Raw genomic sequence first — 112399 nt, 5'->3', positions numbered from 1 at the left:
GCCATTGGCCCAGCGTTGACGCTCATCCATCTCGTTTCCATTCCCGTCACCAACACATCGGTCAATCCGGCGCGCAGCACCGGCCCGGCGTTGTTCGCCGGCGGCGAATATATCTCGCAGCTTTGGCTGTTCTGGCTGGCCCCGATCGCCGGCGGCGTGATCGGAGGTTTAGTCTCCCGCGTGCTTTATAAAGAGCCTCGCTGAATCCAGTTTCTCTTCGCGTCATCTTACAAACGTCCTGTCGGACTCGCCGGCAGGTCCCTCGCACCGCTCGCCAAGAGACGCAGACCACTATCGTTTTCGATCGCATCTGTTCTCTCCGGAAAGGACACAACTTTCGGAGACCGCGCTTTAAAAGCTCGACATCAAACTTCCAGTCGCTCTATAGGTTTAGCGTTTGACGCGGGGTTTTGATAAATGGGCTTTTCGACAAATGTGATTGAGGCGATCGGCAATACGCCTCTCATCAAACTGCGGCGCGCGTCGGAAGCCACAGGCTGCACTATTCTTGGCAAGGCGGAGTTTATGAATCCGGGCGGATCCGTGAAGGATCGCGCGGCCCTCGCCATCATCCAGGATGCGATCAAGCGAGGAACCCTGCAGCCCGGCGGACTGATCGTCGAAGGCACCGCCGGCAACACGGGGATAGGTCTTGCGCTCGTCGCCAATGCGCTTGGCTATAAAACGGTGATTGTCATTCCGGAAACGCAGAGCCAGGAAAAGAAGGATCTGCTCAGGCTGCAAGGCGCCGAATTGATCGAAGTTCCGGCCGTCGCCTATTCCGACCCGAACAATTACGTGAAGGTTTCCGGTCGCCTTGCCGAACGTCTCGCCAAAGAAAACCCCGCCGGCGCAATCTGGGCCAATCAGTTCGACAATCTCGCCAATCGTCAGGGCCATATCGACACGACTGGCCCGGAAATCTGGACGCAAACCGAGGGCAAGATCGACGGATTCGCCTGCTCCGTCGGCACTGGCGGAACTCTTGCCGGCGTCGCCATCGCGCTGAAAGCCAAGAATCCCAATATCAAAATCGCAGTCGCCGATCCTTTGGGCGCCGCTCTTTATTCATATTACACAACCGGCGAACTGAAATCATTCGGCTCCTCGATCACCGAAGGCATTGGCCAAGGTCGCATCACCGCCAATCTCGAGGACGCGCCGGTCGACTTTGCCTATCAAATCAGCGACGAAGAAGCGTTGCCGATTGTTTTCGACCTAGCGGAGGAGGAAGGACTGCTTCTTGGCGGTTCGTCGGGCGTCAACATCGCTGGCGCGATCCGCTTGGCGAAGCAACTAGGCCCTGGCAAGACAATCGTAACGCTCCTTTGCGACTCCGGCGCGCGCTATCAATCGAAACTTTTCAATCCAGAGTTTTTGCGCTCGAAAAATCTGCCGACGCCCGGCTGGATGGAGCGCAAACTCACGATCAAGCCGGATTTTCTTTGACCGCTCGCGCGCAAATTTTGATCAAAGCATCTGCGCTGTTCTAAGAGGCCTGTTGGGTGGGCGACGGCTTTAATCGCCAACCGGCTCTTCATCCGGCGGACCATCCGCTTCCGCCTCCGCAAGGTCAGACTCAAACTCCGCGACCGCATCATTTTCCAGCGGATCTTCGTCGGCGCTAAGCTCCTCCGAGTCGGACGGACGCGGGACGGCGAAACTGGGCGGAATGCGGCCATCGAAAAGGCCAGCGCCTTTCAGTTCTTCGAGTCCGGGCAGATCCGTGATCGCCTCAAGACCAAACTGAATGAGAAAATCCGTCGTGGTGCCATAGGTAATCGGACGGCCCGGCGCGCGTCTGCGTCCGCGCAGGCGAACCCAGCCGGTTTCAATCAGAACGTCCAACGTCCCTTTGGAGATTGCAACTCCGCGAATATCCTCGATCTCGGCGCGAGTGACCGGTTGATGATAGGCGACGATCGCGAGGGTTTCGAGCGCTGCGCGCGATAACCGTCTCTGCTCGCGCTCACCGCCGGCGAGCAACCAGGCGAGGTCAGTCGCGGTCCGAAACATCCATTTGCCGCCGACCCGCACCAAGTTGACGCCGCGCGAACTGTAACTCGTCCTCAGAACCTCCAAAACCTCTCGCGCCGTGACGCCGCGCGGCAATCGTTTCTCAATCTCGGGTTCAGCCAGCGGTCCCGGCGCCGCAAAAAGAAGCGCCTCGGCGATGCGCATGGCCTCGGCCATCGCCGGGCTGACCTTCTCCTCCTCCGGCAAGGGCGGGTCGCCCGCAGGATCGGGAAAAAGTCTGGCGATGTCGCCCAAGGCAAACCCTGCTTCCCGTTTCATAATGTGACCACCTGCGGACCGACCGCTTCCTGAGCGGGTGTCTTTGCTTTGATCCAGAGCGGCGCGAAAGCCTTGTCCTGGCGGATCAGGATTTCTCCCTCGCGCGCCATTTCAAGCGAAGCGGAGAGAGAGGAGGCCCGCACCGAGCGGCGCATCTCCGGCGTCGAGCAAAAAGCGATCAGGAAAGAATCGAGCGTGGTCCAGTCGAGCGCCCGCCCGGCCAGTTTCTCGAGTTCGCCGCGCGCTTGAGCGAGCGACCAGACAAAGCGATGCTTAAGCGTAACGTGAGTGAGCGCATGTTTCTGACGTCGATGCGCATAGGCCGAGAGCAGATCATAGAGGCTCGCCTGCCATTGCGGCGCGCCATCGGGATCGATGTGCTCCGGCTGCCCGCGCGAAAATGTATCGCGTCCGAGACGCGGCCGGTTGACAAGCGCCTCTGCGGCGGCGCGGATCGCCTCAAGACGTCGCAGGCGAAGCTGCAGCGCTTCAGCCAGTTCTTCCGCCGCCGGTTCCTCGCCCTTGGCCGCATGAGGGAGGAGAAGTCGCGATTTCAAATAAGCGAGCCATGCAGCCATCACGAGATAATCCGCCGCAAGCTCGAGACGGAGGCTGCGCGCGGCTTCGATGAATTCGAGATATTGCTCCGCTAGCGCCAGGACGGAAATCTTTTGCAGATCAACCTTTTGCCTGCGGGCCAGATCGAGCAGCAGATCGAGCGGCCCTTCAAAGCCCTCGACATCAACGACGAAGGAGGCATCGTCCTCGTCCTTGACTGGTTTTTGCTCGAAATCAAATTCCAAAAAGAGCTCCCACAGACCTCTCCGACTCACTCCCCAACCTTGACGCGATCAGGCCAAGATCGCAACCAGCCGGTCGAGGCGGCCCTTCGTATCCACAGTTACCCGTCTAAACCTCGGCGAGACGACATCCCGCCTCACGCCGTTTCATCAAATCCCGCGTTTTTCGCTCGGCATTGGCAGATTCAGTTCTTCGCGACGAAGCAATTGCCGCCGCTGCTCTGAACTTTTTGGCAAAGGGCGGTGGCTTCTTCTTTGGAAAGACCGACGGAACGGACGCGATAAACTGTCTTGTCGCCGTTCATCGCTTTGCGAATCGCCGGGTGGAAGCCCGCGATTTCGCCGCCGTATTTCTTCATCAGCTTAAGCTGAATCTCGCGCGCTTCTTGTTCGGAGTCGGGAGCCGCGAGCTGCACGGAGAAAGCTCCGCCGCCGCCTTGGGTCGGTGCAACCGGCGCGGCCTCGGCGACTTGCGTTGGCTTTGCGGGAGCGCTTTGCGCCGCGGCGTCGGGCGCTGCGGCGACAACCGGCTTTGGCGTCGTCGCGACGCGGGCCGTCGACTTGGGCGTTGCGGCCTTGGCGATGGGGGCCGCTGCAGCCGCATGGGCAGGGAGCTGAGGCGCAATTGACGCTACCGTCTGGGGCGCTCTGTCATTCGGCAGCAATGTTCCATCCGGGCGAACCGAGATTGTCTTAACTTTCTTCGGTTCGATAAGGCTGGCGATGCTGAGGCCGTCGGACTGCCCCTGCGGCTGCGTCTGCGCCGACGTGGGCGACGCCGAAACGCCTGCCGCGCCAGGCTTCAACCCGCCCAAAGCGATGACGCGCGGCGCCTTTTCCGGCATCTGCGACAGATCGACGGGCTGCTCGGCATTATCGGCGACAGCGACAGGCTGGGGTTGAGGCGACCGGTTCAGAATTGAGGCGTCCTGATTGGGAACATCCGCGCTGGCGGTCGTTTCCGGCTGAATCTTGGCCGGTCCGCTGGCGGCCTTGATGGTAGCGATCTCGTGGGAGCCGGATGCCCCTCCTTTCAGGGCGAAACTGGCGCCTATGCCGATAATTCCAACAATGATGATCGCCGCCATCAAATAGAGCGGGCGGCGCGATCTGGTCTCGTCATCAGGGCCGGCGCCTGTCGGCGGCAGCCCTGCGTCATCGCCGTAGCGCCAATGATCCGAATCATCGCCTCGGAACGCGCTCAGATCTTCATCCGAAGGCAAGCCTTGCTGTTGCCGCGCGCCAAGCAGTCCGGCCTCTATCGCGGCGAAATCGCCGTTGATGAGACGGTCTTGCGCGCTCAGATCGTTTGCCTCAACCTCATCCCATGCCTCAACGGCATGATGATCTTGGGCATGATGATTTTGTGGTTCGTGCTGAGGCTGAGGTTCGAAGACAGCCTTATATGGATCATCATGTCTGCCTACGAGACGAGCAAGCTCCACCAACGGATCCTCGTCGGTGCGATTCGCGGCGTTCGGCTGGCGCAAACGCCTCTCGAATTGCTCAAGATCAATCATAGGGCGCCGCTTCGCAACAGGATCAGGCATGCTCTTTAAACCTCCTGCCGCATCGACGCGCAGCTTCCAAAGCCGGCGACGTCTTGCGGATGTGGAGCCCGCGCCGGGGCCTGCCCCTTGCGGACTTGTCTCTAGTGGCGATTATGTTTTCTTTAGTGGGCTTGCGACTTTTGCGCCGCTTAGACCGCGCTTCGATGCCTTCGACGAAGAAATGATGCGGTCTATCGCATCTCGTCGGGAGCGCCTACCCCGAGAATACCAAGGCCGGACGAGAGAAGGTTCGCCAATACCCTTACCAGTGCCAGCCTTGCAATGGTTAGATTTGGCATTTCTTCATTAAGAAATCGTAATTGTGGCTGATCTTTGCCCCGCGTCCAATGTGAATGCAAACTTGAAGCCAGATCATGCAGGTAAAACGCCACCCGATGCGGCTCATGCGCCAGCGCAGCAGCCTCGATGACGCGGGGAAATTGCGCGACGAGCTTCATCAGCTCAAGTTCGCCTTGATCCTGCAGCAGACTAAACTCGGCCGCCGCCAACGCACTGGTTGACAGATCAAGTCCAGGAATCGTCGCAAGCCCTTGGCGCAGCGCAGATTTTGCCCGCGCGTGAGCATATTGGACATAGAATACAGGATTATCCTTCGACTGTTCGATAACCTTTGCGAGATCAAACTCCAAAGGCGCGTCATTCTTGCGAAACAGCATCATGAAGCGAACCGCGTCGACGCCGACCTCATCGACGACTTCGCGCAGGGTGACAAAATCCCCTGACCGTTTGGACATTTTCACCGGCTCGCCATGACGCATCAATTTGACGAGTTGGCAAAGCTTGACGTCAAGGCTGGTTTGACCTTGCGACAGTGCCTCGACGGCGGCGCGCATCCGCTTGACATAACCGCCATGATCGGCGCCCCAGACATCGATCAGTAGAGCATAGCCGCCATCGATCTTCGCCTTATGATAAGCGATGTCCGAAGCGAAATAAGTGTAGGACCCGTCCGATTTCAGCAAAGGCCGGTCGACGTCATCGCCGAAATCGGTCGATCTGAACAAAGTCTGTTCGCGGTCCTCCCAATCCTCGATCGGTTGTCCTTTTGGCGGCGTCAGGCGCCCTTCATAGACGAGCCCGCGGCGGCGCAATTCGGCGATCGCGGCGGCGACTTGATCCCCTCGCTCGCCGCGAGTGAGCGAGCGCTCGGAAAAGAACACCTCATGCTCTATGTTGAGCGCGGCGAGATCTTCCCGGATCATCGCCATCATGGCGTCGATCGCGACAGTGCGAACCTCTTCGAGCCATTCGGCCTCCGGCCGGCCGCGCAGCCTATCGCCAAGACGCTGCGACAGCGCGGCGCCGACGCTTTTCAGATAGTCGCCCGGATAAAGCCCCTCGGGAATTTCGCCGATCGTCTCTCCCTGCGCCTCCAGATAGCGCAAATAGGCGGAGCGGGCCAAAACATCGACCTGCGCTCCAGCATCGTTAATGTAATATTCGCGCGTCACTTCATTGCGGGCGAACTTCAGCAGATTGGCGAGCGCATCGCCGAATACAGCGCCGCGGCCATGCCCGACATGCATCGGCCCGGTTGGATTCGCGGAGACATATTCGACATTGATCTTTTCGGCGCGCCCGCCAACCGCCGGGCGGCCGAACTCCGGGCCCTGCTCCAGCGCCGCGCGCAAAATCGACCCATAGACTTCCGGTTTCAGCCGAATATTGATGAAGCCCGGCCCCGCCACCTCGGCCTCGGCGACGTCGGGATCCTCTGCGAGAGCGACGGCGATCTCGACCGCAAGCTGGCGCGGATTGGAAAAGCTCGCCTTAGCCTCTTTGGCGTAGACCATGGCCGCATTAGCGGCCATGTCGCCGTGCGAGGCATCGCGCGGCGGCTCGACGACAAAACGCTCAAGATCGAGATCTGCTGGCAAACGGCCGCTCGCGATGATCTTTTGCAAGATCGCCGCTATGCGCTCGTGAAACTCGGCGTATAAATTCATGTCGGTTAATTTTACTCCGGCCCGGCCTTCGGCTTACAGCCATTCTGCCGAGGTTTTACGACGTTAAAGACTGTCTGGAAATTGCCGCTCATCTCGGCGAAAGCGGTTTATCGCTGTTCTCGAAGGCGCAACTCCAATCGAACCGCCAGCTTTCGTTGATCGCGTTCGCTTCGCATCAGCGACCTGCGCCCTAGCGCAAATCTGGAGCCGCGTCAAAAAGCCTCCAATGTTCGGCGATGGCGTAGCGGTCGGTCATCCCGGCGATATAGTCGCAGACGAGACGGGCGCGGCGCCCCTCGTCGGCGCCGATCCTGACCGCTGCCGCGGCCCATTCCCCCGGCATCAGTTCCGGCGCTTCAAGAAATTGCGGAAAAAGATTGTAAATTATCTCGGCCGCTTGGTCACGAATGCGAATCAGGCGCGGATGGCGGTACATATTCTGAAACAGAAAATCCTTGATCGACCGCTCGACTTTGCTGGCGTCGGGAGAGAAACTGATCAAGGGCTCGCCCAAAGCGCGCACATCCTCAATGCTCACAACCCCGGTCGCCTCGATCCGCCTCCGGCTTTCCTCGATCGCGTCTTCGATGAAATAGGTAATGAGACGGCGCACAAGCTCGTGGATGGTCCGCGCCGGGTCGAGAAGCGGGTGCCGGTTTTCGATCTCCCGGCCAAGGTCGCGGAGGAAATCGACTTCGGCGATTTGAGACAAATCGATCAGTCCCGCGCGCAAGCCGTCGTCGATGTCGTGCGCGTTGTAGGCGATGTCGTCCGCGAGGGCGGCGGCCTGGGCTTCGGCGCTGGCGAAATGGCCAAGGTCTAGGTCCAAAATGGCGTTATATTCGACAAGCGCGGCGGGAAGCCCGCGTTTGGCGTAGCGCGCGACGGGCGCGCCATCTGGACGCAGAAGCGGCCCATTGTGTTTGACGAGACCTTCGAGGGTTTCAAAGGTCAGGTTGAGACCGTCAAAACCAGCGTAGCGGTGCTCAAGCTTGGTGACGATCCGCAAGGTCTGGGCATTGTGATCGAATCCGCCATAAGGGCGGGTCGCCAAATCGAGAGCATCCTCGCCGGCGTGCCCGAAAGGGGTGTGACCAAGATCATGGGCGAGGGCGAGCGCTTCGGCGAGATCATCGTCAAGGCCGAGGGCGCGCGCCAGCGAGCGCGCGATCTGTCCGACCTCCAGGGAATGGGTCAACCGCGTGCGATAATGGTCGCCTTCATGCGGAATGAAGACCTGCGTCTTGTGCGCCAGCCTGCGGAAGGCGGTGGAATGAATGATGCGGTCGCGATCGCGCTGGAATTCCGAGCGCGAGGGCGACGCCGGTTCGGTTATGAGACGGCCGCGAGTTCGCCCCGCGTCGGCGGCATAGCGCGCCCGCGCCGGGGAAAAAGCTAAGGCTTGCATGAAGGTTCAATTCCGCAGCTTGACTTATTGCGGTCGCCGACCGTGCGACCTATGTTCTGTTTTTGTGGGCAACGCAAGGGCGGTGTTCACGGCGCGGTTTTCGCCGAAACGGTTCGACGGCTTATCGAGGATTATTCATGAACGAAATCGTGATCGAAGCCCCAGAGCTGACCCTGAAGGCTGCGCGGCGCGTGGCTGAGATTTTGGAGAGCGAGCCCGAAGGGTCTTTCTTGCGCATTGGCGTCGATGGCGGCGGCTGTTCGGGCTTTACCTATACCTATAATATCGAAAGTGAACGCGCCGACGCCGATCTCGTCTTGGAGCGCGAGGGCGCAACCGTGCTGATCGATAAAATCTCGTTGGAGTTCTTGCGCGGCTGCCAGATCGATTTCATCGACGACCTGATGGGCCGGATGTTCAAAATCGTCAACCCGGCGGCGAAGTCCTCGTGCGGTTGCGGTTCGAGCTTCGCCATTTAAGAATTCCGATGGCGGCGCGTGGTTTTCAAATGGGGCAATGCGGCCGGCATCGCATTGCCCCTGTTGTTGTCGGTAAGACCAGCCGGAGACTGTGGCCCGGGCGCGAGCTGTAGCTTGGGCGAGGTTGTTTTCAGAGTTCGCGAGGTCCGCATGAAGTTCAGGGTTTTGGTCGCTGGCGCTGCTGTCCTCGCTCTCGCTGCGTTATCGCTCGAAGCCGTAAACCGATATGTCGCGCAGCGGGCGGTTGAATCGGTCGCGAGCGAGGCGGGATTGAAATTCGAGCGCGTGATCGCCGATCCCTGGCGGCGCGAGGCGCACATCATCGGCCTCAGCTTGCAAACTTCGGATCTGTTCATTCGCATCGGCGCCCTCAACCTGGCCGCGGCGGAGCCCCTTCTTTCGCCCATCGCGGCGGCGTCGGCTAAGACCGATTCGGCGAGCGCCGAGGACGTTATGATCACAAGCGGCGCCTCTACCTACAAGATCAAGCGGATCGACGTTTCGGGCTCGTCTTTGTCCTCCTCCGATTTGGCGCAAATTCTCGATCCAAACAATCCGCTGCCGATCGCCGAGAGGCTGGTCAAAATATCCGCAGCGTCGGTCATCATTCCGGAAATGATCGCCGAAACGAAATTCGGCGCGACGACGCAGAGGATCGTCTATCGAGACATTGCGCTCAATGGACTTGCGCAAGGCAAGGCGGCTGCGGCGAGCGCGTCTGGCGCGAGCTTTTCGATCTCCGATCCGCAACGGGGCGAAGCCGAAGGAGCCTATGGCGAGATCCATGCGAAGGCGGTCGATCTTGTCCTCGCCGCGAGGATTCTAACGGAAACGCGGGATCAAGCCGAGGCTCCGAAGCTGCCGCTGTATGCTGCGGTGAGCATCGATGGCTTTCATTTGGCGAACGCAAAAGCGCAGTTCGAACTCGACGTCAAATCCATGACGGCCGCCGGCGTCAAGGGCCGTCCTCCGCGCAAGCGGTGGGCGGAGGTCGATCCAAACTCTTCCGAAGCCGAGAAGCCGAATGCCTTTTTGGGCGAAGTTCTGGATGCATTCGAGATCGACGACGTGGCGGCAAACGACATAAGGCTCGCCCTTGTCGCCAATGGGGATCGCGCCAGCTTTACATTGGCGCGCATCTTAATATCGCAGCTCGACGGCGCCGGGATCAATTCGATGGAATTGCAAAACCTCGGTTTCGTTGGCGCCGCGGGAAAATTCAATCTGGAAGGCTTGACGCTTCGCGGCGTCGATTTGAAAAATTTGACCGGCTCTGAAAACTCGTCGAACAGCGCCACTCCTATGCCGAGCCTGATTGACAAGGATCTTCTGCCCGACTTCGAGCAAATCCTGTTGACCAAGCTGGACGTCAATTTAACCGATGCCCAAACGGATGGGACGGAATCTAGCCTCATCACCCCCGCGGCCGCCTTCAAGATCGATCGTTTGGAGGCGAAAGGGAAAAAGGAGAATGACGGCGCGCTGGTCGGCGTCGATCTGACGCTTGATCATTTCGCTGCTCCCATCGACGAGGCCGGACCGTTCACGACCCTGGCTGACATGGGCTATAAACAGCTTGATTTGTCGAGCCGGCTTCAACTGGCCTGGACCGCGGCTTCCGGGGAACTCGAAATCAAGACTTTCTCGCTCGAAGGCGCCGATATGGGGACGCTTAAACTCGCCGGGCTGATCGCTAATGTCACACGCGATCTTGGATCGAGCGATGAGGAAGCGGCGCTTGAGGCGGCTCGCAAGCTGCTTGTTAAAAAACTGGATCTGCAAATCATTAATGCGGGGATCGTCGACAAAGCGCTGGCCGCTCAAGCGAAGACTCGGAAAAAATCCGTTGATGAAACGCGTCAAGCCGATGTGGCGGGCGCTACCCTCGTCTTGCCGGCCTTGCTGGGCGACAGTCCCTCGGCGCGCGCGCTCGGGGCGGCTCTTGCGAAATTTATCGGCGACCCTAAAACCTTCCATCTTGTTGCGGTATCTCCGCAAGGTTTTGGCCTCGCCGACATAGACCTGATCAAAACGCCCGGAGCGCTTTTCGATCACGTCGAAATTGAAGCCTCGGCAAATCAATAAAGCGCTAGGCCGTGGTGACGAATTCGGCGTTTGGGGGATTCTCGCGAGGATCTTTCCATGATTCAAGGCTGATTTTTGGAGATCAGCCTTGATGATTCGGGATGTCGATGCGCTGCGAGACGATCAATGGGAGCGGCTTTGTGATCTTGTGCCAGGCGGAAGAGCCGGCCAGCGCGGGCCGCGCTGCGACAATCGACGCTTCGTCGACGCGCTGTTATGGATGGCCCGCTCGGGCGGCCGCTGGCGCGATCTGCCCGAACGCTTCGGCGACCATCAGGCGGTGAAACGCCGCTACTATCGCTGGATCGAGCGCGGCGCCTTGGACGGATTTCTTGAGGCATTCACCGCCGAGGCCGATCTCGAATGGCTGATGATCGACTCAACAATCGTGCGCGCCCATCAGCACGCGGCCGGCGCAAGGATCGCCAAAGGGGGGCGGATGCCCAAGGCCTGGGCCGCTCTCGCGGTGGTTTGAGCACCAAAATCCACGCCGCGACAGACGCACTCGGCAACCCCGTTCGGCTCCTTCTCGGACCTGGGCAGCGCAACGACATCACAAAAGCGCACGCCCTGATCGAAGGCTTTGCGGCCGATGCGATCATCGCCGATAAAGGTTATGACGCCAATCACTTGCGCAAGGCTGTTCTTATGCGTGAGGCTGAGCCGGTGATCCCATCAAAATCCAATCGCCGCGCGCCGCTCCCCTACGACAAGGCGCTCTACAAGGAGCGCAATCTCGTCGAGCGTTTCTTCAATAAACTGAAGCAGTTCCGGCGCGTCGCAACCCGATACGACAAGCTCCTCGCAAACTACCGAGGCTTCGTATTGCTCGCCGCTATTGCTATCATGCTCAGGTAATTCGTCACTACTGCCTAGTATGGCTCATCCGCGAGTCAGCGCAAAGAGGCTGGCCATATTGCGCGCGCGGGATCTAAAGGGCGCGAGATCTAAAGGGGAAGGCATATGAAGCGCATTGCGGCGTCAGCGGTCATTCTGGGAAGCCTTTTTGCGACATCCGCCTCAGCGGCGCTGAAACCGGGCGACGCCGCTCCCGACTTCACCACCGAGGCGGCAGTTGGCGGCAAGGACTTCACCTTTAGCCTGTCCAACGCTCTGAAGCACGGCCCCGTGGTGCTTTACTTCTATCCAAAGTCGTTCACGCAGGGCTGCACGATCGAGGCGCATGAATTCGCTGAAGCGGCCGACAGCTTCGCGCAAGCGGGAGCGACTTTGATCGGCATGTCAAAAGATACAATCGAGACGCAGCGCAAATTCTCGACCGAGGGGTGCAGAGACAAGTTTCCGGTGGCCGCCGATCCGACCTCGTCAGTCATTCGCTCCTATGACGCCCAGATGAACGGCGCGACCGCCGCAGCGGACGCTCTCGCCAATCGGATATCTTATGTCATCGCGCCCGAGGGCAAGGTCATCTACGTTTATTCCGATCCCTCGCCGGACAAGCATATCGAGAACACGCTGGCCGTGGTTCGGCATTGGCGCGAACAGCATCCAAATTGACGCAGGTGATAGCGGAGCGCGACGTCAGGACTTTTCTCGGTCGCCCCTAGCCTCAAAGTCAGTGGACATGCTGAGATGTCGCCATTTTCTGTTCGCTTCGAGCCTCTCCAGATCAGGCTATAAACGCGAACAGATCCGCGGCAGAGCGAACGCGGCGACGTCCGGACAAAGCCGCCTGACGCCAAGAAAATCCGTCACGGCAAGTCCTGGAGCTTCCAGGTCGGCGCCATTTCGCTTATGACTCGGTGGATCGCCGGGTGCCGGCCGCTGCTGGCGACATAGCGGCCGATCGGCGGATATGCCTCGAGCAGCGCCGGTTTACCATAGGCGGCGGCGACTTTCGGGAGCATGAATAGGGCCGGCGCCAGCGCGCAGTCCGCCAATGTCAGCTCCGAACCTGTCGCAAAGGGCTCGTCGCCGACGTAGGTTTGCAGCGATGATAATCCTCGTACGAGGCGCGTCAGCCACACGGCCGCGCTCGGATCGCGGCTTGCCGGATCCCCCTGCCGGAAAAGTTCGACCAGCGGCGTCGTGATATGGAGCTCGCCGATGCGTTGCAGCAGGCGCACTCGGGCCTTGGCTTCCGGCGTCGGCGGCCGTAGTGGGCGCGCGGGAAACTTATCCTCGAGATATTCCATGATCGCAGCCGATTCCGGCAACGGCGTCCCATCTTCGAGAATAAGGCAAGGAATTGTGCCGACCGAATTGATCGCGTGAAACTTAGCCGACAGCAAACCACCGGGCGGCGGTTCGATCTCGATGGCCAACCCTTTCGCATATATCGCAACCCGCACCGGGGCGGAGAATGGCGAACTGTCTTCGGAATAGAGCTTCATGAGGCCTCTGAATGGAAGGGGGCGCCGGCTCACGGCGTAGGCCATCGAGCTACTGTGGTTGGCCGTTATAATGACCTCTTGCTGAGCGCGGAGCAACCAACGCACAAAATCAGCGCGCGCGGATGACGGCTCGTTGTCAGCCCCTCCCCCTTGGTTGGGCGTCGCGCTACCATGCAGGCTGAGGCTCGGCCGCCAACGCGCCGATCCGGTGCGTCAGCTTATCGACCAGAAGGATGACGGAAACCCTCACGGCTCGCTCGCCTCGAGAAATATGTTATGGTTGGAGCGCCGCAAAGGCGGCGCGCGGGACGCATGCAATCCGCGACGCTGACGCAAAAGAAGATCTCGATGGAGGCAGCGTGACGAGACGCGGCGGCAGGCGCAATTCTCGCAAGGCGAATCAACCGAAGATCGCGCCGGCGCAGACGAACGGCGTCGGCTTGGAAGCGAAGAAGGAGATGGCTTCTTCGTCCCCTCGAATCCGCTGGCTGCTCGCCACGGGCCTCGCAATCTTTGCAGCCGCAGTTCTGGCTGGCGGCTATCTCCTCGCAAGCCGGCCATCGCCATTGCCAAAGATGAGCCCCGAAATTAATCCGGCAACCGGCCCCTCCGCGGCGATTGCTCCGGCGGCGGTCTATGCCGGGACTGAATCCTGCGGCGAATGCCATCAGGCGCAGGCCGCGGCTTGGAAAAGTTCGCATCACGCGCTCGCGATGCAGCATGCGACCGACGCCACGGTCCAAGGTGATTTTCATGATGCGCATGTCGCCTATGGCGGGGTGGCCAGCAGCTTCTTTCGTCGCGGCGACGCCTTCATGATCCGCACAGACGGAGCAGATGGGTCGCTGCAGGACTATGAGGTGAAATTCACATTCGGAGTCATGCCGCTGCAGCAATATCTCGTCGACATCGGCGGCGGGCGGCTGCAGGCCCTGCCCATCGCATGGGACGCGCGCGAGAAAGAGAAAGGCGGCCAGCGCTGGTTCCACCTCTATCCGCATGACGTCGTCCATGCCGGCGACCCGCTGCACTGGACCGGCCTGCAGCAGAACTGGAACTATATGTGCGCGGATTGCCATACGACCAATCTGCGCCGAAACTTCGACCCGAAAACGAACAGCTACGCCACGACTTTCTCCGAGATCAACGTCGCCTGCGAGAGCTGTCACGGCCCTGGCTCGCGGCACGTCGTCTGGGCGAAGCGCGCGCCGGGTTGGGAAAGCGTCAAAAACGAGGGGTTGACCAACCAGCTCGGCGAAAGACGCAACGTGACTTGGACGCTTGATCCTGCGACCGGGAACAGCGCGCGCAGCGAGCCGCGCGTGACCACCAGCGAGATCGAGACCTGCGCCTTCTGCCATTCGCGGCGTGGGCCGATCTGGCGCGACGCCGCGCCCGGCGCGCCGATCGGCGATTCTCACCGCGTGGCCCTGCTCGACGACAGGCTCTACTTCCCCGATGGCCAGATCCATGACGAAGTCTACGAATATGGCTCGTTCCTGCAGAGCCGCATGTTCCACGCGGGCGTCACCTGCAGCGATTGCCATGAGCCGCATAGCTTGAAGCTTAGAGTCGCCGGCAACGGCGTTTGCCTCCAGTGCCACGGCGCCGCGACATTTGACGTAGCGAACCACCATCACCACGCGCCAGGATCGGCTGGAGCCGAATGCGTCTCGTGCCACATGCCTGAGCGCACCTATATGGTCATCGACCAACGGCGCGACCACAGCCTGCGCATTCCGCGACCAGATCTCAACGCAACGCTTGGAACGCCCAACGCCTGCGCGAATTGCCACGCCGATAGACCAGCGCAATGGGCGGCCGACCAGATCAAGAGCTGGTTTCCGGTCCCGCATGAACCCTTCCAGCGCTACGCCGAGATTCTTGCGGCAGGGACTGAAGGCGCACCTGGCGCGCGGGAGCGTCTGATGACTTTGGCGAACGATCAGACGCAGCCCGGCATCGCGCGGGCGAGCGCGCTCGCAAGGCTCGATGGAATGCAGCGCGGAGGCTCCCTCGACAAGCTTCGATCATCCTTGCGCGACCCCGATCCGCTGGTGCGCCGCGCGGCGGCGGCCTATGCGAACGCGCCTCATGAGAGCCTTGTTGATCTCCTCCCCTTGCTCGACGATTCCGTGCGCGACGTCCGTCTCGAGGCCGCGCGCATGCTTGCCGCAGTCGACCCCCAGAACCTTGGCGAACAAGCGAGGTTGAAACGCGAACGCGGGATCGCCGAATATGTCGCGTCGCAACAGAGCAACGCGGACCGGCCCGAGGCTCATCACAATCTCGGGCTTCTCTACATGACGCTCCGTCGCGTCCCGGATGCCGAAGCCGAGCTTAAACAGGCGCTGACGATCGATCCAAATTTTGCGCCGGCGGCGGTGAACCTCGCAGATCTCTTCCGCGGGAGCGGGCGCGACGCCCTGGGCGGACCTGTGCTGCAAACAGCGCTTGCGCGCCAGCCCGACGTCGCAGCCCTCCACGAAGCGCTCGGACTCTGGTTGGTGCGCGCCGGGCGCCAGGGGGACGCTCTCGCGGAGCTGAAACGCGCAGCCGACCTTGATCCGAATGACGCCCGCAACGGCTATGTCTACGCGGTCGCTCTATCAAGCAACGGTCAGAGCGATGATGCAATCCGCGTGCTGCGCGACGTTCTCGACCGCCATCGCTACAACCGCGAGAGCCTCTATGCGATGGCGACCTTGCAGCGCGACGCGGGCGTCTTCGATGAGGCGAAACGTTACGCCGATCAGCTTCTGGCCTTGGAGCCTAACGATCCCGGAGTCGCCAACCTGGCGCGCGAGCTGGCGCGATAGCGGCCGAGCCTCACTGATTACTGAACTTCCGGCTCAATTCAGTCGCTGCCGCAGCGGAACGCCGGGCGGGCGGCGCGGCCGCATCGCTTCAAGGTCCGCGCGATGCGCGAAGACGACGGCGACGCCGGCCTCGCAAGTCGCGCGAAATGACGCATTCGCCGCGCTCTCCTTTTGCGCGAAGCGGCGCGCGCAGCTATCGCGGGCCGCCTGATAGGCTTTCAAAGGCAACGGTTGAAGATTGGCGAGAAACACTTGCTCGCACTTTTGAATCACGATCTCCGACAACGCTACGTCGCCGCCCGCGTTGGAGCGGCAGACATTCATCACTTCATAGGATTGCGCGCAGCTCGCAGCCGCAGTGATCGCCGTTGCGATCTCCGTTTGATCCAAGCTGTCGATCGGGCATTTCTGCAGCCTCTCGGCGAGAGCCGCGCTCGAAATCATCAGCGGCAATCCAACGAGCATGAATCGCAACATTGACCTCCCTCGCGACGAAGCAGAGCGCAGCGGCTCCTGACAGAAGCCGAAGATGAAATGAATTGGCGACATCAAGATGGCGGCTGGTTCCCGGCGCCCCTATGGCGCTTCCCGGACGGCGAAGATCCGTGCGTCTCCGAGTCGCTTGCGGGATTTTGATTTATCGCCGCGTCGACCGTCCAATAACAATCGAACCCGCCGGTGGGGCGGACGCAGAGAAGCTGACCATCTTTTTTGTCGACGTCAACGGCCATGCCTTTCAGCAGGGAGAAGCAATCGCGGGAAGCAAGTTTGGGCGCGCTGAACTTGTCGAGGCCCGCATTATCGTTCTTGGCGACGAAATCCGCGACTTTCTTGGAGTCCGGCTCGGCCCTGCACCCGACGATCGGCTTAATGACGCTCGCCCCGTTGGCGATTGTGGGAAGAAGTAGAATAATTACTGCGAGAAAACGATGACGCTTCATATATCCCTCGATCGAGCCGTCGCCGCCGCGATAGATTAAGATGATTACAGCACCTTGCCGGGGTTGAGAATGCCCTTTGGATCGAGGGTCTGTTTCAAGGCGCGCATCAGCTCCATCGCGACCTTATCCTTCACTTGCGGCAGAAGATCGCGCTTTAATTGTCCAATGCCATGCTCGGCGGAAATCGAGCCGCGATGCGCGGCGACGAGGCCATGCACAATCGCATTGACCTCGTCCCAGCGCGCGAGAAACGCCGTCTTGTCGGCGCCGATGGGCTGCGACACATTGCAATGAATATTGCCGTCGCCGAGGTGGCCAAAAGGCATGAGCCGCACCCCAGGCATTGCCTTGGTTACGGCGCGTTCAACCTCTTCGAGAAAGGCCGGGATATCAGCTATCGGAACGCTGACGTCATGCTTGATCGAACCGCCTTCGAGGCGCTGCACGTCGGATAGAAGTTCGCCCAACCGCCAGAAATCCGCGCGCTGGTTCAGCGAGGCGGCGATCGCAGCATTTTCTATGATGTTTTTTTGAGCCCCTGCCTCCAGCAGCGCGAGCAGACGCTCCGCCAGTCCCTCAGAGCTTTGCGAACAGAGTTCGAGCAGCACATACCAAGCGCTCTTGCTGGGCAGCGGGTCGCGAGCACGCGGAGCATGGGTCAGGACGAAATCAAGTCCAATGCGCGGGATGAGTTCGAAGGCCGTGATTTCTCCGCCCACTCTGTCTCTGGCGAGATCGAGCATGGCGAGAGCGGCCTGCGGCGAGCCAAGGCCGATGAAGGCGGTCTCGATCGCGCGGGGCTTTGGAAAGAGCCTTAGCACCGCCGCCTTGATGATCCCGAGCGTGCCCTCTGAGCCGACGAATAAATGCTTCAGGTCATAGCCGGTGTTGTCTTTCTTGAGCTTCGACAGATCGGAAAAAATGCGGCCATCGGCGAGCACCACCTCAAGGCCAAGCACGAGATCGCGCGCGCTGCCATAGGCCAGCACGCCGACGCCGCCCGCATTGGTCGCAAGATTGCCGCCGATGGTGCACGAGCCTTCAGCCGCGAGCGAGAGAGGGAATAGACGTCCTGCGCGTTCGGCTTCGTCCTGCGCCCGCGCCAAGATCATGCCGGCCTCCACCGTCATCGCATTTGAGGCAAGATCGATTTCGCGCAGTTTTTGCATCCGGCGAAGCGAGAGCACAATCGCGCCGCCGCTGGCGTCCGGGGTCTGACCGCCGACGAGGCCCGTATTGCCGCCCTGAGGCACGATCGGCGTCAAGGTCTTGTTGCAAAGCGCCGCAACCATCGCGACCTCTTGCGTCGAGCCGGGCTCGACGATGCAAATCGCCTCGCCTCTGAAAAGATCGCGCGGCTCGCGCAGGAAGCCGGCCATCGCGGCGGGGTCGGTCAGGACATGGGCTTCGCCGACGATTGGCTTCAACTCAGCGATTAGTTCGGTTCGAGCCCGCGTTCGGGCGTCTAGGCGGTCCATCTCGGAGATGCTCTCAATTTCTCACTCTCAATTTGTCGCCACAGCACCTTCCGCGCCGGTAAGCTTGATTTCAAGCGGCGCTTCAAGCTAAAGAGGAGTTCTGCGTAGGAGTGTAGCTCAATTGGTAGAGCACCGGTCTCCAAAACCGGGGGTTGGGGGTTCGAGTCCCTCCTCTCCTGCCAAGGAATATCAAAGGCTTACACTCAAGATTCTACCTGTCGGCGTTCTCCCTTTCGTTCCACGGTAAGCGCTCGGTAAGCAGAACGCGGAAATTAACGGAAGTGGTCGACACGACGCGATCGGTAGCCCGCCAGCGACGCAAGTTTGCGCAGCCTAACTCGCCACGGTCAACCGTCGGCGATTGAGGACGGTAAGCCGTCCGCCGGCTCCGCACCTCTTCGATCAGCCCCCAAATTTGCACGCCGAGGTTCGGCCGGCCGGTGTCAGGTGAACCAATGCAACCGTAACGTGTTTTCTTCGCGATGTAATCATAAAGGAATATCGCTGTTGCACCTTCGATCTCCGAATGCACCGGTTTAGCCGGGAGAACAGTCACCCCGTTTCGGAGGAAAATTCATGTCGATTCATCTGAAGAGTGGTTTCACCAGCGCGGCTACCTTCGCGCTTTGCGTCGCGGCGACGCCAGGTCTTTCCCAGAATGCGTCCAGCGGACCTTTCGACGGTTTGTCGGGCTATTGGAGCGGGGCCGGCACCATCACGATGTCGAACGGCGTCAGCGAGCGCATCCATTGCAAAGCGGAGTATGCGATCAACGATATGGGAAGGGCTCTTAACCAGAGTCTCCGCTGCGCAAGCGACAGCTACAGATTAGAAATCAGTAGCAACGTAATATTCAACAGCGGCGCGATTTCCGGCACTTGGGGAGAAGCGACCCGACACGTGACGGGCAATATCACAGGCCACGCATCAAACGCGGAAATTCAAGCCAGGGTCGACGGAGCCGGTTTTTCCGCAGGGATACAGGTGCATTTCCATGGCGACAGGCAATCGGTCTCGATTAGACCGACCGGCGCCACAGAAGTCGCAGACGTCGCCATTACCATGCGCAGAGGATAGATCGCGCCAACTTGGCGTCCACCATTTGCTGCGACGATACCATGCTGGCGGAATCGGCACCAAGTCATGGCAGCGGCCGGTCGATTTCGATGATAATCTGCCGCCCTGGTGAACTATGGTACGTCCGCAGGAAGCCAGGCAGGTGAAAGACGCCTGCCTGACACACCGCGGCTCACGTCACATCCATCCACTTCATCGCGAAGTTGAGCAAGCGCATATGCAACGCGAGCAGACGCCGCCGAACCATGCGCACGGGCAGACTCGCTAGCGGGAGCTGGTCAGCCGGCCGGAGGTCGACCTTGCTCACTAATCGCTTAATCTGACGGATGTACCACCACCCAAATCGGATCCCGATGATCTGGCGCAGTGAAAGTCTGCACGGCGCCCTCAGGCCGGCACGGAGCCATCGAGAGGTCCTGAGCACGGTGACGTAGTACCTGGCTAGGATTATGAGCTTGGCGGTCTTTAAAAGTGACAACTTACGCATGATCAGGCCCTCCCCCAAAGGACGCCAGGCCGATCCAACTGACGCAACAAATCGGGATTTTTCCCGTCGTTGTAGAGCCGCTGCGGCGTGCGAGCTACGCTGGTTTCATTCGCCGGCGCGAGGTTACCTCTCAACCACATGAGGTCGGCGACGTACTGGCGGATCGAGCTTTCAGAGCAACCAGGTCCTGGAACCATCCCTTCTGCCTCCGCAAGCCAATCGTCGATTTTTTCTCTGAGGCTCCGAGGATCTTGGACGATTCTTTCGACGCCAGGTAAGTCGGTATCGGCTGGCCGAACGATTCTCTTCGTCATGCTCATGCCTCCCCTAGCGAGGCCGGCCTGACCGCCTCGAGGACCGCGTCGAGTTCTTGGCGAGCGGTTGAGATCTGGCAGGCAGATGCCGAGAGAATCGCATGGACGCAGCCAGCCTCGCGGCTAATCGTATGGTCGCAGATGATCATCGCGCCATCGATCAGGGCGCCGACGCGGCTCAAATCGGCGATCACGTCATCTATTTTTGTCCAAGCGATATCGTTCGCCGAGACGGTGCTGTTCGGCATTGTGGTGGCTCCAAATTTGCAATTTCTATCGCTCTGTGCGATACCTGAAGCATTAATCGATGCTCAAGGTACTGTCAATACCTCAGGTATTAAAATGCACGCGGGGATGGGATGACAACTAGCGAGCAAATTCGAGCGGCGAGGGCATTGCTTCGATGGGAGCAAAAGGATCTGGCCGAGGCGTCAAAGGTTTCGCTACCATCGATCAAAAGGCTGGAAACGATCCCCGGCGACCTTGCAGCGCAGGGGCGGACGATCGATGCCCTCAAGGGCGCCCTCGAGGCTGGTGGTGTGATCTTTGTCGAGGAGAACGGCGAGGGGCCAGGTGTGAGACTGAAGAAGAAGCGGAAGGGGACGAAGGAGCATGCCGAGTCTGCGGCGAACCCGGTTCAGGTCGATATTGAAGATGCCATAGCCGAGGCCGTCCCAGCGATCGAGCCGAACCCGCCCCAATATCACGGCATGGAGACGCCAGCGGAGCCCGACGCAGGGGTCAGCCGCGTCCGCAGTCCCCTCAAGCGCTTCAATCGTTGAGCCGTGACGCCGGAACAATTCCCGCGCCGGATATCATGAAGCCAGCCTAGCCCCGTTTCTGTCGATCGGCGTAGCCTCGCACGCGCACGCACGCGAGGAATGGATTGTCGACACTGGCCTGGCCAAAACGCCGGACTTTTTCATGCGCCCGCCGCCGCCCGCGAGGTGTCGCAAAGTACGGTGCGTTGAAGGCTCCGCTGAATAGCGAACACTGGCGCTAACATTTTTTTAGCGCGAGCTCACCGCACTATGGGGTCACGGATATGGCACTCCCCCAAAGTCTCTTCAGTCTAAGCACTCCGTCGCTTTCAGGGTTGGCGCAGCCAGCCGCATCGGCGCTGTCGCTGACCTCTTCCATTCTGGGTGTCTTTGGCGCGATGCAGCAAGGCAACGCCAATGCCCAGGGTGCAGAACATCGATGCGCAGTCGCAGCAAGATCGGGACGCAGCGGCGTTCTACACCCAAAGCGCGAACAATGCGCTGCTTGGCGGGTTCCTCGGCGGGGCGGGCGCGGCGATCGGCGGCCTCGCGGGCCTCATTCCAAAGTAGGTTCTCCATGGCGCCCGAAGACACCTCGCACCAAAGCTGGGATTATACGCAGGCCGCGCGGCTCGATTTCATCAAATCCACTATGATGGAGCTCGCCGCCGGTCTGCTGATGAACAGGTGGCAAGGCATAGCTGCGCGCGAGGAGCGGCGGAAGTTGCTCGACCAGAGGCTTGCTGACCCGAGGCAAGGATACACCGAAGCCGCGCGCAACGCTGACGACACCGCATTCGTCGCAAAGACGTTGGACATCATAATGGCCAGCACCACGCGCGCAATGTTTCTGGAGACGGGCGACGCGGATATTACGCGCGCCGACCACGACGTTTTGATTATGTGCGGATCGTTCACGGAAGCTGAGCGTATCCGGCTCACAGGCGCCGTCGAGAGCTGTCTGCGCGAACTCGGCGCGCCGGTTCCCGCTTTTCATTAATTTCAGACACCCCAGGAGCTCAGAATGAAATACGGACCCCAATCGACCAAGCCGACCGCGCAACCGACCCCGAGTGTCGCCAGCAAGGCCGCAGCGGCCGTCGCTGAAGCCCAGAACACAAAGGCCGCTGGTATCGCCAAAATCGTTGCGTCGCAGGAGCAAGGCGCCCGCGAGCAGGCATATCCCAAAAAGTAGAGGCAGATTTTCATGCCCGACGATCGGCCAGCCCGCCCACAAGGCCGGAAATTCCAGCGCCGTCCGATCGTGAAATTGCATTCGCGGATGCGACGCATGGTCGAGCTGATGACCGTCGGAACGCCGGTCGACCCAAGCGCCACGCCCTTCACATTGTTAGAGGCCGCCGAGCGCGTTGGATATAGCCAGCGCGCCGCGAGAGAAATCGGACGATCCCAAGTTTTCCGCGCCGCCTTCCATGAAGCGTCCAGCAACTGGCGCACCGGAACAGAGCGAGCCGGTTTCGGCATCCGCGTCCACCCGGAGAAAGGTCCGCTCGGTTATCGCCTCTACAAAGACCGGGCACCCAAACAGGAGCCGTCCGACACATGACCATTCGCCTCGACGCCATCGACATCGCCCACGCCACTGGCCTCGCCGCCGCGCGCAAGTCGCTTTCAAGGCGCATCCCGGCGCCGGCTTGCGACATGGCCGTCATGCGCGGCGTGCTCACCCGGCGTGACCTCGGATTTTCTAAATCGATTGCCGAGTTGCGCGCCGATCGCGCCCGCTGGGCCGCTCTTGGTCCGCAATACGTCGGCTGAAAGACGAAGCATATTCATGAGGGGCGGCGCCCGCCGGTTTCGGAGATTCTGAATTGACCTATGAGCTATCCGGATTTGCGACACCCGAGGAGGCCGCTGAGTGGGATCGCCTACTTGCGGAAGAAGCAGCCGCGGCCCCGATCTCCGCCCCGGCTACGATCCCTACAGCCGCTTTGGAAAGCCTGCCGCCTGAGGCATTCACGGTCGACGTGCGCGATTTCAATAGGGTGATAGCCGCTCGCCGCATGGAGCTGGGATTTTCCAGTTTGGAAATCGACGATCTCGCGGGTCTGGCCTCGGGTCACACGAGCAAAATTGAATGCGGAACTAGAAATCTTGGGCTGTTCACACTTCCATGTCTGATGGATGCTCTCGGCCTGCGAATTGCGATGGTTCGCGTCGAGCCGCATAAATCCACAGTCCGCGCACGGGACCGCCTCACTCCCAAAATGCGTGCCGCTCGTAGCCAGCTATGGGCATCGAAGAAGCGCACCGCCGAGGAGACGGCCGCGAAGAAAAAGGCAGCCGCCGAACGGAGCAATCGTCGCCGGCGGTTGCAACAGGCAGCCGCCGCCGGGCCTTTCGCAAATTAATTCGCCAAGCCGTCCGTTCCGATCAGATCCGCCCATTCGTGTGGCAGCAATTGCGGATCGGCCTGCGATTGCTCTGGTGCCCGTTCCCTTACCACTGCGGCTGCATCCACGCCGATGGCAGCGCCCGAGCGGGGATCAACGCGCGTGCCCGCGTACGCGCCCGCGCGGATAACATACGGGCCACCCGGCTCATTCTGAATTGCCATAGCCAGGCGTTGGCCGTGCGGGGCATAGGCGCAGACCTGCAGCAATCCGACGAACGAAGTTTTGGACCAATTCGCGCCGTCGACGCCGCGCTTTGCTTCAGCGAAATCGCTCTCATGCATGCGCACGACTTCACATGTTCCGAGGTGGCGGTAGTAGGCCACGATCGGCGCGTCACAGGTCATGATTTAACCCGCCGCAGGAAAATGAAGAGCTGGCATTGGGATCGTGTAATGGCCTTGCTCGTCTTGAATTGCGAAGCCAGCCCGCTGCCCATTCTGGAAGATCGCCTTGATTTGCGTGCCAGCGAACGGCGTCAATGACCAGAGGTTCGGCTCGCCGCGCTTCGCCTCAGCGAAGTCGACGGGAAACATCGCAATCAGTTCGGATTTGCCGGGCCGCCCGCCGTAATAAACTTCAATTTTGCCTTCCGTTGTGGTCGCCATCTTCCCCTCCTGATTAAACCTTCCTACCAAGCAACCGGCACCGCGAAATTCGCTCGCGTGGCGGACGCGGCTCATACGGATTGCGCGGAGGTTGGCTCACAGCCGCCACGCCCATGAACGCAACTTCGGTGTTGAAAACTGGCCGCTTAATTTTCGCATTCGGCTCGCCTGCCTGCCAAGCGAGCGCGCCGGTCTCGGCCTCGTCGGCGACGGCGTCGTCAACCACGGACAAAGGGCGGCATTCGTCATCCAGTCCGCGCGTGGCGAGATACACTTTCCGCGAAACGATCCGCTTGCCGCGCCGGGGCTCAGCCATCAGCGTGGCATCCTCGCCTTCACGTCGCGCGTCACTTCCCGCGCCCAAGCGAGGCGATCCATCGCGCTCCCCTGATGCCAGTTATGGGGCTTCGGAACAGCCGCCACAGCTGCCGCCACACGCGCATCATATGCCGCATCGTCGGTCGCCTGCCGGGCATGGGTCGCAGCCCTCCGGTTGATGATATCGGACATTTTCGCGGCGTCGGTCATCGGTTGTTCGGTCACGGTCGTCTCCTTTTTCGCAGCCGGATCCACGCGAACATAGCCTTTCGAAGTCATCAGCCTGTGCGTCTCTTCGGCCTGCAATTTCGCGATGTAGTCGGGCATCAAAGTCCGTCCTCATAACGTAGCGACCAGCCATCGCTAGCATATTTATGGCGCGAAGTCAAGGCTGCGACACCGATGACGCGAGCAAGGGAGCTGGGTCCTGTGGACTAGGTCGAGATCGCCTCGGGCGGCTGGGCCCGCGACGGGTTTTCGCGGCATGCCAGTCAAGGGCATCGTGGCGCATGGCGGAGCGCGCGGCACTAACGGCCGGCCGAAAGTCGCAACATGATTTGCCTCGACGTAAGCGGATATTGAACTTAAGGTGCACCGATATTTAGATAAGTTTTTTCAGGGATTTTTCAGTGAGCGCTTCTCCTTTACGAGATTTGCTGGCGGAGCATCCGCGAGTGAGCGTCGCGGACACCATAACGGAGCGCCGCTCGCAAGAGCTTGTAATCGCGCTTGTAGGACCTGTGGGGTCGGGCGTTTCCACAGCGGCTGGTTTCCTTCGCGACCTCCTGTCAAATGATTTTGGGTATACTGTGCGACCCATAATCAAGCCGAGCGAGATTATCCGGTCGGAGGCATCCCGAGTTGGGATCAGCGCACCACCAAAAGCGCCCCTCGATGCGTACATCACGCAGATGCAGACAGCTGGAAATGCATTGCGCGAGAGGTTTGGCAATAATTATCTCGCGGAAAAAGCCGTCGAACAGATCTACAAATTTCGCAAAGCAAACGGTGGTTATTCAGACAGCGATGTCCCGCTTCCGGGAAGGCGCGCATACATTATTGATTCGCTGAAAAACCCCGAGGAGCTTGCCTTGCTGAGGCAGATCTACGGAGAGACACTGTGCGTCGTCGGCGTATTCGCACCTGATGAGATGCGCGCCGCTCGCCTCAAGGACAACGGTGTAGCCACGGACGCCGTGCAACGGATCATGGATCGAGATCGCGGCGAGCCAGCAACTTTTGGTCAAAAGACTCGCAAGCTCTTCGTCGAGGCGGACCTATTTCTGTGCAACGATCATAAGCAGGAGGAGCTAAAGACCAAGATCCTGCGCTTCCTCAACATAATATTTAATACTTCAGTGCATACGCCCTATAGGGCTGAATCTGCGATGTACGAAGCGTGCTCGGCATCTGCGAACTCGGCATGCATGTCGCGGCAGGTAGGGGCAGCGATCGTTTCGGCTGAGGGCGAGCTTATTGCTGTTGGATGGAATGACGTGCCGCGATTCGGAGGAGGGCTTTACGGAGAAGATCAGCAGTCTGTATGGGACTCCGAGCGAGGGGCGCTGCTCGATAAAGACTTTAGATGTTTTAAATGGAAAGGGTGTATCTGCCATAATGAAACACGGCGCGTGGACATCGTGGACAAAATAGCAAAACGCATTTATGGATCTGCTGTGCTAAAGAAGGGCGCAATCTATAATGACGTGCGCTCTCTTCTTGTGGGAACAGAAATAGATTCTCTTATCGAATTCTCCCGTTCAATCCACGCAGAAATGGAAGCAATACTTTCCGTTGCTCGAGAGGGGCGACATTCAATCTCAGGTGCAACTCTCTACACGACGACATATCCATGCCACAACTGCGCCAGGCATATCGTCGCATCGGGCATCACCACCGTCGTTTATATCGAGCCCTACGACAAAAGCTTAGCTACGGCGCTTCACTCTGACTCAATAACCGAGGATCCAAACGACAAGACGCGCGTCGTCTTCAGACAATATGATGGCGTCGCTCCACGAAGCTTTCTTCGTCTGTTTAGGCCGGCAGCAGACCGCAAGAAAGATGGCGAAGTCATGAAGCGCTCCCAGAAGCATGCACTTCCTGTGTTCCAAGTTCCTCTCGATTCGCCTACCGATTATGAGCTGAAGGTGATTGCTGATCTATCGCATCGAGAGCATAATGACACTCCGTAAGCGCGGGCGAGGGGGCGAGCCGGTGACTAGGCGTAGGGATGATCAAGACAAGCAATTTCGGCTTGAGTTAACTGCTGAAGCTGAGCCAATGAATGCCGGTGTTAAAATTGAAGCTCCACGGGATACGGTTCTAGTTTCATTCGTCGATGCGTCGACACTAGCCATCCGGCGTGAGGCGATTAGAAGGGTTCGTGCGTCCGGAATCTTTTCATTTCCTCCGCGTGACCCGAAGCTCACGGCTTGAACGGGAGCTTCGGGGTGACCTTCGCACCGAGACAGGCAATCTCCGCTCGCAAGCCGAGACAAATTTCAGGCTCGTATTTGGCTGCCTGATCGTTGCGGCGCTCGGCTTGGCGGGCCTTATAGCCAAGGGCTTCCACTGGCTATAGGCATCGACCTCACAGGAATCGTAGGTTTTCCACACCCTTGATTCGATTCCCGCGTTCGAATCGAGTAGGTACAGATCGGCACTCGTCGTCTGCGCCTATTGCATCCGCCCTCATAGCTGCCCTTTGGCGGCGGGGCGCATAGGGCGCTCCGGAGCGCTGGGATCAACCCCAGCACCCTCGGAGATACGCAGTGGTCGTATGTTCGTATCCGAAGCCCGTGTACGTCACGACGTACCGACGCTTTCGGTTTGGTCGATGGGAGCGCGTACGCGCTCACTGTCGGTCGTACCCTACCTGATGCTTCCCGGCTGAGGTATAGGTAACGGCGGCGGCGAGTGCCACTTGGCACATTGATAGGCGATTCTTGGGCAAAGTAAAGCTGCCCATTAAAGCCATGCCGCGACCAAGAATACCGACTGCCCAGGCGAGATGTGACAGGCTCGAAGAGACAGCAAAGTGACCAAGAAAGCCGAGCGAGAAGAGGCCATCCGCGCCAAGGCCATGGAGCTAGCCCGCTCTGGCGAGTTTGATGAGTGGCTGTCGATCGAAATTGAATTAGGCCTCAACGGTTACGACGAAGCTAGGTCAGCGCTCGATGTGTCTTGGTTCCGAGAGCGGCTTGACGCCGAATGCGCTGCCGCTCAGAAAAAGACATGACGCAAGTCTTGGCTTAGGGCTCTTGCCGAATTGAGAGCGCGCGAAGCCGGAGGCGACGGCCCTGACGCCATGGGCGCGCTATATCACTGCGCCGTCCATTTTCTCGCCTGTCGCAACAATCTTCAGCTTTTCGTTCGGCAGTTCAAAGGGGGAATGATGCATCTTGAGAAAATTGCTTGTGGCGACTATCGCGGCAGTCGGCCTTTCAGTACTCGCTTTGCAAGGGATCGGCACGTCAGACTCCATCCCCTACTATGCCCCCATATTTTTAGATGACGCTTCACGAACCTACCTGGCACCCTCTTGTATGGACGAATGGCAAAATCGCAGAGGGCCTTTGGCCATAGCTCGCCGCAGTACTTTAAGAGAGGCGTATGCGCTGGGGTTTCGTCCAGACATTGCGTGCGTCGAAACTGGGGCCTTCTCGGAAGATGGCCGCTCTGCCTTGGGATTGATCCTTGTGAGGCTGAATCTTCTTCCGCCGCTAAAGCACTGGTGGAACCAGCCTTATCGAACCCAAGAGGGCATCGTCACGCCGCCGGAAAACTGATGCCTGTCGCGCAGGCTCGACGCGCGCCACCTTCAGCAGAACGGATTGGTTGTCGTCGAGACCGGCCTCTCGCGCAGCCTCTTTGGCATCGTCTGAAATTGAGGCAACTTTTTCAGCACGCCTAACTTCGGTGCGCTCTACACCTATTTCTCGAGCGGCGGCGCTGATGCCACCTTCATTACCCCGCCCAGCTCCGACCTTAGAAAATTGAGCAACTTGCCCAATTTTATCGGTCAATCGCACCCACTCCGCTATATGCTCTGACCGCTCGAGCGTGGTCAGATCAGCTCGGTGCAAATTCTCCGCGATCTCCCAGAGGCGCGCTTCGTCGATGCGCGCAAAGGAGACAGCCGGTATCGGAACTGCGGAATGTTCGCGCCCAGATAAAAAATTTGGGGCCGGCGTGATTTTGAAGCGTAAGGCGCGCGTCTGAACCTGGAGCTCACTGCCGACGACTGGTTTTTGGGGGTACCCCCCTCGTCGAGCGATCGCGCCAAAATCACGACCTCGAGGAGACATTCGCAAAAGCGAGAGGCGGAGCGCTTACCGTATGCTTACCGCCGGCGCACGCCCTGCCCTATTGGAATGCTAACATGTTGATTTCGCGCGCTGCATAAACCCCAGACCGCCTGATACCCTATCATGAGGCCAGCCGCTGCGGCCTCTGGCGTTCACCTCGATTTGAATTGCGGGTTGCGTTCGGAAGGCCCCTTACGATCTTGCCGCCGCCAAAGTGTTGGGAAGCGGTCTCGCGCTCGCGCAAGCCATGACCTTCAGCCCCGTTTGCACTTCCCCCAACCTTTGGGCCTTGGGTCATCAATCCCGCTTGCCGGTTGGATTTGGCCCCATCGTGTTTGGCTTCATTTTGGGAGTTGCGCGTGTGCGCGTGGATTTTCCTGCGTTTTTCAATGGTTTGGACGGCGAGTATTTCGACACGAATTTGGCGCTAAACGCCGAAGTTTGAGGCTCACTACTCCTTTATCTCTCTATTTATTCCTGGAAGCAGATGGAAGGAGAATGGAGGGAGGATGGAAGCAGGCAGATTTTGGCTATGCCGTTGATGTCGCTACGAAAATCGCTTGGGTGGAAGCACTGGAAGCAGAATCCGCAAATCGCTGCAAATCGGATCGTTGAAAACGCCGCGCGCAATATTTGTAGCGTTTCATCTGTTTTTGCCTCCATGCTTCCACCCTGGGAGAAAACCTTTTAAAATCAATGCTGGAGACATGGAGGGAGACGCTGGAGGGAGAAAATCAGCTTCCATCCTTCGGACGGCGCCATAGAAGCGCTATACAGGCATCCGTCTTGGGCAAAACGCGCAAGTTGCAGGTTTTAGTCTTTTTCGTTCCGAACCCGGCTGCGGTCAGAACTTCCCCGAGCCTATGCAGCGGCGTAGGCTGGGCGCCGCGGGCTGACCGCTGGTCTTTGACCCACACGGAATATGCGGCCGCCAGCTCGGCGAAGCTATACGCCTCTCCGTCGATCCAGGGGGTGCAGCTTCCCGTTGAGAGATCTTTCGTGCCAATGATCTGCTCTACGGCGCAGCAAGCTTCAATCCACTTGCGGGCATCATGCGGGTTGATGCTTTCCCGGATCATGTCGCTGCGCGCCGCGGTGTCGATCTCAATATCACGCCACGGTACGAAGCCGGCAACGTCGAGTGTTAGGAGGTGATGAGCGAACGCCTCTCGGCCGCCGTTCTCGATCTGGTGGCTCAGTTTCGAAAAATATGCGGCGTCGCCGATCCGATTCTCGCTCACGTTCAAAACCCAATGTCGCGCATCGCCCTCTTCGATATGGGCTGCATTGTCGTGGTTGCTCGCCAGCCAGAAATTGACGCCGATAGGGCATTGGACGATGGGAACACCTTTGGTCTCGATCCCGATGACGCTGCCCGTCGAGAGCTTTTTGACTTGATCCGCCGAGCGGCGATCGCCGGCGAAAAGGACCTCATCCAAGAAGATGTAAGACGCGCCGCGCAGCGCATCATTGAACCGGCCAAGAACCTGGTCAGCCGTGGCCGGCATAACGCCGCTCGGGCCATAAATTCTCAGCATGATCTGCTCGAGCAACAAACCCTTGCCGGCCTGCTGTTTTTTGGTCTTTAGGGCAACAATGATCTTTGAGGGCCGGCCGATGTTTTGGATCTGCCATGCAAGAAGCTTGATCATATAACTGGTAGCCAGCGCGTCCCCAGCGCAAATGACCTCCCGAATATGATTGAGAATAAGGTCAACCGGCCCAGCCTTCGGTGTGACGCCAAGGCCCCTGCATAGGTTCAGGGTATCCTCGGGGACATCCTTGCTGGTGAAAGCGATGCGCCTATAGACATGTCGACGAGCATGACCCGTCCAAAAATTGTATGCAGACGCATAAACCGGCCTACCGTCCTTCCTGCCCGTGACAACAACCTCAGGAGCAAGTTTGCGCTTAAGGCAGATGTCTTGCAGCGGCTGCCCCGTACTGCGCTCGACATAGGCTGGGGCCGATCCCGGCGCTTCTAGCAACGCGTAGCGCTCGTTGAGCTGCGCCAATGTTGTAATCCGCTTTTCCGCGCCGCCAATGACCACGCTATCGGGCGGCACCTGATCCGTCGCGTCTACCGGCCGCGATTTCGACTTCTTTTTCGCCGCATTCGGCTTGCTCGGTTCGAACGAAACGACGTTGCTGATCTCGGACCCGCCATCACCATATCCAGGGTCTAGGGCGGCCAGGCTCGCCTCATAATCTTCGTCGCGCGGCGGCTCGGGGTGGATTTGGCGGTCCATGATTTCGGGTTCTTCTTCGAAACGTGCCTCGGGTGCAGTTTGGGGATCGGCCTCTGGCCGTCGCGGGTGCTCGTTCATGAGGAGCCCTCATGCAAATCGATGATTTGTCGGCCGGCCCTCGCCGCCTCTCTCGCGCAAGCAATGAACGAGCGCAGGGAGTCTTCGAACTTGGCGACATCTCCCATCTTGACGAATAGCACCGCTGTCCGGGCGTAATCTGAGGCGAGCGCAAGCGTCTCGGACGCCAGGTCACGCAAGAGAAAATCCCTGGCGGCTTCGACAAAACCAGCTTGAGAATTTGTCCGTGACGGAATAGCTTGTTGGTTCACTGGTTCCGCATGCTCATTCGAAATTGAGGCCCCGTTCGCAGCGGGGCTTTTTCGTTCCTGGTCCATGGTGAATTAGCCCTCCGCGCGAACGTCGGGGGCCGGCCGCGCCGATGCTGCTTTTGTCTCGCTGCTGCTGCGAACCGGCGCGCCGATCTTGGCCATCGCCCAAGTGTCCAGCGCGGAGAGCTCATAGAGAACAATTCGTCCGGCCTTCCGATACAAAGGAGAGTCGCCTGTCACGACACCCTTTGCGAGGGACTTAACCGAGCCGAAGCCGTATCGAGTTTTGAGATATGCTGCCGCTGCATCGCGGCGGAGGAAACGCGGGGAGTTTTCCATAACCATCCTTTGTAATGACTGGATGGTTATTGAATTTACGCATATTCCATCGGCTGTCCCGAGGAACGTTAGGCACGTTTAGGCACGAGTTCCGTGCCTCATTTTCTTCCGTGCCAAATGCTCCGGACGAAGGTATCGCTGACGGACAATCCCTCATTGTCGTCACGAACTTTTTCGATAATTGCGGCTTCGCGCTTTTTTTGGTGAAGCGTCGCTAAAGTTTTGCGCCCTATGTCCCGGATCGCACACCTTACCGCATGCCTCTTGCGCTCGCTGACGGTTTTCGGTTCGCGAGTGCCGTACCCTGCTTCCGCAAGTTTAAGGCGAAGGTCGTCGAAGCTGATTTCGACTTCGGTAATCCATGGATATCCCCTCCGCGTGCCGCCCCCCGGATTCTCCAATTGGCCGTCCCAAAAATCGATATAGCGACTTGACCATTCAGACTCAGTAATTGGCGCTCGCAGGCCAATATCTTCGTGTAAGCCTTCGCCCCTGATTTTCCCTTCCGGCAACAGCTTCTTGAGAAGATCCATCGCTGAATAGAATGCGTCTCTTGCGCGCGGAAGAAGCTCAACTGCTTCGGGGCCGTGCACTAGCTTTACGTAAGACGGATCATCGACGTGTGCAGCCCACAATGGATAGGTAGCAAAGGCAGCCATCTGCTCGCCCTCCTCGTGCTGCAAACTCATGACCATCCGTATGGCTTCCGGCAGGCCGATCCACATCTTCATTTCGCCCTCGCAAGGGGAACGACCTCGGCGCCAGGCTTTCTATTCATCGCGGCGCTGATCGTGTTTCCGATTTGATTCACAGCGCGCTGCATTGGGTCATTGTCGAGGTGACTATAGCGGGCAGTCGTGGCCGGCTGACTATGTCCGAGCAACTTCCCTATGATCTGAAGGCCGAGACCGCCACCGGCGCCCACGCTTGCGAAGGAATGTCTCAAATCATGCAGGCGCAGGCCTTCGAGCCCGGCGGCTTGGGTCACGGCCGCCCAGGGGTTCTTCAAGTCCACACGGGGCGCGCCCGACTTCTCTCCGGGGACTACGTACGGATTTCCTGCCATGCGGGGTAATGCCGCGAGAACCTCGAGAGCCGCGGCTGACAAGAAGAGGCTCTTCTTGCCGGTCTTCGAAGTCGGGAGATTCAAGAGCCCGCGCTCAAAATCGATATAGTCCCATTTCGCGGTTAGAATTTCGCGAAGGCGAGCTCCAGTCAGGATCAAGAGGCGGATCGCGCCGATCGCGAAGGGGTCAATTCTCCGGCGCCGATTCTCTGGCTTTGGGGCGTGTTTTGCCGCCGGCCTGCTCTCATCCACGCGGTAGGCAAGGCCGCTCGTTTCGGCCTCTGCCAGCACATCGCCCAGCCGGGCCAGCTCATCGGTCGTGAGATATCTCTCACGTCCCTCTTCGGGGTTGCGTTTGATGCCTTTGGCCGGGTTTGCCGGTAAGGCGAGGTCCTCATGCTGGATTGCGGCCCAATTCCAGATAGCGGAGATGACGGAGAGGGACCTGTTTGCCGCGCCTGGATGGTCAGCAAGGTCAGCATGGATCTTCGACACGTTGGAGCGGCGAACATCGGTTACTCTCAAGGAACCGATCGAGGGCAAGATGTGCAGCCGAAGCAGCGTCTCATAACTGTCGAGCGTCCGCGCCTTGCGCTTGGCGCCGACATGCGTGCGCATGAACTGGTCGGCGACTTCTCGGAAGAGGGGAATAGTTCTCGTCGCTCGCCGCTGCGCGATCGGATCAGCGCCGCTCTCGATCGCACCGAGCAGTTTCTTCGCTTCGGAGCGAGCCTCATCGGGCGTTAGACGCCCGTGCTCGCCGATGGTCGCGCGCCGGGACCGGCCGTTCTGCCTGTATTGCGTGACATAGACCTTTTTGCCGGAAGGGAAGGCTGCCACACCGAAGCCGGCGAGCGCATCATCCCATAAGAAATCACGGTCTTTTCCGGGAGGGCAAGCGAGAGCGTCAACCGATCTTTTGCTGATCCGTGCCCTTGGCATCTTCGGCTCCTCTGCCTTGCTTCCCGGTAAGCGCGGTAAGCACTCGGTAAGCAGAATAAGATTAATGCCAGAAAAGACAGGAAAACAACAGAGATCACAACACGAGTAGAATCAAGGGGTTCTAAAGCTGTGGATAAGGCCGGAAACGGCCAGGAAACTATCGCCGCCGTACTCCAAAACCGGGGGTTGGGGGTTCGAGTCCCTCCTCTCCTGCCAATAAAACCAATGGGTTAGGCGAACGCCTCGAAGGATCTCACCAGATAAGAGCGATTTCGATAAGCGCCTAGCGAGCGTCGGGCGTCTTTGAACGCCGTTCCTGTCTGAAACACGAAGGCGATCTCCTCGCCCTCAAGATACGCTGCTAACAGTTGAAGCAGACGCCATTTTCAGCCCCATCGTCTTCATTGAGGATCGCGCGGTCAAAAGGCCTCGTATCAGAGGGCTGCGAGACCGTTGGCTCTGTCGGAGTGAAGTAACCCTCGCTGGATGAATCGCCCGGGCGGCCCCCAGGATCTGTTGAGCCTGTTTGAGCATACGCCGGCGCGCTCGCAATAATGGCCGCCACAAAGGCGGCCAGCAGGCTGGTTCTGACCATTGCCTTCTCCTCCGTTTTGGACGGCGGAAAGGTGAACGGCGTGGGTTACAGCCCGATTTCGGCAAGCGAAAGAAGCGCTACAATTATAACATCAACGTGATCCCCGACGACGCCCAGCGACAACGCGCCCGACTTGCTTCGCGTCGGACAGAAGACATCAAGAGATCGAAGTCGGCCACAGTGGTCCGAGATGTGTGAAAATCACACTCGGGCCGTTCGGGCTTGGGTAGCTTGCAAGTGTCTCGGGGGCGGTTCGATCTCCGGAAAATCGCCATCCTATTGAAAGGACGCTTGCTATGAAAAAGATGCTTGTCGCAACACTGCTCGCCTCGACTCTCACTTTGAGCCCTGCTTTCGCGCGAGGCGGCACCGGCCATGGCGGCGGCGGATTCCACGGCGGCGGCTTCGGCGGAGCGCACAACCTCGGAAATCATGGATTTGAAGGTCGTAGCGTGGGCTTCAACCGCGGATCAGGACGCTTCCACAGACGCGTGTTCTTCGGCGCGGGCGGCTTTGGCTACTATGCTCCGTGCTATGCCTCCGGCTACGGCTACCCTTACAGCTATCCCTACGGAGCCTGTGATTACTATTACTAAGCGCATGTGAAGAGCTACGCCATAGCGGCCGGGCATCGTCTCCCGGCCGTTTTTGTTTGTGGCGTTCGGCTGGCGCGACAGCGCCGAAGCGAGCTGCGCGCGCTCTCAGATCTGGCCGCTAGGCCGCCTTAAGAGCCCTGACCAAAGTCGAGCGTGTCGACGGCGTTCCACATCGCCTGATCGAGCGCTCCGCTGATGGTCGACCAATCTTCGTTGCGCGTGTTGAGCACTGCCGCCCAGCAGACGTTGGAGCCATCGCTCCAGATCGTCTTGACTAGGATCGAGGTGGTCCCGGGCAACGAGCCACTATGCCAGATGTTGAATCCGTTGCCCGCAGGAGTGAGAGCCCATCCGAGGCCGTAGAGGGCTCCGCTGCCGTCGCAAGCCGTAGCCCGATTCGCTACGATGGCGGCGAGCGTATCCTGGTTCAACAGCCCGCCAGAGAAGACGCCATTGATGAAGCCTAACAAATCGCTGGGAGACGATACCCACGCGCCATGAGAATCCATGTTTTCGAGGTCGAAAGAGCCGTATGGCGACAACACTCCGGAACCAACCGGCGGAAAGACTGAAGGCTCCAGACCTTCGCCGGCATAGGGATAGTATAGGCTCTCATTCGGATAGCGTCCGCTCTCGAAAGATGATCCCTGCATGGTTTCTGTGGCGCCGAACGGAGCGAGGATGTTTTGCGTGACATAGTCCGCATAATCCTGTCCGGTGATCAATTCGATCACCCGGCCCAGCAGCAGATAGTTGAAGTTGGCGTAGGCATAGCATTGCCCCGGCTGATGGTAGAGTTCTTGCGACCACATGTACCTTATGATCGCCGCCTTGCCGGCGGGCGCGGGTATGCCCTCCGCTTCCGCGATTGCGACCACATCGAACATCGGATCGTATTGCGAGCCGTCCCAACCGGACGAGTGCTGCAAAAGCTGCCGAATGGTGATCAGGTCGACGCCATTGGTGAGGGTCTTTCCCGGCAATAAGGGAAATTTCGCGGCGAGCAGAGACCACACGCTCGCGTCGAGATTAAGCAGTCCGTTCTGCACAAGCAGCATAACCGCCGCGGCCGTAATCGGTTTGGTGACGCTGGCGATGCGAAAGATATTCGTGGGCGCGACCCCAGAATTTGGATCGTTCGCGTCGAGCAGCCCGTAGCCGCGAGCGAGGACGATGGCGCCGTTTTGAGATACCGCCACCGATGCGCCCGGAACGGCGTAATCATTCATCAGTTGCGTAATGACCGCGTCGAAAGCGTTGGCGGATTGCTGACCGGGGATTTTGGACATCGAAAACTCCTTGCGGGAAAGGGAGTCATTTGCGCCGACTGAAATATCGCGGCAGGCCTTGGAGCCCGAAGTCCAAAGCTTGACCATATGCGCGAAGCTCCGCGCGGCCGTCAAATCACAAATTTACAATGGATTATTCAGGCGCGTCGTTTTGCCTGCTGCACGCGCCACGACGCGAGCGCGAAGACCGCCTACCCCTTCGCCTCGACAAAGCTTTCCAGCACCATCTTGCGCCCGGCCTTGTCGAAATCCACCGTCAGCTTGTTGCCGTCCACGGCGGCGACGTCACCATAACCGAATTTCTGATGAAACACCCGCGCCCCTCGAGCGAAAGCGGATGACGCGCTGGATTTGGCGACGAGTTCGCCTTCAATCTGCAACGGGCCGCGCCGCGCTGCGCTCTGCTTGAACGTCTCGGCCCTTGCTTCGCCGCCCTGCCCTTGTCGGGCCTCCTCGTTGCGGCGCTGAGCGCGCTGCCAGCCGGGCGTCGCATAGGATGAGCCGTAGCTGTCCATATTGGCGAAGCGCGATTGCGCATAGCCGCCATAAGCCGAGCCAGATGCGGCCTCGACGACATCGACGTGATCGACCGGAAGCTCATCGAGAAAGCGCGAGGGAATTGTGGTCTGCCACAACCCATGTATCCGCCGATTGGTGGCGAAATAGATCTTTGCGCGACGCCTTGCTCGAGTGATTCCGACATAGGCGAGACGGCGCTCCTCCTCGAGCCCCGCACGCCCGGATTCATCAAGCGAGCGCTGGTGCGGAAACAGCCCCTCTTCCCATCCAGGGAGAAACACCGTCTCGAATTCGAGGCCTTTGGCGGCATGCAAAGTCATGATCGACACGCGGGGGCCGGCATCCTTATTTTCAGCTTCCATCACCAGCGAAATATGTTCGAGGAAGGCGCCAAGATCGGGAAACTCCTCCATCGCGCGGACAAGTTCTTTCAGGTTTTCAAGCCGTCCCGCCGCCTCGGCGGTGCGGTCCTTCTTCCACATGTCGGTGTAGCCGGATTCTTCCAGAATCATCTCGGTCAACTCGCCTTGCGGCTTGGAGTCGGTCAGCGCGGCCCAACGGGCAAAATCGCCGAGGAGACCGCGCAGCGTCTGTCGCTGTTTTGGCTTTAGCTCGTCCGTCTCAACCATATATTGCGCGGCCTGCATCAGAGGCATGCGCTGACGCCGCGCGTGATCGTGCAAGAGCTGCAAGGTAGCATCGCCAAGGCCGCGTCGCGGCAGGTTGAAGATGCGCTCGAAAGCCAGATCGTCGGCCGGCTGCGCGACGCAGCGCAGATATGCGAGCGCATCGCGAATTTCGGCGCGTTCATAAAATCGCGGGCCGCCGATCACGCGATAAGGCAGGCCCAATGTGATAAAGCGCTCCTCGAATTCGCGCATCTGAAACGATGCGCGCACGAGAATGGCGAAATCATCATAGCCGTGCCCGCTGCGCGCCAGTTGCTCGATCTCTTCGCCGACCGCGCGAGCCTCCTCTTCGGAATCCCAAACTCCTCCGACAGTGGGTTTTTCGCCAAGTTCATCATCGGTGAACAAGGTCTTGCCAAGACGTCCCTCATTATGGGCGATGAGGTTTGCAGCGACGGCCAGAATGTGTCCGGTCGAGCGGTAATTGCGCTCCAGCCGGATGATTTTGGCCCCTGGAAAATCGGATTCGAAACGCAGAATATTATCGACCTCGGCGCCGCGCCAGCCGTAGATCGATTGATCATCATCGCCGACGCAGCAGACATTGTGGCGCCCCTGCGCCAGCAGCCGCAGCCACAAATATTGGACCGTGTTGGTGTCCTGATATTCATCGACCAGCATATAGCGAAAGCGGTCCTGATATTGTTTCAAAACATCGGGATTTTCACGCAGGAGGCGCAGGCATTCGAGCAGAAGATCGCCGAAATCAGCGGCGTTGAGGATCTTCAATCGTTCCTGATACAGGGTATAAAGCTGGCCGCCTTTGCCATTGGCGAAGGCTCCCGCCTCGCCGGGAGGCACATGCGCAGGATCAAGACCCCGGTTCTTCCAGGCGTCGATCTGGTAGGCGAGCGCGCGCGCGGGCCAGCGTTTGTCGTCCACATTTTCGGCTTGCAGAACCTGCTTCAGAAGGCGGATCTGATCGTCCGTATCGAGAATGGTGAAGCCGGATTTGAGGCCGACGAGTTCTGCGTGGCGGCGCAGAATTTTCGTCGAAATCGCGTGAAACGTGCCAAGCCAGGGCATTCCCTCGGCGACCGGGCCGGCCAGCGCAGCGACGCGCTCCTTCATCTCTCGCGCCGCCTTATTGGTGAAGGTGACGGCGAGGATTTCATGCGCCTTGGCGCGGCCCTGCGCGATGATATGTGCGATTTTAGTGGTCAGGACGCGTGTTTTTTCCCGTGCCAGCGCCGGCGAGCACCAACACCGGTCCATCGATCGCCTCGACCGCCTCGCGTTGCTCGCGGTTCAGCCCATCGAGATAGCGCTGGCCGCCTCCAGCGGCCGCTCGGGCGCGTGCGGCGATTCCGCCGGGCAGAGGCGCCGGGGCCTCCATATCCGCAAGAGAAAAAGGATCAGTCAAATCGTTGCGGCTCCTTCGCCAGGGCGCCAAATGATTGGGGCCAAAGCCTCGAATCACGGCGCGCACGTATTATGCGCCAGTTTGGCGGCGTCTCGAATTCTTTACGCCCGAAGCGCGATACCGGAAAGCGACAGATTTTTCGGTCAGCATTATGCGTAGAAACAAAGAGATAGCCGCATAACATGCGGCCATTGCGCCTAATGTGGGATCGCCAAGCCTTTCTGTCGACCTCACTCCGAAAAGGTCCGGACCGAAAGGCGGGACAAACGAAGGCAATCCTTCATATTTCGACGCCGGACCTGCTAATCTGGCCTATACGGGCGGGATCGATCTTGGAGCATTCGTAATGGATAAACGGAAACTTGGTTCATCAGGCCTCGAAATCGGCCCGCTCGCCTTCGGCGGCAATGTGTTCGGCTGGACCGCCGACGAAGCTACATCTTTCGCGCTGTTGGACGCTTTCGTCGACAAGGGTTTCAATCTAGTCGATACGGCCGATATGTATTCGATCTGGGTTCCAGGCCACCAGGGCGGCGAATCCGAGGCGATCATCGGTAAATGGCTGAAGAACGGCGGCGGCCGCGACAAGATCCTCATCGCCACAAAAGTCGGAATGGATATGCAGGCTGGCGGCAAAGGCCTTTCAAAGGCGCATCTCGTCAAATCGGCTGACGCCTCGCTGCGGCGGCTGCAAACCGACCATATCGATCTCTATCAGGCGCATCTCGACGATGCCGAGACGCCGCTCGAAGAAACCCTGGAGGCTTTCGCCAGTCTCGTTGAGGCGGGCAAGGTGCGGGCTATTGGAGCCTCGAACTACACGGCGCCGCGCCTCAAGCAAGCCCTCGTCGTCAGCGCCGAGAAAGGGCTGCCTCGCTATGAAAGCCTGCAACCGCATTACAGTCTCGCCAATCGCGCGCTGTTTGAAGGCGAATTGCAACAGCTTTGCATCGCTGAAGGCGTCGGCGTCATTCCCTATTACCCCCTGGCGGCCGGTTTTTTGACGGGCAAGTATCGCAGCGCAAAAGACGCCGAAGGAAGCGCGCGGGGCTCAAGCGTCGCGCATTATTTCAATCCGCGCGGCTTTGCCATTCTGGACGCCTTGGATGCGGTAGCGAAAAGCCATCATGCGAGTTCGGCGCAAATTGCGCTGGCTTGGCTGCTCGCTCAGCCCGGCGTCACAGCTCCGATCGTCAGCGCGACCAGCGTCAAGCAATTCGAGGAAACCGCCAAGGCGGCTACGATCAAGCTCGATGCGCAAGCCTTGCAATTGCTCGATAAGGCCAGCGCATGAGAAACCGTCCTACGGGCGCAAGTCCGCTGAACCTCGTTCGATCGAACCGATAGACGATATTGCGCGACAGTCTGACCTTTCTCGCGATTGTCTTGATCCTTATTCTGACCGCGGCCCTGGTCGGACCCTATTTCGTTGATTGGAACGCGCAGCGCGACTTCATTGAAGCGCGCCTGACGCGGATGCTGGGGTCGAAGGCGCAAATTCACGGCGCGATCGACCTCAAACTATTGCCGACGCCCTATTTTGTCGTCGAGAACATCGAAGTCGGCGACAAAGCCGGCCCATTGCGCCTTTCCGCCGCAAAATTGCGCCTGGAGATTGGGATTGCGCCTCTTCTGCATGGCGACGTCGATTTTCTTGAGGCCCGGCTCGAGGCGCCGCGCCTCGATATCACTGTTCCGACAGATGGGACTTTTGCGATAGCGCCGCCGACAACCGCCTCAGCAGCGCATATGCGCTTCGAGCGGATTTTCATCAAACATGGAACGATATCGGTCGCGGACCCCGCCAAGAACCGCAGTTTTGAGCTCAACGCGATCGATCTCGACGCCGAGGCGGGATCATTATTTGGTCCCTTCAAGGGCAATGGCGCGCTGGATATCGCGGGGGAACGCAGCGCCTTTCGCTTCGCTTCCAGCACTGGCGATCATGGCAGGCTTAAGCTCAAGCTCGTCGTCGACGCCAGCGCCTCGCGTCCCCACATCGATCTCGACGGCGTTTTGTCCCTGCGCGACGGCGCGCCAAGCTTTGCGGGGGCCGCCAAATTCGAGAGCGTCGCCACCGCCCTTCCCTGGCGTCTCACCGGCCTACTCGATGCGGATGCGGAGCGCGCCGCGATGGACCATCTCGAACTGCGCATTGGCGAGGAGGATCAGCCATTGCGCGCGGACGGAGAAGCCGAACTCGATTTTTCCGCGACGCCCAAAGGCAAGGTGACGCTGCGCTCCGGCCAGATCGATCTTGATCATTGGCTGTCCGCCAATGCGTTCGATCCCGACGCCGCTTGGGCTGACCTCGACTTCACCCCCCCCTTTCCGCTCGTCGTGAACTACGCTGCGCAAACGCTGACCTTTCGCGACGAGTCCTTCACGGATCTATCGGGCAATCTCATCCTCGATGCGGCGAAAGCGGCCGGGCTGCGGTTCGAGGTTCATGGCCCTGGCAGATCGCGCCTGTTTCTCGATGGGCAATGGCGGCGCGGTCTCGACGCGGATTTCAGCGGCAAAATAGAGGCCAGCGCGGGCGATGCGCGCCGCCTCCCGGATTGGCTGAAGGCGATCGCGCCGCAATACGCGCCACAGAGCCTGCCCTTTCGCGCCGGCGATCTTTCCGCCAATGCGCATGTTTCGCACGCCGGGGCCGCGCTGCGCGAGCTGGATGCTGAGCTGGATGGCTCGCGTTTTTCGGGCACGCTCGATTATGCGCCCGCAACCCATTCGCATCCATCCCGCATTGAGGCGGATCTTACAACGCCCTCGCTCGATCTTGGCTCTTTTCCCGGCTTTGACGCCCGCGCTTTTCTAGGCAAAAGCGATGGTTCGCTGCGATTGGAAGCGAATGCGGTGACGCTTGGCGGCATTGGTCCGGGCGGGGGGCCCTCCATCGGCGATCTCGGCTTTAAACTCGTCAAGGCAGGCGATGCGTTCGAGCTTGAAGAACTGACTTTCGAAGGATTGGACGGCGCAATCGTCACGGCCAGCGGCGCTCTCTTGGAGCGTTCCGCTCACGTCGATGCAAGAGTCCTCGCTCCGCGGACGCGCCAACTCGCCGCGCTGCTGGCCAAAATCGCGCCAAGCCCGCTGACGCAGACCCTTCTGTCGCGCGCTGAAAATTTTGCGCCTCTCGACCTCAATGTCACGGCGGACGCCGCCGCCGGGCAAGAACCGTTCGCGATCAATGCTCTCTCAGCCAAGGGAACGATTGGCGCGACCCGAATTGCCGCGACAATTGGCGATGATCCAAAGAAGAGCGGAAATCTGGCGATCGCGGCCACAGCCGACGCCAAAGACAGTCTCTCGCTTTTGCGCCTGTTTGCTGCGCCCACATCGCAGAGCGGCGGGATTGGACCAGGGCATATTGAACTGAAGGCGCACGGACCGCCCGGCCAGGATTCCGACGCAAAACTCGATGCCTCGCTCGGTCCGACAAATCTCACGTTTCAAGGACGCATCAACGCTGATTTGGCGCGGTTCTCCGCGAGCGGCGCCTTGCGGCTATTAAGCCCAGATATTGCGCCTTTGCTGCGCACAACGGGGCTCGCATTTCCTGACTTCGCGAGCAAATTTCCAGCCGCCCTGTCCGGCGACCTTGCTTACGATAATGGCGCCGCGTCGCTAGAGAATTTTAAGGCGAATCTTTCAGATGCGATGTTCAGCGGAGCCCTCGCCTATGGCAAAGCCGGGGCGAAAACGCTTACCGGATCGATAGACATCGACAAGCTCTCCGCCGCAGCGCTGTTTGGTCTCGTGCTTGGATCACCTGAGGGCGGCAAAGCGGGCGCAATCTGGTCGAGCGTCAAATTTCCCCGGCCGGCTTTCGACTTGCCCGCGAGCGACCTCGCTTTGACGATCCGCAGCATGCCGGCGCTCGCGAACCTTTTCCCCGTCGGCGCAAGCGCGCGGAACGCCCGGCTCACTCTCGCATCATCGCCGGGTTTCCTCGATCTTCGTGATTTGCGATTCGACGTCGGCGATGGAACCGCAACTGGCGAGGTCAAGCTGCGCCGCACAGGGGCCGACGTCTCGCTCGAGGGCCATCTCCAACTCAATGACGCAGCTCTCGATCTTGCGGGCGGACGAGGACGGCTCAGCGCCAATCTCGATATCGCCGGGGCCGGGCAGAGTCCGGACGCGCTGGTGGGAGGGCTGGCTGGGGCGGGCCATGCGACTATCGCCGATTTGACGATCCCCCGCGCCGATCCCCTTGCGCTCGCAAGGGTCCTGGCGGCATTCGAGAAGGACAACGCCACGCTCGCGACCGGCGATGTGACGCGGGCGTTAGGAACTGAACTCCAGAAAGCCGCCTTGAAAGCAGGCAGTCGCGAGTTCGACCTCGGCGTCGTCGCCGGAATGCTGCATCTTTCGCCGACGCCGGTCGATCGAGTGTCCTTCAAACCGGATCAACCCGTTAGCGCCAGCATCGCCGCTTCGTTCGACCTGCGCCGGGCGCTCCTCAACGAGAGCGTGACCTTTGTTTTGAATGCGCCGCCCAAAGACTGGAGCGGCTCGGCACCGCAAATCACCCTGTATCTCAAAGGGCCTCTGTCCAATCCGGTCCCTCAGCTCGATGCGGCGGCCTTTGCCAACGAGCTGGCGGCGCGGGCCATCATGCGTGAAAGCGCGCGGATCGAATCCTATGAATTCGACATCCATGAACGCGCCTTTTTCTACCAGCGCCTGCTATCGGAACGTCGCTGGGAAAAAGAGCGGCTCAAGGCGGCGGAGGACGCCAAAGCAGCGACCCCGCCGGCGGAGGCTGGCGCGACGCAATGAAAGCCCTTGGTTCAGGCTCTTCCTGCAACAATCGAGGATTGCGCTGACCTCAAGACGAAAACGCGAATGGCGGAAGACAAATTAGCCTCCCCGCGTCCAGCGTCGACCTCGGCGACCAAGGTCGCGAGCGACACGCCCCGGTCCATAGCCACGGATTTCAGACCATCCCAAAACGCCCGCTCCAACGAGATGCTGGTGCGATGTCCGGCAATGGTCAGCGAATGTTTGACGATGACCCCGGAAACATCCCGCTTGGCGTCATTTTGCATGATCATCGGTTGTCTGGTCCGGCCGCTCGCGCTTGTGAGCGTCGAGACGGGACGAATCTAGATCGCGAATGGAAGCCGCAACTTCGCGCTCCGCGAGGCTGCGGCCAAACTTTGAGCGATTCGTCGCGGCCGCAAGCGTTGCTGCGGCGCGCGTCTTGGCCGAGCGCGGCGCAGATTGACGATCTCGCCCATCAGGGCTTTTTGCGAAAAGCGTCGATCGAGACAACTTTATCGTTCGGCTCGGGCGGCGAGTCGTCCCCCGCGGTCTCTGCGGCGCTCGCCGGCGCAGGTTCATTGCGCGGTTTTGCGGTTTCGACCGAGGACAGCGCGGGTGGGCGCAGAGGCTGGGGCGCGTCAGACGTCACGGAAGCCAGAGTTGGCCCAAGCGGCTTGCCGGCGTCGTTGGCGCTGGTTTCGGCCTCGTCCTCAATCTCGAATTTCAGATCGAACCCCACCGCTGGATCGGAGAATCGCGTCAGCGCATCGAAAGGAATGAGCAGCATTTCCGGGATGTTCTTGAATGACAGACCAACTTCGAAAGCCTGATCTGTGACATTCAAATCCCAGAACTGGTGCTGCAGGATGATCGTCATTTCGTCGGGGTAGATCTCCCGCATGCGCGTCGAGAGCCGCACGCCGCGCGCGTGGGTGCGAAACGTAATATAAAAATGATGTTCGCCCGCAAGGCCATCGCGCGCCATATCGCCGAGCACTTTTCTGACGACGCCGCGCATCGCATCCTGGACGAGAACATCATAACGGATCAGATCGATGGCCATTCGACCCCCGGGCAAAAATCTAAAACAGCGAATTTAGAGCTCAAGCTAGGTAATTACACAAAACTCTAATGATTTGAAAGTGGAGGCTTCTGTTGCCAGGTGCCTCCGAACCCCGCCTTAAAGTGCAACCCTTAAGGACTTGATTTCGGTACTATTACCGCATTACGCGGCAACGGCCACCGGAGCATAGTTGTCATTGGCAACTATAAGGTTTAGCCCGATGACGGCGGTACCATGCCGGGCAAAAGACAGTCCTTTACACTCCCCGTCGAACCTATTTCGCCCCCGCCAAAATCCGGCTCCGCTCAAGACGGATTTTGGTGGAGGCGCCGGGTACCGCCCCCGGGTCCGAAGAGCTTATTTCGACGCCGTTTATCGCCATAGTCGCGCAGAACGCGACGCATCCAATATAACCATGAATGTGAAATACACAAAGCCGCGCGGATTCATTTGAGCGAAATTGAGAGAACCCCTCGAGGATCGAAGGCTTTCGCAATTTTGCGGCTGTGCCTTGGCCTCTGCGCGATCCTCGGCGCCGCTTGCATCGCGTTTTTGTTCATTGCCGGATTCGCGCTAGGGATTGATGCTTTTTTGCATCATTGGGCAAAAACTCCATCGCTTTTCGCGGCACTGCAATCGCCGCGCAGCGCCAATTCAGGCCTTTATTTTGGCCTCGCGCTCTCTTTCTTGATCTACGCGTCGCTCGCTGCGGCGGTAATTGGGATCGCCAGATTGCAGGGAGGGACCGACTGGCCCGGCGTCATCGCCTGGCGTCCTTGGCGTATGCAGCGCAAAGTCTGGCTCATCGTCGCCGCGACCGTGGCCTATGGCTTTTCCGCCGATTTCGCCCTCTCCAAATTCTCGCCCGACTCAAGCGGTCACTTAACGATGCCGGACAATTTTGGCGCGGCCGTCGCGTTTTCGGTTCTCGCGGTGATTTTCGCGCCCGTTGCCGAGGAGCTAGTCTTTCGCGGCTGGATTTTCACGCGGTTGCGCCAGAATTTCAGTTTTCTTACTGTGCTGCTGCTGACTTCGACCGTTTTTGCTGCGCTGCATTACGAGGGTACGCATTTTTACGCGCTGGCGATCTTTCCGGTCGGCCTCACGCTCGGCGCCATTCGCGAAATGACCGGAAGCATAAAACCGGCGATCGCTTTCCACGCCTTCAACAATTTGATCGCCTGCGGTCTAAGCCTGCTCGAGTGAACTTCGACCTCCCCGGCCTTTGGCTCCGCCGCAGCGTCTACAAGATTTGGTGATTATCTCATCCGAAAAGTCTGCAGCCTTTCGGGATTATGTTAAGTGGCTATCTACGAAGCTGTCATGCGATTCTGGCGCCGGAGCGCCTCGCGATGACCGAGTTCAAACGCATCGCAAGGATTGAGGCATGCAAGCCTATCTCGACCTCCTCGCCAAAATACTTCGCGAGGGCGCCTTCAAACCCGACCGCACCGGGACGGGCGCGCGCTCGATATTCGGCCACCAAATGCGGTTCGACCTTGGCCTCGGCTTCCCGCTCGTCACGACGAAGAAGCTGCATTGGAAATCGATCGTGCATGAATTGCTTTGGTTTTTGCAGGGCGACACCAATGTCGCCTATCTCAAAGCCAATGGCGTAGGGATTTGGGATGAATGGGCTCGGGCCGACGGAGACCTTGGGCCGATTTACGGCAAGCAATGGCGTTCATGGCAGGCGCCAGACGGGCGGGTCATCGACCAGATTTCGGACGTCATCAATGAAATCAAGCACAATCCGTTCTCGCGCCGTTTGATTGTATCGGCATGGAATCCCGCCGATCTTTCGGCCATGGCGCTTCCGCCCTGCCATTGCCTGTTCCAATTCAATGTCCGCGATGACCTAGATGGCGTGCGAAAGCTTGACTGCCAGCTTTACCAGCGGTCCGGCGACGCGTTTCTGGGCGTGCCCTTCAATATTGCGAGCTATGCCCTGCTCACCGAAATGGTCGCTCATGTCTGCGGCCTTGAGCCGGGCGATTTCATTCATACATTTGGCGATGCGCACCTTTATCTCAATCACCTCGAGCAGGCTCGGTTGCAGCTGGAGCGCGAGCCCCGCCCCTTGCCGCAGCTCAGGCTGAACAAGGCGGTGCGATCGATCCTGGATTTCCGTTTTGAAGATATTACCCTTGAGAATTATCACCCGCATCCGCAGATCAAGGCCCCTGTCGCCGTATAACGTCCGGCGCTCCCCTAAGGATGGGCTGAAAACATTCCCCGCCCTCAGGCAGATGGGCTGAGGCGCACCCAGCGCCTACAATCGAGTCGCCGACATGTTCACCTTCCCATGACCCGCTCGGGATTAGCCGCGCAGCCATCGCCCGTCGTTTTGCCCGCAGCGGGCGGAGCCACGGTCACGACTGGAATCCTCTGGATGCTGGCCACGACTTTACTGTTCGTGTGCCAGGATTCCACCTCGCGGATTCTGCTGACCTCCTATCCCCTGACCGAGGTCGCCTTCGCCCGCTACTTCGTCCACATGGTTTTGGTGACCGGATTCGTCGCTTGGCGCGATCCTCGTCTCTTGGTCTCGCGGCGGCCTATGTTGCAGATGTTGCGCTCCGGCCTGCTTCTTGGCTCGACTTTGTTCGGCATGCTGGCTTTGACCATGATGCATTTTCTCGATTATTCCGCCGTCGTATGGGTGGCGCCGGTGCTCGTCACCGCCCTGTCGGTTTTTCTCCTCGGCGAGAAAGTCCGCATCATTGGCTGGCTCAGCGTTTTGGCTGGAATGGCCGGCGTATGGGTCATCGTTAGTCAGGCGGGCATCGGTCTTTCCCCTTTGATGCTGATTCCGTTGCTCGCCGCTCTGTGCAACGCGCTCTATCAAATCACGACCCGGATGTTGCATTCGAGCGATCCTCCGCTCACGACCTTATTTTACTCGGCTCTCGTCGGAGTGGCGTTCTGCGCGGCCTTCCTTCCTTTTGTCGGCATCGCGCCAAAGCCCATGGACCTCGCTTTGATGCTGCTGCTTGGCAGCCTCGGCGCCGCCAGTCATTTTTGCATAATCCGGGCTTTTTCCGCGGCGCCCGCCAACATCATCGCGCCATTCGGCTATACGTCGCTGCTGTGGGCGACTTTAGTCGGAATGATCGTCTTCTCGGAAATCCCGAATATACAGACCATGATAGGCGCAGGATTGATCGTCGCGGCCGGCCTTGCGACCTTTCTGCGCGCCAGATCCGCTTGAATTGTTGCAACCCGTGGACAAAATCGCCAATCCAGCGCGGCGCGTCGTCGCAAGAGGGCATCCCAATGAACGCGAGCGAGCCTTCCAAGTCTTTGAGCCGCCGCGCCGATCCCGCCGACGCATCCCTCATCTTCGCGATGGTCGTCGAATTGGCTGAATATGAACATCTCGCCGGAGAGGTTTATGCGACGAAGGACGGGCTGGCGGCAGCCCTGTTCGGACCCAATCCGCGCGTCTTCTGCGATATCGCCGAGCGCGATGGGGAGGCGGCGGGGATCGCTATGTGGTTCTACACCTTCTCGAGTTTTCGCGGGCGTCACGGGATTTGGCTGGAAGATCTTTTCGTTCGCCCTGCTTTTCGCGGCCAGGGATTCGGCAAGGCCTTGCTGACAAATGTCGGCCGCCGCTGCGTCGATGAGAACCTGGGACGGTTCGAATGGTCGGTGCTCGACTGGAACGAACCTTCGATCCGCTTCTATAAAAGCATGGGCGCCCGGCTGATGGAGCAATGGAGAATTTGCCGCGTCGAGGACGGTGCTTTGCGCCAGCTAGGCAGCCCCGCGTGAGCGCACCCCTCGTGCTTGTTGCGGCGATTGCGCAAAATGGGGTGATCGGCGCAGGTGACCGCCTGCCCTGGCGGCTGCCGAGCGATTTGAAGCGATTCCGCGCGCTCACAATGGGCAAACCTCTGCTGATGGGGCGCAAAACCTTTCAATCCATCGGACGCGCGCTGCCCGGACGCGAGACGATCATCGTCACGCGCGACCGCGACTTCCTCCCGGCGGCGGACTCCAGCGTCCATGTCGCTCATGATTTGGACGCTGCCTTGGCTCTGGCGCAGGCGCGCGCGGCAGCGATGGGAGCCGATGAAATCATTTTGGCCGGCGGCGGCGCCCTCTATCAGCTTTTGCTCGATCGCGTCCAGCGCATGTATCTGACCTTCGTCGACTTGACGCCGGAGGGCGACGTAAGTTTCCCGCCGATCGACTGGTCGCAATGGGTCGAGCAAAAGCGCATCGCGCCGCAGCCGCAGGCCAATGACGAAGCGAGCTTCGCCTTCGTCGAATTCCGCCGCCAAGACAAAGCCTCGTCATAACTGGGGCATTGTCTCCGCGCGCCGCCATCCCATTTGTAGTCGGCGAGGGTCTCCTATAGAAGATTGCGTTGCAACCGTCGCTCAGTTGTTTTTTTTGAAGAGATGTTCATGCCGTGGATCAATGAAGGCGGAAATGGCGGCTCGTGGAAGCCCGGCAACGGGGGGCCATGGGGGCAAAAGCCGAGTTCGCCCCGGCCCGATTTCGAAGAATTTCTGCGGCGCGGACAAGAAAAAATCAGGCAGTTGATGCCGGGCGGTCGCGGCGGCAATGGATTGACCGGCGCTCGCGGCGTTTTGGCGCTCGCGCTTGTCGGCGTTATCGTCTGGCTGCTGTCGGGATTTTACACCGTCGGCCCTAACGAAGTCGGACTGAATAAGATTTTCGGCAAATATACCGGCAAAACCGGCCCCGGACTGAACTATAATCTGCCATTTCCCGTCGGCGCCGTGCAAAAGCTCCAGGTCACAGACCGCAATGTGATCAACATAGGGTTCACATACCGTCCCGACGTGCGCACGCCCAATGGGCAAACCCAGATCGACCTGCCCGAAGAAAGCCTGATGCTGACCGGCGACGAAAATATCGCCGACGTCAAATTTGTCGTGATTTGGCAGATCGATCCGGTGCACCCCGAGGATTACGCGTTCAACATCGCCAATCAGCGGGAAACCGTGAAAGCGGTGGCCGAAAGCGCGATGCGCGAAGTCATCGGCCGCAGCCAAATCCAGCGCATTCTGACCGCAGAACGCAAAGTCATTGAGCCCGCCGTGCAGGAGCTCATGCAGAAGATTTTGAACCAGTATAAAGCCGGCATCCTGATCTTGCAGGTGCAATTGCAATCGGTTGATCCGCCAGAGCAAGTCATCGCCGCGTTCCGCGATGTGACGGCCGCTCAGCAGGATCAAAACCGTTTGCGCAACGAGGCTGAAGCCTATGCCAATCGGGTCGTTCCCGAGGCGCGAGGCAAGGCCGCCGCGACCGTTCAGGAAGCCGAAGGCTACCGTCTTCAGACCGTCGCGGAAGCCACCGGCCAAGCCTCGCGCTTCAACCAAATCTATGATGAATACAAGAAGGCTCCTGCCGTGACGCGCGAACGAATCTATCTCGAGACCATGGAGCGCGTCTTCGGCGGCATGGATAAAGTGATCGTAGACCAAGGCGCGCAGGGCCAAGGCGTCGTCCCCTATCTGCCGCTCACCGCTCTGTCGCAACGGCCAGCGGATGGAGCTCGCAAATGAAGGGCGCAACCGCGTTCGCGGTCCTCGTCGGGATTATCGTTTTCCTATTTGTTTTCACCGCCTCCATATTTACGGTTCAACAGACCGAGCAGGCCCTCGTGTTGCGCTTTGGCGAACCTGTGCCGGGGCGCGGCCTTGTGACGACGCCGGGGCTGCATTTCAAAATTCCGTTCATCGAGAACGTAATTTACTTCGACAATCGCATTCTCGATCTCGAAGCGCCGAAGCAGGAGGTTCTGGCCTCCGACAATACGCGCATCGAAGTTGATTCCTTTATACGTTACAAGATCGTTGACCCATTGAAGTTCTATCAGACGGTCGGCACGATCGAACGAGCGAACGCCCAGCTTGGCTTCGTGCTGAACTCAGCGGTTCGCCGGGTTCTCGGCGAAGCCAGTCTCACTCAGATCGTGCGCGATGATCGCTCCAGTCTGATGGCCAAAATCCGCGATCAGGTGAATTCGGAGTCCGAGCGCCTTGGCGTCGCCGCCGTTGACGTCCGAATCCGTCGCGCCGATCTGCCGAAGCAGATCTCTGAAAAGGTTTTCAGCCGAATGCAGACGGAAAGGGCACGCGAGGCCGCGGAATATCGCGCGCAAGGGTCGGAGCAAGCGCAGACGATCACCGCAAAGGCCGATCGGGACGTCGTCGTGCTGCGCGGCGACGCGCAGCGCCAAGCCGATCAGACGAGGGGCGAAGGCGATGCCGAACGCAATAGGATCTTCGCAGAGGCGTATGGCAAGGATCCCGATTTTTTTGCTTTCTATCGCTCGATGCAAGCCTATGAGGCGGGGTTGAAATCAAGCGACACTCGCCTCGTCCTCAGCCCGAAATCCGATTTCTTCCGTTTCTTTGGCTCTCCAGACGGCCAGCGCGCGCCTGCTGCGACTGCAGCTACGCCAGAAGTTGCCCCGGCGGAGCTGGACGCGTCTCACTAAAAAGCCGCAGCTTTTTAGGATCGTGCGGATCACGCAGACCCAGGCCCGCGCAGGCGAAGCTTTGCGCCCGCCTGCGCCAGGGCGACCCTAACAGGCGATCCATCAAGCGCAGCTGAAGCCTCTCACGACCGGCGCGGATAGACGCCAGGCGCGACGAGGACGGACGGAAAGATCCGTTTGGATGACAGGCGGCTTGCAAAGCGTATGATGCGCTCATTTCGACCTTCACCCCGGCTGCCTTGAAGGTCCGCCGACGCCGGTGAAATCGATTTGAATGGAGCGCGAACGTGGCTAATTCATCATCGAACGGCAAATCCGGGATTACATCGTCGCGGGCCGAACGCTACGAGGCCGGCAGGGCGTTGCGGCAAACCGCATCGCGAGAAAGCCACGCTGACTGTCCGCCGGAATCCGAGCGCGATCCCATCGCCATTCTGTGCGAGACGGACGCGCAACGCCTCCCCAATCTGCTGCCGATCCGCTACCAGCGCATGGCGCAATCGCCCTTCACATTCCTGCGCGGCGCCGCGGCGGTGATGGCCCGCGATCTTTCCCGGCTGCCGCGAATTGGCCTTCCCGTGCAGGCTTGCGGCGATTGTCATTTGATGAATTTCGGCGCCTTTAATACGCCAGAAGAACGCATGCTGTTCGACATCAACGATTTCGATGAGACCTTGCCCGGCGTCGACTTCACGGTCGACCTGAAGCGGCTTGTGGCGAGCATCGCGGTCGCCGCTCGCGATGCTGGTTTATCGGATAAAAAGGCCAAGGCATTCGCGCAAGGGGCCGCGAAAGCGTACCGCGAATTCATCCGAGAGCTGGCGGAAATGACGCCGCTCGCAATCTGGTATTCCCGGATCGATATTGCAAAAGAAGTCGAACGCATCAGCGATGAAAAGCTGCGCGACAAGCTCTCGTCGATTTTGATAAAGTCGAAAAAGGAGTTAGCGGAGGATGATAATTTTCCGCATCTTGCGACCGCGAAAGGCGGCGTTCCGCATATCGCCGATCATCCGCCGCTGATCTATCATTTCGACACCGACGCCACGCATGATCAGAAAATCCACTCGCATACGGCCTTCACGACATACCGCGCGACCTTGCTGCCCGAACGCCGCGAGCTCGTTGAGCGCTACTCCCTCGCCGACATAGCCATCAAAGTCGTTGGCGTCGGCAGCGTCGGCACCTATTGCGCAATTGGGCTCTTCCTCACCGCGGATCAGGAACCGCTGTTTCTGCAAGTGAAGCAGGCTTTGCCCTCGGTTCTTGAAAAAATCGTCACGCCGCCGCAGACTATGATCCACCAAGGCGAACGGGTAGTCGAGGGGCAGCGCGCTTTACAGGCCGCCAGCGACCTTTTTCTTGGCTGGACGGAAGACAAGGCTTCCAACCGCCAGTTTTATGTTCGCCAGCTCAAGAATCGGCGGCTCGGCTCCATTGGCGAGGTCATCGAAGGCCGCGCGCTCGAGGCTTACGCCAATCTTTGCGGCCGAACCTTGGCCCGGGCGCATGCGCGTTCCGGCGATCCCGTGCTCATCGCAGGCTATATGGGAAAGGCCGAAATATTGGACGAAGCCCTTGGCGATTTCGCCATGACCTATGCCGGGGTGACCGACCGCGATCACAGCCGGCTCATGACATCGCTCGATGAAGCCACCGGTCTGCCTACGGAGGACGCGACAGCGGCCCATACCGCTCCGGCCTAGTGCGCTCGATCCATGTCTTCCGGCGGTTGATCGCCAGGATCGATCGGCAGAGCCGAGCCATATGGCCGGCGCTTGCCAGCATCACGAAGTTTTGCTGGATTTCTTCGCGTGTTTCCGCTCCATTGCACGCGAGAGATAGACATCGCCGGGCTTCTGTCTCATTCGTCCTGTCCACTCGCCGCGATCGGGGCGGCATCGCTCGGCTAGATGGAGGAGATTGTTTTCATGGGTTTGTTCCAGAATTCGCGCCGCGGCGCCGCAGATGTCGCGCCCGGCGCGAGCCATGTCCTACGGCCTAATGCTTGCTCCGGCCTGGCCATCGCCTGCGCGCTGCTCCTCGGCGCCGGCGGCGCCGTTTTGCCGATTCTGGATACGCCTCCGGCATTTGCAAAGGGCCCCGACTCTCTCGCTGACCTCGCCGCGGAAGTGAGCGATACCGTCGTCAATATTTCGGCGACCCAGACGATCGACGAAAAGCACGCCAGCAATTCGCCGCAACTGGAGCCTGGCACGCCCTTCGACGATCTGTTTGAAGAATTCTTCCGGCGTCGCCAGCAAGGCGGCCAAGGGGGCAATGAGGCTCCGCCTCCAAGGCCCCACGAACGCAAATCAAATTCGCTCGGCTCCGGCTTTGTCATTGATCCGTCCGGCATCATTGTGACCAATAATCACGTCGTCGCCGACGCCAATGAGGTGACGGTTATCTTCACCGACGGCCAAAAGCTGAAAGCCGAAGTTCTCGGCAAGGATGCGAAGGTTGACGTCGCCGTGCTCCGCGTCAAGCCCGACAAGCCGCTGAAGGCGGCGAAGTTCGGCGACAGCGAAAAGATGCGCGTGGGCGATTGGGTGGTCGCGGTCGGCAATCCATTCGGGTTGGGCGGAAGCGTCAGCGCCGGCATTATTTCAGCGCGCAATCGCAACATCGATTCTGGCCCCTACGACAATTATTTTCAAACCGACGCGGCGATCAACAAAGGCAATTCCGGCGGCCCGTTGTTCAACATGGCGGGAGAGGTCATCGGCATCAATACGGCTATTCTGTCGCCCTCTGGCGGCTCGATCGGCATCGGCTTCTCGACGCCGTCAGACACCGTGATCCCGGTTGTCGAGCAATTGCAAAAATTTGGCGAGACGAGGCGCGGCTGGCTCGGCGTGCGCATTCAGAATGTCGATGATTCAATCGCCGAAAGTCTCAATCTCGGCACGGTGCGCGGCGCGCTCGTCGCGGGAACGGATGAGAAGGGACCGGCCAAGGCGGCGGGGCTTCTGGCTGGCGACGTAATTCTGAAATTCGATGGGGTTGAGATCAAAGAATCGCACGACCTGCCAAAAATCGTCGCATCCGCTCCGGTCGGCAAGGATGTGGACGTCGTTTTGCTGCGGCAGGGGAAAGAGATCACCAAGACGATTAAGCTCGGCCGCCTCGAGGATAATGAGAAACAGGCCTCGCTCACCGTCAAACACGGCGATTCCGACAAGGCGCCGACTGCGAGCAAGGTAGAAAAGGCGCTTGGAATGGAATTTTCGAGCCTTACCGACGATGTCAGGCAGAAATTCTCGATCAAGCCCGGCATTGGTTCTGGCGTCGTGGTGACCGGCGTCGATCCTTATTCTGATGCCGCAGAAAAGCATATCCAGCCCGGCGAAGTGATCATGGAAATCAACCAGGAGCCGGTCAAGGATCCAAGCGACGTCACGAAAAAAACGCAGGCCTTGAAGAATGACGGCAAAAAATCGGCTTTGCTTCTCGTCGCCAACGGACAGGGAGAAGTGCGCTTCGTCGCCCTGCCCTTCTCCGATCGGTAAGAACGATCGGCGAGCATAAATAAGACGTCGGTCGCCTCTTGCTAGCGGGAGGCGACCTCGCTATAAAACCTTCATCAGGATGCGGTCGACAAGGTTTCTGCCGCGTGTCGGAGTGTAGCGCAGCCTGGTAGCGCACCTCGTTCGGGACGAGGGGGTCGGAGGTTCGAATCCTCTCACTCCGACCAATTAAATCAACCACTTAGCTTTAGGTATAGCTTCCTGCACAGATTGGCCGCACAGTTTCCCGCACAGAAACCTCGCGAAACCCGTCGATGGCCGCAATCCTTTCTTTTTCATTCCGAGGAGCATCAGGACGGCGTTGATTCCACGCTGGGCGTCTGCTTATGCTTTTTGTCCAGCGGTTGGCCTATGTTACGTTTGCAACTATGGCCAAACGTCCTGCCCAGCCGCAGCGCCCGCGAGCCCGTAAAACCGACGTCGCGTCGGAACGGGTTTCGAGTCGCGCGATCGTGCCTAAGCCGGCCGATCCGAAACAGCCTGGCCTTTTCGACCATCCGCTCCCTAAGTGGATTCCGCCCTGCCTGCCAACGCTGGTCGCCAAGCCGCCATCCGGCGAGAAGTGGACCCACGAAATCAAGTGGGACGGCTACCGGGTTTCAGCCTATGTCGCCGGCGGCAACGCGACGATCCGCACGCGCAACGGCTTCGACTGGACGCCGCGCTTTCCGGCTATCGCCGGCGCCCTGCTCCTGCTCCCGATACAGTCTGCCGTGATCGACGGCGAAGCGGTCATTCTGGACGCAGCCGGCCGATCAAACTTCGCCGAGCTGCAAGCAGCAATCAAACTGCGCGGCGGCGACGTTATGCTTTACGCATTCGACCTGCTTTTTCTCGACGGCGAGGATTTGCGCGAAAAGCCCCTCGAGGAGCGCCGCGCCGCGCTATCGGGGATCATCCGAAATAAGCCGCCGATCCTGCTTAGCGAGGAATACGGCGGTGACGGCGCAGCGATGTTCAAGATCGTGTGTGAAAACGAGCTTGAGGGGATCGTTTCCAAGCGACTTGATCGACCGTACCGCTCTGGGCCGAGCAAGGACTGGCTCAAGACGAAATGCGTGCAGTCTGGCGAGTTCGTCGTGATCGGCTACGAGCCATCTGCGGCCGTGCAAGGGGCGGTTGCCAAGCTTCTGCTGGCTGCCAAGGAGCCGGAAGGGCTCCGCTATGTCGGTGGGGTCGGGACGGGCTTCTCGGCACCCGTCTCAAAGGAATTGAAAGAGGGATTGGACTTTATTCGGACCGAAGAGCCAGCGATCTGCGGCCTCAAGCACCCCGGGGCCGTCTGGACAAGACCTGTGCTGAATATCGAGGCCGGCTATCGCGGATGGACTGGGGACAGGCTGCTGCGGGCCGCAAGTTTCAAGGGCGTTCTCGATACCTAAAATGGACCTTCGTTAATCTCCTTTTCGCGCAAGATTCTTTCGGATCGGCCCGGTTTACAAAACCGCCCGCTTTTCAGATATCGCAACCATAAGTCGCAGATATGTCAATTGACACATAGGTTAAGCTGGGGCGATGTGGGGCATCTACTCCTGTTGGGTAGGCTCGTAAGCCGAGGAGGCTATCGTAGATATTTTATCGATTTTTTTAGTCGACGTCGCGCTACCGGCCGCTGTCGCATCCGCTGTAACGATAGCAATATTGAAAATTGATCGACTCAAAGTCGCCAGGAAAATAGCAGCTACTATCAGGCTCGAATACGACGAACGGTTCGACGCTGTTAATGCCCAGGTTAAGGCGTCCAACTATCTGGCATTTGAGAGTCAGAGGCGGGTCATTGCGCTCGAGGCCGAGTTCGTCAAGCTCGGAGGCAAAGCACAACCAGCCTGATCTTGCCCGCCCTTTTCGTTCCGTTTATGTTCTGGATATGGCGAGAGATAAATACACCGGACCGCTAGCCACCATAGCCGACAGCCGCCGCACGGGCATGACGGGCTTCCGCGTCAATTGCAAAGGGCTGTATTGCTACCACAGCAAGCGATTCAGCTTTGATGAATTGGGCTGACCCGACGACCTCGACTTTCTCGATATCCCGAAGGTGCGTCGATTTAAATGTGAGAAATGCGGCTGCGAAGAAGTCAGCGTTTTCGGCGACTGGAACGAATATTATCGGGTCTGCGAGCAAGAGCGGCAGAAGCGCCTGGCGGAGGAATATCCCATGCAAAAGCAATGGTTCTGCTTCTCGGCGCCGGGGATCGAGGATCAATACGGCCACGGGGATACCCCCCGAGGCGCAGGAATATGCCCGCGAGCTCGGGCCCGAGTTCTCATGGCAGCCGCTTGGCCATACCGTTCACGTCGAGCCAACTGACCTCGGCCTCGAGATAAGTGAGGCTTTGGCGGTTCTCCGCGGCGGTCACGACGTCTGATGTGTAATCTTTACTCGATGACCCGCAACCAGGATGCGATCCGCCAACTGTTCAGGTTCCGCCGCGATCTGGCGGGCAATCTGCCGCTGATGCCGGCCATCTTCCCCGACACGATGGCGCCGGTCATTCGCAAGGCGTCGGACGGCGAGCGCGAGCTATCCATGATGCGCTGGGGCTTCCCGCCGCCGCCGAACCTCGGCAAGCTCCCGATCACCAACGTCCGCAATCTGGAGTCGCCCTATTGGCCGTGCTGGCTCAAGACGGAATAGCGCTGCCTTGTCCCGGCGACGTCGTTTTCGGAATGGACCGACAGTCGCCCGAAGGTCACCAATTGGTTCGCTCTCGATGAAAGGCGGCCGCTCTTTGCCTTCGCGGGGATCCGGCCCTATGGACCGGCGAGAGGAAGGGAGAGACGCGCGAGCATCGCCTGTTCTCTTTTCTGACGGCGGATTCGAACGAGGTGGTGCGCCCGATCCACGCCAAGGCCATGCCGGTCTTGCTCACGACGCCCGACCAATGGGATACGTGGCTCGAAGGATCGCTCGATGAGGCCGTTGCGCTTCAACGGCCGCTCCCGCACGAAAAGCTAAGGATTGTGGCGACTGGCGAGAAGATGGACGATCAGGAGGCTTAGCATGACAGGACGAATACGGATGCATGCGTCATCGATCGAAAAGGAGCGCACAGCCTATCATGCCATTCTCGCCCACCGCCTTGGACGGTTCACGTGACGACGACGCTCATCACCGGCGTCCCACGTTCCGGCACCACTTTGGTTTGCGCCTGCCTGAACACTTTGCCAAATTGCGTCGCCCTCGCCGAGCCGATGCGTGTGCCAGTGCATGGCGACGTCGAGCGTGCCATACAGGAGATTGTAACATTTGCAGAAACTACGCGAACATGTATCCTGTTGGAAAAGCTGGCCCCATCATTGACCATAAATGGAATGATTGCGGACAATTTTTTTGAGGACACGACAGTAGATGGCTCGCCAAGACGCCACATCGCCAAGCCGATAAACCTTGAGATCGACAAGCCGCTCGACACAAATTTTCATTTTTTTATCAAGCATCCCGCGATCTTCACGGCGTTGGCGCCGCGATTGGAAAAAGAATTTCCATTATATGCGATCGTGCGTCATCCGATCGCTGCGCTCGCCTCCTGGCAGTCCGTAGATTTGCCTGTTCGCAACGGACGGCTGCCCGTAGCGGAGGCCTACGTACCCGAGCTACGCGAGCGGCTTGATCGCATCGATAATTCGCTGGGTCGCCAAATTGCATTGCTGCAGTGGATCTTTCAGGTCTACCGACGCCTGCCCCGTGAGCGCGTTCTGACCTATGAATCCATCGTCGACGACCCAGACGTGGCGCTTCGGCCACTTTCAGGATCGTCGGCGTCGATCTCACATACGGTGCGCTCGATCGACCTGCAAACCCGCTATCCAAACGTCGACTTTCGCTCAATTGCTGAGGCACTCCTGCCAATCGAGACCGATGTCGAGCCCTTCTATCCATATTTCGCGGCGAGTCTGCGCCCATATATCGGCGCGAATAAATAAGCAAACCCGTCTGATCTTTGGCTGCGGCGTCCAGAAGTGGCCTGCCCCCATGGGGTGATCCAGTTTGAATGTTAGTGCATTGTCGGCCCTGGCGCTATTGCTGGCGTGGCGGGCGAAGCTGGTCCGGATTGCGAAGCCGGCCATTGCAGGGTCTCCGGGGCTGGCGGCTTGTAGCCCAGCGATGAGTGCGGGCGCACGGTGTTGTAGTGGCGTCGCCATCGCTCAATGACGACCTTCGCCTCCTTGAGAGTGTAGAAGATTTCACCATTCAAAAGCTCGTCGCGCAGCTTCGAGTTGAAGCTCTCGCAATAGCCGTTCTCCCAGGGACTGCCCGGCATGATGTAGGCGGTCTTCGCGCCGACGGCGGCAATCCAGTCACGCAACGCCTTGGCGATGAACTCCGGGCCGTTGTCGGAACGAATGTGGATCGGAACCCCTCGCAAGATGAAGAGGTCCGAGAGAACGTCGATGACGTCCGCTGCCTTCAGCTTCCGGTTAATCCTGATCGCGATGCATTCGCGGGTAAATTCGTCGATGATATTCAGCATGCGATATTTCCTGCCATCATGAGTGCGGTCCTCGACGAAGTCATAGGACCAGACGTGGTTGGGGCATTGCGGGCGCAGCCGGACGCACGAGCCGTCATTGAGCCAGAGACGCCCGCGCTTGGGTTGTCTGGCCGGAACTTTCAGCCCCTCGCGTCGCCAGATCCGCTCGACCCGTTTGACGTTGACCTTCCAGCCTCGCTCCCACAACATCGCCGTGATGCGGCGGTAGCCATAGCGGCCGTACTGGATGGCGAGCGCCGTGATGTCGGCGATCAATGCCGCTTCGTCATCGGGCTTGGTCGGAACCTTGCGCTGCGTGGAGCGATGCTGACCGAGAACCCGGCAAGCGAACCGCTCGGAAACGCCATGTTCGGCGATCACATGCTCCACGCAGGCGCGACGACGCGCGGAGCTCAGAAGTTTCCCGAGGCAGCCTCTTTCAGGATCAGCTTCTCAAGCGTCAAATCGGACACCGCTCGACGGAGCCGCGTATTCTCCGCCTCCAGCTCCTTCAGCCGCTTCACCTGATCGCCCTTCAGGCCGCCGTATTCCGACCGCCATCGATAGTATGTAACTTCCGTCACCCCTATCGAGCGGATCGCCTCCGCGACCGGTCGCCCTTGCGCGCTAAGCACTTCGACTTGCCGTAGCTTCGCGACGATCTCTTCCGCCTTCTGTCTTTTCCTCGGCATTGCGCAGTCCTCCATCAGGCTCATAAGCCCATACTTCACGGAGGATCACTTTTCAGGGGGCAGACCACGTCGATCAAGGATTTTAGCGTCTTTAAACTCGGTAGATCCATGAGCATCGTGATATAGCCGCGGATATTTCGATCGCTGATCATAAAATTAACGTAGAGAAAAAGAACTCCATCCTCCTGCGAGCTGTCGTCCGGAGGTTCAAACAACATGCCACCAGGGCATCGGGTTATCTGGGGGAGAGCCATCGCCAACGGCCGCCGCAGCATATTAGCGATTGTTCCCAAGCAGGCATTGAGTACAATGTTGCCGGTTTCGGAAAGGGCATCATCTTCGACTTCCGCAATTTCGTTGTCAGGAACGTTGCCTCCTACGACCGCTCGAACCAGCTCGAGGCTATTTGATTCAGGGAAGATTAGAGACGCATGCCCGCATAAGGCGCCTTCAAAACTTTGGCGAACAGCGACAAACTGACCTGTTTCTCGCTGTTGAAGGATCGTCGCTGCGGTGCGGCGGTCAACCAGTTCGATAGCGGGAACAGACAGAAGCACTTCCGAGCCAACGATCTTCCGCAGCCTCGAAGCTCCCCGACTGACCCCGATATTGACCAGCTCGGTCAAGGCATCGCGTTCTAGCTTATCGAATACAATGCCAAATTGAGTCACGTGGCCGAACTTTCCCCAACTCCAAGAAAGCTGGCGTCGTCTAAATTGATATCGCCCACAACCCGCCAGGCCAGCGCCGGTTCAATTTATTGCCAGCTGGCCGTCCTTTCGAGGTCATCGGTGATCCGAGAGGCCAGAGCCAATAAGCCCGTGACGACCCGAATCCGAATGCGCGCCCATAACGTGCGGTGAAGCGGCTGGGTCATGTTTCGACTCTCTCTTCCTGAATTTGCCTAATATACTCAAGCGTGTCCCGTCCGTGCTCGTCATTGATTTTCTCCCGAATCGGCCCGAGACGGTTCATTGCGTGCTGCAGAGTCGCCGCGACAGAGCTGATCGCGTCGTCATCAAGAAATCCGCGATCCGCCATCAAGGCAAGAAAGGCGGTATTCAGCAGATCCAGACCGGCGTCGATTTGATCGATCATCGGCTCTTCTGACTTCCGGTTAAGTGATTTGGTCATGCTTCGGCCCTCTCGCGGATATGATCGGCGAAATCCTCCGCCACTCTCAGAAGCGAATTAACACGCGCAAGTGCGTGATTTCGGTTAGCACCGCTGCCGAGATCCATCTCCGCCACCAAATCATTGATTGTTCCCAACAGATTGCGAAGGTTGGTCACGTCAACGGTGGCGTCAGATAAGTCATACTCGTGCAACTCGGTTTTTGACGGCACGGTATTTTTCGTCATTTTAGGCCCTCCCCTTCGCGGACGCCGTCGAGCAAAGGTTTAAAAAGGTCGGTGTCGACTCCTGAATCCGGCCAGCCGTAGGCGGCAGCGGCTTCGGCCAGGTATCTGAGCCTCATGAGCTCGTCCTCGGGCTCCGCGCACCGATGCTCGCAAATAGACTTGAGGGCACTGTCATAGCCGCTGACCCCATCATTGAAGGCTTTGGTTGCCTCGTCATAGAGGGCGCGGCTTTGGGAGTCCGACATATATCCGCGGGTATTTTCGATGGCCTTCTGGCGCTCCTCTGCCTCATTGATCGAGAGGCGGGCCTTTCTGTGCTCTTCAATAAAGCCGATGAGTTTGAATGACGCCTCGAGGTTCCTCGTCATGTCATAGCCCCTCCCGCTTGGCTTCGGTGATGAACTCGTGGAACCACGTCTTAACTGTCGTGATTTGGTCCAGCGCCATCGTAAACAGCTCTTCCATCGCCTCCCGCTCGCCGCCGAAAGCGGTTTCGAGGCTCCGCGCCGCAAGCCCTCCGATGAGCATGAGCGTATTGGGTGCGGTCGATGGCAAGCTCAGCGTCGATGTAATCCGGCCATTGACGCGCGAGCTGGGCGGGTTCGGCCATCGATGGCTTCTGGTCTTTCGTTCCGTGATTGAGATTTGGCAAGCCGCTATCGGCTGCCGGAACTGTGCTGTTTGGCATCGTGGTTGCTCCACTAGATAAAATATCAAGCGGACTTGAGTTAAATACGAAAAACAATAATTGTCAATCGTAGTTGATAAATTATCTATTTCCGTGTAGATTGCGATATGATCACACCTGAACAAATCCGCGGCGCGCGTGCCATGCTCGGCATCACACAAGCCGAGCTAGCCGAGCGAGCAGGCGTTTCCACGACTGGATTAAATAACATAGAAAGAGGCGAGGCGGACCCGAAGGCATCCACCCTGAAGGCCGTGAAATCCGCGTTAGAGGCTGCAGGAGTATTGTTCGTCGAAGAAAATGGCGAGGGGCCCGGCGTCCGATTAAAGAAAAAACCTTTAGCGGTCGCGGAAATAACTGAAAAGATCGAAGCGCTGAACGAAAAGATTTCCGCCATCACCGTCGAAGGCGACCCCAGCCCTCAAATCGGTATGAACCGATTAAAGAAGGCGCTCGTGCAAAACGAGCGGACCAAGCTCAAAAACCGTCGAGCTAAGATCAAGAAGAGCGAACCGAAATAAAGGCCGACGGCGCTGACTTCAGCTCGTAAAACGACCGCGGGCTCGTCGGCTCCGCGGTCGCTATGACTTGCCGAAACGTGATCTCTTAAAGCGCTATGGAATGCACCTGCATATTACCTGATGCAGACCATCGGGGGTATGCAAACCCCATCGCCGGAGAAGTGCCTGTGGCGCCCATGGTTGAAGCCCACGCTGCGTCCCTGAAAACCGCCGTTCCCCAAGCCACGCCCACCGCCATGCATTCCATCCCCATGGCCACCTCCGCCATGGAATCCTCCAGTCCCGCCGTGACCGCCTCCATCGAGCGCCAACGCAGGGCCGCTGCAAATAGCAGCAACGCCGAGCGCCATCGCGCTCGTCAATATGCCTAATCTTTTCATGACATCTCCTCATCGCCACGGCCGCAAACTGGTGGGCGATTCATCAGGAGCAACTCTAGTTGCGCTGACAAAGTTCCGATGTCCTCTTTCACGCTCCGCGACATGCAGAGCATCGCTTTTGGAATTGCGGGCTCGAACGGCGCCTAACAGTTGCTGCAGATGCTTTTTTCTGCAGCACTATCTGCTTCATGGCTACTAGGCCCAGTATGGCTCTTACGGGAGCCCCGGGAAGCGCCGGGATGCGGAACCCGCACTTGGGTGGAGGTCAGGTCTTCCTGCCTCGACAAGCCCCTCGCGCTCGGGGTTAAAGATTGGTCCCGAGGGCCGTCGATTGAGTCTGATTGGGCGTAGGCCGACGTGCTCGCGATCATGGCCGCGGACAAAACGATTAGAAGCTTCATTGAGTGCTCGATTCCCGTGGAATTCGCCCCGCAATCATCGGATACTGGCACCAACTCGAGTCGGGCGGCTGTTCATCGAGGAGCCGCAAAAAAAAGCTCTCGTGCGCCGAGAGACCCGAAATCAAAGCAGCCGGGATTCTCACGGCTGCTTCAATATCGAGCTTCAGAATTGAGTTCAGGGCGCAACCAAGCCGTTGGCCCGGCCACCGCTGACTTTGCAAGAACACCCAGCGCCGATGTTGGCTGCGTGGAACAGCTCACAGGTCTTAACCGGCGTTGTACAATAATTGCCAAGGTCTCCGGTCGCGACGCTACGCCCCGTCTGAAGGGGCTGTGCCGGCGTCACAGAGTTTCCATATTGATAGCCGGGATAAGCGCTGTTAGGATAACCATAATCGTAGGCATAGGACGGATCGCCGTAGCCTTCATACGGATAGTCCGCAAAATCGTCATAGCCGTCCCAGCCGCCCCCTCCGAACCCGCCGAAGAACGCGTTTCTATTGAAGCGATTGCTGAAGCCGCGGTTATTGAAACCAGCCACGCTACGGCCCTGGAAGCCGGTATTCCCAAAGTTGCGCATACCGCCAACGCCACCGCCGTGGAAACCGCCCGCAGCGAAACCGCCCCCATGGAAACCACCACCGCCGAAGCCCCCGTGACCGCCCCCTCCTCCGCCCCCGTGACCGCCGACGCCACCTCCGCGCGCTAGAGCGGGGCCGCTGCAGGCTAGCGCTGCGGCAAGAGCAGTAGCCGCGAATATACTGAACTGTCTCATGATTTCTCCGTATCGCCACGGTCCTAACTGGTGGGCGACTCGTTAAGGCAACTCCGGCTGCTTGGGCAAGTTCCGCGTGCCGCCGATGCCGGGATTCGTCCCGGACACGATGCTGTGAACTGACATCTGTTTAGGGTAGGCGTAACATACACGGGGTTGTACCGCTCAAAGCCTCCCAGGACCATCCTGCGCTCTAGAGCCGAAGCGTTCTCCCCAATGTTGAACTCGAGTTACAATATGACCGACGCGCAGACGCTTGCGCAGGCGATCATCAATACAATTCCCGAGCCATTCATCGTGCTCGACGACCGGCTTCGTGTGCTGGCCGCCAGTCGCTCATTCTACCGCACATTCAAGGTTGATCCTGAGAGCACAATTGGCTGTCCGCTCTACGCGTTGGGCGAAGGCCAATGGGACATCCCGGCGCTTCGCGTTCTTCTGGAGACCATCATTTCCGAACACGCCACGATGGACGGCTTCGAGGTCGAGCATGATTTTCCCAACCTCGGATGCAGGACCATGCTGCTAAACGCTCGAAAAGTGGTCTACGACGACGGCTCAAACTCGACAATACTGCTCGCGTTCATGGATGTGACGGCTAGGCGAGCGAGTGAGCGGGAAAAGGCGGAGCTTCTAAGCCAGACCGAAGAGCTGTTGCGCCAGAAACAGGTTTTGCTCCAGGAGATGGAGCACCGCGTCGCCAACAGCCTCCAGATGATCGCGAGCATCCTGTTATTGAAAGCGCGGGCCGTCACGTCGGAGGAAACGCGGATTCACCTGCGGGACGCCCATCAGCGCGTGCTGTCGATTGCCGCAGTCCAACAGCAACTTCATGCATCCGAGGGCATCCGACAGATTGAGGTTGGATCCTACCTGTCAAAGCTCTGCGGCAGCCTAGCCTCATCGATGATCGGAGATGGCCAGTCCATCGCGATTAAAGTGGTGGCGGATGAGGGGATGATTGAATCGGCTAAGGCGGTCAGCATCGGCCTCATCGTCACAGAGCTTCTGATCAACGCGATTAAATACGCCTTCCCAATCAGCAAGGCAGACGCGCAGGTCCTCGTCACTTATGAGATCGAGGACTCAGACTGGAAATTGACCATCTCCGACAACGGCGTCGGCAGAGGCGATGGCGTCGCGGCTGGGACAGGCAGTGGGTTGGGAACGGCTATTGTCAATGCTCTCGCAAATCAACTCGATGCTCGGGCGGAAGTGATTAGCGGACCAGCCGGCATGAGCGTGTCGATCACGCGGGCAACCTTCACGTCGCGGACGTCACACGCGACCTGAAGTCAGATTGGGCGCTACTTTTCAAATCATCCGGTCGCCGTTTCCCACACGGATATCAGAAGCCCCTGCAACCGCATTCTTCGACATTTTTATCTTTGTGGCAACCCTAGCCCAGGCTTCATCAAAGGTTTGGCCGTAGCCTACAGCGAGCCGCGCATTAACTGTGAAGTCGCTTGCCTCGACGCACCAGCGCCGACCCAAACAGCTGACCGTGATCTGATGATGTCCGGCCTCGCAGCTCCTAACAAACTTTATCAGCGCGATTTCCGCATCGCTTACATCGTGCATGATTTCGGAGTTCCTCGATATTTATAACGTGACTGCGGCTAGAACGCTGATCCCGCTGCGAAGTTCAGACGGGCACGCTTTGAGCCCGATTTATCTCTCCTGGTGATCTTAGGACTCGGGGCCAACCCGCTACCATTGTAGCGGACTACCGAGTTCATGAAATCGTACGGTAATGGGAGTTGGACAGCCTACAGCCGACAATGGAGGCTCCAAGTGACCATCTGGACCGATATTCGGAAAGCGCGCGAAGCAAAGGTCGTATCGTCTTTGGACTTTTTCAAAAACGATTGTCCGCCCCGGCTTGAGCCTTTGAATTCTGCTCATAGCGTTGACATGTTCGAGACGAACAGTCGAAGGAAGTCCAGCTTCACTCGTTTTCTGAATTGGGTGACTGCCGCGACGAGCCATATGCCGAATTTATGGCTCGATTCTTTTGCGAAGCACGGATGTAGCTACCACGGTATTTGGAATCATGAGCATCATGACGAAAGCAATCCGCGTTGAATGCTTTGACCCCTCCCAGTCCCCAGGACCAGCGTCAGCAGGTGGATGGCCGGCGCGTCAAGAAAGAGCGGAGCCACCTCCTTCAGCTGACGCGGAATGCCTGTTGATGGCGTCCGCCTTTTCAGCGATCATTCCCGCCATCGACGAACTCTTTGTAAGCCTTGCGGATCTCGCGACCGATCTCTCTGAGCAAATGGATGATCTTGCGCAGCTCGCGGTAATTCGGACCGCCCTGCATCAAGGCGCCATGGACGAGACGCCCCACCATCTTTGAATCGCCGGTCTACCGTGCTCATCGGGGGCCTCAAGCAATGACGGTTGGAGCAACAGCGGCGGCTCGAGCCTCAAGTTCCGCAACGATGGCCGCCTTGTGCTGCCGAACCTTCCCCAGATCAGCCGGCGTTAGCAGCGACGCTCGAATAGCGGCTACAGAGCCATCTTCTGCGAGAGACAGCGTAATCCCGCGACCAGTTACCTCGGCGATGAAGGCCGCAGCGTTGAAGGATTGTGCCTGCTGAGCAGCGATGTTGGCCCACACGGATTGGTCCGCGTCGAGCTTTTCTTGATGCGCACGATTTGCGGCGTCTATATCGAGAATGCCGCGATAAGCAGCTTGCTGCCGCTCCGTGGGCGTGGCTGTCGCATAGCGCGCGAAGATGTCAGCAGCGGCGCTCAGCGCCCTGATCGCAAGTCGCGGGTTCAACGACTTGATCTGCTCCTTCGTCGAAAAATACTTCTGCTGGGCACGGGGATTGCCGCTGACTTCGACGCTCCACGCATTGATATATTCCCGCTCGAAGCGGGCCTGTGCCTCGGTGAGCTCCGCACGCGTAGATGCGGCGACGGGGTCAAGCTGGTTGATGAGGCCTTCGGGATTCAACATGTTCATTTCTTTTCTCCGGCGTGAGTGTTGGGTTTGCCAAAAAGGTGTTCGATGTTCGCTTCGGATTCTGCCTTCATGCGCTCAGCGCGTCTGGCGCTATAGGCGTCAATGCCGGTCAAAACCCGCTGCCATTGCTCCTCTGTGAGCTCCCGGGCGTCCTTTTGTGAGATGTCGTCAGTCATTCAATTTTTCCTATGTGCGGCCGGCGATGAAGCCGGGCCGATGGTTGCTGCGGTAAATTGGATTGTCGATTTGGGGTAAGGGCGCCTTTCGTTCGAGCCACCAGATCGGCAACGCGACCGATCGAGCGAGGCCGTCGACGGCGCCATCGCGGGCATTGGCGAGTTCTGCGGCCAGCGCCGATGCGGCGGGCAAGTCTTGGGCGATCCTCAGTCGTCCGGCGTCAAGAATTGAGGACAGCGCCGACGCCAAATTCAACGCCGGAATGCTGAATTTGAAATCGGCAGATTTGTTTTCAGTTGCACCGTCGTGAACGAGGCAAGTCAGCGGGCGTAACCCCGCCTTCTTCATGTCAACGCCAACGGGGCGACCGACAGTCGTTAAGTCCGCTAGCAACATTGGCGAGCACGGAGCATTCGGTAACGCCTCCATGATCCTAACAAGGTCATCGATCTGCTTGCCGATTGAATCATCCGCGGCGAACTGTGCGACCGCCGGGACGTTGTAGACAGGCGGAATGCGCTCATCATTCTCAATCCGCGCCACCCGTTCGATAACAGCGATAGATGTCCGGGCGCCGAAACTGACCCCGACGACAAAGCCGATGCGGCTCGTGTAAGAGGACGTAGTGATTACCAAGTTGGTAGCTCCAATCTGAGGGGTTTAACGTCGGCGCTGAACGCCGCTTCGATTGAGGCACGACGGAAAGACCGCTGCCCGCCAACGGCTTGAGTGAGCGCGCCGCTGCAGCTATTGGCATAGTCGTCATGTTGAGACGGCGGATGGTCGATGCTGTCACGGCCGCCGCGTGCGGTCCGACGTTCCAAGTTGCATAGCTCGGCAATCAAAACCGGATGATCAAGCAATCGAGCCTTGCCGGAATTCAGCAAAGGTAGCAGCTCGCGATATAGGTCCGATTTCGGTTTCGCAGATTGCTCGCAAACAATGCCGTGGCGCATGAAGGCCTCAGTCACGAATTCCGAGCCCCATCGGTCAGCCGTAACCCGGCGAATGCCATATCGCTTCAGCGTTTCGGCGAAGTCAGCGACGACGCTTTCGGGCGAAAAAATTGGTTTTACGCCTCTGATGCAGTCAAGGACGGCAACTTCGCCCTCGGCGTGCGCTACCGCCATCGCCATGCTGTCCGATCCAGAGCCGCCCGCGGCGTCGACAAATCCAACGTACCCGATGGAATGTTGAGGTCCGATTTCGTGGCAATCTGGCTCGATGCAAGAGTCGATAATGTCTCGAGATACGAATGCTTCTAGGTCGGTGCGGAACGCCGCGCCATATTCCGCCGCTGCCGAGGCGGCATCGCGCTCAAACTCCGCGTCAATGAAGCTTTGCGGGACGGACGGATTCATCACGCGTGTCGCAGCCTGCCAAAACAGGTTCCGCGGGTCATCCTTGCCGTAATATTTACGGTGGGCGTCCCAGAGCAATCCGCGCCGGCTGTACGGCGAAGAAGCAATAACCATCATAGCGTCGTCGCCAAACGTTGCCATTGAGGCGCGAATGGCGGTGAAGACTTCGAAATCCGGGCTGGCCGAGCCTTCAGAGCGCCAGAACGCGACCTCATCGAGCAGGGCGCAGCAAACCGAACGCCCTCGGGTCGTGCGATACGAGCAGGTCACCACTTCAACGATGACATTGCCACGGAGCTCGATCGAATCCGCCGTCTCAGATTCGACGTGTTGCGACAGGATCGGAGACGATAGGATGCCGGAGATATAGCGCCTCAGGATCTTGGCTTGCTCTCTATCGGCAGCGACCAACAGCACGACCGCACGCTCGCCTGGCGACAGGCTGCTCATCCAGTCCTTAAACACGGCGATGTAGACGGCCATGACGGCCATGGCGAACGTCTTTCCGCCGCGCCGGCCAATGGCTAGCCACAGAAAGCCGAATGCGGCTGACGGAAGCTCAGCGCGGCCCGTACACTGCCGAAAAAGGCCCGCGCCCTCACTATCTAGCGGCAAACCGAAGAGAGCCGCCAGGAGGGTGCGCCAGGGCCGCCACGACTCGGGGTCACGAATGGCGGACCCGAGCAAGCGCTCGTCGTCAATGGCTTCGAGGATGTTCATGTCGTAGGTTCTTTCGTGTGATAGTTCGAACGGACCGGACGCGATCGACGCCCGGCCCGCGCGTGCCGACTTGCGACGCTTGCTCTTCCCATGTTACCCCGCCCGCCTTTGTGGAGCGCCGCCGTGTTGCCCTGCCCGTCGACCTGGGACCAAGGTGGATGGCTGGCGGGTAGCTGATGCAGTTAGGCGCGGGTCGGATATTTCGATGCGATGTAGGCCTTGAGGTCCGGCGTTACGTCCTTAGCGACGCGCTGGAGGCCTATGCTTTCGAGGATGCGGCGGAGGTTGCCCGAAAGCCGATTGTACAAGTCGTAATCGACGTCCTTGCCCTCAGACATGCTGGCCTCAAGTTGCTCCAGCGTAACTTCGATGGTCGCGGCCCTCCGACATAGGCTCAGCATGGCCTCAGAGGCCCCCTCCGCGCCCCCGATGTCGCTGATATGCAGTTCGGTCACATCCCGCTGCCTACGAGCCCAAGCAGTTCTGCCGTCGCCTCCTACGGCGAAGGCGCGATTGCCGTTGGACCGCGCCGACTTAACCGTCTGCGAATTCGGGGTTTGCGGCGGTGGTGGTGCGATAGTGGCTACCGTCTTGCCAGCGACTGCTTTGCTAGTTTGGTTGCTATCGTCCATCGCACTACTTTCGGTTGAAATTGACGACTATCTCGACGCCGACGCGACACGGTCAGTCGATGACGCGCAACATGGTTAGATTAGTTATTGTATTTATTCGTATTACTTGAACACAAAAAACGGATTAAGATTCCGCTAGTCATAACGAAAGGCCGAGTTTTCGACGACGCCGAACCCTCTACGTTTGCAGGTCGCTAGCGACCATGCGCGAGGCCTTCATCAGGATTGGGGGCCAGCCGAAAAAAGAGCCCGAGGATTTGTTTGTATATCGGCTCAAATCGAGCACTTCCCCGGCATCCCAAGGAGGTCTGGCGTTGATTACGCTATGTTCGGACAGCTCGGATGGATCAACGGCTTCGGTTTCGGTCGATGATACCCGGTGATACCCGGTGATACCCTAAATAATTAGGGTGTCACCTATATAAGCTATTGATATATTTATATAATTATTATTTGGTGACAGGGTGACAGGCAAAATCACAAATATCTAAAATAAACGACCGTTTTGTTCTGGACTCGAAAATGGGTGTCACCCTGTCACCTGCCCCATAATCCATTGTAACTAAATACTATTTAGCCGTCTTGGGGTATCACCTCTGCCCATCACCGGCGTCCTTTTGCCACAAATTCCAGAGGCAGCGCTCCTTACCGGGCAACTTCCTCTTGCTTCCATACTTTGAGTGACGGCTATCAAATCCTGCATCACCTAAGACCTCGCCTAGTTTTCCAATGGGTGTTGGCTTGGGTCCGATAGGCGACTTAATGGTTCTTTGCCAGTCGGTGTAAGCGTTTGATAGGTCCCTGAAAGGGTGCTCTTCTCCCTCAATCCACGGCTTCCAGTTGCCTGTTGATATGTCTTTAAGGCCGATCAGCTGTTCGGTGTGGCAGCATGCTTCAATCCACTTTAGCGTCATAAGGGTTTACGCTCTGGATAATCATGTCTTGTCTGGCATCATTGTCCCGCTTGATGTCTCGGCTCGGTACGAACTCGGAGACATCGAGCATCAATAGATAATATGCGAAGGCCTCTCTGCCGCCATGATTGATTTCGCGCATTAGCTCGGCGAAATAATCCGCATCACCGATGCGATGCTCGGAGCAGTTGATTACCCAGTATCGCTGGTCCCACTCCTCGATGTGGGCGGCGTTCTCGTGGTTGCTCGCAAGCCACAAGTTGACGCCGATTGGGCACTGGACGATTGGCAAGCCTTTCGTTTCGATCCCGATCTGGGTACACGTCGAGAGGCTTTTGATCTGATCCGCCGCTTGTTTGTCGCCGCTGAAAAGAACCTCATCCAAGAAGATAAAAGACGTCCCACGCAAGGCATCATTAAAGCGTCCAAGAATCTGGTCGGTGTCCGCCGCGGTGAATCCTGACTGGCCATATATCTTCGCCATCAGCTCGCCCAGCAGAATGCCTTTCCCTGCCTGCTGTTTAGCGGTCTTTAAAACCGGGATTATCCGCGAGGGCTTTCCGATGTTCTGAATCTGCCACGCGAGTAGCTTCAACATCGCATCGGACGCGTTTATGTCACCGGCGCAAATAACCTCAATGACGTGGTCGAGGATGAGTTGGCAGGGCCCGGCTTTCGGCTTGACACCAAGCCCTCTGAATAAGTTCAACGTATCCGGCGGGAGAGGCTCGCTCGTGAAGGCAATGTGCTTGTAGACGTGGCGCTCAGCGTGTCCCGTCCAATATGAGTAGGCAGCGCTGTAAACGTCACGATCGTCCTTCCTTCCAGTGACGACAACTTCGCACGCTAACCGACGCTTTAAATCGCTATCCTGGATCGGAAGAAAATCACTCCGGCTGATGTAAATGCTTGCCCCGCCGGGTGCCTGCAGAAGAGCAAATCTCGCATTAAGGGCCGCCATGTCGGTAAGGATTTTTTGCGCTCCATTAACGCAAACAAATTCCCTAGTCGGAGTGTCGACGTCTTTGAATCTATTCGGATCAAGGGGAGCGTTCATGCATCTCCCCGTTCTTCAATTCGGAGATGCGTTGAATCGCGAGATCCACGGACGCTACGTGAACAGTCAAGAATTTAATCTGACGGCGGAGGCCGGCGCCGTCGTTGATGGCCGCGAATGTTCTAAGTAGACTAATCTGATGTTCGGCATGGTTTAGGCGATCGAAGAGGCGATCGATAAGGTCGTCGACGGTATCCGTCGTATCTTTCGGCATTGGAAAAGCGTGAATTGCAGCGCTCATCGGACGACGCCTCCGAGCAGAATTGTTGCTTGCAAAATCGCGATGAAAGCCATATATTCGCAGCTGTTCAAGGCATGCAAAAATGCAATGAATCGGGGACGCAGCCGGGCTAACGGCGCATCTTGAAAAAACTTCTTCACCTTTAATAACTCCATCTCGATGGCAATCGCGGTTTCCCTGGCAGGAGACCGCTTTTTGCTATTAGTGTCGGTGCTACGTTGTGAATTTGCGCGGCGGCGGATTAGATTTTTAAGACGCGCCCTTGACGCCGACGCTGGCGATGACCTGTTTGGCTGCGTATTCTGCGGCGACACGTTTATCGAAGCGTACGAGCGGGCCGCATCGCCAGCAGCCCGGCAGCACATCGGCCAACAGGCGCACACGGGACGGCGACGTATTGAAGAAACGTGCCGCGTCGGTTTCGTCACCGAACCTGTGATGTGAGGCGGCTTTTCTGGATAGTTCAACGATGGTCATCGGCGCCCTCCACAGGCTGCGGTCAGAATTTCGATTTGCTGTTCGTAGAGTGTCATCGCGTCACTGCTGTCGTCGGTCAGCAACTCAGGGTCTGGTGCGTCTGGTCTGATTTCCATTCCGGCCTCGCGAAGCGCCGCGAGCCCCGCGAGGGCAATCATCTCGTCGGCGTCGGCATCAAGGGCTCGTTCGTCCACGCATAACCGCCGCACGAAACTCAACCCGGATTTGCCAACGACATTTTTGATGATTGCCTCAGCTCGGTCCACCGGGTCCCGCAGCCTTTTCAGCTTACAGTGACCGCTCCGTGCCAATTGTTCGGCGCGGCGCGCCGTTGCTGCCGCTTTGTCAATCAGCGGTCTGTGGTCCAGCGCCACGTATGTGTCGCTCTGCCCCTTCACGCCGATAATTTTGCCCTTGTCATTCGAGAGCCAAACTACGGATGGTCTATGCGCGACCTTCAGTCCGCACTGAATGAAATTCGAAGCAATGATTGGCGAAGGCGCGCCGATTGCAGCGGACCAAACCCGGACCAGCTCTCCAAAATTGCAGCCGACGACCCATAGATGTATCGGCGCCTGATGCTTCCGAACGATGCAGCCCAACGGCGATTCCGCTAACCTATCGGTGTTTCCTCTGCGATGGGGCTGCGCTAGCACCCGCGCCATCGGCGCGACCTCAGCGGCCCGCTTTTCCCGCTCAGCAACAGTTGGCTTCACGAGCCGCCCGTTGGCGTACCGGGCGAGCCCTTTCTTGCGCGGACGGCCTCGTCGTTTTTTTCCTTGACGGCGCGGGCCGTTGGTCGTATCCAGCATCAGTGCCTCGGGTGGAAGAGGAACGGGGTTGGTCGGGGCAAATCAACTCCCCTCATATGTTATTTTAGCATAGTACTGGTCACGCTCGCGCTTATTAGAGCCCAGACTCAGCTTAAAATATTGAAATTATTGCATAATATATCTTTTGTATCGGTCCAATTTCGCGAAGCAAAAGACCGAAAAATCGCATATTTTTATGAGCGAATCGCAGCTGTACGATCTGGTACATGGATTGCGGCTACGCTCCGCAGCAGAGTCAGTTTCATTTCTCGCTAGCGACGGTCATTCGCCATCGCCGTTCTGAGGGGCGCCCCCGGCCGCTTCACGCTGTGCAATTTCTAACAGGAGCGTGGATCGCCTGGCGCAGAGTTGCCGCCCCATTTTGAAGATGGACTTAAGCTGTCCGGTCGACGCGATATAATAAACCCTTCGCGCAGGCCACCCCGTGAAGGCGCTGATGTCAGCGACACCGTTGAGCATATCTTCGGCCAGCGGCGACGGGGCAATCGCGGTGACGCCACGCGTTGGACGTTCGTTTATTAAAGCCATTGTCATTCCTTCGAAAAACATAGTAATAGTTATATGTAACGGAATGATCATAAGGTCAATAGAACTTTTGCTAGGGTTTCGTTACAAAATGTTAATCAGGAGACCCAAATGGCCGACACCGCGCCAAGCAGCGACGCGCGAACGTTCACCTACAGAGAAATTGTCGATGCGCTGGCGTTTATTCATGAAGTTAGCGAACAGGATGCTGCGACGTTTGACGCAAGAATTCGCCATTTCCAGAAGCTAGGGATAGCGCCGGCGTCACCGGGAAAAGGCAAGCGAATTCCGTACGGTTTAGCAGATGTCAGCCAGTTGGCGTTCAGTCTTGAGTTGGGCGAGTTTGGGGTCGCTCCGGAAATTATCAAGATGATCATCGACGTGCGGGGACGGTCAGTGGTCGAGGCTTGGAAATTGTCGCTTGCGGCCGCGCCATCAAATGATCTCGCGGTGCCGGATCGGCAGGTTGCGCGAGATCCCGGCAACGACATGATTTTCTGGTTTACCCCGAGTCTTCTAATTCGACGACTAGCTCGCGAAGGGTTTCGGGAGGACCTGATTCGCTGGTCTGGAATTGAGAAGGCGGCCGCGATCAGTGTTTCCTTTCTTATCGCCCCAATTGGGATGGTGGACCCCGTTGTTCGCCGCGAGTCATACTCAAAAGGCGAACGTACGCCGATGAAAAAATCTCCGCAGTTCTCCAGACGGCTCTTGACGATCAATGTGAGCGAGCTTTGTCACGCAGTCGAAGCGGCGTTGAGATGGGATAGATAACCCAGCCACATGTCGCATTTCATGTCGCGCGGAGCAGCCGCGACAAAATGAAAGTCTTTGAAAATCAATGATATCGTGTTGCGGTGCTTGCGACATGAAAAGCACGCAGGAGGGATGGCACAATCCGAAAAAGCGCAATAAAATCAATTTGGTGGGGGAGGTAGGACTCGAACCTACGAAGGCTTAGCCAGCGGATTTACAGTCCGCCCCCTTTGCCACTCGGGACACTCCCCCAAAGCCCGTCGTCGGGACATTCGTGCACGCGCTTATGCGAACGAGGCCCCTCTGTGTCAACCCCAATCTGAAATCACGCTCCGAGGCCGACAATAGTCCGGTTGCGCGGAACGCATCGCCGTGACAGGAACAATATCGGCATTCGAAGACTCTATCAGCCAAGATATCCATTGATGCGCGACTCGAGAAAAGGATCTGCCGGTAAGTCCGCCGCGCCAGCGCGCCAAAAGCCGCCGCGCGTCGCCGATTCGAAATGGATGTCGGGGGCCGAAGCAAAGAACCGACGCGGCGAGCCCCAGAAAAACGCTGCGACGCCGAGCCGCCGGGACGCCGCGCCAGATGCGGCGCCGGGCTTCCGGAAGCCTTCGGGCGAACTCGTCGCGCTGTTTGGCTTTCATGCCGTTCGCGAGGCGTTGCGCGCCAAGCGCCGACAGCTTCTCGATGTTTTTGCGACGAAAGCCGCGGCGGAGCGGCTCGGCGCGGAGTTTGAGGGCGCCGGTCTCACCCCTCATATCGTCGGGGCCGAGGATCTTTCGCGCCGTCTCGGGCCCAACGCAGTCCACCAGGGCGTCATGCTCGAAGCCCGACCTCTCGAGCCGATCGATATTTCCGAAATTACATCGCGCAGCGGCGTCGTTCTCGTCCTCGATCAGATCACCGATCCGCATAATGTTGGAGCGATCCTGCGGACGGCCGCCGCTTTCGGCGTCGACGCCTTGGTAATGACCGAACGCCACTCGCCGGAATTGACCGGCGTTCTGGCGAAGGCGGCGTCCGGCGGACTCGAGCATGTCGCCATCATCAACGTGGTCAACCTCGCCAGAGCGCTCGAAAAACTGGGCGACATGGGCTATTTGCGCGTCGGGCTCGACTCGGAAGGCGAGTCAACGCTGGCGGATACGGCTTTGACCCGCCCGGTCGCGCTCGTCCTCGGCGGCGAAGGCAAAGGCATGCGGCGCCTCACGCGGGAGAACTGCGATTGCGTAGCGCGGCTCGATATGCCGGGCGCCATCAAAAGCCTGAATGTCTCCAACGCCTGCGCCGTAGCGCTGACCCTGGCGCATATGCGGCTGGCGGGTTGATCCCTTATGTTGAATTCAGTCGGCCGAATGAGGCGGCAGACTCGTGATCTTCTCGGCGCAATCCGAGCTAGTCGGGTCCAAGAGCGGTCCGCGCCAACGGCCGTAGCTCCACGGTCGCAGCCAATGTGAGCCCGCAGGCAGATTCGGCGGCACTGGATCGAATCCGGCCGTGCCGTAAGGATGGCAGCGGCAGAGCCGGGCGAGGCCCATGAATCCCCCTGCCCAAAGCCCATGCCGCACGATCGCCTCGTCCATATAAGACGAGCAGGTCGGCAAATGACGGCACTGCGAACCGACAAGCGATGAGAATGTGAGTTGATAAATCCGTATGGCGCCACGCGCCGCCAGTCGGACGATGTAAAAATGCCTTTTCATCTCAGCTCAGCAGTCGCGATGTGCGAAGATCAGCGAGTGTTGCAGAAATACACTGGTAGCAATACCGACCGGGCCTCATACTACCCTCTCAATCCTCCGACTCAAGATCCAGGTGCGCCCGTGTCCATTGTGAAATGCTTGGCTCTCGCCGGCCTCTTCTCCACAGCGACGTCCATGGCGTTCGCAGCAGACCTCGCGCCGCCAACCCAGCCGGCGCCGCCGGAATCGGGCTGGACCCTCACCGTTGGCGTCGGTCCCGAAGTGCAGACCGCGTTCCCGGGGGCGAAGGCCGTCAGCGTCTGGCCGACGGGTAACTTCGCCTACCGCCGCCCGGGCGAACCGCTTCCGTTCAGTTCTCCCGACGATGGCTTCGGCATCGCCCTTCTCGACTTTGGGTGGATCAAGGCTGGCCCCGTCGGACGCGTCATACCAGAGCGGGGATTGAGCAACGGCAATGGCGCCTTCTTCGGCCTGCCAAATGTGGGCTGGACGATTGAGCTCGGCGGCTTCGTCGAGCTTTGGGCGAATGAGCATCTCCGAGCCCGCGGCGAAGTGCGCCAGGGCGTTAATGGCAATAACGGCCTCGACGCCAACATCGAGCTGGACGCGATCGAGAGGATCAACGCATTCACCTTGGCGTTTGGGCCGCGGCTCGCCTTCGGCGACACTCAATATATGAACGCTTATTTCTCGGTCACCCCAGCGCAAGCCTTCGCCAATGGACGGGTGACGCCTTTCCAAGCGAACGGCGGCTTGACGTCGGTCGGCTTTCTGGGATCCGTCAAATACGACTTCAACCCAACCTGGAGCGCGACTGCCTTTGGCGGTTATAATCGCCTCGTCAGCAGCGCCGCGGCGAGCCCTATCCCAAACAATCTGGGTTCGCTCAACGAATTCACCGCCGGGGTCGTCGTCTCTTATTCCTTCAACTTCACTCCGCCCTTTTCTTTCTAGGTCGGACTGGATCAAGCCAGCCTGATCTAGCCGATCTTGGGCGGTCCGGGGTCATTCCGCCGCCTCTCGCGTCGCGGCCTCAATCTGGTTGACGCAATCGAGCGTCGCCTCAAAAGTGAGCAAGGTAGAGGCGTGCCGCGACTTGAAGTCGCGGACCGGCTCCAGCACGGCGATCTCCGCCCATTTACCCGCCGGAGGAGCGCCGTTTTCCTTGAGCATGGCGCGTACTTGATCGCGCAACGCGCGTAATTCTGGAGCGGTTGAACCAATTACGTGTCGCGCCATGATCGAGGCGGCCGCCTGACCAAGAGCGCAGGCGTTCACATCATGCGCGAAATCAACCACTTTTCCGTTATCCATCAAAAGATCGACAATAACAGTTGAACCGCAAAGCTTCGAATGGGCTTTCGCTGTAGCGCTCGGCGCGGAAAGACGCCCCTGGCGCGGAATATTCCCCGCTAAATCGAGGATTTGACGATTATATACGTCTGTCAGCATCGCTCAGCCCAGGATAAAGCTGCGGGTGACGGCCCGCTCAAGACATCCTATATAGGAAGGCAGGGTTTGGCGACGAGATCTAACGCATTTCCAAGCAATCCTCTCCGGGCAAACGTCCGTCCGGCGCGTTTGCTCGCGGAAACAAGCCAGGGACGATCATTCAAACTTTTGGAGGCGCCACATGGATGCCGTGGTTAAGTCCTTAGTCGAACGTCAGCAGCCACAACCCGAAGCCTCTCCGCTCTCCCGGCCAACGCGCGAGGAAGCGGAGGCAGCCGTGCGCGTGCTGTTGCGATGGACGGGGGACGACCCATCGCGCGAGGGCCTGCGCGATACTCCAAAGCGCCTCGTCAAGGCTTATGAGGAATTGTTTTCGGGCTATCGGGAGGACGCCACCTCGGTCTTGGCGCGCGTCTTCGAAGATGTGCAAGGCTACGATGACATTATTCTTGTGCGCGATATCCCGTTTTTCTCGCATTGCGAGCATCATGTCGTGCCCTTTTACGGGGTCGCCCATATTGCTTATTACCCATCCGAGGACGGCGTGGTGGGACTCTCTAAGCTAGCCCGATTAGTCGATGTTTTTTCCAAGCGCTTGCAGACCCAGGAGGCGCTGACGGCTCAAATCATCGGTGCAATCGACCTCCATCTCCGTCCGCGCGGTTGCGCCGTGATGATCGAAGCCACGCATATGTGCATGTCGATGCGCGGCGTGCGCAAACAGGGCGCGCAGACGATCACGACGCAATTCACCGGCGTATTTCGTGACGACCCTGCGGAGCAAGTGCGCTTTCTGACTATGCTGCGCGGCAGCAGGTGAGCCTTTAAGCAAACCGGCGTTTTGGCCTCATCCGCAGCGTCGATATTCCGGCGCAAAGACGATGGGAGGATAAATCCCGCCATGAAGACCGCAGCATCCGATGCGCCCGGCGTCCTTGCGGGACACAGCCTGAAACATCAGCTGGAAGAGGGAGCCGCCTTTACGCCGCGCTTCGATGCAGATGGATTGATCGTCTGCGTCACGCAAGCGGCGGACGATCGCCAGATCCTCATGGTCGCTTATATGAACGCCGAGGCCTTGCGTCTAACGATTGAGACCGGCGAGGCGCATTATTGGTCGCGCTCGCGACAAAGCCTGTGGCGCAAAGGCGACACGTCCGGGCAAGTTCAGAAAGTGACGGAGATCAGGACCGATTGCGATCAGGATGCTCTGCTGTTGATGGTGGCCGCTCAAGGCGACGGCGGCGCTTGTCACACTGGTCGGCGGTCCTGCTTCTACCGGAAAATCACGTCGATCGGAGGCGGAGTCGCGCTTGTCTTCGGCTAGCGCATGATGCCAAAAAGTTGCGAATTTCTAAAAAATAACAAAGATTCAGGCAAAGGGAGCGCATGATCAATAAGAAATGATGAAGGGAGAAGCTCGTTGAAAAAGGTCTATCTCGCCTACGCGCTTTTACTCATCGTTGTGATCATATTGGTTGTGATCATATTGCTCATTGCGGCGCTTACGCCTGCTGGCGCCTCCGTCTCTGCGCCTTTTCGGGACATCATTTAGAGCTCGCTTTGACAAGCGAGATGATCGCAGATGGCGCGATCTGCGTTCAGAGCGAAACCTTATAATTTCCTGGCTACGCTCGCCTTCTTGGCCGGATCATGTTTTCCTTGAACCCCAGCTCCTTTCAACAATTGTCAACTCTGAAAGAGGGATAATTGGCGATAACCGGAGTATTTATGTTCAAAGCTCCACATTCACTGTTCGCCGCACCTGATACGCTTATTCGCGCTGCACTCGCGAGGACCAAGGACTTGGACAAAACGCCCCCGGCTTCGAGAAATCAGGCGAATGCCCAGGTTGACGGCCGCGAAGCTCAAGCCGCGCCCGCTCAGGCGTCGGCCCGACCTCGCTCGCAACCAAAAATCGGCATCGCGCTTGGCGCGGGCGCGGCGCGAGGCTGGTCCCATATTGGCGTCTTGCTTGAGCTTGGCGCGAACGGCATCCATCCGGAGGTTGTCGCCGGCACTTCAATCGGGGCGGTGGTGGGCGGCTGCTATGCCGCCGATCAGTTCGAGGCCATTGAAATGTTTGCGCGAGGCCTCACTAAAAAAAGCGTGTTCAGCTTGATGGATGTATCTTTTTCGGGCGTTGGCATTTTGAGCGGCGGACGATTGAAGCGCCGGCTCGCTCAAGCGCTCGGCGGCCAGCGGCTTGAAGAGTTCAGCAAGGGCTTTGGCGCTGTCGCGACGGAAGTTGGCACCGGCCATGAGATCTGGCTGACAAGGGGCGATGCCGTGCAAGCTATTTGCGCCTCTTACGCCCTGCCCGGAATTTTTGAGCCGGTGCGCATCAATGGACGTTGGCTATTCGACGGCGCGCTCGTCAACCCCGTGCCGGTCACCGTCTGCCGCGCGCTCGGAGCCGAAATCGTCCTCGCGGTCAATCTGATCGGCGATGCCGCGTTTCGCGGCACGGTCATCAATGATCGTCTCTCGCTCGAGCCTACGCTCGAGGCCCTCAGCTCCGGGACCGCAGAGCCGAATTCACGGCGCAAAGGAAGATTTTTTGGCGGCATAAGCGATCAGCGCCGGCATTTTGGAAAACGCGAAGACGGCGCTCCAGGCATCGGGAGCGCCATGATGGACGCATTTAATATCGCTCAGGGCCGGATTTCGCGCTCTCGCCTTGCGGGCGACCCGCCTGACCTGATCATCAACGCGCGCGTCAGCAGAGTTGGCATTTTCGATTTTCATCGCGCCGACGAACTCATCGAGATCGGACGCGAGGCGACCCGCCGCATGATGTCCGAAATCGGCGAGTTGATCGCCTTAACCCCAACAAGCGAAGACGCCCGCTAAAGCATGATCGCCGCTGTGGGAGCGATCATGCCTCGAGTCCCTTTATACGCCGACGCAACGATCTTATCCGCAGGCTCCAACCAGCTCAAGCCGTCGCAATATATTCCCGCATCGCCTGATGCTGCTGCTCCATCTCGGCGAGCCGATACTTAACCAAATCGCCGATCGATACCAAGCCGACAAGCCGCCCTTCGCTGACCACCGGCAAGTGGCGGAAGCGCTGATTGGTCATTTTCTCCATTGCCGCGCTGACGCATTCGCCTTCGGTGGTGGTCGTGACCTTTGCGGTCATATGCTTTGAAACAACATCGTCCAACGCGCTGGCGCCAGCCTTGCCGAGGGCCCGAACGATATCGCGTTCGGACAGAATGCCGAGGACGGCGCCTTGGGAATCGCTCACCACGAGCGCGCCTATGTTGTGAGCCGCCAGGAGCGCCAGAGCTTCGCTCAATGTCCGATGCGCCTGGGTGGTGCTCACGTGACGCCCTTTGGTCGCCAGAATGCGAGCAATTGTCATTTTTTCCTCCTATTCAACTTTTTGGTCTCTTTGATTTTGGCGCTTTCGAGGCGCAACGACCTATCATGAGAATGGCCCTCTTCGGGGACCTGCGCAACAGCGCTTTTTCCCTTTTTTCGCCGCGAACCGCTCTGGGTTCGCGAGGTCGATTAATCCGGCGAGGATTCTGGGGATTAAAGAGGTCCGACCGGCGCTTTTTTCACAGATTCCGTTTCCGGCGTCAGAACCGCGGGGCAGCTATAGCTGCAGCGTGAACGTTTTCGGAAACGGGCGCGAAGCGGCCGGTAGCCTCGTCGAGCGCCAGAAGCTTTCCTTCCAGAATGCCGAAATAGGCGCCGTGCAGATGCAGCATGCCGCGCTTCTCGAGCGTGGCGATAGAAGGAAAGGTGCGCAGATTTGCGAGACCTTGAATGATTGAAGCCAGCGCCAGACGTTCGGAATATTCATCGAGAGGCAGCGTCGCCGGGCCGACTTTGGCTGCCGCCGGCGCGATCAAGCTGATCCACTTGCCGATGAAATCGCCAGCCGAGAGCGGCTTCTGGTAAGGGTCCAAATCGCTCTCCGCGTAGGCGCGAACGCCGCCGCAGCGCGCATGCCCGAGGAGCACGATGTGCTCAACGCGCAATCCCAACACAGCATATTCGAGAGCCGCCGAAGTGCCGTGCAGATCATCATTTGGCGCATAGGGCGGAACCAGATTGGCGACGTTGCGGACGACAAAAATCTCGCCCGGGCCGGCGTCGAAAATCACTTCCGGCGACACCCGGGAATCGCAGCATCCAATCAGCAAAATGCGAGGGTTCTGCCCGGCCTTGGCCAAATGTTGGAAGCGATCATGCTCTCGCGCAAACCTGCCCTCAAGAAAGGCCTCATAGCCGGAGACGAGCCGCTCCGGCAGCAATTGGCGGCCACTCGACGCCTCAGCCTTTGGCGTCATCGGTTCAGACATTGATGCAACTCATGCTTGGCGGAAAGATGCGCTCCGGCTAACCGGGGATGTCCCGATTGAGCGCTGTGCGTCGGCAAGACCCGTAGACGGAATATCCGCTCCGCCTGACAAGCTCTTTTAATGCTATAGAGAGATCTAATGCTATAGAGAGATCGAAATCCAGGCAAGGCGGCCGAAAATTGGCCTGTCTCAATCCTCAAATCGGCCCAGAACGCTTTTGCCTTTTTGCTTGTCAGCCGCCCGCGTTTTCGACGCCCTCGGGCTTTGCGGGCGCAAGCGGCTGTTCTGCGTCCTGCCATCCTTCGATCCCGTCTGGATACCAATAGACATTTTGATAGCCGAACTTGATCGCGCGCTTGGCCGCGTTCCAGCTTCCCCAGCAGTTCGGGTGGCAATAAAATACGATCGGATGCGCCGCATCATCGCCCGCCAACCTGGCTAGGCGCCCGAGAAAGAAGGCGCTCAGGCCATCGGCAAGCTCTCCGGCTCCGGCGCCCGGAATCCAGACGCTGCCCGCGATGTTTCGATGTGGCGCTGGCGTCCATACCGCATCAGGCGCAAGATTGGCGGGCCGGCTCGGAGCCTCCGAAACATCGACCAAGGCGACGCCCCCGCCCTTCAAAATACCGATCAATTCAGTGGTGTGGACGACGCGGCCGCCGGTGAGAGCCGCCGGCGTTGCGCCATGCATGGCCCCGGTCCAAAAACCCTGCGGCTCCGGCGTCTGCGCCAATGCCGCGCCGCTCACGCCGATCAGCGCGGCCAGCATCAAAACATGCGGAAATCGCATCTCAGCTTCCCGGTTGGTTGAGATCGAAACTCTGCTCAAAGACGACATCATCGCTGTCTTTCGCCGTGACCGCCAACGTCCCTTTCTTTTGCGGCTTCACAAGGAATGTAATCGCCGGATCGGTCGATAAGGAAATATCGCTGTCGATGTCCCATACCTTCTCGCCATTATAGGTGGCCGTTATGGTCTTCAAAAAGCGCGCCGGCGTATAGCCTCGCGTCGTCAGATCCATTTGCATGCCGTTGAAATTTGGATGGCGAATCAGCAGTTGCGCCTCGACGGAGGCGTCTTGGTTAAGCGTCTTCGCTATGCGAAACTTCATTTGTCCGACGTCGCTCAGAGCCTGCTCGTCATAGGCTCCGGCCGGAGCCGAGCAGCCGCCCGACGCTTTCACAAACCGAGCGGTTTCGTAAAGATCGCCGTCGTTGGTTTCTTCGATCGCGTGCATGATTGTGTATTGATTGACCCGAACCCGAAGCTTCAGCATCTGCGGGTCGCCCGCTGGTCCAAACTTGACGTGGGCCGCCATAGGGGCCGGATTATCGTCGATCACCAGATAGACGCCGCGCACATCTTTGGGGTTGGCGACCGTGATCGTCACCGGCACCAGCGCTGCATCTTCGGCGCGATTGGGAGCGTCCAATATGATCTTGTCGGCGCCATCGCGCACCTGCCTATCGCCGAAGAGGTCATGCCGCAAACCCTCCCAGCGGGAGGCGCGCGCCGCCGCGTCGTCATCCGCGCGAGCCGCGAGGGGCAGGAACAGCGCGCCGATCAGAGTCAGTCGCAGCCAGTGATTCATGAACCTTCCTCCCAGGACGTCCCGCGCATCATTGCCATTCCAGCTCTTTATAGGCCTCAATGACATTGCGGCTGTTATAATCATCGAAAAGCGTCCAATTGCCAGCTTCGGATTGGCCGACGGTTTTGGCGGCGGCTTCAATATCGACGCCATCTGCGACGGCCCGCCGGGTTTCTTGCAACAATGCGGTCAAATAGCGATCGATGTCGTCGGCGCCGGCCGGCCAAGCGACTGAAACCGGCCCGTGGCCCGGCACGGCGCGCGACGCGTCAATCTGTTTCAGGCGCGCCAGTTCCTTCAACCAACCCTGCAATGAACCATCCAGCGAGGGCGCGCGCTTGACAAAAACCAAGTCCGCCGGCAACAGCGTGCCAGTCTTTTTATCGAACAAGCTTAAATCGTTGGTGGTATGGGCCGCGCCATGAGCATGGGCGCTTATGACGCGATCGCCAAGATAGATCTCGACCGCATCGCGCACCTCCATTGTGGGCTGCACCAAGGCTCCGGCTCGCTCCGCTCCCATTAGGTCAGCGAGGACGCCGCGGTAAAATTCGCCGCGCTGCAACATTGCTTCCTTGAGACGGCGATGCCCGACAAAAATCGGGGCGTCCTGCAGAAACGCGCCTGCGCCGAAAATGTGATCGGGATGAATATGGGTCATCACCACATATTTGATGGGCGCTTGCGTCTTTTGCCGGATCGTGGCTCTCAAATTTTCGCCATCGGTCAGGCTTCCGCCCGGGTCGGTGACAAGGACGCCATCGCGGCCAATGATGAAGCCGATATTTGCTATTGCGTCTTCATTTGACGCGGTCGCATCTTGATCGAAGCCGCGGCGTATGTGGATGCCTTCGGCGACTTCTTCCGTCGCAAACGGGCCATCCGCAGCAAACGCCCGCATCGGAAACGCCGGCAAACAGCAGAGGCAAAAACCGCCGAGCGCCAGACGGCGCCTGGTCAATAATTCCCGACCGCTCATGAGCATACGCCTGGGGCAACGCTTGGCTCGCGCTTCTCAAGATCATCGATCCAGCCAATTCCCAAAGCGAATCTCCCCGATGCTCTGAAACGCCGCACGTTTTTCCGCAGTTAACGCGAGACCCCTCCACCCGTAAAGGATCGCACGCCAGAACCTGTCGCCGCCTCACTGCGGAATGACCGGCGGCGCGTAGGTGAGCGTGCCGGCGAACGCCCAGAGCATAAAAAGCACGATCGGCAGGTGAAACGCCAATTGCAAAGCCGTGAAGCCGACGATTTCTCTGGCTTTGATCCCCAGCACGCCAAGCAGCGGCAGCATGAAAAAGGGATTGATCAGATTGGGCAGCGCCTCAGCGGAATTGTAGACCTGAACAGCCCAGCCAAGATGAACTTTCAGCTCCTTTGCCGTCTGCATGACATATGGCGCCTCCAGCACCCATTTGCCGCCGCCGGACGGAATAAAGAAGCCTAGCGCCGCGGAATAGAGCCCCATGACGACCGGAAAGCTTTCCTTGGTATTGACGCTGGCGAAAAATTCCGCGAGCCGCAGCGCGAGCGAATTTCCCGCAAATCCGACAGCGCCCGTCAGGATCGCCGCAACGCCGCCGTAGAGGGGAAACTGCATCAATATCCCAACCGTTGCGGGCGCCGCCTTCGCCGCCGCGTTGAGGAAGCTTCTCGGACGCCAATGCAGCAACAGGCCAAACATCAATAGCGCGAAGTTATAGGTGTTGAGGTTGGAAATCGCCAAAATCGGATCTTTGCCGGCAAATTCCTCCACTAGCCAGCCGGCTCCGAGAGCGAACAGCAGAAGGGTTAGGATCGGACTATATTCCAGCCATTCGCCGGGGCGCTCGCGCGGCGGAAGCGGCTCCAGCTTGGTCTTGACGTCGACTCCCATCATCGCGGCGGTCATCGCGTGCGATTCCGACGGGGCTGACCAGAATGCGATCGCCGTCGAAACAATCATCAAAACTGCGAGCATAATCCCTGATTGCCAAAGAAAGATGGTCTGCGTGAAGGGGATTACGCCTGTAATTTGAAGAAGCGGCTTTGGCATCGCGCTGGCGTTCGCCTGCAATTGCGCGGCCGAAGAGCTAAGGCCCAAGGCCCAGGTGCAGCCCAGGCCGAGATAGGCGGCGGCTCCCGCGGCGCGATAATCCATCTTGAGCTCTGTCCGCTGTGCGGTTGCGCGCGCGAGCAGACCGCCAAAGATCAGGCTGAGCGCCCAATTGATGAGTGACAAAAACATGGTCATGACGGCGATGAAGGCTATCGCGCTGCGTCCGCCGGACGGCAGCGCGGCAATCTTATCGATCAGGCGCGCCATCGGCAGCGAACTTGCTATGATGTAGCCGCTTACGACTACCATCACCTGCTGCAGGGTGAATGGAATGAGGCTCCAGAAGCCGTCGCCAAAAGATTTTGCGACGAGTTGAAAAGACGCCCCGTTCAGCATCGCCGCCGTAGCGACGACCACGACGGCGATTGCCGCAAAGACGAATGCGTCCGGAAACCAACGTTGCGACCAGGCAGCGAAGCGAAGCGCAATTCGAGCGAGAAGTTTCTCGTCATCCTGCGGTGCCGTTTCGGTTATCTCGCCGACCTTCATTTTTTCCCCCGCCTAAGAACGATTCTGCGATGCGCCGAAGGCGAGAACGGGATGCAGCGCCGCCGCGCTTGTCAAAATGGCGGCTTGCGGAAGCAAGATCGAACCCCGATGCGCGTAGTTTCATTCTGCGCGAGGAACGCCTGACTAGCTCCGCACGCTTCGCCCCCTCGATAAATGCCTCGCCATCAAGATAGCTGTGCAGACGCCGCCTTAGTCATGCTAACTCGAATTGACGGATTTTTCCCGCGAAATCGGAGGCGGAAATATGGATTATCGCAAGACATTCTATGTCGATGCTGCAACCAAGCTAAAGCTGAAGGACCGCGATCCGGCCTATGCTGCGGGGTGCGGCTCGAAGCAGGAGGCGGCCGAAGCCACTGAGGAATATCGCCGGAAACTCGCCCATCTGCAGTCGCTGATGTATGCCGAGAAGAGGCATTCCTTGCTCATCATCTTGCAAGGCAGCGACGCGGCGGGAAAGGATGGCGTCGTCGGCCGCGTCTTCGCCGCCTTCAACCCACAAGGCGTCATCGTCACCAGCTTCAAAGAGCCAACGCCTGAAGAGCTCGCGCATGACTTCCTCTGGCGAGTGCATCCGCACGCCCCCGCGAACGGCTGGGCGGCGATCTTCAACCGTTCTCATTACGAAGATCTGTTCGTGCCTTGGGCCCATAAAACCATCGATAAAGAGACCTTCGCCCAGCGCTGCGCAAATATTCGCAATTTCGAGACCTTGCTCATCGACAATGGAGCGGTGATTTTGAAGTTCTTCCTTCATATCAGCAAGGATGAGCAGCTTGCCCGTTTCGAGAAGCGATTGAGCGATCCCGAGCGCAATTGGAAGATCAGCGAATCCGACTATTCGGAGCAGCCGTTCTGGGACAATTACGTCGACGCTTTTGAGGAGGGGCTCGGCGCGACAAGCACAAAGCTTGCGCCCTGGTACGTCCTGCCGGCGAACCATAAATGGTTTCGCGATCTGGCCGTCTCGCAGATCGTCGCCGATGCGATGGAAGATCTTGGCATGCGTTTTCCTAAGCCCTCCGTCGATTTGGACGAGATTAGGCGCAAATACCATCAGATCGCGAAAGACGCGGCGTCAAAGGACGGCAAGAAATCCGAAAAGTGAAGAGACGATGCGGCGCGACGCCCCAAGTCTGAAGACTCACCAAGCATGAAGACTTAATGCGCCGACATCCAGACGATCCAACCAGCGGCAAGAGCCAAAGTGGCGCAGGCCACTGGAAGACCGATGCGGGCGAATTCGCCGAATGAAATATCAACGCCTCGCTTCCGCGCCTGTTCGACGACGATGATCCCCGCGAGGCTCCCGAAGATAATCATATTGCTCGCAAATCCGGTGCCTAAGGCCATAGCGGCGGCGGTGACGTCCGGCTGCTGCGCGCCGCCTGAAGCATAGGGCGTCAATAGCAACACGGCGGCGCTGTTGCCGACGACGTTGCTAAGCGCCGAGCTTACGAAAAAAAGCGTGAGCGGATGCTGGAGATCGAGGCCATGATGGCGAAGATACGCAAGAAGCTCCGAGGGCAGTCCTGTCGCCGCGAGCGCCGCATTGACGATGAAGAGTCCCATCAGAAGCAGAATCAAATCGCCGTCGACATGCTTCAGCACGTCGCCCGAAGAAATCTTGCGATTCATCAGAAGCAGACCCCCAGCCGCCAACGCGACCAGGGAACGCGGCCAGTCGGTTAACGCAAAGGCGAGAACGACCCCGATCGCAACCACCGCCGCTTTCGTCGTCTCGCGGCGATCGAGCGGCGCCGGAGTCGGAGTCGGAGTCGGCATCGCGGCGGCGCCTGCCGAGAACCATCGGCCGCGATAGAACAGGGCGATCAGCGCCCAGGTGACTGGCAATGAAAGAAGCGCCGGAACAAGCGTCGCCTTAACGAATGCGACGAAACTCAGGTCAAACCCTTCGGCCAGAATTATATTTTGCGGGCTGCCGATCGGTGTTGCGGCTGGTCCGATATTTGAAGCGAAGCAGAAGCCGAGGAGAAACGGCGTGGGGTTGAGCCCGCGCGCCACAGTGACTGAGACGAGCAGCGGCGTCATCGCCAGGACCACAACGTCATTGGTCAGGAAAGCCGATAACAGAGCCGAGGCGCCGAGGAAAACGGCGAGCAGCGCCTTTGGTCCGATCTTGAGGCTGGCGATCGTCGCAGCGGTGACGGAGTAAAAGCCTGAGACGATGAAGGCCGAGGAGACAATCATCAAGCCAAATAGCAGCGCGACCGTTCTGACGCTCACCGCCGCCCAGGCAACCTCGATGCCGATGCGCTCGGTGACGATCAGCGCAATGGCGCCAAGCAGTGCGGCGCCGGTTCGATCGACCCGAAACCCCGGCACTTTGCCGAGCGCGACGGCAAAGTAAGTGAGCGCGCAGATGGTGACGGTCAAGTTCATTTAAAAGGGTTACGGCGGCTGGCCGCCGACGGCAAGCCTCCTAATCGCCGCCGAGGTAAAGGCGCAGCCGCTCACCAACCGGCGACGAAACGCTCCCTGCCGCTCCGCGAGGCCGCTTTAGCGCAGCCCAGCTTGTGCTGCAAAACATCTGCGAAGGGATCCGCGGCGAAATCGACCGTCGTCTATTGCTCGGCTCCCATGTCACCGGGTCAGCGCGAGCACAACGCCCTCGTTCGCCCGCAATCGCAAAATTGACTCGACCGCTTCGTCATGTCGATCGCATTGCGTCGAGATCGCTATCCGGATCGCGGTCAGTGCGGGAACCGGCCATAGCTGGGGACTGGCTCCGAAATTCAGCACGACGATCGTTTGCTCCTCGCCGCTGCAACGCTCATAGGCGAGCAGATCGCCGTCGCAATCAATCAGGCGCCAAGCTCCGAGCGTTAGAGATGCGCGGCGGCGCCGATAGTGCAACAGGGCGCGCACAAGAGAGAGGATCGACGTCTGGTCGGCGCCCTGCTCCGCGACATTGCGGGTCTTAACATCATGCGTTAGCGGCAACCACGGCTCATGCGTCGAGAAACCGGCATGAATGCTGGCGTCCCATTGCATCGGCGTGCGCGCGGGGTCACGCCCGACGCCGAGGCCCGGTTCGCGCAGCGCCCAGGGATCGCGTATGCCGCCCGGAGGAATTTCGACATCGCCGACGCCTAGCTTGTCGCCGTAATAGAGCGTTGGCGACCCGCGCAACGTCAAAAGCAGCATGGCGGCGACGCGGGCTTGCGCCGGCCCGACCCGCGCGGCGATGCGCCGCCGATCATGATTGCTTAAAACCCAATTCGGCCAACCGCCATCGGGCAAAGCCGCCTCATAATCCTTGATCGACTTGGCGATTGCACTCGCTCCCCAAGGCGTCTGCAATAGCTGGAAATTGAAAGGCAGATGCGCGCCGGACAGATTCTCTCCGTAATAGGCGACGAGTCGCTCAATCGGGAGATAGATCTCGCCGATCAATACGCGATCCTCAAATTCATCGACGACGCGGCGCAAGCCGGCGAACACGCCATGCACCTCGGCTTGGTCGGCTGAATGAAGCTGCAGCAAACGCTCAATGTCTGGATCTTTCGGCGTCCACGCCGGATTCGGCGGATTGTCGCGGAAATCTTTGTCTTTGATGAGATGCCAGATTACATCGACGCGAAAACCATCTGCTCCGCGCCGCAGCCAGAAGCGCAATGCCTCGTGCATTGCCTCCCGCACTTCGGGGTTGCGCCAGTTCAGATCCGGCTGCTCAGGCAGAAAGGCGTGATAATAATACTGACCGCCTAGCTCATCAAAGGTCCACGCCGGACCGCCGAAATTGCCGATCCAGTTGTTCGGGGGCCGCCCGCCCAGCGCTCCGTCGCGCCAGATGTACCAATCGCGTTTGCGCGTGCGAGGGTCCCGGCTCTCCTTGAACCAGGGGTGCTCGATCGAGGTATGGTTCGGCACGAAGTCGAGAATCACCTTCAATCCGCGCGCGTGGGCGTCGGCGATCAGGCGATCGAAATCTTCGAGCGAACCAAAGATCGGATCGACCCCGCAATAATCGGCGACGTCATAGCCAAAATCATGCATCGGCGAAGGGTAAAAAGGGGAGATCCAGATCGCGTCGACGCCAAGCCATACAAGGTAGTCGAGCCGCCTCCGGATGCCTTCCAGATCGCCGATTCCGTCGCCGTTCGAATCCTGAAAGGATCGCGGATAGATTTGATAGATGGAGCCAACGCGCCACCACATTTCCGGCATGAGCGCATCCTTAACCAGAGCTTGACAGAGGTCGCACAGACGTCATTAAATTTTCACATACGGATGATCGATAGGGTGCGTCCGCGCTCCGCGGCGCGCCGAAATCTGAGGTCAGAACCGATACATGCTCGATCAACCGCCCCCTATCACCGTGCGCCCCTCCAACGAACAAGACGTACCCTCCATGATCGGCATCTATGCCTATCATGTCCAAAACGGCCTCGGCGATTTTCAAGCGGAGCCTTTGCATCCAGACGACATCAAGCGACGACGCAAAGCGATGCTTAAGCGCCGCCTTCCGCACCTCGTCGCGGATCTTGATGGCGACGTCGTCGGCTATGCCTACGCCGTCCCTTTTCTTAAGCGTCCCGCCTACCGCTATGCGGTCAAACATTCGATTTACGTGCATAAGGATCATCTGCGCACCGGCGTCGGACGGCTGCTGCTTCCCGCGCTGATCGCCGCCTGCGGAGACGCCGGATATCGCCAGATGATCTGCTACATCGATTCCGCCAATGAGCGATCGCTGGAGCTTCATGGGGCGTTCGGTTTTGAGCGCGCCGGCATGTTGCGGTCTGTCGGCTTCAAGTTTGGCCATTGGGCCGACACGGTCCTGATGCAACGCCCGCTTGGTCCCGGCAACGCCTCTCTTCCAAAGGAAATCACCCTCAATCACGGCGACGCCGGCCCGCACAAGGCCCATTGATCGGCCGGCTTCCGAACACGCCTATTCGCGGACGACATAGGTATAGAACCGGACCACCCCGTCAGCTCCAATCTCGCGGTAGAGCCCCTGGATCTCTGCCTCGAATCCGGGAAAAAGATTAGCGCTGCTCTCGAACATTTTGAGATATTCGAGCATCGGCGCAGCGCGCGGGCCGAGCCGCTCGCCAGGAACGATCGTCGCTATGCCCGGCGGATAGACGACGAAAAGCGTCGTCGCAATGCGCCCGGCGATCATGTCGAGCGGCAGATAATCGACCTTGTTCCGCACCATTTGACGCACCGCTTCCTGCGGCGGCATCGCCATTTCCGGCAGATGGTCCGGCGCGAATTGCGCCTTCTGCAACTTGCTCACCCCGCAGCTTTGATAAAACGCGTGCATTTCGCCGCAAAGGTCGCGCAGACGCAGACCGGCGTAACGGCCTGGCCGCGCGCGCACGAATTCGGGGATCACATCAACGAGACGCGCATTGTCGTCGTGCAGCTTTTTGAAGGCGACCAGCGCGCTGAGCAAGGTCCAGGCCTTGCTCGATTCGACGCCGGGGGTCAGCAGGAACAGCAGCGAGTTGAGATCGTTTTTCTCCGGAACGATGCGGTTCTCGCGCAAATATTGCGCAACGACCGGCGCCGGAATTCCATGCGCGGCATAAGCGCCGGTACGACGGTCAAAACCCGGCGTGAGCAAGGTCAGCTTATTTGGATCGGTAATCGCGAATCCTGGCGCGACATGGCCAAATCCATGCCATTGCGCGCCTGGACTGAGCTCCCAGTAGCGCGCATTGGCGGCGAGCTCATCGGTTGAAACCTCCTCCCAGGCGACATCGCGCGGCCCCTCGAGTGCCGTCGCCGGCAGGGTGACACGATCGGGCGCGAAGGCTTCAAAAAACCAGCGGCGCGCGGGATCTTGTTCTTTCTCCTCGAACTCGCGTTGCACGGCCCGCAACTTCTTCCGCAATTCGATTCCAAGCCGGATCGTGTCGTCCCAGAGCACTTCGCCGGACCGGCCTTTCATCATTTGCGCGCCGACATCGAGGGAAGCGAACAGCGGATAGAATGGCGACGTCGACGCGTAGAGAAGAAAAGCTTCATTGAAGCGGCGATGCCCGACGCGCCGTTCCTGACCGCGAATATGGCGGTCCTTGACGTGAATTTGGGAAGCTTGAGAAAAACTGGCGAGCTGCTTATGCGTCGATTGCGTCGCCATGATTCCGGGAGAGCTGGGGCCAAGCCCGCGAAGGCCCATGGCGAAACGATCGGCGAATAGAGGATGGAACTTCATGAAGCCCGCCCACGCCTCGTCGAAAAGAATATAATCGCAGAGATGGCCGATTTTCTCGAGGATCACTTGCGCGTTATAGATCGTCCCATCATAGGTGCATTGCTCGATGACGGCGACGCGGAACGGCCGTTCGCGTCGCCATGCCTCGGAATCCGTAACGAGCGGATGAAGGCGGATTTTTTCGCGGATGCGGGCCTCGTCGAGCGCCTCTGGATAGATCGGCCCAATTAGGCCATAGGCATTGCGGTCGGTTTCCAGAAAGATCGGGATTCCGCCGCTGAGCGATAGCGCGCCGTGATGGGCGGCTTTGTGATTGTTGCGATCAAACAGCACGAGATCGCCTTCGGCGACAAGGGCCGAGAGAACGATCTTGTTGGAAGACGAGGTGCCGTTCAAGACGAAATAGGTTTTCTCGGCGCCGAAGATCGCAGCCGCCTCTTTCTGAGCGCGGAGCGCCGGGCCTTCATGCGTCAAGAGATCGCCGAGTTCGAGCACCGAATTGTCGAGATCGTCGCGAAAAATCTCCTCGCCCAAATGCTCGACAAATATGCGACCGATTGGGCTGCGGCCGTAAAAAATGCCGCCGTTGTGCCCTGGGCAGGTCCAGAGTTGATTGCCCTCTTCCGCATAGTCGACGAGCGCGCCGAAGAAGGGCGTTTTCAACGTGTCCGCGTATTGCTTCAGGCGGCTAACCAGATTCTTCGCGATGAACTCCGGAGTTTCCTCCGCGAGGAAGACATAGCCATCGATGTAATCCAGCACTTCGACCGGAATGTCCTCGAATTGACGGCGGCGCGCCAACATCACGATCGGCATTTCGAGGCCGCGCCGCCGCATGAGATTGATCAGCGCGGCGGTCTTTCCCTCGACGCCTTTCTTGCCCCAATCGACGATCATGCAACCGATCGCCGCGTCGGTCTGAACGGCGATTTCGGCGTCTTCAATCCGGCGAGCGCGAACGACCTGCATCCCAAGCTGTTCGATGGCTGAGATGATCTGCTGCAACCGCAGTCCTTCAAGGTCCTTCTCATCGAACGCAGGAGCGCAGACGAGAAAAGTAAAATGCCTGAAAAAATCCACGGAGGGCCCCCTCCCTAAAACCGCGCCGAGATCGGGAACGCGCCGCGCACTCATAGCAGAGAGAGGCGCGCGGCGCCGCTCTGAAAGCGCGCAGACGCCTAAGCAAGTGGAATAAATCTGCGATTGCGCCGGCCGCGAGCGCGGCTTTGCGGTCCCCCTGTCGGTTTTCCGTCGGGCGTAGCGAAATTGTCGCCCCAATCTCGATATGCGTGTTGAAATGCAAAGGATTGACGCTAGTCTGGCGCGGGTTCATGGAAAACAAAGCTAACGCGGCTCGATGGGTCCGCGCCATCAGGGCGCACTTGACCTTAAGGCGGCGCCCAAGTGAACTGGCATTTCCACAATTGGAGGATGAACCATGAATGATCTTCTCGTTATTGCATTTCCCAGCGAACAAAAAGCCGAGGAAGTTCGCCAAAAGCTATTTGAATTGCAAAAGGAATATCTGATCGAGATGGGCGACGCCGTCGTGGCGGTGAAGCATGAAGACGGCAAGATCAAGCTCAATCAGGTTTTCAACACCACCGCCGCTGGAGCTGCTTCGGGAGCCTTTTGGGGCCTTCTTGTTGGCATTCTGTTCGCACTGCCCTTGGTGGGCGCCGCGATCGGCGCCGCCTCCGGCGCGCTCGGAGGCTCACTGGCCGACTTCGGCATCAACGACCAATTCATGAAAGACGTCGCGCAAGCCATTCCGCCGGGCGGAGCCGCTCTCTTCATCCTCGTCAAGAAAATGACCACCGATAAGGTATTGGCTGATTTGGAGGGCGTCGGCGGGACCGTCTTGCGCACTTCATTCGACAAATCAAAAGAAGAAGCGATCCGGGCCGCATTGGCCGGGCGACCCTACGAGATTCCGGCTTCCGCGCCTGCAGGAGCACCGTCCCCAGGAGCACCGTCCCCAGGAGCGGCGTCCCCAGGAGCGGCGTCCCCAGGAGCGGCGTCCCCAGGAGCGACGCCCGCGGCAAGCTGAGCTGCAACAAACCGCCGGAGCGCGAGGGGCGACAATGAAGACGTGCGCGATCGCGGGTCTATTTTGGGCCTTCTGCTGCGTCATGCCAGCGATGGCGGGCGCAGGGAAGGATCTGGATTGTGGTCCAGTCTCGGAGAGCGCGCTGTCCGGCGCGCTGACTCCGGCCGATAATCGGATCCTGGCTAGCGGCGATATCGTCGATACCGCAAATCTCGTCAGCGATCTCATTAATCGACTAGAGGTCGTGGATCCTTCAATGTCCTACGCGCATCTGGTGGATGCATTGGTTGCGGCCTATTGCCCGCTGGTGGCCGGCGCCGCCGAGCTCAGCCTCGAGGAGAAAGAGGCCAGGGTCAGACGTTTCGCGGCTTTGGTGCAGCGCGAGACGGTCATAAACCCGTCCTCGCCGGGGACGTTAATTATTGCAAATGTCGCTTTGCCGCCTGACGTCTATCGCAAGCTCAGCTTGCAGGCGGCAGCGGAAAATGTGTCGGTCGCAAAACTCATGGCGAAGATCCTGACCTCGTCCGCCGGACCGTAGCCCCCTCTTCGGGCCATCAGAAGAGACCGCCACAGGCAGGCTGCGGCGACGGACCTGATGGCGCTCCCGGCCAAATCAACGTATGACGTTCTTGTGTTCCGCCCGGATCGGCCTCTCCGCCCCTCCGATGCACGGCGCCGCTTAGCCGCAGACGACACAACCTCTTGCATAAAAGGCAAGCTACGAATTGGCATTTCTTCCGACGGCTCCCGCTCTGGAGCGCGCGCTCGCTGAGCGAAACTACAATGATCCGACCCCCGTCCAGACGGCGGTGCTCGAAGCCAACGCCGCCGAGCGCGATCTGCTGGTCTCCGCCCAAACGGGCTCCGGCAAGACCGTGGCCTATGGACTGGCGATCGCCTCCACTTTGCTTGGCGACGCCGCGCGGATGGGGCCTGCGGCTGAACCTTTGGCTCTTATTGTCGCGCCGACGCGCGAGCTAGCGCTCCAGGTGCAGCGCGAATTGGCGTGGCTTTATCAATATGCGGGCGCGCGCGTCGTCTCCTGCGTCGGCGGCATGGAGCCAAGACGCGAGCGGCGCGAACTCGCCGCCGGGGCGCATATCGTCATCGGCACGCCGGGACGCTTGCGCGACCACATCGAGCGCGGCGCCCTCGACGTCTCAAAACTCAAAGCGGTGGTTCTCGACGAGGCCGACGAGATGCTCGATCTCGGCTTTCGGGAGGATCTCGGATTTATCCTCGACACGACGCCCCAGGACCGGCGAACGCTGTTGTTCTCGGCCACTTTGCCCAAGGCCATCGCAACGCTGGCCAAGCGCTATCAACGCGATGCCGTGCGGATTGAGGTCGCCGGCGGCGAGAGCGGCCACGCCGATATCGAATACCGCGCCATTCGCGTCGCCCCGAACGAGATCGAACACGTCGTCGTAAATGTGCTGCGGCTTGTCGAGGCTCAAAGCGCGCTGGTGTTCTGCAATACGCGCGAGTCTGTTCGCCATCTGCAAGCTATTCTTCTCGAGCGCGGCTTCTCCGCCGTTCTGCTCTCGGGCGAGCTTAGCCAGAACGAACGCAATCACGCGCTTCAAGCGTTGCGCGACGGACGCGCCCGCGTCTGCGTCGCAACGGATGTCGCGGCCCGCGGCATCGACCTTCCTGGCCTCACGCTGGTCATTCACGCCGACCTCCCGCATGATGCGGAAATCCTGCAACACCGCAGCGGGCGCACCGGCCGCGCAGGCCGCAAAGGCGTGAGCGTCCTGCTCATCCCTAATGCGCGCCGCCGTCGCGCCGAGCAATTGCTTGCGACGGCTGGCGTTCAACCGATCTGGAGCGGACCGCCTTCCGCCGATGAAATCCGCAAGCTCGATCAGGAGCGCCTCTTGCAGGACGCTCTCTTGACTGAGGACAACAGCGAGGATGATCTCGTCATGGCGAGATCGCTGCTTGTTGAGCGGTCCGCCGAGGACATCGCCGCCGCGCTGGTTCGCGTCTATCGCGCGCGGCTGCCGGCCCCCGAGGAAGTGCAAGATCCGGGACAGGGGCGCGAGCCGCGCCCGCTTCGCGACGCAAGGCCGACAGAGCGCGAGTCGGGGCCGCGATCCTGGGACGCCAAAGGCGTGTGGTTCAAACTCGATATCGGCAGCAAAAAAAACGCCGATCCGAAATGGCTTTTGCCGATGCTCTGCCGCCGCGGCAAAATCACCAAACACGATATAGGCGCAATTCGCATCTTTGAGCGCGAGACGAAATTCGAAGTCGCTGAAGCAGCCGCCAAGCAGTTTCTCATCAATGTGCGACGTCCTGACGGCGACCCTATCCGCATCGAGCCGCTCGCTGAAGGATTCGAGGGCAAACCTCACAAGCTGCATTCGCGGGGAGCGCATGCGGAATCGATAGCCGATAAACCCTTGCGGAAAAAACCCAAAAAGGAATAGAGGCTGTCCGTCTCCGCTTAAATCGAAGGAGCGGCGCTCGATCCGCGTAAGCAAATTGCGATTTACGTCGATGCCGACGCCTGCCCGGTCAAGGCGGAGATCTATCGCGTGGCCGAAAGGCGCGCCGTAAAAGTCTTTGTGGTCGCCAATAGCCCCATCGCGACGCCGCGCGAAGGCTGGATAGAACGCATAGTCGTCGGGCAGGCTCCAGATGCGGCCGATGATTGGATTGCGGCGAGAGCTGCGCGCGGCAGCGTTGTGATCACCGCCGACATACCTCTCGCCAGTCGAAGCCGGAAAGCCGGCGCGGACGTCATAACGCCGAACGGGCGCGCTTTTACCGAGGCCTCGATCGGCCTTGCGCTCGCGATGCGCAACTTGATGGATGAGCTACGCTCGATCGGCGAGAACACGCGCGGTCCAAAGCCCTTTTCGCCGCGCGACCGCTCGGCTTTCTTATCAACGCTCGATCTAGCGATCTTACGCCTGCAACGAGACGGCTTCAAATGAAGAAGCCGCTCGCGCTGGGCCTCCGACTATTGCGGCGCTGTGTTGGAATTCTTCGGAATAGCGCCGCTTTGTGAACCCGCTTTTCCTTCAACGCCTGGAGCGCCTGCCCCTTTGGGAGCCATTTGCATATCGCTGCTCGAGCGGCCCTCATCTTTCTGCGTCGCGGTGCTTGGTTCAGCGTTTCCACCAGCCGCCGGACCCGAGGTTTTGCCCGAGGTTTGAGCCAAGGCGACGCCGCCGAAAAGCAACGGCGCGGCCAGCGAGAGAGCCAAGATGTTCTTGATCATTGGATTCCTCCTTGGTTGTTTAGGAGGCCCTTTAACCGCGATCCGCGAATATGGTTGCGAAGATCGCCAGCGGCGTATGCGCTAAAATCGGCGCTGATTGCTTTTCGCGTCGCTTACCCTAAGCGAGGCCGACGCGGCGCGCGGCCCAGCCGCATCAGGCGACAAGGCACCAGACCGACAAAGGATATGCGAGAACAAAACCCAAGGCCGCTCCAGCGCAGATATCGCTCGGATAATGGTGGCCCGAGGCGATGCGAGCCCAGCCCATGAGGACCATCAGCGAAGCCGCTGCGCTCGCAGAGTCCGGCCACGCAAGAACGATCGGCACAAGCACGCCGGACAAGGTCATTGCGTGCCCGCTCGGAAACGAATGCTCGTCCAACGCGCCGAACAACGAGATCAAGCTGTTGTCGGTGCGGAACGGCCGAGGCCGTCCGATGCGGCGCTTGATGTAGGGATATAAGCAGTGCAGCAGTCCGGCGTTGAGTCCCGCAGCGATGATGACGCGAACGGCCTTATTGCCAAAATGCTCGAAGATCATGAGCGCAATAATGGGGTAAAGCCAGCCATTCCCCAGTTTGCTGATTGCAACTGCCGAGGCCCTGCCGATCCGCGATCGAGCGGAGCGGGACACGACATGCACCGCGACGAGATCCGCATAAGACAGCTTTTGCTTTGATGACGCCCATAAAGTCGCGCATCGCCCGCGTTCGTAAGGCGACCGGCCGTTATCCGCCGCGATTTGCTGATTCACCAGTTGGAGTTCGGCGTTCCCTGCGCCGACGCCCGAGGCCTCTTCAATCATGCGCCAAAATGCCTTTCTTGGCTCGATGCAAAAGCTCATCCCGATAGAACTGAGGCCAACCCAACCCAAATGCTTAACCATTTTGGCGGCGCGAAGCCAACAATAGTCGCGGAGGCATGAAGGGAATATGACTATGGTGTCGGCGCATAACCTCCTGGCGCAGCAATTGCCCGATGGGCGGGAATCGAAGGTAGACCCGAGCGCGCCAGCAAAGCAAGCGATTGATCATTCCGATTTTTGCGACGTCGCCGGGATGAAAGCTGGAAGTCCCGCGAAGCGATCGCAAATCTTGCGCAATTCTTCAGAAAGACAATTTTATACAGAGCCGTTCAGGGCAAGAAGCGCCTAATTATACTCTCGACTGATCTCCATTCAGTATGAAGGCCATGTTTTTATTATATATTAAGCGCCCTTCCGTTGCGAAAACGCCGCGCAATAGTCCCGGAAACTCGAGGTTTTAGACGTCTCGAGGTTTCGGCGGCAGCGCAGGCCCGCACAAGACCAACGGCGTAATTTACTCCGATTTACAATATCGGCGGTTATTAGCGCACCAAAAAGTAAGTAACTCTTAACATCGTAAATTTCCGTACAACCTGGAAGGAGTTGTATAACGCAGATAGACCGTCTTGCCCAAGTTAGATAAAGTCACGCGACTTAAGAGTTCGACGAGGCCGGGAGCTCGACCGGGAGCCCTATTCAGCCCCCGGCTATATGGATCATTGGAGTGTGGCCGCATGAGCGGAAAGAATCCTTCGACCTCCAGGTTTATCGCGACCTCCGTCGAAGTCGAGCGCGGCGACGACGAATCAACCGATAAGCTTGATGGGCTCGCTGAATTCGCCGTTGCGCCCGGGGCTGGACCGGCACAGGCCGGACCGGCGCAGCGGATTGGCCATCAAATCGAGGAACGTCTGCGGCTGGCGCTCGGCGCAGCCGAAATCGGCACCTATGAGCTCGACCTATCGACGATGCAGTTCACTTGGGATGCGCGCGCCGCAGCGATATGGGGACGCAACGTTGCGGATACGACATCCTACGAGCTTCTCGCCAGCCAGGCGCTCAAGGAGGATAGAGCCGCTGTCAGAGCCAAGCTTCTGGCAGCTTCTGAGGCCGGCGGTGATGGAGCTTACAATGTCGAGTTGCGCATGCGCCGCCATAACGATGGGGCGCTGCGTTGGGTCTCGCTGCAAGGATGCGCTTTCTTCGAAAATGAGCGCCCAGTCAGGCGCGTCGGCGTAATGCTCGACATTACAGCGCGCAAGCAATCGGAAGCAGCCAACGACCACCTCGCCGCGATGATCGCATCCAGCAGCGACGCGATCTACAGCATGACTCTTGATGGATTGATCATGAGCTGGAATGCGTCAGCCGAGCGCATCCTCGGCTATAGCGCCGATGCAATGATTGGGCGAAGCGATATGATTTTGGTCCCGCCGGATCGGCATCCCTTGCGAGACGCTTTGTTGGCGGCGGTCAAATCTGGCGCCGTCGTGCAGCGTCAGACGAAGCGCTTACGCAAAGATGGAACGGTGATCGACGCCCTGTTGAGCATGGCTCCGGTGCACAGCGCCGACGGCAGCCTCATGGCCATATCCGTGCTGACTCGCGATATCACCGCTGAAAAGCGCGTTGTCGCGCAACTGGAGGAGGCCCATGCGCAAATGGCGCAGCAGACCGCTGAACTCGACGCCATTTTCGAAGTCTTGAGCGTCCCCATCACCGTCTATAATCGCAAGGGGGAGATCGTACGGACCAACGCTGCGTCGCGAGCAGTCTGGGGCATTGGACCGGACGCATCCCATCCGATCGATTTTCAAGGGGTCGCGAGCCGCCTGAGCGTACGCAATTCTGATGGCGAAGCGGTCGATCCTACGCGGCTTTCGGCTTGCCGCGCCCTGACCGACGATATCATCGATAGACAGGAATTTCAGATAACGTCGCCGACCGGCCGCCGATATGATTTCGACGCCGCCGGGCTTCCGCTGATCGTCGATGGAAACGTCACCGGCGCAGTCTCGGTCTGGCACGACATTACAGAGCACAAACGGAAAGACGAGCAGAATTCGATTCTCCTCCGAGAATTGGCCCATCGCTCGAAGAATCTCCTTTCGGTCATAGGGTCGATCCTGCGCCAATCCGTAAAGAGCACCGGCTCATCGGAAGACTTCGTCGCGCGATTCAGCGAGCGCCTCCATGCCCTCAGCAATTCGCAGGATCTTCTGGCCAGAAATAACTCGCTCAGCGTCTCGATGACCGATCTTATTTTTTCACAAGTTGGCCATCACTGGGAGCCGGGCCAACAGCGCATTTCGATGAATGGCTTGGGGGTCAGGTTGAGGCACGACGCCGCCCAGATGATTGGCATGGCCTTGCATGAACTTTCGACCAATGCGGCGAAATATGGCGCGTTGTCGAACCAGAGGGGGCGCGTTGCGATAGAATGGAAAATCGACCACGACGCCGAGCCGGAGCCGATGTTCCAATTGCAATGGGTCGAGCGCGGCGGCCCTCCCGTCATTGTCCCCGAACGCAGAGGCTTCGGCACGACCATCATTCAAAGGGTCGCCGCCCAATCGCTCAACGGACGCGCGACGCTCGACTATCTGCCGGAAGGAGTCGAGTGGGTGTTGCGCGCGCCGCAGTCCTCTGTTGCGGACAACGCCCATCGGGAAGCTTCGCCCGGCGAGCGCATAAAATCTCCGGCGCTTGAAAGGCTGGAGCGCCTTTGGCTGGACCTGCATGGAGGCGCGCGCCTGCCCCGCTTGGCGGATTTTGAACACGCCGACATCGAACGCGCCGATGATCTCATCATCGCGGCGGTCGATCACGCGACAGCGCCTCCTGCTATTCGCTTTGTTTCGATCGGCGACGCTGTGATCGAAAGGCTGGGACGCAGTCGTGAGGAATGCGACATCGCTCTGAGCGAAGCAGAAATTATCGGAACCGAGGAAGGAGCTTACCGCCGCTGCGTCCGCTCCGCCAAGCCGGGTTACGAATACGCCTATTTCAGCCTTGGCCACAACGGGCCGTTCTTTCTCGAGCGCCTGCTGCTCCCGTTTTCGGACGATGGCGAGAAAATCACCCACGTCGTCTGCATGACGAGCTTCGAAGAAAGCGCATCCGCATAGCGGCTGGCCCCGCTAATGATCCGGAATGAGCGCGATGAACCGGCCGACATGGAAATAAATTCCATGGCGGAAAATGAACCAAGCTGGGCGGAACAGGTTGGAGGCTCAGAAGGAGCTTTCACAATGAGAAACATTATTGTCACTTCCGTCTTGCTCAGCTTGGGGACCGTTGGCCTTGCAGGTGAGGCGGCTGCGCGGCCGGGCTGCATCAAAGGCGCGATCGTCGGGGGAATCGCGGGCCATCTTGTAGGTCATGGCGGCCTTGGGGCGGCGGCTGGCTGCGCCTATGGCGTGCATGAGCGCCACAATTATGATCGCCAGCAAAGCGAGGAAGGACGCTCGAGTTCCGTCCGGCATGACGACGGCGGCGCCAGATACTGACGACAAGACGTCCTATTCATCAATCCTGGCGGTTCTGTCGGACGGGTAATTCCGACAGTTCCTGTAAGGGAACGCGGCGAGTTTCCCACCGCACCTCGAGGCAAAACGCAATCGGAGCTATTCGTGCTAAATCTGCAACAATACAAAGGAAAGATGTGAACGCGCGCGGAGCGCCTTGCGGCGCGGCCGAAATGGTTTTTAATCAATACACGATTCTTTGATCAAGCCTCTGTGAGAAGCGTCAAGGGCGGCGTTCGATCATGGCGCACACCAATGCATCGAGATTCTACGCACGCTTTGCACAGTCGCGGCCCTTTGGACCATTCAGCCGGCGCGGGCGGCGGAATATTGCATCGGCGATTATGTGCTTGGCTACACGGTTCCCCTGTCTGGTTATACGCCGCCGCCTGGGTTTTATTACTCAAATACGTTTTATCTCTACTCGGGCAGCGCGAGCGCGAACGTCACATTCCCGTTGGGTCGCGTCGCCGGCGCCGGCCTGACCTATCAGTTCGCCGTGAATATTTCGCAGGCCGTTTGGATTACGGAGATGCAGGCGCTGGGCGGATCAATCGGTTTCGCGGCACTCATACCCTTTGGGTCGGAGACAACTCATGCAAGCTTGGAATTCACCGGCCCCCTGGGGATCAACCGGAATTAGGGGCCAGTCAAAGCGTCACCAGTTTAGGCTCAGGACTCATTGATTGAGATAGAAGAGGACGGCGGCGGCGATGCAGATGGCGGAGAAGAAGGTATGGGCGCATCGATCATAGCGGTTGCGATGCGCGGCCAGTCCTTGAGCTTGGCGAACATGTTCTCGATTTTGTGACGCTGGCGGTAGAGCGTCTTGTCATAGGCAATGGAAAGCTTGCGGCTTCTGGTTGGCGGGATGCAGGGCTCGACGCCCCTGGCCTTCAGCGCGGCGCGGAACCAGTTGCTGTCGTAGCCCCTGTCGGCGATCAACATTGAAGCAGGCGGTAAAGCCTTGAGCATCAGCCGCGCGCCCTTGTGGTCGCTCATCTGGCCCTCCGAGAGCAACATGACGAGGGGCTTGCCGGCGCCGTCGCAAACGACGTGGAGCTTCGAGTTCAGTCCGCCTTTCGTGCGCCCGATACGGCGGGGAAGAGCCCCTTTTTGAGCAGGCTCGCCGCTGTGCGATGCGCCTTCAGATGCGTGGCGTCGATCATGATGCGCTCGGGCTTTGGACCTTCGCCAGCGAGCGCGGCGAATATGCGGTCGAAGACGCCGAGCCGGCTCCAGCGGATGAAGCGATTGTAAAGCGTCTTGTGCGGCCCGTAATCCTTGGGCGCATCTTTCCATTGCAGGCCGTTGCGGATCACATAGACGATTCCGCTGACCACCCGACGGTCGTCAACCCGCGGAACGCCATGCGACAGAGGAAAATGCGGCGCAAGCCGCGCCATCTGCCGCTCGCCCAACAAAAACAAATCACTCATCCCAGCCTCCCCATGCGGAGACCAGGAATCACATCTCAGGCAAATTTAATAGGTCCTGAGCCTAGGCGATACTGCTTACAGCGCCTTTATCGGTTGGAATGCCGGCAACAACCACTGGAATTTTACTTTGACCGGCTTCGCCCCGACAGGCGATTATAGCCCAAGCCGCATCGCCGAAATGGGAATGAACCGGCCCGGCATAGACATCAAGGGCGGCTATACGTACCTCAGCCCGCAGACCGGCATCGAGGTCTCCGCGGCGCTCGGCATGACATTCAATTTGATGAATACCGCCACGGACTATCAGACCGGCGACGAGCTGCATTTCGAGTGGGCGCTCAATGAGCACTTGCCGTTTGGCCTCGCGGCCGGCGTCGGCGGCTATTTTTATCAGCAGGTAACCGACGATACCGGGTCAGGAGCCAGGTTTGGCCCCTTTAAAGGCCGCGTGGCGGCGATCGGTCCCGTTGGCTCCTACACGTTCAAGGCCGGGGCCCAAGAACTCACCCTCAGCGCTCGCTGGTTCCATGAATTCGCCGTCGAAAATCGCGTGCGCGGCGATTCGCTCTTCGCATCGCTGAGTTTCCGGCTCTAGGTTTCTGCGCGACGGACGCGCGTCGGACAGCGCCATGTGCTTACAAATGGCGTCGGCCTCCATGTCGGGGCCGACGCCATGTGCGAAGCGGAGCCGCGCGTTAATGCGCAGGGGTGAGAGTGATGGCCGTAATGCCGGCGGCCACATTGACGCCGACCTGACTTTCAACGGAGATCGGTTGCAACGAGAATGCGCGCTCCGAACCGCCGATCAGCGCATTCGCGCCAAGGCCGGCCCCAGCGGACGCCTCCACTCCGATCCCTGTGTAAGATCCGGCAAGAGCGCCGTGCGGAACGCCGCCGACGGTGGTGAGAACGCCCCAAATGAGATGGCCGGCGCCAACCTCGCCGAGAGCCACGCCGTATTCGGTAATCGCGCCGACGTAAGCATCCGGAGGTCCGCTATTGTCGCTCTGGAAGACGCAGTTCAAGCTCTGTTTTTGCATGAGAATCATGCCCACCCCGGCGGAGACGTCGCAGGACAGGACGCCGACTTTGGCATAGGTCTGGGCGGTAGCCGATCCGCAGCAAAGCGCGAGCATGATCGAACCGATGGCGAGCCGAGACCGCGTAAGAGATGCAATCATAAGTTTTCTTTCCCTCGAGTAGAATTTGCGGAAATTCGCAGAGTTTTTAGATAATATCAATGCTGTAAGTCGGATATATAAAGCAGATGCGCCAGCTTGTTGAAACAATCCGCGCTTTTACTCGTTGCTCCGACTCACGACTCCATCGGGTCTAACCTGGCGCGATCGCAGGACGTTGGGCGAGAAAAGATGCGGCTGAAACTAGGCCGAACTTATGGCTTTTCGCGGCATACACCGTAATAAGCGATTTATTTCGCTGTCTGCGCTAATATTGATCGGTCGCGATCTTATCTATAATGAGAAGGGCGCTCCTGATTTGATCAACATGCCGCTCGCATTGGCTTAGGGCGCGCGCTCCGGTTTATTCGGAACGCGCCTGATGCAGCAAACCTTCGATCAGAACGCTCTTCTTCTAGGCGTCTTCGTGTTACAAGTGGCTGGCCGCCGGGCCGGTGGATTTCTTTGCGATGGTTCATCCGCGCAGCATATGGAACGACTAATGGCTCTGCATTTTCCAAACCCAAGCCGAAATTATAATCCTGTACAACATTGCGTATGCTTCTGGGGGCATGACGCTGCGTTCGAGGTGTCGTTCCAGCTGGACCAGGAAGCCCTGCACGAAATCAGTCCCTTTGCGGATCAGGACGAAGCCTCGTTGTTGCATATCTTCGACGTGAACCTCGTTCGCATCCAGGAAGCGGCCACTGCGGCCTATGCGCGCGATAAAAATAATTTCCAGCGGCTTTCGGCGGCTGACTTCGCCAAACCCGCGCGCTCGGGAAACGGCAGGCTGCGCGGCCGCAGAGTCTGAACCTTTCGCGGAAAAGTTTGGCGCTTGAGACCGTCTTCCATCCACTGCATTTCGCGCAACAGCTTGTAGGGTCATTTCCATACGGTAAAGTGACCATTTGGGTCGGACCGCGGTCCAAGGGCTGCGCAAGTTAAGGTTTGGCCCGCGCTTTGCTCCGTGAGGGGGCTTGGCCTCTAGGCCCGCATATAAGGGAGCGCCGTCGCGATGGAGCTGGAAACCGATACTCCGCCGGCAGTAAAGTATGCCCCTCTGACCCCGCCCGCCCCTTTACGCCAAGACAATGACGTTGCGGCGATCCGCGACGCAATCCTCGACAAGCTCAGATATTCGGTCGGCAAGAACGTCGCTTCGGCCAGCTCTCGCGACTGGTTCATCGCCACCGCTCTCACCGTGCGCGACAGGGTTGTCGAAAGCTGGCTGTACTCTATCGAGGAAACCAAGCGAACGGGCCGCAAGCGGGTCTATTATCTCAGTCTTGAGTTCCTGATCGGCCGTCTGCTGATCGACTCGCTAACCAACATGGAGATGATCGAGCCAACGCGCGCCGCCCTCGCCGAACTCGGCGTCGATCTTGACCAATTGCGCGAGGTCGAACCCGACGCCGCGCTCGGCAATGGCGGCCTTGGTCGGCTCGCGGCCTGTTTCATGGAGAGCATGGCGACGCTTTCGATCGCCGCCTATGGCTATGGCATCCGCTATGATCACGGCCTGTTCCGCCAGCGGATCAAGGATGGGCGACAGCTCGAATATCCCGAGGAATGGCTGTCGTTCGGCAATCCATGGGAGTTTCAGCGTCCCGAAATTGTTTACGACATTGGTTTTGGCGGCCGCATCGAAGCGGAACCGCTGCCGGACGGCGAGGTCAAGCAAATCTGGCATCCGGGCGAGACGGTCGAGGCGCTGGCCTATGATACCCCGATCACCGGCTGGCGCGGCGCTCATATCAACACGCTTCGGCTATGGTCCGCGCGCGCGCCAGATCCGTTGCGTCTCGACAAATTCAACAGCGGCGATCATGTCGGCGCCTTGATGGATCAAGTGCGCGCTGAGTCGATCTCCAAAGTGCTCTACCCCAGCGACGCGACGCCCGCCGGCGAAGAGCTCCGGCTAAAACAGGAGTTTTTCTTCGCCTCAGCCTCGTTGCAAGATCTTGTCGGGCGCCATTTGCGCCTGCATGGCGACATCAACATTCTCGCCAACAAGGTCGCCATACAGCTGAACGACACTCATCCCGCGATCGCCATCGCCGAATTGATGCGCATCCTCGTCGACATCAACGGCGTTGGCTGGGCCGACGCCTGGAAGATCACCCAGGCGACGTTCAGCTACACCAATCATACGCTGCTGCCCGAGGCGCTGGAGACTTGGCCCGTGCCGCTGATGGAGCGGGTGCTGCCGCGCCATATGCAGATCATCTATCTCATCAACGCCCTCCATCTCGAAGAGACGCGCAAAAGATCTAACGTTGGCGGCGAGCTGTTGTCCGCGATCTCGCTGATCGACGAAGCTCATGGCCGCCGCGTCCGCATGGGGCATCTCGCTTATGTGGGGTCGCATAAGGTCAACGGGGTCTCAAAACTTCATTCGAATTTGATGAAGACGACGGTGTTCCGCGACCTCGACGCCGTACTTCCGGGCAAGATCACAAACAAGACCAATGGCATTACGCTCCGGCGCTGGCTGCAAGAGTCGAACCCGGATCTCACCGCTCTCCTGACCGAAATCACCGGCGACAGGCTCCTCGACGACGCAATGGTGCTGGAAAAAGTCGCCGCTGTCGCTGACGATCCCGCCTTTCAAGACCGTTACAGGGCCATCAAGCGCGCCAACAAGGTGGCGTTGACGCGGCTCGTGCTGGAAAGACTTGGGATCAAGCTCAATCCCGACGCGTTGTTGGACGTCCAAATCAAGCGCATCCACGAATACAAGCGCCAGATCCTCAACATTCTGGAGACGATCGCGATCTACGACGAGATCCGCGCGCAACCGACGCGAGACTGGATTCCGCGAGTCAAGATTTTCGCCGGCAAAGCCGCAGCGAGCTATGCGACGGCGAAATTGACCATTCAGCTCGCCAATGACGTCGCCAAGATTGTCAATTGCGATCCGACGGTGCGAGGGCTTTTGAAGGTTGCATTCCTGCCGAACTACAATGTCAGCCTCGCCGAGAAAATCATTCCCGCCGCCGATCTGTCCGAACAAATCTCGACGGCCGGCATGGAAGCCTCCGGCACAGGCAATATGAAATTGGCCTTGAACGGCGCGCTCACCATCGGGACGCTCGATGGCGCCAATGTCGAGATTCTGGAAAAAGTCGGAGCGGACAATATTTTCATTTTTGGGCTCACCGCCGATGAGGTTGAAGCAAAGCGCCGCGCCGGAATCGATGGAAGAGAAGCGATCGCGCGCTCGACCAAACTCGGCGAAGCGCTGGAAGCCATCGCTTCGGGCGTATTCTCGCCAGAGGAGCCGCAGCGTTACCGGGGCCTTGTCGACGCCCTAACGCACCATGATTATTTCCTGGTGACCGCAGATTTCGAAAGCTATTTCGATACCCAGCGCGCCGTGTTCAGACGCTGGCGCGACAAGCGCTCCTGGTGTCGCTCCGCCATTCTCAACACGGCGCATATGGGCTGGTTCTCGTCCGACCGGACGATTGCCGAATACGCGCAGGAAATCTGGAACGTTCCGGCGACGCCGCCTGGGCGAGGATGAAATGGCGCTCTCTGCTGAAATCGAAGAGACCAACCGGCCGTGGCGGGTGTCTGACGCCGTCGTGGCGTCCATTCTCGCCGCGCGCCACTCCGACCCTTTCGCCGTCCTCGGCCAGCACCAAACGCCAGAGGGGCTGGCGATTCGGGCCTTCGCGCCGCACGCCGAAAGTGTAAGCACCGCGCCGGACGATGGAGGAGTTGAGATCCCGCTCGCCCCGCGCGGCGGCGGGTTTTTCGAAGGCTTGGCTCCGGAACGCAAAACTCGCTTCCGCTATCGCCTGAAGGCGGCCAATCGGGGCGGAGCCTGGGAGTTCATCGACCCCTACGCGCTAGGCCCTGTGCTTGGCCCGATTGACGATTATCTTCTGGTGGAAGGCACGCACCGACAGCTCTATCAGCGGCTCGGCGCGCATCCGATGCGATTTGAAGGAATTGACGGAGTCCATTTCGCCGTCTGGGCGCCGCACGCGCTGCGGGTGTCCGTCGTCGGCGACTTCAACGCCTGGGACGGCCGCTTGCATCAGATGCGCAAGCGCATCGACTCGGGGTTGTGGGAGATCTTCGCGCCCGGCGTCGCCAAGGCGACCGTCTATAAATATGAGATTATTTCGAGCGATGGCAGGCTGCTGCCGCTGAAGGCCGATCCTCTTGCCTTCGCGGGGGAATTGCGACCCTCAACCGCCTCAATCGTGGCGAGCGTCGACGACTTCGTTTGGACCGATGCGGATTTTCTCGCCCGGCGCCAAAAGGGCGAGCCCTGGCGCGAGCCAATGACGATCTTTGAGGTTCATCTTGGCTCATGGCGGCGAGGCGAAGGTGGGCGTTTCCTCACCTATGACGAACTCGCCGATCAGCTGATCCCCTATGCCGTCGATCTGGGCTTCACTCATCTTGAGCTTATGCCTATTTCCGAACACCCGCTGGACGCATCCTGGGGCTATCAGCCGATCGGACTTTTCGCGCCGACGCGGCGGTTCGGCGATCCCGCCGGCTTTGCGCGTTTCATCGACAAGGCCCACGCTGCGGGGCTGAGCGTGATCCTCGACTGGGTTCCGGCGCATTTTCCAACCGACGTCCACGGATTGGCGCTTTTCGACGGGCGGCCTTTGTACGAACACGCCGATCCGCGCCGGGGGTTTCACCCCGACTGGAACACCGCCATTTATGATTTCGGGCGACGTGAAGTAGCGGCGATGCTGGCGGCCAATGCGCTGTTCTGGCTCGACCGCTATCATGTCGATGGCCTCCGCGTCGATGCGGTGGCCTCGATGCTCTACCTCGATTATTCGCGCAAGGCGGGGGAATGGGCGCCGAACCCTGACGGAAGCAATGATAATCGCGACGCGGCGGCGTTTCTCAGAAAGGTCAACGAACTCGTCTATGCAACCCAACCCGGAGCTGTGACGTTCGCGGAGGAGTCAACTGCCTGGGCCGGCGTCACGGCGCCGACGAGCGCGGGCGGGCTCGGATTTGGGTTCAAGTGGAATATGGGCTTCATGCACGACACCTTGAGATATATGAAGCTCGATCCGGTGCACCGGCGCTGGCATCACAACGAGCTGACCTTCAGCCTTCTCTATGCTTTTTCGGAAAACTTCGTTCTGCCGTTGAGCCACGATGAAGTCGTGCACGGCAAAGGATCCCTGCTCTCGAGAATGCCCGGCGATGATTGGCGGATGTTCGCGAACCTTCGGGCTTATTACGCCTATATGTGGGCTCATCCAGGCAAGAAATTGCTGTTCATGGGCCAGGAGTTCGCCCAGCGGCGCGAGTGGAGCGAGGCGACGCAGCTTGACTGGGAGCTCCTGAGCGCCCCCGCGCACAAAGGCGTGCAGACGCTGGTTCGCGATTTGAACAGGCTGCACAAGAAATACCCTGCGCTGCATCTCCGCGATAACGATCCTGCAGGTTTTGGCTGGCTCGTCGCGGATGATCACGACCAGTCAGTGATCGCCTGGGCGCGTTTTGGCGACGCAGAGGATCCGCCGATCGTGATGGTGACCAATTTCACGCCGGAGCCGCGCCGCGCTTATACGGTTGGCCTGCCTCGCGCGGGAGTCTGGCGCGAAATGCTCAACACGGACGCCGAAGTCTATGGCGGCTCGGGCATGGGCAATTTCGGCGAGGTAATTGCGAGCGATGCGCCATTGCATGGGCAACCGGCGTCAGCGCAATTGACTCTGCCGCCGCTCGCCACGCTCTATTTTCTGGCTGCGGAGCGCTGACGACGAAGCGAGGCGCCAAGGACAAATAGAGCCACCAGACATCGGACCGCGGAACCGAGGGAAACAGCCATATGAGATTGAGCGCCCCGATCGGACGTCAGGCCATGGCCTTCATTCTGGCGGGAGGCCGCGGCAGCCGCCTGCTGGAATTGACGGATCGCCGCGCGAAGCCCGCGGTATATTTTGGCGGCAAGATGCGCATCATCGATTTCGCGCTTTCAAATGCGCTGAATTCCGGCATTCGCCGCATCGGCGTCGCAACTCAATATAAGGCGCATAGCCTAATCGGACATTTGACGCGAGGCTGGAATTTCTTTCGCCAGAGCAGCAACGAAAGCTTCGACATCATGCCGGCGAGCCAGCGCGTCTCTGAAGATCAATGGTACGCCGGCACCGCCGACGCCGTGTTTCAGAACATCGACATCATCCGCGATCGCGCGCCAAAATATATGGTCATCCTGGCAGGCGACCATATCTACAAAATGGACTATGAGATCATGCTGCAGCAGCATGCCGATTCCGGAGCCGATGTAACCATCGGTTGTCTCGAGGCGCCCCGCTTGGAGGCGAGCAGTTTTGGGGTTATGCATGTCGACGCGGATAATAAGGTCATCAGCTTCATCGAAAAGCCTGCCGATCCTCCCGCCATGCCGGGAAAGCCAGACAAGGCGCTCGTCTCGATGGGGATTTACGTCTTCGAGACGAACTTTCTGTTCGATCAGCTCGAGCGCGACGCCAATGACCCAAAGTCCAGCCGCGATTTCGGCAAGGACATCATCCCTTATCTCGTCAAGCACGGCAAAGCGATCGCTCATCATTTCTCAGTTTCCTGCGTGCGATCGTCGGACGCGGGCGAGGCCGCTTATTGGCGCGACGTCGGCACCGTCGACGCCTATTGGGAGGCCAATATCGATCTGACGGACGTTGTTCCCAGTCTCAACCTGTTCGACAAGGAATGGCCGATTTGGACCGACAGCGCGGTCACTCCGCCGGCGAAATTCGTGCACGATGAAGATGGACGGCGCGGCATGGCGGTCTCCTCTCTCGTCTCGGGCGGCTGCATCATCTCCGGCGCGAAAGTGACGCGCTCGCTGCTGTTCACCGGAGTGCGCGTCAATTCCTATTGCGATATCGAGAATGCCGTAATCCTGCCCTATGTCGAGATCGCGCGGTCGACTCGGCTTTCAAATGTGGTTATTGACCGGGGCGTAAAAATTCCCAGCGGCCTCGTCGTCGGCGAAGATCCAATCGTCGACGCGCATCGATTCCGCCGCACCGAGCAAGGCATTTGCCTGATCACTCAAGCCATGATCGACCAACTTGGATGAGCGACGTTACGGTTCTGGCCGTCGTCTCGGAAATCTATCCGCTGATCAAGACCGGCGGCCTCGCCGACGTCGCCGGCGCGCTGCCCGAGGCGCTTGCAGCGGAAGGCGTCGAGGTCGTCACCCTGACGCCCGGCTATCCGGCGGTGATGAAGGCAATCGAACGCGCCGAGACTGCGATAGGCGAAGAGACTGTCTTTGGCGGCAAGGCAAGGGTTCTTCGCGCAAAAGCGGCGGGGCTCGATCTTTTCGTCCTTGATGCGCCGCATCTTTATAATCGCCCGGGGGGTCCATATGCGGGACCGGAGGGAAGCGATTGGCCGGATAATCCCTTCCGTTTCGCAGCGCTGTGCCGGAGCGCCGCTCAGCTTGGCCTTGGTTTCGCGCCCGGCTTTGCGCCCGATGTCGTTCATGCTCACGACTGGCAGGCTGGGTTGGCTGCGGCATATCTCCACTATGATGGGCGTCAGCGGCCGGGGACCGTCATCACCATCCACAATCTTGCCTTTCAAGGCCAATGCTCTGCGGAACTGCTGGCGCCGCTCGGTCTGCCGCCGCATGCATTCGCCATTGATGGCGTCGAATATTACGGCGCGATCGGTTTTCTCAAAGCCGCGCTCAGCCTCTCGGACAAGATTACGACGGTCTCTCCGACTTATGCGGCCGAAATCCGCACGCCTGAAAATGGAATGGGCCTCGACGGCCTGCTTCGCGTCAGAGCGCAGGACGTCACTGGCATCCTCAATGGCATTGACGATGTAGTCTGGAATCCATCCAACGACCCCCTGATCGCCGCGCCCTTCAAATTGGCCACCCTGGCGCAGCGGCCCGCCAATAAAGCCGCAGTGCAGCGCAAGTTCGGCCTCAACGTCGATCCGGGCGCGCTGCTGTTTGGCGTCGTCAGCCGTCTGTCGTGGCAAAAAGGACAGGATCTCATCCTCGCCAATCTCGACATCATAG

Annotated in this window: 117 protein-coding genes, 3 tRNA genes, 1 other RNA gene and 3 pseudogenes (2 of these 124 cut by a window edge); 62 read left to right on the top strand and 62 right to left on the bottom strand. The window is 59.0% G+C overall.

Annotated features, from left to right (window positions below; all coding sequences use genetic code 11):
* A protein-coding gene (gene aqpZ, locus WDN46_12880) for an aquaporin Z (protein MEJ0094287.1) crosses the window boundary here: on the top strand, positions 1-204 show its 3' portion. Its footprint begins 498 nt before the window's first position; only the last 204 of its 702 coding nucleotides appear in the window; its start codon lies beyond the left edge, outside the window; the stop codon is at positions 202-204.
* Between the two features lie 213 nt (positions 205-417).
* The gene (locus tag WDN46_12875) at positions 418-1449 is read left to right on the top strand and encodes a cysteine synthase A (GenBank protein MEJ0094286.1); all 1032 of its coding nucleotides are present in this window, start codon (positions 418-420) and stop codon (positions 1447-1449) included.
* Between the two features lie 69 nt (positions 1450-1518).
* On the opposite strand, the gene scpB is transcribed toward WDN46_12875, so the two are convergent.
* The 5 genes from scpB to WDN46_12850 form a co-directional block, all read right to left on the bottom strand.
* Positions 1519-2193: an SMC-Scp complex subunit ScpB gene (scpB, locus tag WDN46_12870; GenBank protein ID MEJ0094285.1), complete on the bottom strand. Its 675-nt coding sequence runs from the start codon at positions 2191-2193 to the stop codon at positions 1519-1521.
* 98 nt (positions 2194-2291) lie between these two features.
* Positions 2292-3098 carry a ScpA family protein gene (locus WDN46_12865; GenBank protein ID MEJ0094284.1) on the bottom strand — a complete coding sequence of 269 codons (807 nt, stop codon included), beginning with the start codon at positions 3096-3098 and terminating at the stop codon, positions 2292-2294.
* A 182-nt stretch (positions 3099-3280) separates the two neighbouring features.
* The gene (locus tag WDN46_12860; protein MEJ0094283.1) at positions 3281-4615 is read right to left on the bottom strand and encodes an SPOR domain-containing protein; all 1335 of its coding nucleotides are present in this window, start codon (positions 4613-4615) and stop codon (positions 3281-3283) included.
* Positions 4616-4836: 221 nt separating this feature from the next.
* The gene (gene argS, locus WDN46_12855) at positions 4837-6612 is read right to left on the bottom strand and encodes an arginine--tRNA ligase (GenBank protein MEJ0094282.1); all 1776 of its coding nucleotides are present in this window, start codon (positions 6610-6612) and stop codon (positions 4837-4839) included.
* Between the two features lie 190 nt (positions 6613-6802).
* A complete protein-coding gene (locus WDN46_12850) occupies positions 6803-8020 on the bottom strand; it encodes a deoxyguanosinetriphosphate triphosphohydrolase (GenBank protein MEJ0094281.1) in 1218 nt (405 codons plus the stop codon).
* A gap of 137 nt (positions 8021-8157) precedes the next feature.
* Between WDN46_12850 and WDN46_12845 the strand changes: the two genes are divergently transcribed.
* The 4 genes and pseudogenes from WDN46_12845 to WDN46_12830 all read left to right on the top strand — a co-directional run bounded on the left by WDN46_12845 (position 8158) and on the right by WDN46_12830 (position 12102).
* A complete protein-coding gene (locus tag WDN46_12845) occupies positions 8158-8499 on the top strand; it encodes an iron-sulfur cluster assembly accessory protein (protein ID MEJ0094280.1) in 342 nt (113 codons plus the stop codon).
* A 150-nt stretch (positions 8500-8649) separates the two neighbouring features.
* Positions 8650-10584, top strand: a complete 1935-nt coding sequence (locus WDN46_12840; protein MEJ0094279.1) for a hypothetical protein — start codon at positions 8650-8652, stop codon at positions 10582-10584.
* A 91-nt stretch (positions 10585-10675) separates the two neighbouring features.
* A pseudogene (locus WDN46_12835) lies at positions 10676-11442 on the top strand (IS5 family transposase).
* A 105-nt stretch (positions 11443-11547) separates the two neighbouring features.
* Positions 11548-12102 carry a peroxiredoxin gene (locus tag WDN46_12830; protein MEJ0094278.1) on the top strand — a complete coding sequence of 185 codons (555 nt, stop codon included), beginning with the start codon at positions 11548-11550 and terminating at the stop codon, positions 12100-12102.
* Between the two features lie 194 nt (positions 12103-12296).
* On the opposite strand, the gene WDN46_12825 is transcribed toward WDN46_12830, so the two are convergent.
* Positions 12297-12938 (bottom strand): glutathione S-transferase family protein, encoded by a 642-nt coding sequence (locus WDN46_12825; GenBank protein ID MEJ0094277.1) that lies wholly within the window; start codon positions 12936-12938, stop codon positions 12297-12299.
* Positions 12939-13297: 359 nt separating this feature from the next.
* Between WDN46_12825 and WDN46_12820 the strand changes: the two genes are divergently transcribed.
* Positions 13298-15757, top strand: coding sequence for a tetratricopeptide repeat protein (locus WDN46_12820; GenBank protein MEJ0094276.1), 2460 nt, complete (start codon positions 13298-13300; stop codon positions 15755-15757).
* Between the two features lie 33 nt (positions 15758-15790).
* Here the strand turns inward: WDN46_12820 and WDN46_12815 are convergent, their stop codons facing one another.
* The 3 genes from WDN46_12815 to WDN46_12805 all read right to left on the bottom strand — a co-directional run bounded on the left by WDN46_12815 (position 15791) and on the right by WDN46_12805 (position 18176).
* Entirely contained in the window at positions 15791-16234 is a 444-nt protein-coding gene (locus tag WDN46_12815; GenBank protein MEJ0094275.1) for a hypothetical protein, read from the bottom strand.
* Positions 16235-16305: 71 nt separating this feature from the next.
* Complete coding sequence (locus WDN46_12810) at positions 16306-16698, bottom strand: hypothetical protein (GenBank protein ID MEJ0094274.1); 393 nt, start codon at positions 16696-16698, stop codon at positions 16306-16308.
* A gap of 44 nt (positions 16699-16742) precedes the next feature.
* Entirely contained in the window at positions 16743-18176 is a 1434-nt protein-coding gene (locus WDN46_12805; GenBank protein MEJ0094273.1) for an FAD-binding oxidoreductase, read from the bottom strand.
* A 106-nt stretch (positions 18177-18282) separates the two neighbouring features.
* Here WDN46_12805 and WDN46_12800 point away from each other — a divergent pair.
* Together WDN46_12800 and WDN46_12795 are read left to right on the top strand one after the other, a co-directional pair.
* Positions 18283-18358, top strand: a tRNA-Trp gene (locus WDN46_12800).
* 394 nt (positions 18359-18752) lie between these two features.
* Positions 18753-19253: a hypothetical protein gene (locus WDN46_12795; GenBank protein ID MEJ0094272.1), complete on the top strand. Its 501-nt coding sequence runs from the start codon at positions 18753-18755 to the stop codon at positions 19251-19253.
* A 489-nt stretch (positions 19254-19742) separates the two neighbouring features.
* Here WDN46_12795 and WDN46_12790 read toward each other — a convergent pair whose 3' ends face one another.
* Positions 19743-20054, bottom strand: a complete 312-nt coding sequence (locus WDN46_12790; protein MEJ0094271.1) for a hypothetical protein — start codon at positions 20052-20054, stop codon at positions 19743-19745.
* 2 nt (positions 20055-20056) lie between these two features.
* On the bottom strand, positions 20057-20302 hold the full coding sequence (locus tag WDN46_12785; protein MEJ0094270.1) for a hypothetical protein: 246 nt from the start codon (positions 20300-20302) through the stop codon (positions 20057-20059).
* Between the two features lie 111 nt (positions 20303-20413).
* Between WDN46_12785 and WDN46_12780 the strand changes: the two genes are divergently transcribed.
* The 7 genes from WDN46_12780 to WDN46_12750 all read left to right on the top strand — a co-directional run bounded on the left by WDN46_12780 (position 20414) and on the right by WDN46_12750 (position 23187).
* Positions 20414-20836, top strand: a complete 423-nt coding sequence (locus WDN46_12780; protein ID MEJ0094269.1) for a hypothetical protein — start codon at positions 20414-20416, stop codon at positions 20834-20836.
* A gap of 396 nt (positions 20837-21232) precedes the next feature.
* Positions 21233-21385: a hypothetical protein gene (locus WDN46_12775; GenBank protein MEJ0094268.1), complete on the top strand. Its 153-nt coding sequence runs from the start codon at positions 21233-21235 to the stop codon at positions 21383-21385.
* Between the two features lie 7 nt (positions 21386-21392).
* Positions 21393-21815 carry a hypothetical protein gene (locus WDN46_12770; protein ID MEJ0094267.1) on the top strand — a complete coding sequence of 141 codons (423 nt, stop codon included), beginning with the start codon at positions 21393-21395 and terminating at the stop codon, positions 21813-21815.
* Between the two features lie 24 nt (positions 21816-21839).
* Positions 21840-22010: a hypothetical protein gene (locus WDN46_12765; GenBank protein ID MEJ0094266.1), complete on the top strand. Its 171-nt coding sequence runs from the start codon at positions 21840-21842 to the stop codon at positions 22008-22010.
* Positions 22011-22106: 96 nt separating this feature from the next.
* On the top strand, positions 22107-22382 hold the full coding sequence (locus WDN46_12760; protein ID MEJ0094265.1) for a hypothetical protein: 276 nt from the start codon (positions 22107-22109) through the stop codon (positions 22380-22382).
* Positions 22379-22594: a hypothetical protein gene (locus WDN46_12755; protein MEJ0094264.1), complete on the top strand. Its 216-nt coding sequence runs from the start codon at positions 22379-22381 to the stop codon at positions 22592-22594. The genes WDN46_12760 and WDN46_12755 overlap by 4 nt, the downstream gene beginning before the upstream one ends.
* 53 nt (positions 22595-22647) lie before the next feature.
* On the top strand, positions 22648-23187 hold the full coding sequence (locus WDN46_12750; GenBank protein ID MEJ0094263.1) for a hypothetical protein: 540 nt from the start codon (positions 22648-22650) through the stop codon (positions 23185-23187).
* Here the strand turns inward: WDN46_12750 and WDN46_12745 are convergent.
* Genes WDN46_12745 through WDN46_12730 form a run of 4 tightly spaced genes read right to left on the bottom strand, consistent with a single transcriptional unit; the run spans position 23184 to position 24482 of the window.
* Positions 23184-23576 (bottom strand): hypothetical protein, encoded by a 393-nt coding sequence (locus WDN46_12745; protein MEJ0094262.1) that lies wholly within the window; start codon positions 23574-23576, stop codon positions 23184-23186. The two genes, WDN46_12750 and WDN46_12745, sit on opposite strands and share 4 nt — an antisense overlap.
* Positions 23577-23579: 3 nt before the next feature.
* Complete coding sequence (locus WDN46_12740; protein MEJ0094261.1) at positions 23580-23837, bottom strand: hypothetical protein; 258 nt, start codon at positions 23835-23837, stop codon at positions 23580-23582.
* 13 nt (positions 23838-23850) lie between these two features.
* Positions 23851-24153 carry a hypothetical protein gene (locus tag WDN46_12735; protein MEJ0094260.1) on the bottom strand — a complete coding sequence of 101 codons (303 nt, stop codon included), beginning with the start codon at positions 24151-24153 and terminating at the stop codon, positions 23851-23853.
* Positions 24153-24482, bottom strand: a complete 330-nt coding sequence (locus tag WDN46_12730) for a hypothetical protein (protein ID MEJ0094259.1) — start codon at positions 24480-24482, stop codon at positions 24153-24155. Before WDN46_12730 ends, WDN46_12735 begins: the two co-directional genes overlap by 1 nt.
* Positions 24483-24784: 302 nt before the next feature.
* Here WDN46_12730 and WDN46_12725 point away from each other — a divergent pair, with 302 nt between their 5' ends.
* Both WDN46_12725 and WDN46_12720 read left to right on the top strand, forming a co-directional pair.
* Positions 24785-26350 (top strand): anti-phage dCTP deaminase, encoded by a 1566-nt coding sequence (locus WDN46_12725; GenBank protein MEJ0094258.1) that lies wholly within the window; start codon positions 24785-24787, stop codon positions 26348-26350.
* An 845-nt stretch (positions 26351-27195) separates the two neighbouring features.
* Complete coding sequence (locus WDN46_12720) at positions 27196-27396, top strand: hypothetical protein (GenBank protein ID MEJ0094257.1); 201 nt, start codon at positions 27196-27198, stop codon at positions 27394-27396.
* Positions 27397-27880: 484 nt separating this feature from the next.
* On the opposite strand, the gene WDN46_12715 is transcribed toward WDN46_12720, so the two are convergent.
* Positions 27881-28183, bottom strand: coding sequence for a hypothetical protein (locus WDN46_12715; protein MEJ0094256.1), 303 nt, complete (start codon positions 28181-28183; stop codon positions 27881-27883).
* Between the two features lie 529 nt (positions 28184-28712).
* Here WDN46_12715 and WDN46_12710 point away from each other — a divergent pair.
* Positions 28713-28910, top strand: a complete 198-nt coding sequence (locus tag WDN46_12710; protein MEJ0094255.1) for a hypothetical protein — start codon at positions 28713-28715, stop codon at positions 28908-28910.
* A 289-nt stretch (positions 28911-29199) separates the two neighbouring features.
* Here the strand turns inward: WDN46_12710 and WDN46_12705 are convergent, their stop codons facing one another.
* The 5 genes from WDN46_12705 to WDN46_12685 form a co-directional block, all read right to left on the bottom strand.
* Complete coding sequence (locus WDN46_12705; GenBank protein MEJ0094254.1) at positions 29200-30714, bottom strand: primase-helicase family protein; 1515 nt, start codon at positions 30712-30714, stop codon at positions 29200-29202.
* 74 nt (positions 30715-30788) lie between these two features.
* Positions 30789-31043 (bottom strand): hypothetical protein, encoded by a 255-nt coding sequence (locus tag WDN46_12700; GenBank protein ID MEJ0094253.1) that lies wholly within the window; start codon positions 31041-31043, stop codon positions 30789-30791.
* 72 nt (positions 31044-31115) lie between these two features.
* Positions 31116-31382, bottom strand: a complete 267-nt coding sequence (locus tag WDN46_12695) for a hypothetical protein (protein MEJ0094252.1) — start codon at positions 31380-31382, stop codon at positions 31116-31118.
* Between the two features lie 98 nt (positions 31383-31480).
* On the bottom strand, positions 31481-32113 hold the full coding sequence (locus WDN46_12690; protein MEJ0094251.1) for a hypothetical protein: 633 nt from the start codon (positions 32111-32113) through the stop codon (positions 31481-31483).
* The gene (locus WDN46_12685; protein MEJ0094250.1) at positions 32110-33390 is read right to left on the bottom strand and encodes a tyrosine-type recombinase/integrase; all 1281 of its coding nucleotides are present in this window, start codon (positions 33388-33390) and stop codon (positions 32110-32112) included. Before WDN46_12685 ends, WDN46_12690 begins: the two co-directional genes overlap by 4 nt.
* Before the next feature lie 891 nt (positions 33391-34281).
* Here WDN46_12685 and WDN46_12680 point away from each other — a divergent pair.
* Positions 34282-34581: a hypothetical protein gene (locus tag WDN46_12680; protein ID MEJ0094249.1), complete on the top strand. Its 300-nt coding sequence runs from the start codon at positions 34282-34284 to the stop codon at positions 34579-34581.
* 128 nt (positions 34582-34709) lie between these two features.
* On the opposite strand, the gene WDN46_12675 is transcribed toward WDN46_12680, so the two are convergent.
* Together WDN46_12675 and WDN46_12670 are read right to left on the bottom strand one after the other, a co-directional pair.
* Positions 34710-35870, bottom strand: coding sequence for a serine hydrolase domain-containing protein (locus WDN46_12675; protein ID MEJ0094248.1), 1161 nt, complete (start codon positions 35868-35870; stop codon positions 34710-34712).
* A gap of 191 nt (positions 35871-36061) precedes the next feature.
* Positions 36062-38414 (bottom strand): annotated as a pseudogene (locus tag WDN46_12670) (UvrD-helicase domain-containing protein).
* A gap of 373 nt (positions 38415-38787) precedes the next feature.
* Between WDN46_12670 and WDN46_12665 the strand changes: the two are divergent.
* Together WDN46_12665 and WDN46_12660 are read left to right on the top strand one after the other, a co-directional pair.
* Positions 38788-39735 carry an aldo/keto reductase gene (locus WDN46_12665; protein ID MEJ0094247.1) on the top strand — a complete coding sequence of 316 codons (948 nt, stop codon included), beginning with the start codon at positions 38788-38790 and terminating at the stop codon, positions 39733-39735.
* A gap of 59 nt (positions 39736-39794) precedes the next feature.
* Positions 39795-43229 carry an AsmA family protein gene (locus WDN46_12660; GenBank protein MEJ0094246.1) on the top strand — a complete coding sequence of 1145 codons (3435 nt, stop codon included), beginning with the start codon at positions 39795-39797 and terminating at the stop codon, positions 43227-43229.
* Positions 43230-43240: 11 nt separating this feature from the next.
* Here the strand turns inward: WDN46_12660 and WDN46_12655 are convergent, their stop codons facing one another.
* From WDN46_12655 to ssrA, 4 genes are all read right to left on the bottom strand, one after another.
* Positions 43241-43504 carry a ribbon-helix-helix domain-containing protein gene (locus WDN46_12655; GenBank protein MEJ0094245.1) on the bottom strand — a complete coding sequence of 88 codons (264 nt, stop codon included), beginning with the start codon at positions 43502-43504 and terminating at the stop codon, positions 43241-43243.
* Positions 43488-43793 carry a DUF4169 family protein gene (locus WDN46_12650; GenBank protein MEJ0094244.1) on the bottom strand — a complete coding sequence of 102 codons (306 nt, stop codon included), beginning with the start codon at positions 43791-43793 and terminating at the stop codon, positions 43488-43490. Before WDN46_12650 ends, WDN46_12655 begins: the two co-directional genes overlap by 17 nt.
* The gene (locus WDN46_12645; GenBank protein ID MEJ0094243.1) at positions 43690-44277 is read right to left on the bottom strand and encodes a ClpXP protease specificity-enhancing factor SspB; all 588 of its coding nucleotides are present in this window, start codon (positions 44275-44277) and stop codon (positions 43690-43692) included. The genes WDN46_12650 and WDN46_12645 overlap by 104 nt, the downstream gene beginning before the upstream one ends.
* Before the next feature lie 78 nt (positions 44278-44355).
* Positions 44356-44716: a transfer-messenger RNA gene (gene ssrA, locus WDN46_12640) on the bottom strand.
* Between the two features lie 59 nt (positions 44717-44775).
* Here ssrA and WDN46_12635 point away from each other — a divergent pair.
* From WDN46_12635 to WDN46_12565, 15 genes are all read left to right on the top strand, one after another.
* Positions 44776-45483, top strand: coding sequence for a CPBP family intramembrane glutamic endopeptidase (locus WDN46_12635; GenBank protein MEJ0094242.1), 708 nt, complete (start codon positions 44776-44778; stop codon positions 45481-45483).
* A gap of 181 nt (positions 45484-45664) precedes the next feature.
* Entirely contained in the window at positions 45665-46474 is an 810-nt protein-coding gene (locus WDN46_12630) for a thymidylate synthase (GenBank protein MEJ0094241.1), read from the top strand.
* Between the two features lie 108 nt (positions 46475-46582).
* Positions 46583-47488, top strand: a complete 906-nt coding sequence (locus WDN46_12625) for a DMT family transporter (protein MEJ0094240.1) — start codon at positions 46583-46585, stop codon at positions 47486-47488.
* Positions 47489-47553: 65 nt separating this feature from the next.
* Positions 47554-48054: a GNAT family N-acetyltransferase gene (locus WDN46_12620; GenBank protein ID MEJ0094239.1), complete on the top strand. Its 501-nt coding sequence runs from the start codon at positions 47554-47556 to the stop codon at positions 48052-48054.
* Positions 48051-48584 (top strand): dihydrofolate reductase, encoded by a 534-nt coding sequence (locus WDN46_12615; protein MEJ0094238.1) that lies wholly within the window; start codon positions 48051-48053, stop codon positions 48582-48584. Before WDN46_12620 ends, WDN46_12615 begins: the two co-directional genes overlap by 4 nt.
* Before the next feature lie 108 nt (positions 48585-48692).
* A complete protein-coding gene (hflK, locus tag WDN46_12610) occupies positions 48693-49823 on the top strand; it encodes an FtsH protease activity modulator HflK (protein MEJ0094237.1) in 1131 nt (376 codons plus the stop codon).
* Positions 49820-50761 carry a protease modulator HflC gene (gene hflC, locus WDN46_12605; protein MEJ0094236.1) on the top strand — a complete coding sequence of 314 codons (942 nt, stop codon included), beginning with the start codon at positions 49820-49822 and terminating at the stop codon, positions 50759-50761. The genes hflK and hflC overlap by 4 nt, the downstream gene beginning before the upstream one ends.
* A 287-nt stretch (positions 50762-51048) precedes the next feature.
* On the top strand, positions 51049-52467 hold the full coding sequence (locus tag WDN46_12600; GenBank protein MEJ0094235.1) for a DUF2252 domain-containing protein: 1419 nt from the start codon (positions 51049-51051) through the stop codon (positions 52465-52467).
* 207 nt (positions 52468-52674) lie between these two features.
* A complete protein-coding gene (locus WDN46_12595; GenBank protein ID MEJ0094234.1) occupies positions 52675-54273 on the top strand; it encodes a Do family serine endopeptidase in 1599 nt (532 codons plus the stop codon).
* 108 nt (positions 54274-54381) lie between these two features.
* Positions 54382-54458, top strand: a tRNA-Pro gene (locus WDN46_12590).
* Between the two features lie 201 nt (positions 54459-54659).
* Entirely contained in the window at positions 54660-55673 is a 1014-nt protein-coding gene (gene ligD, locus WDN46_12585) for a non-homologous end-joining DNA ligase (protein ID MEJ0094233.1), read from the top strand.
* Between the two features lie 259 nt (positions 55674-55932).
* Positions 55933-56121, top strand: coding sequence for a hypothetical protein (locus WDN46_12580; GenBank protein MEJ0094232.1), 189 nt, complete (start codon positions 55933-55935; stop codon positions 56119-56121).
* Positions 56122-56677: 556 nt separating this feature from the next.
* On the top strand, positions 56678-56929 hold the full coding sequence (locus WDN46_12575) for a hypothetical protein (protein MEJ0094231.1): 252 nt from the start codon (positions 56678-56680) through the stop codon (positions 56927-56929).
* Positions 56930-57087: 158 nt separating this feature from the next.
* On the top strand, positions 57088-57294 hold the full coding sequence (locus WDN46_12570) for an SOS response-associated peptidase family protein (GenBank protein MEJ0094230.1): 207 nt from the start codon (positions 57088-57090) through the stop codon (positions 57292-57294).
* A 93-nt stretch (positions 57295-57387) separates the two neighbouring features.
* Positions 57388-58218, top strand: coding sequence for a hypothetical protein (locus WDN46_12565; GenBank protein ID MEJ0094229.1), 831 nt, complete (start codon positions 57388-57390; stop codon positions 58216-58218).
* Between the two features lie 71 nt (positions 58219-58289).
* Here the strand turns inward: WDN46_12565 and WDN46_12560 are convergent.
* The 6 genes from WDN46_12560 to WDN46_12535 form a co-directional block, all read right to left on the bottom strand.
* A protein-coding gene (locus WDN46_12560) for an IS3 family transposase (protein MEJ0094228.1) occupies positions 58290-59458 on the bottom strand; the annotation gives its coding sequence in 2 pieces (ribosomal slippage) (positions 58290-59194 and positions 59194-59458; 1170 coding nt in all).
* A gap of 35 nt (positions 59459-59493) precedes the next feature.
* Complete coding sequence (locus WDN46_12555; GenBank protein ID MEJ0094227.1) at positions 59494-60084, bottom strand: chemotaxis protein CheX; 591 nt, start codon at positions 60082-60084, stop codon at positions 59494-59496.
* Between the two features lie 247 nt (positions 60085-60331).
* On the bottom strand, positions 60332-60592 hold the full coding sequence (locus WDN46_12550) for a hypothetical protein (GenBank protein ID MEJ0094226.1): 261 nt from the start codon (positions 60590-60592) through the stop codon (positions 60332-60334).
* The gene (locus WDN46_12545) at positions 60589-60819 is read right to left on the bottom strand and encodes a hypothetical protein (protein ID MEJ0094225.1); all 231 of its coding nucleotides are present in this window, start codon (positions 60817-60819) and stop codon (positions 60589-60591) included. Before WDN46_12545 ends, WDN46_12550 begins: the two co-directional genes overlap by 4 nt.
* Complete coding sequence (locus WDN46_12540) at positions 60816-61187, bottom strand: hypothetical protein (GenBank protein MEJ0094224.1); 372 nt, start codon at positions 61185-61187, stop codon at positions 60816-60818. Before WDN46_12540 ends, WDN46_12545 begins: the two co-directional genes overlap by 4 nt.
* Before the next feature lies 1 nt (position 61188).
* The gene (locus tag WDN46_12535; GenBank protein ID MEJ0094223.1) at positions 61189-61374 is read right to left on the bottom strand and encodes a hypothetical protein; all 186 of its coding nucleotides are present in this window, start codon (positions 61372-61374) and stop codon (positions 61189-61191) included.
* A 240-nt stretch (positions 61375-61614) separates the two neighbouring features.
* Here WDN46_12535 and WDN46_12530 point away from each other — a divergent pair, with 240 nt between their 5' ends.
* A complete protein-coding gene (locus WDN46_12530; protein ID MEJ0094222.1) occupies positions 61615-62028 on the top strand; it encodes a helix-turn-helix domain-containing protein in 414 nt (137 codons plus the stop codon).
* Between the two features lie 956 nt (positions 62029-62984).
* Here WDN46_12530 and WDN46_12525 read toward each other — a convergent pair.
* Complete coding sequence (locus WDN46_12525) at positions 62985-63584, bottom strand: hypothetical protein (GenBank protein ID MEJ0094221.1); 600 nt, start codon at positions 63582-63584, stop codon at positions 62985-62987.
* A 237-nt stretch (positions 63585-63821) separates the two neighbouring features.
* On the opposite strand from WDN46_12525, the gene WDN46_12520 reads away from it, so the two are divergent.
* Positions 63822-64877 carry a histidine kinase dimerization/phosphoacceptor domain -containing protein gene (locus tag WDN46_12520; protein ID MEJ0094220.1) on the top strand — a complete coding sequence of 352 codons (1056 nt, stop codon included), beginning with the start codon at positions 63822-63824 and terminating at the stop codon, positions 64875-64877.
* A gap of 21 nt (positions 64878-64898) precedes the next feature.
* On the opposite strand, the gene WDN46_12515 is transcribed toward WDN46_12520, so the two are convergent.
* Positions 64899-65165, bottom strand: a complete 267-nt coding sequence (locus tag WDN46_12515; protein ID MEJ0094219.1) for a hypothetical protein — start codon at positions 65163-65165, stop codon at positions 64899-64901.
* Positions 65166-65775: 610 nt separating this feature from the next.
* Here WDN46_12515 and WDN46_12510 point away from each other — a divergent pair.
* Entirely contained in the window at positions 65776-65943 is a 168-nt protein-coding gene (locus WDN46_12510; protein MEJ0094218.1) for a hypothetical protein, read from the top strand.
* A 30-nt stretch (positions 65944-65973) separates the two neighbouring features.
* On the opposite strand, the gene WDN46_12505 is transcribed toward WDN46_12510, so the two are convergent.
* The 10 genes from WDN46_12505 to WDN46_12460 form a co-directional block, all read right to left on the bottom strand.
* The gene (locus tag WDN46_12505) at positions 65974-66558 is read right to left on the bottom strand and encodes a hypothetical protein (protein ID MEJ0094217.1); all 585 of its coding nucleotides are present in this window, start codon (positions 66556-66558) and stop codon (positions 65974-65976) included.
* Positions 66555-66734: a hypothetical protein gene (locus tag WDN46_12500; GenBank protein ID MEJ0094216.1), complete on the bottom strand. Its 180-nt coding sequence runs from the start codon at positions 66732-66734 to the stop codon at positions 66555-66557. The genes WDN46_12505 and WDN46_12500 overlap by 4 nt, the downstream gene beginning before the upstream one ends.
* Positions 66735-66744: 10 nt before the next feature.
* Positions 66745-67371 (bottom strand): hypothetical protein, encoded by a 627-nt coding sequence (locus tag WDN46_12495; protein MEJ0094215.1) that lies wholly within the window; start codon positions 67369-67371, stop codon positions 66745-66747.
* Positions 67365-68816: a hypothetical protein gene (locus WDN46_12490; protein MEJ0094214.1), complete on the bottom strand. Its 1452-nt coding sequence runs from the start codon at positions 68814-68816 to the stop codon at positions 67365-67367. The genes WDN46_12495 and WDN46_12490 overlap by 7 nt, the downstream gene beginning before the upstream one ends.
* 182 nt (positions 68817-68998) lie before the next feature.
* Positions 68999-69448, bottom strand: a complete 450-nt coding sequence (locus WDN46_12485) for a hypothetical protein (protein MEJ0094213.1) — start codon at positions 69446-69448, stop codon at positions 68999-69001.
* Positions 69449-70342: 894 nt separating this feature from the next.
* A complete protein-coding gene (locus WDN46_12480; GenBank protein MEJ0094212.1) occupies positions 70343-71419 on the bottom strand; it encodes a primase-helicase family protein in 1077 nt (358 codons plus the stop codon).
* The gene (locus tag WDN46_12475; protein MEJ0094211.1) at positions 71403-71660 is read right to left on the bottom strand and encodes a hypothetical protein; all 258 of its coding nucleotides are present in this window, start codon (positions 71658-71660) and stop codon (positions 71403-71405) included. The genes WDN46_12480 and WDN46_12475 overlap by 17 nt, the downstream gene beginning before the upstream one ends.
* 249 nt (positions 71661-71909) lie before the next feature.
* Positions 71910-72137 carry a hypothetical protein gene (locus WDN46_12470; protein ID MEJ0094210.1) on the bottom strand — a complete coding sequence of 76 codons (228 nt, stop codon included), beginning with the start codon at positions 72135-72137 and terminating at the stop codon, positions 71910-71912.
* Positions 72134-72511, bottom strand: a complete 378-nt coding sequence (locus WDN46_12465) for a hypothetical protein (GenBank protein ID MEJ0094209.1) — start codon at positions 72509-72511, stop codon at positions 72134-72136. The genes WDN46_12470 and WDN46_12465 overlap by 4 nt, the downstream gene beginning before the upstream one ends.
* A gap of 720 nt (positions 72512-73231) precedes the next feature.
* The gene (locus tag WDN46_12460; protein ID MEJ0094208.1) at positions 73232-73549 is read right to left on the bottom strand and encodes a hypothetical protein; all 318 of its coding nucleotides are present in this window, start codon (positions 73547-73549) and stop codon (positions 73232-73234) included.
* Positions 73550-73606: 57 nt separating this feature from the next.
* Here WDN46_12460 and WDN46_12455 point away from each other — a divergent pair, with 57 nt between their 5' ends.
* A complete protein-coding gene (locus tag WDN46_12455) occupies positions 73607-74269 on the top strand; it encodes a hypothetical protein (protein ID MEJ0094207.1) in 663 nt (220 codons plus the stop codon).
* A 149-nt stretch (positions 74270-74418) separates the two neighbouring features.
* Here WDN46_12455 and WDN46_12450 read toward each other — a convergent pair.
* Positions 74419-74503: transfer RNA gene (locus WDN46_12450), tRNA-Tyr, on the bottom strand.
* A gap of 173 nt (positions 74504-74676) precedes the next feature.
* On the opposite strand from WDN46_12450, the gene rlmB reads away from it, so the two are divergent.
* The gene (gene rlmB / locus WDN46_12445) at positions 74677-75585 is read left to right on the top strand and encodes a 23S rRNA (guanosine(2251)-2'-O)-methyltransferase RlmB (protein MEJ0094206.1); all 909 of its coding nucleotides are present in this window, start codon (positions 74677-74679) and stop codon (positions 75583-75585) included.
* Between the two features lie 15 nt (positions 75586-75600).
* Here rlmB and yidD read toward each other — a convergent pair whose 3' ends face one another.
* Positions 75601-75960: a membrane protein insertion efficiency factor YidD gene (yidD, locus tag WDN46_12440; protein MEJ0094205.1), complete on the bottom strand. Its 360-nt coding sequence runs from the start codon at positions 75958-75960 to the stop codon at positions 75601-75603.
* A gap of 174 nt (positions 75961-76134) precedes the next feature.
* Here yidD and WDN46_12435 point away from each other — a divergent pair, with 174 nt between their 5' ends.
* The gene (locus WDN46_12435; protein ID MEJ0094204.1) at positions 76135-76914 is read left to right on the top strand and encodes a MipA/OmpV family protein; all 780 of its coding nucleotides are present in this window, start codon (positions 76135-76137) and stop codon (positions 76912-76914) included.
* Positions 76915-76965: 51 nt separating this feature from the next.
* Here WDN46_12435 and WDN46_12430 read toward each other — a convergent pair whose 3' ends face one another.
* A complete protein-coding gene (locus WDN46_12430; GenBank protein MEJ0094203.1) occupies positions 76966-77412 on the bottom strand; it encodes an iron-sulfur cluster assembly scaffold protein in 447 nt (148 codons plus the stop codon).
* A 181-nt stretch (positions 77413-77593) separates the two neighbouring features.
* On the opposite strand from WDN46_12430, the gene folE reads away from it, so the two are divergent.
* The 4 genes from folE to WDN46_12410 all read left to right on the top strand — a co-directional run bounded on the left by folE (position 77594) and on the right by WDN46_12410 (position 80265).
* A complete protein-coding gene (folE, locus tag WDN46_12425; GenBank protein ID MEJ0094202.1) occupies positions 77594-78232 on the top strand; it encodes a GTP cyclohydrolase I FolE in 639 nt (212 codons plus the stop codon).
* Between the two features lie 81 nt (positions 78233-78313).
* Complete coding sequence (gene hisI / locus WDN46_12420) at positions 78314-78739, top strand: phosphoribosyl-AMP cyclohydrolase (GenBank protein MEJ0094201.1); 426 nt, start codon at positions 78314-78316, stop codon at positions 78737-78739.
* A 96-nt stretch (positions 78740-78835) separates the two neighbouring features.
* Entirely contained in the window at positions 78836-78967 is a 132-nt protein-coding gene (locus WDN46_12415; protein MEJ0094200.1) for a hypothetical protein, read from the top strand.
* A 251-nt stretch (positions 78968-79218) separates the two neighbouring features.
* Entirely contained in the window at positions 79219-80265 is a 1047-nt protein-coding gene (locus WDN46_12410; protein ID MEJ0094199.1) for a patatin-like phospholipase family protein, read from the top strand.
* A gap of 85 nt (positions 80266-80350) precedes the next feature.
* On the opposite strand, the gene WDN46_12405 is transcribed toward WDN46_12410, so the two are convergent.
* The 6 genes from WDN46_12405 to WDN46_12380 form a co-directional block, all read right to left on the bottom strand.
* Positions 80351-80782, bottom strand: a complete 432-nt coding sequence (locus tag WDN46_12405; GenBank protein MEJ0094198.1) for a CBS domain-containing protein — start codon at positions 80780-80782, stop codon at positions 80351-80353.
* Between the two features lie 220 nt (positions 80783-81002).
* Entirely contained in the window at positions 81003-81731 is a 729-nt protein-coding gene (locus WDN46_12400) for a carbonic anhydrase (protein MEJ0094197.1), read from the bottom strand.
* A gap of 232 nt (positions 81732-81963) precedes the next feature.
* A complete protein-coding gene (locus tag WDN46_12395; protein ID MEJ0094196.1) occupies positions 81964-82521 on the bottom strand; it encodes a rhodanese-like domain-containing protein in 558 nt (185 codons plus the stop codon).
* 1 nt (position 82522) lies between these two features.
* Positions 82523-83323, bottom strand: a complete 801-nt coding sequence (locus WDN46_12390) for a quinoprotein dehydrogenase-associated SoxYZ-like carrier (protein ID MEJ0094195.1) — start codon at positions 83321-83323, stop codon at positions 82523-82525.
* Positions 83324-83351: 28 nt separating this feature from the next.
* The gene (locus WDN46_12385) at positions 83352-84224 is read right to left on the bottom strand and encodes a quinoprotein relay system zinc metallohydrolase 2 (protein MEJ0094194.1); all 873 of its coding nucleotides are present in this window, start codon (positions 84222-84224) and stop codon (positions 83352-83354) included.
* Positions 84225-84467: 243 nt separating this feature from the next.
* Entirely contained in the window at positions 84468-85913 is a 1446-nt protein-coding gene (locus WDN46_12380) for a TIGR00366 family protein (protein ID MEJ0094193.1), read from the bottom strand.
* Between the two features lie 265 nt (positions 85914-86178).
* Between WDN46_12380 and WDN46_12375 the strand changes: the two genes are divergently transcribed.
* Entirely contained in the window at positions 86179-87042 is an 864-nt protein-coding gene (locus WDN46_12375; GenBank protein ID MEJ0094192.1) for a PPK2 family polyphosphate kinase, read from the top strand.
* 53 nt (positions 87043-87095) lie between these two features.
* Here WDN46_12375 and WDN46_12370 read toward each other — a convergent pair whose 3' ends face one another.
* Both WDN46_12370 and WDN46_12365 read right to left on the bottom strand, forming a co-directional pair.
* On the bottom strand, positions 87096-88337 hold the full coding sequence (locus WDN46_12370) for an SLC13 family permease (protein ID MEJ0094191.1): 1242 nt from the start codon (positions 88335-88337) through the stop codon (positions 87096-87098).
* 201 nt (positions 88338-88538) lie between these two features.
* On the bottom strand, positions 88539-90125 hold the full coding sequence (locus WDN46_12365; GenBank protein MEJ0094190.1) for an alpha-amylase family glycosyl hydrolase: 1587 nt from the start codon (positions 90123-90125) through the stop codon (positions 88539-88541).
* Between the two features lie 124 nt (positions 90126-90249).
* Between WDN46_12365 and WDN46_12360 the strand changes: the two genes are divergently transcribed.
* Positions 90250-90831, top strand: a complete 582-nt coding sequence (locus WDN46_12360; GenBank protein ID MEJ0094189.1) for an N-acetyltransferase family protein — start codon at positions 90250-90252, stop codon at positions 90829-90831.
* A 21-nt stretch (positions 90832-90852) separates the two neighbouring features.
* Here WDN46_12360 and WDN46_12355 read toward each other — a convergent pair whose 3' ends face one another.
* Positions 90853-93207: an Orn/Lys/Arg decarboxylase N-terminal domain-containing protein gene (locus WDN46_12355; GenBank protein ID MEJ0094188.1), complete on the bottom strand. Its 2355-nt coding sequence runs from the start codon at positions 93205-93207 to the stop codon at positions 90853-90855.
* A gap of 358 nt (positions 93208-93565) precedes the next feature.
* Here WDN46_12355 and WDN46_12350 point away from each other — a divergent pair, with 358 nt between their 5' ends.
* The 4 genes from WDN46_12350 to WDN46_12335 all read left to right on the top strand — a co-directional run bounded on the left by WDN46_12350 (position 93566) and on the right by WDN46_12335 (position 97125).
* Positions 93566-94177 (top strand): DUF1269 domain-containing protein, encoded by a 612-nt coding sequence (locus tag WDN46_12350; protein MEJ0094187.1) that lies wholly within the window; start codon positions 93566-93568, stop codon positions 94175-94177.
* Positions 94178-94211: 34 nt separating this feature from the next.
* Positions 94212-94718: a hypothetical protein gene (locus WDN46_12345; GenBank protein ID MEJ0094186.1), complete on the top strand. Its 507-nt coding sequence runs from the start codon at positions 94212-94214 to the stop codon at positions 94716-94718.
* Positions 94719-94905: 187 nt separating this feature from the next.
* Positions 94906-96615 carry a DEAD/DEAH box helicase gene (locus WDN46_12340; GenBank protein MEJ0094185.1) on the top strand — a complete coding sequence of 570 codons (1710 nt, stop codon included), beginning with the start codon at positions 94906-94908 and terminating at the stop codon, positions 96613-96615.
* A gap of 21 nt (positions 96616-96636) precedes the next feature.
* Positions 96637-97125, top strand: coding sequence for a YaiI/YqxD family protein (locus tag WDN46_12335; protein MEJ0094184.1), 489 nt, complete (start codon positions 96637-96639; stop codon positions 97123-97125).
* A 26-nt stretch (positions 97126-97151) separates the two neighbouring features.
* On the opposite strand, the gene WDN46_12330 is transcribed toward WDN46_12335, so the two are convergent.
* Both WDN46_12330 and WDN46_12325 read right to left on the bottom strand, forming a co-directional pair.
* Entirely contained in the window at positions 97152-97412 is a 261-nt protein-coding gene (locus WDN46_12330; protein MEJ0094183.1) for a hypothetical protein, read from the bottom strand.
* 154 nt (positions 97413-97566) lie between these two features.
* Positions 97567-98217, bottom strand: a complete 651-nt coding sequence (locus WDN46_12325) for a phosphatase PAP2 family protein (GenBank protein MEJ0094182.1) — start codon at positions 98215-98217, stop codon at positions 97567-97569.
* A 734-nt stretch (positions 98218-98951) separates the two neighbouring features.
* Here WDN46_12325 and WDN46_12320 point away from each other — a divergent pair.
* From WDN46_12320 to WDN46_12310, 3 genes are all read left to right on the top strand, one after another.
* A complete protein-coding gene (locus WDN46_12320) occupies positions 98952-101345 on the top strand; it encodes a PAS domain S-box protein (protein ID MEJ0094181.1) in 2394 nt (797 codons plus the stop codon).
* A gap of 123 nt (positions 101346-101468) precedes the next feature.
* Positions 101469-101726: a hypothetical protein gene (locus WDN46_12315; protein MEJ0094180.1), complete on the top strand. Its 258-nt coding sequence runs from the start codon at positions 101469-101471 to the stop codon at positions 101724-101726.
* 364 nt (positions 101727-102090) lie between these two features.
* On the top strand, positions 102091-102387 hold the full coding sequence (locus tag WDN46_12310) for a hypothetical protein (protein ID MEJ0094179.1): 297 nt from the start codon (positions 102091-102093) through the stop codon (positions 102385-102387).
* A 29-nt stretch (positions 102388-102416) separates the two neighbouring features.
* On the opposite strand, the gene WDN46_12305 is transcribed toward WDN46_12310, so the two are convergent.
* Positions 102417-103046, bottom strand: coding sequence for an IS5 family transposase (locus WDN46_12305; GenBank protein ID MEJ0094178.1), 630 nt, complete (start codon positions 103044-103046; stop codon positions 102417-102419).
* A pseudogene (locus WDN46_12300) lies at positions 103013-103150 on the bottom strand (transposase). The gene WDN46_12305 and the pseudogene WDN46_12300 overlap by 34 nt, the downstream one beginning before the upstream one ends.
* An 88-nt stretch (positions 103151-103238) precedes the next feature.
* Here WDN46_12300 and WDN46_12295 point away from each other — a divergent pair.
* Positions 103239-103778, top strand: coding sequence for a transporter (locus WDN46_12295; GenBank protein MEJ0094177.1), 540 nt, complete (start codon positions 103239-103241; stop codon positions 103776-103778).
* Positions 103779-103878: 100 nt separating this feature from the next.
* On the opposite strand, the gene WDN46_12290 is transcribed toward WDN46_12295, so the two are convergent.
* Entirely contained in the window at positions 103879-104364 is a 486-nt protein-coding gene (locus tag WDN46_12290) for a DUF992 domain-containing protein (GenBank protein MEJ0094176.1), read from the bottom strand.
* A gap of 487 nt (positions 104365-104851) precedes the next feature.
* Between WDN46_12290 and WDN46_12285 the strand changes: the two genes are divergently transcribed.
* From WDN46_12285 to glgA, 5 genes are all read left to right on the top strand, one after another.
* Positions 104852-105175: a DUF1488 family protein gene (locus tag WDN46_12285; protein MEJ0094175.1), complete on the top strand. Its 324-nt coding sequence runs from the start codon at positions 104852-104854 to the stop codon at positions 105173-105175.
* Between the two features lie 204 nt (positions 105176-105379).
* The gene (locus WDN46_12280; protein ID MEJ0094174.1) at positions 105380-107890 is read left to right on the top strand and encodes a glycogen/starch/alpha-glucan phosphorylase; all 2511 of its coding nucleotides are present in this window, start codon (positions 105380-105382) and stop codon (positions 107888-107890) included.
* A gap of 1 nt (position 107891) precedes the next feature.
* Positions 107892-110114 (top strand): 1,4-alpha-glucan branching protein GlgB, encoded by a 2223-nt coding sequence (gene glgB / locus WDN46_12275; GenBank protein MEJ0094173.1) that lies wholly within the window; start codon positions 107892-107894, stop codon positions 110112-110114.
* A gap of 71 nt (positions 110115-110185) precedes the next feature.
* Entirely contained in the window at positions 110186-111442 is a 1257-nt protein-coding gene (glgC, locus tag WDN46_12270) for a glucose-1-phosphate adenylyltransferase (protein MEJ0094172.1), read from the top strand.
* Positions 111439-112399 carry the 5' portion of a glycogen synthase GlgA gene (gene glgA, locus WDN46_12265; GenBank protein ID MEJ0094171.1) on the top strand. 518 nt of this gene lie beyond the right edge of the window, so only the first 961 of its 1479 coding nucleotides appear in the window; its start codon is at positions 111439-111441; the stop codon falls past the right edge of the window. The genes glgC and glgA overlap by 4 nt, the downstream gene beginning before the upstream one ends.

It is taken from the genome of Methylocella sp. (genome assembly GCA_037200525.1).
Classification (GTDB): Bacteria; Pseudomonadota; Alphaproteobacteria; order Rhizobiales; family Beijerinckiaceae; genus Methylocapsa.
The sequence above is the reverse complement of the archived record's forward strand: the minus strand, read 5'-3'. Positions and strand labels throughout refer to the sequence as shown.

Excerpts from the sequence above, each read along its gene's own strand:
- WDN46_12875 (MEJ0094286.1), top strand. The coding sequence starts at position 418 with ATGGGCTTTTCGACAAATGTGATTGAGGCGATCGGCAATACGCCTCTC.
- scpB (MEJ0094285.1), bottom strand. The coding sequence starts at position 2,193 with ATGGCCGAGGCCATGCGCATCGCCGAGGCGCTTCTTTTTGCGGCGCCG.
- WDN46_12860 (MEJ0094283.1), bottom strand. The coding sequence starts at position 4,615 with ATGATTGATCTTGAGCAATTCGAGAGGCGTTTGCGCCAGCCGAACGCC.
- argS (MEJ0094282.1), bottom strand. The coding sequence starts at position 6,612 with ATGAATTTATACGCCGAGTTTCACGAGCGCATAGCGGCGATCTTGCAA.
- WDN46_12850 (MEJ0094281.1), bottom strand. The coding sequence starts at position 8,020 with ATGCAAGCCTTAGCTTTTTCCCCGGCGCGGGCGCGCTATGCCGCCGAC.
- WDN46_12845 (MEJ0094280.1), top strand. The coding sequence starts at position 8,158 with ATGAACGAAATCGTGATCGAAGCCCCAGAGCTGACCCTGAAGGCTGCG.
- WDN46_12840 (MEJ0094279.1), top strand. The coding sequence starts at position 8,650 with ATGAAGTTCAGGGTTTTGGTCGCTGGCGCTGCTGTCCTCGCTCTCGCT.
- WDN46_12830 (MEJ0094278.1), top strand. The coding sequence starts at position 11,548 with ATGAAGCGCATTGCGGCGTCAGCGGTCATTCTGGGAAGCCTTTTTGCG.
- WDN46_12825 (MEJ0094277.1), bottom strand. The coding sequence starts at position 12,938 with ATGAAGCTCTATTCCGAAGACAGTTCGCCATTCTCCGCCCCGGTGCGG.
- WDN46_12815 (MEJ0094275.1), bottom strand. The coding sequence starts at position 16,234 with ATGTTGCGATTCATGCTCGTTGGATTGCCGCTGATGATTTCGAGCGCG.
- WDN46_12810 (MEJ0094274.1), bottom strand. The coding sequence starts at position 16,698 with ATGAAGCGTCATCGTTTTCTCGCAGTAATTATTCTACTTCTTCCCACA.
- WDN46_12805 (MEJ0094273.1), bottom strand. The coding sequence starts at position 18,176 with ATGGACCGCCTAGACGCCCGAACGCGGGCTCGAACCGAACTAATCGCT.
- WDN46_12795 (MEJ0094272.1), top strand. The coding sequence starts at position 18,753 with ATGTCGATTCATCTGAAGAGTGGTTTCACCAGCGCGGCTACCTTCGCG.
- WDN46_12790 (MEJ0094271.1), bottom strand. The coding sequence starts at position 20,054 with ATGACGAAGAGAATCGTTCGGCCAGCCGATACCGACTTACCTGGCGTC.
- WDN46_12785 (MEJ0094270.1), bottom strand. The coding sequence starts at position 20,302 with ATGCCGAACAGCACCGTCTCGGCGAACGATATCGCTTGGACAAAAATA.
- WDN46_12780 (MEJ0094269.1), top strand. The coding sequence starts at position 20,414 with ATGACAACTAGCGAGCAAATTCGAGCGGCGAGGGCATTGCTTCGATGG.
- WDN46_12775 (MEJ0094268.1), top strand. The coding sequence starts at position 21,233 with ATGCCCAGGGTGCAGAACATCGATGCGCAGTCGCAGCAAGATCGGGAC.
- WDN46_12770 (MEJ0094267.1), top strand. The coding sequence starts at position 21,393 with ATGGCGCCCGAAGACACCTCGCACCAAAGCTGGGATTATACGCAGGCC.
- WDN46_12765 (MEJ0094266.1), top strand. The coding sequence starts at position 21,840 with ATGAAATACGGACCCCAATCGACCAAGCCGACCGCGCAACCGACCCCG.
- WDN46_12760 (MEJ0094265.1), top strand. The coding sequence starts at position 22,107 with ATGGTCGAGCTGATGACCGTCGGAACGCCGGTCGACCCAAGCGCCACG.
- WDN46_12755 (MEJ0094264.1), top strand. The coding sequence starts at position 22,379 with ATGACCATTCGCCTCGACGCCATCGACATCGCCCACGCCACTGGCCTC.
- WDN46_12745 (MEJ0094262.1), bottom strand. The coding sequence starts at position 23,576 with ATGACCTGTGACGCGCCGATCGTGGCCTACTACCGCCACCTCGGAACA.
- WDN46_12740 (MEJ0094261.1), bottom strand. The coding sequence starts at position 23,837 with ATGGCGACCACAACGGAAGGCAAAATTGAAGTTTATTACGGCGGGCGG.
- WDN46_12735 (MEJ0094260.1), bottom strand. The coding sequence starts at position 24,153 with ATGGCTGAGCCCCGGCGCGGCAAGCGGATCGTTTCGCGGAAAGTGTAT.
- WDN46_12730 (MEJ0094259.1), bottom strand. The coding sequence starts at position 24,482 with ATGCCCGACTACATCGCGAAATTGCAGGCCGAAGAGACGCACAGGCTG.
- WDN46_12710 (MEJ0094255.1), top strand. The coding sequence starts at position 28,713 with ATGACCTTCAGCCCCGTTTGCACTTCCCCCAACCTTTGGGCCTTGGGT.
- WDN46_12705 (MEJ0094254.1), bottom strand. The coding sequence starts at position 30,714 with ATGGACCGCCAAATCCACCCCGAGCCGCCGCGCGACGAAGATTATGAG.
- WDN46_12695 (MEJ0094252.1), bottom strand. The coding sequence starts at position 31,382 with ATGGAAAACTCCCCGCGTTTCCTCCGCCGCGATGCAGCGGCAGCATAT.
- WDN46_12690 (MEJ0094251.1), bottom strand. The coding sequence starts at position 32,113 with ATGAAGATGTGGATCGGCCTGCCGGAAGCCATACGGATGGTCATGAGT.
- WDN46_12685 (MEJ0094250.1), bottom strand. The coding sequence starts at position 33,390 with ATGCCAAGGGCACGGATCAGCAAAAGATCGGTTGACGCTCTCGCTTGC.
- WDN46_12680 (MEJ0094249.1), top strand. The coding sequence starts at position 34,282 with ATGAAAAAGATGCTTGTCGCAACACTGCTCGCCTCGACTCTCACTTTG.
- WDN46_12675 (MEJ0094248.1), bottom strand. The coding sequence starts at position 35,870 with ATGTCCAAAATCCCCGGTCAGCAATCCGCCAACGCTTTCGACGCGGTC.
- WDN46_12665 (MEJ0094247.1), top strand. The coding sequence starts at position 38,788 with ATGGATAAACGGAAACTTGGTTCATCAGGCCTCGAAATCGGCCCGCTC.
- WDN46_12655 (MEJ0094245.1), bottom strand. The coding sequence starts at position 43,504 with ATGATCATGCAAAATGACGCCAAGCGGGATGTTTCCGGGGTCATCGTC.
- WDN46_12650 (MEJ0094244.1), bottom strand. The coding sequence starts at position 43,793 with ATGAACCTGCGCCGGCGAGCGCCGCAGAGACCGCGGGGGACGACTCGC.
- WDN46_12645 (MEJ0094243.1), bottom strand. The coding sequence starts at position 44,277 with ATGGCCATCGATCTGATCCGTTATGATGTTCTCGTCCAGGATGCGATG.
- WDN46_12630 (MEJ0094241.1), top strand. The coding sequence starts at position 45,665 with ATGCAAGCCTATCTCGACCTCCTCGCCAAAATACTTCGCGAGGGCGCC.
- WDN46_12625 (MEJ0094240.1), top strand. The coding sequence starts at position 46,583 with ATGACCCGCTCGGGATTAGCCGCGCAGCCATCGCCCGTCGTTTTGCCC.
- WDN46_12620 (MEJ0094239.1), top strand. The coding sequence starts at position 47,554 with ATGAACGCGAGCGAGCCTTCCAAGTCTTTGAGCCGCCGCGCCGATCCC.
- hflK (MEJ0094237.1), top strand. The coding sequence starts at position 48,693 with ATGCCGTGGATCAATGAAGGCGGAAATGGCGGCTCGTGGAAGCCCGGC.
- hflC (MEJ0094236.1), top strand. The coding sequence starts at position 49,820 with ATGAAGGGCGCAACCGCGTTCGCGGTCCTCGTCGGGATTATCGTTTTC.
- WDN46_12595 (MEJ0094234.1), top strand. The coding sequence starts at position 52,675 with ATGGAGGAGATTGTTTTCATGGGTTTGTTCCAGAATTCGCGCCGCGGC.
- ligD (MEJ0094233.1), top strand. The coding sequence starts at position 54,660 with ATGGCCAAACGTCCTGCCCAGCCGCAGCGCCCGCGAGCCCGTAAAACC.
- WDN46_12575 (MEJ0094231.1), top strand. The coding sequence starts at position 56,678 with ATGACCCGCAACCAGGATGCGATCCGCCAACTGTTCAGGTTCCGCCGC.
- WDN46_12550 (MEJ0094226.1), bottom strand. The coding sequence starts at position 60,592 with ATGACCAAATCACTTAACCGGAAGTCAGAAGAGCCGATGATCGATCAA.
- WDN46_12545 (MEJ0094225.1), bottom strand. The coding sequence starts at position 60,819 with ATGACGAAAAATACCGTGCCGTCAAAAACCGAGTTGCACGAGTATGAC.
- WDN46_12540 (MEJ0094224.1), bottom strand. The coding sequence starts at position 61,187 with ATGACGAGGAACCTCGAGGCGTCATTCAAACTCATCGGCTTTATTGAA.
- WDN46_12530 (MEJ0094222.1), top strand. The coding sequence starts at position 61,615 with ATGATCACACCTGAACAAATCCGCGGCGCGCGTGCCATGCTCGGCATC.
- WDN46_12525 (MEJ0094221.1), bottom strand. The coding sequence starts at position 63,584 with ATGAGACAGTTCAGTATATTCGCGGCTACTGCTCTTGCCGCAGCGCTA.
- WDN46_12520 (MEJ0094220.1), top strand. The coding sequence starts at position 63,822 with ATGACCGACGCGCAGACGCTTGCGCAGGCGATCATCAATACAATTCCC.
- WDN46_12515 (MEJ0094219.1), bottom strand. The coding sequence starts at position 65,165 with ATGCACGATGTAAGCGATGCGGAAATCGCGCTGATAAAGTTTGTTAGG.
- WDN46_12510 (MEJ0094218.1), top strand. The coding sequence starts at position 65,776 with ATGGCGTCCGCCTTTTCAGCGATCATTCCCGCCATCGACGAACTCTTT.
- WDN46_12505 (MEJ0094217.1), bottom strand. The coding sequence starts at position 66,558 with ATGAACATGTTGAATCCCGAAGGCCTCATCAACCAGCTTGACCCCGTC.
- WDN46_12500 (MEJ0094216.1), bottom strand. The coding sequence starts at position 66,734 with ATGACTGACGACATCTCACAAAAGGACGCCCGGGAGCTCACAGAGGAG.
- WDN46_12490 (MEJ0094214.1), bottom strand. The coding sequence starts at position 68,816 with ATGAACATCCTCGAAGCCATTGACGACGAGCGCTTGCTCGGGTCCGCC.
- WDN46_12485 (MEJ0094213.1), bottom strand. The coding sequence starts at position 69,448 with ATGGACGATAGCAACCAAACTAGCAAAGCAGTCGCTGGCAAGACGGTA.
- WDN46_12480 (MEJ0094212.1), bottom strand. The coding sequence starts at position 71,419 with ATGAACGCTCCCCTTGATCCGAATAGATTCAAAGACGTCGACACTCCG.
- WDN46_12475 (MEJ0094211.1), bottom strand. The coding sequence starts at position 71,660 with ATGAGCGCTGCAATTCACGCTTTTCCAATGCCGAAAGATACGACGGAT.
- WDN46_12470 (MEJ0094210.1), bottom strand. The coding sequence starts at position 72,137 with ATGACCATCGTTGAACTATCCAGAAAAGCCGCCTCACATCACAGGTTC.
- WDN46_12460 (MEJ0094208.1), bottom strand. The coding sequence starts at position 73,549 with ATGATCATTCCGTTACATATAACTATTACTATGTTTTTCGAAGGAATG.
- WDN46_12455 (MEJ0094207.1), top strand. The coding sequence starts at position 73,607 with ATGGCCGACACCGCGCCAAGCAGCGACGCGCGAACGTTCACCTACAGA.
- rlmB (MEJ0094206.1), top strand. The coding sequence starts at position 74,677 with ATGCGCGACTCGAGAAAAGGATCTGCCGGTAAGTCCGCCGCGCCAGCG.
- yidD (MEJ0094205.1), bottom strand. The coding sequence starts at position 75,960 with ATGAAAAGGCATTTTTACATCGTCCGACTGGCGGCGCGTGGCGCCATA.
- WDN46_12435 (MEJ0094204.1), top strand. The coding sequence starts at position 76,135 with ATGGCGTTCGCAGCAGACCTCGCGCCGCCAACCCAGCCGGCGCCGCCG.
- WDN46_12430 (MEJ0094203.1), bottom strand. The coding sequence starts at position 77,412 with ATGCTGACAGACGTATATAATCGTCAAATCCTCGATTTAGCGGGGAAT.
- folE (MEJ0094202.1), top strand. The coding sequence starts at position 77,594 with ATGGATGCCGTGGTTAAGTCCTTAGTCGAACGTCAGCAGCCACAACCC.
- hisI (MEJ0094201.1), top strand. The coding sequence starts at position 78,314 with ATGAAGACCGCAGCATCCGATGCGCCCGGCGTCCTTGCGGGACACAGC.
- WDN46_12405 (MEJ0094198.1), bottom strand. The coding sequence starts at position 80,782 with ATGACAATTGCTCGCATTCTGGCGACCAAAGGGCGTCACGTGAGCACC.
- WDN46_12400 (MEJ0094197.1), bottom strand. The coding sequence starts at position 81,731 with ATGTCTGAACCGATGACGCCAAAGGCTGAGGCGTCGAGTGGCCGCCAA.
- WDN46_12395 (MEJ0094196.1), bottom strand. The coding sequence starts at position 82,521 with ATGCGATTTCCGCATGTTTTGATGCTGGCCGCGCTGATCGGCGTGAGC.
- WDN46_12390 (MEJ0094195.1), bottom strand. The coding sequence starts at position 83,323 with ATGAATCACTGGCTGCGACTGACTCTGATCGGCGCGCTGTTCCTGCCC.
- WDN46_12385 (MEJ0094194.1), bottom strand. The coding sequence starts at position 84,224 with ATGCGGGCGTTTGCTGCGGATGGCCCGTTTGCGACGGAAGAAGTCGCC.
- WDN46_12380 (MEJ0094193.1), bottom strand. The coding sequence starts at position 85,913 with ATGAAGGTCGGCGAGATAACCGAAACGGCACCGCAGGATGACGAGAAA.
- WDN46_12375 (MEJ0094192.1), top strand. The coding sequence starts at position 86,179 with ATGGATTATCGCAAGACATTCTATGTCGATGCTGCAACCAAGCTAAAG.
- WDN46_12370 (MEJ0094191.1), bottom strand. The coding sequence starts at position 88,337 with ATGAACTTGACCGTCACCATCTGCGCGCTCACTTACTTTGCCGTCGCG.
- WDN46_12365 (MEJ0094190.1), bottom strand. The coding sequence starts at position 90,125 with ATGCCGGAAATGTGGTGGCGCGTTGGCTCCATCTATCAAATCTATCCG.
- WDN46_12360 (MEJ0094189.1), top strand. The coding sequence starts at position 90,250 with ATGCTCGATCAACCGCCCCCTATCACCGTGCGCCCCTCCAACGAACAA.
- WDN46_12350 (MEJ0094187.1), top strand. The coding sequence starts at position 93,566 with ATGAATGATCTTCTCGTTATTGCATTTCCCAGCGAACAAAAAGCCGAG.
- WDN46_12345 (MEJ0094186.1), top strand. The coding sequence starts at position 94,212 with ATGAAGACGTGCGCGATCGCGGGTCTATTTTGGGCCTTCTGCTGCGTC.
- WDN46_12330 (MEJ0094183.1), bottom strand. The coding sequence starts at position 97,412 with ATGATCAAGAACATCTTGGCTCTCTCGCTGGCCGCGCCGTTGCTTTTC.
- WDN46_12325 (MEJ0094182.1), bottom strand. The coding sequence starts at position 98,217 with ATGATTGAAGAGGCCTCGGGCGTCGGCGCAGGGAACGCCGAACTCCAA.
- WDN46_12320 (MEJ0094181.1), top strand. The coding sequence starts at position 98,952 with ATGAGCGGAAAGAATCCTTCGACCTCCAGGTTTATCGCGACCTCCGTC.
- WDN46_12315 (MEJ0094180.1), top strand. The coding sequence starts at position 101,469 with ATGAGAAACATTATTGTCACTTCCGTCTTGCTCAGCTTGGGGACCGTT.
- WDN46_12305 (MEJ0094178.1), bottom strand. The coding sequence starts at position 103,046 with ATGGAAAGATGCGCCCAAGGATTACGGGCCGCACAAGACGCTTTACAA.
- WDN46_12290 (MEJ0094176.1), bottom strand. The coding sequence starts at position 104,364 with ATGATTGCATCTCTTACGCGGTCTCGGCTCGCCATCGGTTCGATCATG.
- WDN46_12285 (MEJ0094175.1), top strand. The coding sequence starts at position 104,852 with ATGGAACGACTAATGGCTCTGCATTTTCCAAACCCAAGCCGAAATTAT.
- WDN46_12280 (MEJ0094174.1), top strand. The coding sequence starts at position 105,380 with ATGGAGCTGGAAACCGATACTCCGCCGGCAGTAAAGTATGCCCCTCTG.
- glgB (MEJ0094173.1), top strand. The coding sequence starts at position 107,892 with ATGGCGCTCTCTGCTGAAATCGAAGAGACCAACCGGCCGTGGCGGGTG.
- glgC (MEJ0094172.1), top strand. The coding sequence starts at position 110,186 with ATGAGATTGAGCGCCCCGATCGGACGTCAGGCCATGGCCTTCATTCTG.